The following is a 115343-nucleotide window of genomic DNA, read 5'->3' on the forward strand; positions in this document are numbered from 1 at the left end:
AAAATATTTTTGAGCACACCTGGCTCAGCGGCTAAATTGGCGTTTGAGTAAGTTCCAGCCATTACAGCCAGATTTGCCCGGATGTTGCCGCTATCATAAGCTGCTTTAATAAAGCCTAAATTTAAATTTACTTCATTTGTCCGATTATGGGAGTAAATATAACCTGGCCTGTTATGGTCGACTGGTTTGTTAAAATCGTAACCATAGTAAGTTTCCAGGTAACCGGAGAGTTTTACTTTTGGTTCTTCTTGAGCGAAAGCAGTTATAGATGCTGTTATTGTTGTGATAAGGGTGATTAATTTTTTCATTTTGATGATGTGATTACACGGGTTTCCTTTGGCTTGATTACACCGATTTATGGATTACGCAGATTTTTCCTTTGTGTTGATTATGGGGGCTTATGGATTACACTGATTTTTATGCGTTCGTCATTTCGACCGTAGTGGAGAAATCCTTGGTAGATATTTTTAAAAGGTCAAAGATTTCTCCGTTTCGCTGTGCTCCAGTCGAAAAGACGACATTTAAATTACAAGTTATCCAAAGCCAGATTCAATTTTAAAACATTTACTGATGATGGACCGAATAATCCAAATAAAGGTTTTAAAGTATTCATAGCCACTAGTTCTTTCACTTTTTGTTGACTGATATTTCTTGCTTTGGCTATTCTTGCAATCTGAATTTCTGCACCTTGCTCGGAGATATTTGGGTCTAAACCACTGCCGGATGCCGTAACCATATCAGCAGGGATATTTGATTTTTGTAAACCAGGATTATATTTCAAAAGGGTATCAATTCTCGATTGAACTTCTTTTAAATAATCGGGATTAGATGGTCCTTTGTTTGAGCCGGCCGAGCCTGCAGCATTGTAACCAACAGCCGATGGTCTGCCCCAGAAATATTCTGGTTTGCTAAACGATTGACCTAACAATTCATAGCCAATGGTTTTACCATTTTTAGTGATTTTTTCACCCCCACCATTACTTTTAGCAAGTTTTCCGGCTAAAGCAATGCTGATTGGGTAGATGATGCATAACAATACGATTAAAACTAAGGTTAAGCGTATCGATTGTATGATGTATTTTTTCATTTTATTTAAATTTTAAGGGAAATAAGTAATTGTTGATATTGGGAAATGGGTAATAGTGAATAGATTTTATTTTTTAGTGAAATGGATTTTTGGAAATAGGAAATAGGTATTAGTAAATGGGCTAATTGCCATTATTTCTTGAGTCTATTCTCTATTTCCAATTCTCTATTCCCTATTTTTAAACAAATAATCCAACTAGTAAATCAATTATTTTAATGCCTATAAATGGTGCTACTACACCTCCGATTCCATAGATAAATAAGTTTCTGCGAAGCAATGCCGTTGCGCCAATTGGCTTATATGCTACTCCTTTAAGTGCCAATGGAATTAAAATCGGAATAATAATCGCGTTAAAAATCACTGCAGACATAATTGCACTTTCCGGAGAATGTAAACCCATAATGTTCAAGCTTTGCAAGGCAGGAATTGAAGCAATAAACAAAGCAGGAACAATGGCAAAGTATTTAGCGACATCATTCGCAATGGAGAAAGTGGTCAATGTTCCCCGGGTGATTAACAGTTGTTTCCCGATTTCTACAATCTCAATTAATTTGGTTGGATCGTTATCTAAATCAACCATGTTGCCTGCTTCTTTTGCCGCTTGTGTTCCGCTGTTCATGGCAACACCAACATCTGCCTGGGCAAGGGCAGGCGCATCATTTGTTCCATCACCCATCATTGCAACCAGTTTGCCCAATGCCTGCTCATCTTTTATGTAGTTCATTTTATCCTCAGGTTTTGCTTCAGCAATAAAGTCATCTACACCTGCTTTTTCGGCGATGTATTTGGCTGTTAAAGGGTTATCGCCTGTTACCATTACGGTTTTTACACCCATTTTGCGCAAGCGTTCGAAACGTTCGCTAATCCCAGGTTTAATAATATCCTGTAATTCGATTACCCCTAAAGCTTTTTCATTTTCTGAAACTACTAAAGGCGTTCCACCGTTTGTTGCGATGGCTTTAACATGATCTTCAATATCCGATGGAAAAATATTTCCTGCTTTTTCTACAATATTTCTAATGGAATCGAAAGCTCCTTTTCTAATGCGTCTTCCATCCGGAGTATCTAATCCGCTGGAGCGGGTTTCGGCTGTGAACTTAATAAATGTTGCCCCACCCAAACCCGATCCGGAAGGGAGGGCTTTATAATTCGCAATAAAACTTTCTCTCTCTCTCTTGGCTCCCTCTCCTCCGGAGAGAGCCGGGGTGAGGCTTAGTTCAATAATCGATTTTCCTTCCGGGGTTTCATCAGCCAAAGAACCTAGTACACAGGCATCGGTAAAATCTTTAATCACTACGCCGGCAGTAGGGTAGAAGTTGGTTGCTTTGCGATTTCCGATGGTGATTGTTCCGGTTTTATCCAACAGTAAAACATCAATATCGCCAGCCGTTTCAACCGCTTTACCGGATTTGGTAATCACGTTTGCTCTTAAAGCTCTGTCCATTCCGGCAATGCCGATGGCTGATAACAAACCGCCAATGGTAGTCGGGATTAAGCAAACGAAAAGCGAAATTAAAGCTGCAATGGTAATTGGTGTATTGGCGTAATCGGCGAAAGGTTTTAAAGTAACGCAAACGATAATGAACACTAAAGTAAAACTTGCTAATAGAATAGTTAATGCGATTTCGTTTGGTGTTTTCTGACGTGATGCACCTTCAACTAGAGCAATCATTTTATCTAAAAAACTTTCGCCTGGAGCTGTACTCACCTGAACTTTGATCTCATCTGATAATACTTTTGTACCACCAGTAACGGATGATTTATCGCCACCAGATTCGCGAATGACCGGGGCGGATTCTCCGGTAATGGCCGATTCGTCGATCGTTGCAATGCCTTCGATAATTTCGCCATCTGTAGGAATGGTATCGCCGGTTTCACAAACAAACACGTCACCTTTTTTTAATTGATTCGATGAACGAATTTCAATCGTTCCGTTAGCCAAAAGCACTTTTGCTGGCGTTTCTTCGCGTGTTTTACGTAAGCTATCGGCTTGTGCTTTTCCTCTTGCCTCGGCAATGGCCTCCGCAAAATTGGCGAACAGAACGGTAAGCAAAAGCACGAGGAAGATGAAAAAGTTATACAAAGGAGCGCCTTGTCTACTGTTGCTGAAAGAGTAAATCGTAACGTAAGCCATTACCAGTGTGCCCACTTCAACGGTAAACATGACCGGGTTACGAACCATTACCCTGGGGTCGAGTTTGATAAAGGATTGTTTGAATGCAGTTTGCACTATAGCGGGTTCGAATAATTTATTATTGGGTTTCATTTTGATTTATTGATTAATTTAAAAATTGGTAATGGGGAATTGGAAACTGATTGGGAATCTTAAAATCATAGTTTGAAAATAAGTTTAACTTAAACTTGATAGTTGTATATTCAAATAATTTAACGACCTCACTCATGAAACCACACCAAAACCTGGAAGCATGGAAACAAAGTTTCGATTTGGTTAAAACACTATACTCGGTTACTTCGAAATTTTCAATGGATGAAAGATTTGGATTGACTTCGCAAATACGAAGGGCTTGTACTTCTATACCTGTAAATATTGCAGAAGGCTCAGCTAGAAGGTCGGATAAAGAACTACAACAGTTTTTATACATTGCGCTCGGCTCTGCAAGCGAACTAGATACTTTGCTACTCTTATCCAAAGAACTACAATTTATTACACCTGATGATTTTGATAAAGTTTCCATCCAATTGGATTTGATTTTTAAATGATTGCTAGGTTTTATTAACATGGTTAAGAGAAGGATGGGATAATTTTGGGATGGCCAATAGGGAATTATAAGTAGATAATAGGGAATGGATAATAAGGAATAGGAATTGATTGGATGCATGATATATACAGTATGTCTATTTCCATTCTCATATTTCCTATTCTTCCCCTTTTCATTTTTCCTTTTTGCCTATTCACCATTTCCCTTATTCCCTATTTCCCAACCATTGAAAAATATTCTGCCAGAGGACCTAAAGCCAACGCAGGGAAATAGGAAAGTGCGTTCAGTACAAGAATCACAGCAAAGGTCATCAATGCGAATGTTTTGGTATCTGTTTTAAGTGTTCCAGCAGATTCTGGAATAAATTTTTTAGCACCTAATAAACCGGCAATAGCCACCGGACCAATTATCGGTAAGAAACGACCAAGGAAAATGATGACCCCGGTGAGTACGTTCCAGAATACATTGTTATCTCCTAAGCCTTCAAAGCCCGAACCGTTGTTGGCATTCGAAGAAGTAACCTCGTAAAGCATTTCAGAGAAGCCATGGAAACCAGGGTTATTTAACCATGCTTTTGGTTGTACTGCCCAGGCTGCATCGCCATGATTGGTAAAAACATAACTGGCAATAGCTGTTCCCGCTAAAATCAAAAACGGACTCAGTAACGTAATAATCGCAGCGATTTTAATTTCCCGGGCTTCAACTTTATGACCTAAAAATTCCGGTGTTCTGCCTACCATCAAACCTGAAATAAAAACAGCGATAATCAGGTAAATGAAATAGTTTAGTATCCCAACGCCACAGCCGCCGTAAAATCCGTTTATCATCATAGCTAATAATTGCCATAAGCCGGTAAGTGGCATGGTGCTGTCGTGCATTCCGTTTACCGAACCTGTAGAAATTACGGTCGTTAATGTACTCCAATAAGCAGTTGCTGCGGGTCCGAAACGAACTTCTTTACCTTCCATAGCACCCGTAGCCTGCGAAATTCCCATTTTAGCAATTGCGGGATTTCCACCCAGTTCAGAACTTAGTGTTGGAATCATTAGCATAAATAAACCGATGGTCATTACTCCAAAAATGGTACAGCCTAATTTTTTTCGGCGAATGAAATAGCCGAATGCAATAACCATGGCTATTGGAACAATTACCTGGGCAATCATTTCAACTATGTTGGTTAAGTAATTTGGGTTTTCGAATGGGTGAGCAGAATTTGCACCAAAATACCCACCTCCATTCGTTCCAAGGTGTTTTATGGCAATCATTTGTGCTGCAGGTCCGCGGGAAACATTTACCGTATCTCCTTGGACTGAAATGAATTGGTCTTTCGCATCGTAGCTGGCAGGCGTGCCGTTAAATGTTAAAATTAAAGCGATAACGATCGATAAAGGCAACAATAACCTGGTAATCGATTTTACAAAAAACTCCCAGAAGTTACCGAGTTGTGTTGTGGTTTTATCTCTGAAAGCTTTAAATAGCACAACAGCAGCGGCGATACCAGTAGCTGCACTTACAAACTGGAGAAACATCAGTACAAATTGCTGTGTGAGGTAACTTACACCGCTTTCCCCTGAGTAATGTTGCAGGTTGCAATTGGCTACAAAGCTGATGATGGTGTTAAAGGCCAGGTCTGCTGTCATTCCTGGATTCCCATCTGGATTTAGCGGAAGTTTATTCTGGAATATTAGGACGAAAAAGCCATAAACCAACCATAAAATATTAATGGTTAGCAAAGCTTTTAATTGCTGTTTCCAGTTCATTTGCTCTTTAATATTGATGCCCGATAGTTTGTAAATTCCACTTTCGAGTGGCTTTAAAAAGTCTGTCCAAACTTTTTCTCCTGCAAATACCTTAGCCAGATACTTACCCAGAGGGATGGCTATGATTAAGGTTAAGAGGAAGGTGGCAATGATGCCAATTAATTCTGTGTTCATTTTTTCTTTTTGTAAGAATGGGTAATAGGGAGTAGGAAATAGAGATTGGGTATAAAGCAAAGTGTAAAACCATTTCCCATTATCTATTTCCAATTCTCTTTTTAGAATTTTTCCGGTTTAATCAACACGTAAATCATATAGATAAATACGGCGATTGCGATGATGAATAGTGCTAACATGTCTTTAGATTTTTTCGAACCAGTCGATTGATTTGTAAGTTGCCCAGCTGAGCAAATGGATAATTAGAAATAGGATAACTGTCATAACTTATTGATTTATGAAATGCCTGTTGCCAATTCTTGTGCCGATGAAGATGAAGTCGGAATAACTATTTGGTTTTCAATGTTTTAATAGCTTTTTGCAGATTTTAAGCAAATAAAAACCCTTCCGTTTTGGAAGGGTTTTTATCGTTATAGGGTAGAAGCTTAGCAACGAAGTGGTAAGATTTATGATTGGGTTAACCATCATTCGGCTCAACGCGATTTAAAATACGGCTAAAATAAATATTAAAATGAGCCGTATTTTTTATAAATATGAGCTAATTGCTTTTTTTATTTAATTTATGGTATAAAAAAACGCCTAGCCAAAAGCTAAGCGTTTTATATCATAAAACTAGGAATGGGTTTATCTAAAACTTACCTTGTTGATTTAATAAAGCAAAATATTTATCCAGATTTACGCCTAACGATTTCTCCATTGAGGTTTTGAAATCTGCAGGTGTCGGGTGTTTATTTTTCCACTCGCTGAAGTAAGCCTGAAATGCCTTATCGAACTTTTCCTGGCCAACCTCGGATTGTAAAAGGTATAACCATAAGGCCGTTTTAGCGTAAGAAATCAAGCCATATTCCTCGGAAGTTTTAAAATCTGCAGCGGGTGTTTCAATGGCCGACTGCATTGGAACATTGGACAACGCACCATAAATACTCGCTAAAAATTTATCTGTCGGTAATTCTTTAAGTTTTGCCGGAATGGCATCCCCAAAAATCGAATTCGACTTGTATTTTTCTGCTTCATATCGAAATTGGTAATAAGTATTAAAACCCTCATCCTGCCAGGTATGCATCCGCTCGTTACTACCGAGCATACTCATAAACCAGTTGTGGCCAACTTCGTGGGTAATTACGCCATCCAAAGTTTCTTTCTTCGCATCAGGACTTGTGATAAGCGTAATGGTTGGGTATTCCATTCCGCCGCTGGCATTATTCTTCGGACCCTCTATCGCTTGAACAACAGGATATTCATATTCGCCAATCCATTTGCTATAATGCTTCGTTGCATCTTTTATATAATCGATGCTGTTTGTCCAAAGCGTATTTTTCTTATTATGGTAATAACTAAAGGCGTCAACTACTTTGCCTGAAGCTAGTTTTACAGTATCATATTGAATCACCAGATCCTTATCGGCAAACCAGGCAAAATCAGGAACATTTTTAATTGAGTACGTTAAAGTTTTAGTAGCTGATTTGCTAACCGGCGCATAAATAGTCGGTTTGTTTCTGTTAGCTGTGTTTTTTGCGCCAATGGTTTTATAAGCAGCAAGTTCATCAGCGTTTTGCATCACACCCGTGGCGCCAACCACGTAGCCCGACGGTAAAGTAATATTAACCTTGTAATTCGCATACTCACTGTAAAACTCGCCCATATCTAAATATGGGAATTCATGCCAGCCATCCCTATCAAATACTGCCGGTTTCGGGTACCATTGCGTAACCATAAATTCGGTGTCGGCATAACCCGAACGGGAAAAATAGCTTGGCAGTTTTACATTGAAATCAGTTGTTATCGTTATAGAATCTCCTGGTTTTAAAGCAGAAGGAAGTAAAACTTTTATGATATCGATGTATTCCGGATTTGGATGGGCTTCTGTTTTAGCCGTCTTTCCGTTAACTTTAAAGTTTAATCCGTCAATACTTCCGTAGGTTACATTTTTTAGTTTCTCCTTACGGGACGTATCGCTGTTTATTTGTTTAAAGAGTGCCGTCGTTTCATTTTTATATGCATTCGGCCAGATATGAAACCAGATGAAATCCAGGTTAGAGGGTGAATTATTTTTGTAAACTATCGTCTCAAACCCTTTTAAAGACTTGTCTTTATCGTTTAAGGTTACGTCAATATTGTAATCTAAATCTTGTTGAAAATAGGCTTGTTGAGCAAATATTGAAAATGAAAAGAGGGATAATAAAATGGTTAGAAAGGTTTTTTGCATGTTAAATTTTTTTCGAAAGATAATAAATAAACCCATTCAGAATCATGAAATTTATCTATCCTGGTTAATATTTTGATTACGGCTTTGATGCAATATGGCAATAATAACCACTTGCTTAAGTTTATCATCAATAAAAAAATGAATTGCGTACGGAAACACTTCGGTAAAGACAGAACGAATATTTTTATACCTTATTTCGTAACTCTTTGGGTGATTTTGAAGTTTTAATATTGATTTTTTAATTTCTTGCGCGAAACGTTTTTCTAAGCCTGGTTTTTGAGTTTTATACAAGTCTTTGGCTTCCCGAATATCTGATTTTACCTCATCAAGAAAATATAAACCATAGTCCATATTCTATTTTTCGAGTTCGGTCATTAATTCTGATAATGGTTTTATCCTACCTGGCTCATCTGTTAACACCTGCATTCTTTTATCCAAAATCTCTTTTTGCCATTCTGGTAAGGAGAAATCAAGGGCGCCAATGTTAGGGTAAATTTTTTTTAATTTCTCCCACTCCTCTATTGGAAATTGCACTGCAGTTACCTGGCCACTTTCATTTGATAGATATTGAATGCTCATGTAACAAATTTAATTAAAAATTTTTCAAAAAAGGAACCTTAAGCAGTCGATTTTACAAATCACCTATCCCATATTCTTCTATTTTCCTGTAAAGCGTAGTCAGGCCGATGCCCAATAACCTGGAAGTTTCTGTCTTATTTCCTTTAGTATGGATTAAAACTTTTTGGATGTGTTGTTTTTCTATGTCCTGCAAATTATAACTGTTTTCTACTGGTGAGGATTCAAAAAATTCAACAGGTAATGCGCTGGTATTTAAGGTATCACCATCAGACAAAATTACAAGCCTCTCGATAACATTCTTAAGTTCACGGATATTTCCTTTCCAGTTATGTTTCTCAAAAAGCTGTAAAATTTTATCATCCAGTCTTAGCGCAGGGTGGTTAACTTTAAGCGAAAATTCGTTTAAATAATAGCTGGCCAAGGCTGGAATATCGCCTTTTCTTTCCCGTAACGGTGGTAGTATTATCGTAAATACCGATAGGCGATAATATAAATCGGAACGGAATTTTCCTGTCGCGGCATCATTTTTCAAATCTTTATTGGTTGCTGCTAAAATGCGGACATTCACTTGATTCGTGCGTGTGTCGCCGACTTTAATGAAGCTCTGGTTTTCTAAAACACGCAAAAGTTTGGCCTGTAAATCCAGGTTCATTTCACCGATTTCATCTAAAAACAAGGTGCCGCCGTTAGCCTCTTCAAGTAAGCCCTTTTTGTCTTTATTTGCGCCTGTAAATGCGCCGGCTTTGTAACCGAATAATTCACTTTCTAATAAATCCGGACTAAAACCACTGCAATTTAAGGCAACAAAAGGCTTCATCGCCCTGGGGCTTTCGTAGTGAATGGATTGTGCAAAAACTTCCTTTCCTGTTCCGGTTTCGCCTAAAAGCAGCACGGTTGTATCGGTTTTACTCACTCTTTTCGCTAAATCTATGGCTTCTTTTAAAGCCTTTGATTTTCCGATAATGGAACTAAAGCTGTGTTTGGACGAAACCTTATTTTCCAGTTCAAAAACCCGCTGCTGAAGATTTGCTTGATCCATCGCCTTGTAAAGCAAAGGAATAATTTTATCGTTATCATCACCTTTAACCAGGTAATCAAAAGCACCGTTTTTTATGGCCAATACACCATCTGAAATGGTTCCATAAGCAGTTAGGTTTATAACTTCAACAAATGGTTTTAGCGCTTTGATGTCCTTAACCAAGGCAACACCATTAACATCGGGCAATTTTACATCACTGATTACAAGGCTTACCTCATTCGTTTTGAGTAATTTGATGCCCTCTTTTCCAGTATTTGCCTGCAAGGTTTTAAAGCCCTCCAGTTCAATAATTCTGGAAAGTAAACTACAGATTTTCTTTTCATCATCAATGATGAGGACAATGCCATTCATAGGTTGAGTTTATGATGCAATATTAAAGATAAAACAGTAATTTGAGCGGATAATAATTCGTACCTTTTTCGTTTCCTGCGCTTCAAAACAAAAGCATTTTAGCATCTTTGGAGGAACACAAAGCAAATTCTATGTTTAAACGACTAACCATAATATTTTTTTTAGGGTTTTATGCAATTTTATGTTCGGCACAACAGGTTCGTCCGTCAAAATCGGCTGAAATATACCGCGAACTTAAAACCCTTAAACACTTACCAAAAGTTTTATACCTCGCTGCACATCCTGACGACGAAAATACGGGTTTGTTATCCTGGTTAATAAATGAACAGAATGTAGAAACGGCTTACCTTTCTTTAACAAGAGGCGATGGTGGTCAAAACTTAATTGGTACCGAGCAAGGTGCTGCGCTTGGCCTGATTAGAACACATGAACTCCTGGAAGCAAGAAAGCTGGATGGTGCACAGCAATTTTTTACCCGTGCCATCGATTTTGGTTTTTCTAAAAATACCAATGATACCTTTAAACAATGGGATGCCGATAGCATCACAGCTGATGTTGTTTGGGCCATACGTAAATTTCGACCCGACGTTATTATTTGTCGCTTTCCACCAACTGCTGCTGCAGGCCATGGACAACATGCGGCTTCGGCTGTGGTTGCCGAAAAAGCTTTTAAGCTGGCTGGTGATAAAACTGCCTTTCCAAATCAACTGAATTATGTTGATGTGTGGCAGCCTAAACGACTATTGTGGAATACCTTCCGGTTTGGGTCAGTTAATACAACAGCTGAAAACCAATTCAAGGTTACCGTTGGTCAATATGATGCACAATTGGGAATGGGCTATGGTGAACTCGCAGGGTTAAGTAGAAGTTTGCACAAAAGCCAGGGTGCAGGTACACAATCTGTAGCCGGGATCAGAACGGAATATTTTACGCATGTATTTGGCGAACAAGCGAAAACCGGACTTTTTGATGGATTATTTAAAACCTGGACGGCAAAAGGTAATGGCAATATCGATAGTTCCCTGGATAAAATTATTTCCGCTTTCAACTTTAATAATCCCGAAACGAGTTTGCCTGCATTGCTTGTTCTGCGAAAAGAGTTTATGGCACTAAAAAACGCAAACCTGAAAAAAGATAAAATTGCTGCGCTGGATAAAATCATTTTAAGTTGTGCTGGTTTCATGGGCGAGGTGGTTACCAATCAGGCTGAAGCTGTTGCAGGAGATAATTACAATTTCAGATTGAATCTGATTTCAAGAGCTACGAATCCCGTTGTTTTGGAGAAGGTAAAGTGGCTAGATCAGTCAGAGAATTTAAACAGAAAACTTTCGGGCGATTCTCTGATTACCATAGAACATAAAATTCAGATTCCGGATGATGCCGCACTCACAGAACCTTACTGGCTGGCAAAACCTGCAAAAAATGCAGCGACTTTTTCTGTTGCAAATGATACTTTAATTGGTTTGCCAGAGGCAGAATCGTTACTGAATGTTTTGCTGACTTTAAAAATCGGTGCGGAAATGTTTCAGGTTAAGCTGCCTTTATCTTTTAAGAAATTAGATCCGGTACGTGGCGATGTGGTTGAGGCCCTGCGCATTGTTCCGGCGCTGGAACTGAAATTTACGCAGCCACTTTACCTGGTTAAGGAGAACGAAGATTTACGGCTTAGCTTAAATTTGAAAGTCAATTCAAACAAGCAATATAATAATGGTCAGTTAAACCTGCTGTATAACGGACAACGCCTGGGTGGTGCAGATCGGGTTTCCGTAACGGCTAAAGATGTTACCATCGACTACATTATTCCGAAAGCTAAATTGTCCGAAATAAATTCTAATCGCTTGCAACTGGATGCTGATTATGTGGTTGATGGCAAAACCTACAATAAAAAACAGGTATTGATTCAGTACCCACATTTACCTTCCCTACAATATTTTGCACCTGCAACAGCGATTTTAATGAAAGGCGAAATTCTGGCAAAGGTCAAAAAAGTTGGTTACATTGAGGGTGCCGGCGATTTCATACCCGACTTTTTGCGTATTGCCGGCATTCAGGTCGATGTTTTAAAGGACGAGGATTTTTACGGGCATGCGGATGAGTCAGGCGCAAACGGCGGTGGGAATAAGTTATCACAATATGATGCAATCGTACTGGGTGTTCGTGCAAACAATACAGAAAAGAAACTCGGCCGCTGGATGCCATTTTTATGGACCTATGTTAAGGCAGGAGGTAATTTAGTTATGCAATACAATACCAATCAGGATGCTACGGTTAATAAATTGGGCATGTATGATTTTAGCATTGCGAATAAACGTGTTACCGAAGAAAATGCAGAATTAAAATTCTTGAAACCAGGGCATAAATTGTTAAACTTTCCGAATAAAATTACGGCCGAAGATTTTAAAGGCTGGGTACAGGAACGTGGTGCTTATTTTCCAGATAAATGGGATTCAGCATACGAAGCACTATTTGAAATGCACGATACCGATGAAGAACCTTTGCAAGGCTCAACATTATATGCCAAATATGGTAAAGGCAATTTCATTTACACACCATTAGCATTTTTCAGGCAGTTGCCTGCCGGAAATGTTGGTGCAGCACGTTTGTTTTTGAACTTTTTATCAGCACAGCAAAATTGATTTAATTGAAACTTATGATGAAATGGATAAATTGTTTTCTTTTCCTTAAATTTGATATATGGATACTATGCGAATTGATATACTAAACCCAAAAGCCGCCAGGCTTTTAAGAGAATTGGCAGCCTTAAATCTTATTGCAATTCAAGATACCTCTAAAAATGGATTTGTCAATGTACTGAAAAGACTAAGGTCTAAATCAACACCTTCATTTGAGGAAATTACGAAAGAGGTGGAGTTGGTGAGATCTAAACGATATGCGAAATCAGCGAAGTAGAATAATTCTCGATACAAATCTTTGGATTAGCTTTTTAATTACTAATGATTTCTCTAAACTCGATGAAATTATATTCTCTAAAAAAAGTATTTTAGTGTTTAGCCAGGAATTATTAGAAGAGTTTTTAGAGGTTGCTAAAAGACCAAAACTCAGGCGGTATTTTAATCAGGTAGATTTAGAAGACTTACTTGTAACTATTGATGAATATGGAGAATTTATCAAGGTAAAAACAATACTTAATATTTGTCGTGACGAGAAAGATAACTTTCTGCTTTCTCTTTGTGTTGATGGAAATGCAGATTTTCTTATTACAGGTGATAAAGACTTGCTTATTCTCAATGAGATCAACCAAACAAAAATCACCACCATATCGGCGTTTTTGAACGATAATTTTGAAGATATTTTAGATCATTAGCGTAGCGAGTCATATCTTAAATTTATTTTAACGCCGACATAATGAACAAACAACTTAAAAACTGGAATACCTGGTACATATTACTCGCACTGGCCCTGGTATTTCAGATCATATTCTATTATTTGTTTACTAAATTCTGGGCATGAGTAATATCGACTGGATAGTACTTATTTTTACCCTGTTCGCTGTTGTTGTTTATGGTATATTCATCGGCCGTGGACAAAAAAGTAACGAATCTTACTTAAAGGCTGATAACAAAATGCCCTGGTACATTGTGCTTTTGGGCATTATGGCCACACAGGCAAGCGCCATCACCTTTCTTTCGGCACCGGGCCAGGCATACACCGATGGCATGCGTTTCGTTCAGTATTATTTTGGCTTGCCACTGGCGATGATTGTTATCTGCATTACTTTTATCCCTATTTTTCAGCGCCTGAATGTTTACACTGCTTATGAGTATTTGGAAAACCGTTTTGACAAAAAAACAAGGGTTCTTACTTCTCTGCTTTTTCTTTTTTCCAGAGGGCTTTCAACTGGGATTAGCATATATGCGCCAAGTATAATCTTATCAAGCGTTTTAAACTGGAACATCTATTTAACCAATGTTCTTACAGGCGGTATTCTTTTAATTTATACTTATGTAGGCGGTGCAAAGGCTATTGCGCATACCCAGAAATTACAGTTTCTGATTATTCTTGGAACCATGGCTTTCGCAGGTTATCTGCTGGTTCAGAACATGCCAGATGGCATTGGTTTTAAAGATGCGCTTTACCTCGCCGGAAAGTCTGGAAAGTTAAATGTAATTACAACAGAATTCGATTGGAAAGATAAATACAACATCTGGAGTGGATTAATCGGCGGTTTTTTCCTTGCGCTTTCTTATTTCGGCACCGATCAAAGCCAGGTAGGACGGTACATCACTGCAAAAGACAATACCAATGCGAAAATGGGTTTGCTGCTAAACGGATTGGTTAAAATTCCAATGCAGTTTGCCATTCTGTTAATCGGAGCATTGCTTTTTGCATTCTTCTCTTTAAAACCAGCACCGATTTATTTTAATGAACGCTCTTACCAATACCTGAAGGAGACCAGTCCGGACAAAGCAGCGGTTTTTGAGCAGGAACACAATGCTTTGCAAAAGCAGTTTAGTGCTGAATCAAAAGAAATTCTGGCTCAAAAGGATAGTAAATCTCCCAGACTTGACCAGACAGTCGAAGCTTTCAAAAAAACGCAAGTTCAGGTGAAAGATTTGCACGGCAGGGTAGAAGAGGCCATCAATAATTCAAATTATAACGCCGAGAAGACAGATACCAATTACATCTTCCTTTATTTTGTAAAGAACACGCTTCCAATGGGCATGGTTGGTTTGCTATTTGCTGTAATTTTTTTGGCAAGCTGGGGATCGATATCCGCTGCACTAAATTCTCTGGCCGCTTGTTCATTAAAAGATATCCATTTGATATTTGCAAAGGATAAACCAGACGAAGAAACGGAATTGAAATACAGCCGGCTGCATACACTTGCCTGGGGTATTTTCTCGATAGCGGTCGCTATGTTTGCCACCCAGATGGGCTCATTAATTGAAGCCGTTAATGTTTTAGGTTCCCTATTCTACGGGCCAATATTAGGCATTTTCCTGGTTGCATTTTACTATAAGAAAATTGATGGGCCAAATGTTTTTATTTCTGCCATCTTATCAGAAATTGCGGTTATTGCCGTTTATAAGCTCGATATCGTTTCTTTCCTGTGGCTCAATGTTATCGGGGCAGCGGCGGTGATTCTATTTTCGGCACTCGGTTTATTGTTTTATAAGCCGAAAGCATTAAATTCGTAACGAAAACAACAACAAATAAAATAATACTATGAAAACGATGATTAAATCTATTACCCTGCTATTCGCAGCAATAACCATTTCTGTAAGCGCGATTGCTCAGGATGCAAAAAAACCTGCCAGCCCGGCGGCTACGGCAACTGGTAAAGTTAAAGGTGCAACAATTACAATTGCTTACAGCAGTCCGTCAGTAAAAGGGCGCAAAATCTGGGGCGGTTTGGAAGCCTACGACAAAGTTTGGCGTGCAGGTGCAAATGAAGCTACTACATTCGAAACAGATAAAGACATTATGGTTCAGGGTAAAGCACTGGCAGCAGGCAAATACAGCTTTTTCTTAATCCCGAAGGAAAGCGGAACCTGGACAGCAATTTTTAACAAAGAACCTAAACAATGGGGTGCCTATAAATATGAGGAATCTAAAGACGCTTTACGCGTTGATGTAAAAGTTGTTCCATTAAAGGCCACACAGGAAACCCTGGTTTATAAAATTACAAAAAGCGGTTTCACGATGAACTGGGATAAAATATCTGTACCGGTTGCAATAAAATAATTGTTGGGCCACCCGATAAGAAGCCACGATGACAATCGTGGTTTTTTTTATTTAATTTAAAATACACTTTACAAATGAAAGGTAACGCCGTAACTTTAAATAAAAATTAAAATTATGGAAAATATAAGTTTACAAGCCGAATACGATAAGTATTATGAACTAGCCAAAAAATGGCGTCAATTAGAGTCAGAACATAATAAAATAACTGTTCCTGACCATTCTGCCTCTCAATATATTGTAACCAGCTCCGCTGATGTTGTAATAAATGCAGAATTGCTCAAGACAGATCTAGCGAATAAAGTAGAAGCGATAAAAACACAGGTTGACAGTCAGTCTGCATTATTAAATACATACTTGCAGATAGTAGGTACAAAGGTTGTAGCTTATAATGAGGAAACCCAGCGTGACGTGATGCTTTGGAGTGAAAATGATAAGTTTAATTTCGAATTTAAGTAGTTTTATAAAGCCCCAGACGGGGCTTTATTTGTCTTGGCTTTTTGTTTGTTAAGAGCATGAAACATAACCTTAATTTAATCTTGAATTATATAATTTAGCTGCTTCTTCTTATCAAACCATAAATTTATCCGTTGAAAAAAATATTTATTTTCTGCTTATTACTTTCTTGCTTAAACGTTTTATCGCAAAACAAAGCAACTATTTTTTCTGTCAGGAATACAAAGCCTGTCGATTTGGTTAATGTGTTTTTGGGTTCGTCGGCCGATCACGGACAAATGTCGCCGGCTGCATCCTATCCTTTCAGTATGTTGAGTATTGGTCCGCAAACTTATCCCAAAACGCATACAGGTTACGAGTACTTAGCCAAAAAGTTTTTAGGATTTACACATAATCGTTTCGAAGGTGTGGGCTGCCAGGGCTCGGGCGGAAACATTTTAATCAAGCCTTTTTTAGGTAGCGACCCTTCCAAATCTGAATTGCTGAAAGTGTCGGAAAAAGCAAATCCCGGGTTTTATGAAGTTGGTTTTGAGAATAAGATTAAAGCGAAGTTAGCCGTGTTAGGCAATGCAGGAAAACACAACTATCAATTTCCTAAAGGAGAAAAGGGTTTTTACCTGGATTTAAGTTATGCTTTTAACGGTGCTTTTGTAGCAGAAGAGCATGAGGTTAATGGCAAAGCCGTTAGCGGATGGATTATCTCAAAAACAACTTGTGGTGTAGGTAAGTACAAGATATTTTATTACCTGGAAGCGGGTAATTCTAACTGGAAAGACGAAGGAAATCATAAGCTGATTGCAAAAAATGGCCATGCTACAACACAAGAGGAGATAAATATTGCTTTTTCTTCGGTAAGTGTTCATGCCGCTAAAGCCAACATTATTAAATCTTCATTCGAACAGATAAAAAATCAAAGCAGTACCGATTGGAACAATCATTTAAGTAAAATTGCCGTAGAAGGCGATATGGAAAGTGCGAAGTTATTTTATTCGCTGTTATACCGTACCATGCAGTCGCCCTATGTCATTTCAGAAAAAGACGGACAGTACAGGAATACTAAAGGTGATGTTCAAAGTGACAAAGAAGTCAGGTATAATGGTTGGGCCATTTGGGATAATTACCGCACACAACTACCACTCTTATCATTAATTACACCTGAACGTTTTCAGGGCATGACCAATTCCATTGCTGATTTATACATTTCAGGTAAGAAGGATTATGCTACTCAAACCGAGCCTTCGAATACCGTCAGAACAGAACATGCAATTGTCGTTTTATTAGACGCTTATCGCAAGGGTTATAAGGTTGATTTCAATAAAATTATAGATTCCTTAACGAAGGAGGTAAACGGTCTGGATTATAAATCGCCCGACAAAGCCCTGGAATCAAGTTACGACAACTGGGCATTATCCGAAATTTACAAAATTCTTAAAAACAAGGAAAAATCAGATTTCTATTTAAATAAAGCCCTGGAATATAAAGTCTATTGGAATAAAGACTTTAAGGATATGACAAGGCCGGATGTAGACCGGATGCAGGCCCGGGGTTTATATCAGGGTACAATATGGCAATACAGGTGGTTTGTTCCATATGACGTCAAGGGTTTAATTGCATTAGACGGCGGAGAAGAAGCTTACCTTGCAAAACTGGATGAGTTCTTTGATAAAGATCTATACAATCACGCCAATGAACCGGATTTGCAAGTTCCGTTGATGTATAATGTAACCAGGCAAGGTTATAAATCGCAATATTGGATGCATCAATTGGCTGCCGATACGGTAATCCAGAATTATTTTAATGACAACAGTCGGGGAATAGGCAGTTACATAGGCAAAATTTATCGGAATCAGCCCCACGCTTATTTGCGTACTATGGATGATGATGCGGGCGCAATGAGTGCTTGGTATATTTTCGCAGCAACTGGTTTTTCTCCCGCTTGTGTAGGCTGGCCGGTTTATTATTTAAACGTCCCGTTGTTTGCTTCCGTTACTTATAGTTTGCCAAAAGGTAAATCCTTTGTAATTAAAACTGAAAATTTCAGTCTGAAAAATAAGTATATCAAGTCCGTCACATTAAATGGAAAGGCCTTTAAAAAAAATTACATCACTCAGGATGATATTCTGGCTGGTGGTGTATTAAAGATTGAAGCTTCAGCTACACCGGTAAAACTTTCTGACACAGAGAACTGGATTTCCGCATTAGAACCCTGATTGTTAAATTTAGGTCAAATACAATTTTCTTTTCAGTAGCAAAAAACTTTTTTTATCGGCCAGTGTTGTTTGCTATATAAAAAGATATAACAATGGCACCTTTAAAAACAGACGAAATCCAGAATGACACGCTAACAAGAACCTCAGAAGAAAAAGAAAATAACCAATTTTTGGAAATGCATCCCGAAGCTTATAAAGTAACAGGACCATCACCTGATAAAATGCAATCTGTTTCTTCTTCTTTACGCAAATACGCTCACGGACTATATGGCTTATTATAGTTCTTGCAACAATACATTTACCGAGAAATACAGGAAAGCAAAAATTTATTTTTGCTTTTTTTGTTTGATTTTTTTTTAAAAAATTAGATATCCCAATTCTATTACTACATCTTCCGATAATTATTAACCTTGATTACTATTTTTTATCTGACTTAAAAAAACAGTTTGACCATTTTGTAATTATATTCGTATTCTTACAATGCCATGGCCTCTGTTTCGCATTTATCGGATGATGAACTTCTCCTCCTGCTTAAAAAGGATGATAAGCCTGCGTTTTCAGAAATCTACAACCGCTACTGGGAAAAAATGGTATCTTATTCAATCAGGTTAACCAGATCGGAAGATGAATCTGCAGATATTGTTCAGGAAATTTTTATTTCGCTTTGGAACAGAAGGCTTAATTTATCCGTTAAGGGCAGTTTGGCGGCTTATCTTATTAAAAGTACCCGGAACCTCAGCCTTCGATATATTGAAAGACACGTACACTCCATAGATTTTTTTGAAAAACTGACCGAATTCATCGTCGATAGGAGCCAGAATATTGAAGAAAACATTTCGCTTAAAGAGTTACAGGACAAAATTGAAGTGGCCATCACAAAACTCCCAAAAAAAATGCAACAGGTTTATCTTTTAAGCAGAGATGAGCAGTTATCTCATCGCGAAATATCAGAAAAACTATTTATAGCCGAAGGAACGGTAAAAAAACAAATCAATAATGCCCTTAAAATTATTTCTGAATCATTAAATGGCCGGATTCCCGCTGCAATGACTGCTATATTGATGCATCTTTTAAAATAAATCATTTTTTCTAAAAATAAATCTACCACCAAAGCCATTTTTTTGGAATACCTATTTATATCAAGCCATCTAAACGTTCTATGCGACCATGAATGCCGAGCAAACCAAAATATTATTAAAAAAATACCTTGATGAAATGGCAAGTCCAAAGGAACGACATTTAGTAGACTCCTATATTGAGGAGCAGCTGCTGTCAAATAATTGGAATGCAAGTGAAGCTGAAAAAGAAATGCTGGGCTCGAGAATAAAAAATGGCATTGACACAGCGTTATTTGGTGGTAGTAAAGTTGATAAAACAAAAACCAGGTTGATAAAACTGCTGCGAATTCCTGCGGCGGCGGCTATTGTCGTTATTTTTTTAATAGGAGGTTTATATTTTTTCAGGAAAATGAACCAAACGCCTGAAGCAAGATTTGCCAATGATATTAAGCCAGGTGGGAATCATGCAATGTTAACTTTGAGCAACGGACAAAAAATTGACCTTTCAAGCAGTAAAACGGGCGAATTGATAAATTTAAATGGAATAAGCATCAAAAAATCTGCAAATGGATTGTTAATATTTTCAGCGGTAAACGGTCTGGATAATATTAATCCTGATATGCTGAATGTCATTGAGACACCACAAGGAGGCCAGTATGAGGTGAATTTGTCTGATGGAACGAAAATATGGTTAAATGCAGCAACAAAACTGAAATTTCCTACGAAGTTCCAGGGAGAAAACAGATCGGTTGAATTGAATGGTGAGGCTTATTTTGAAGTGGCAAAAGATAAAAAGCACCCCTTTATGGTAAAAAGTGACTTGCAAACCGTAGAGGTTTTGGGTACTCATTTTAACATCAATAATTACAATAGCGAACCGGCTGTGAAAACGACGCTTCTGGAAGGCGCCATAAAAGTCAGCAATTCAGAGGCAGAAAAATTTATTACACCGGGCGAACAAGCTATTCTGAACGGTAAACACTTTGACATTGTTAAAGTAGATCCTACTACAGCAATAGATTGGAAAAACGGGGAATTCCGCTTTAAAAATGAAAATCTGGAACACATTCTGCGTAAACTATCCAGATGGTATAAAGTTAGGTTTGTTGTAGAAGACAGCCTGGAACATCTGCCAGCATTCTCCGGTTCGGTATCGAGATTTGATCAGATCTCTGTGGTACTTAAAATGCTCGAAGAAACTGGAAATGTAAAATTTTATATAGAGGGTAATGTCATTACCGTAAAATAAAAAACCTTCAGGGCTAACCATCCTGGACAAATTAAATATCAACCATAAAACCAAACAAAAATGAAGAAAAGACTACTCCGGCCGCGTTAAGGAAATGGTTTAAAAGCAAAAAACCACGAATGTGTTACCAGCACATTCATGGAAAAATCGCTGAGTTAACCCTAAAAACGAATCCGAACACCCATTTACGCATTAACCCAAACAAACGAAAATATGAATTTAATTCCTTTTTATCAAGGAAGGCATTTGACCTGCCTGTCCAAAAAAATCCTGTTAACTATGAAGCTCACCATCATCATCATGACTACGTTAATCATGCATGCTAGTGCCGGCAGTTTCGCTCAAAAATTAACTTTTTCAGGAAAAAACGTTACCATAGACAATTTATTCAAAGAAGTTGAAAAGCAAACCGGATACAGAATTTTGTATGCTACAAATATGCTTAATGATGAGACTAAAGTAAGCGTTAATTTTAGAAACGTACCTTTGGAAAAAGTGTTAAGTCATATTCTGAAAGATAAGGCGCTAACTTATAAAATAGAGCAAAATACCATTCTCATTAAAAAAGAAAAACCTTCTTTTCTAGATAAAATCAGCGCGATCTTTACATCATCCAGATTTAACGGGCGAATTGTTGACGAGAATAAAAACCCGCTTGTTGGTGCAACAGTTACAGTAAAAGGAACGAAAAAATATGCAATAACCGGATCTACAGGCGCTTTCGTTCTCGATCTGGAAGAAAATGATGTTTTAGTGATTTCTTACATTGGCTATGAAACTAAAGAACTGAAAATTAGTCAGGGTTTATTACAAAGTGGTGTTGCAAGTTTACTTGATATCAGCCTTACTATTTCTGCTTCTTCATTGGATCAGGTACAGGTAATTGGCTATGGAAGTACAACAAAGCGGAACAATACCGGTTCGGTAAGTTCCATCACGGCTGATGAAATCGGAAAACAAACCATTGAAAATCCGCTATTAGCATTACAAGGCAGAATTGCCGGGGTACAAATTACGCAAGATAATGGTTTGCCTGGTGCAGGCGTAAGGATGAATATCCGGGGTGCATTCACCGGGCTTTCAGGTGCCGGATTTATTCCTTTATATGTAATTGATGGTGTTCCTTTCACACTTTTTAATGGAGCGCAACCTGCCACTGATAATCTAAATGCCTTTGGTGCGAGTGCTGCTAATGGCGCTGTAAGCCCATTTAGTATGATTGCACCGGAAGACATCGAACGTATTGATATTTTAAAAGATGCAGATGCTACCGCCATTTATGGCTCACGTGGCTCTAACGGTGTTGTTTTAATCACCACAAAGAAAGGCAGTAAGGGAAATACGACTTATAATTTTAATCTGAACAGTGGCGTTGCTAATGTAGCGAATTACATTCCAATGATGAACACACAGGAGTACCTGGCGATGCGGAGGGCTGCTTTTGCCCGTTCCGGCGTTACGCCAACGGCTGCAAATGCGTTAGATTTAACCACTTGGGACCAGAATGCTTATACCAACTGGCAGGATTATTTTATTGGACATACCGCACATACAACTAATTTAACTGGATCAGTTTCCGGGGGCAATGCGCAGAACTCTTTCCTTTTTTCTTCAACATATCGTAAGCAAAGTACGGTTTACGGAAGTGATTATGGGGCAACAACATTTTCCGGCAGAATGAACGCAGGGCATAAAAGCATAGATGGAAAATTCAGTATAGATGGTTCCGTAAACTATGCCTACATGAAAAATCTACTGCCAAATACAGATCTGGCTGGTATATATGCGCTTGCACCCAACTATCCTTTATACAATGCAAACGGATCGGTAAACTGGACCTCTACAAGTCCGCTTTCTTATGATCTGAAAAGAACAGAAGCGCAAACCACTAACTTGTTTACCAATTTAAATCTTTCTTATAAAATTTTGCAGAATTTACTTGTCAGAGCAAATTTAGGTTATACTACAACAAGGCTCAAGCAACAGCAAATTAATCCGGCAAGTTCACAAAATCCTGCAAACTCCCGGGTAAGTACCTTAACGTATACGGATAATAATAACGACAATTACATCATCGAACCCCAGATTGTATATACAAATAAGATTGGCGCAGGGAATCTGGAAGCTTTAATTGGTACAAGCTTTCAGAAAACCAATGCGACAAGTATTTATTTAACTGGTACCGGATACAGCAATGAAAGTTTACTTTATTCTCTTGCAGGTGCATCAACAGTCAGCACTTCAGCAAACGCAGGTAGTGTATATAAATACAATGCTTTTTTTGGACGTTTGAATTACAACTGGAAAGGAAAATACATTGTTGACGGAACTTTCAGAAGAGATGGTTCATCGCGTTTCGGTGATAATAATAAGTTTGGAAATTTTGGTGCAGTGGGTGCATCATGGATATTTACAGAAGAGGATTTCATTAAAGATTTAACTTTGTTGAGCTTTGGTAAATTAAGGGCGAGTTATGGTGTTACGGGTAATGATCAGATTCCAAACTATCAATACCTAAGCCTTTATTCTACTTCAGGAACCAATTCGAACTACGATGGTGCTACAACCATAATTCCAACCAACATTCAAAATCCGGATTTAAAATGGGAAACCAATAAGAAGCTCGACATCGCTTTAGAACTAGGCTTTGTTAAGGACAGGATTTTATTAAAAGCAGATTATTTCCGTAACCGTGCTTCTGATTTGCTCAACTTCATCACCATACCGTCGCAAACTGGTAGTACAGGTTATACAGCCAATTTAGATGCTACTGTTCAGACTAAAGGTTTTGAATTTGAATTAACTACCATTAATGTGGCTTCAGGAAACTTCAGGTGGACAACAAACCTCAATTTAAGTATTATCAGAAATAAGTTGATGAAGTTTGATAATCTTGCAAATACATTTTATGCCAGTACTTATGTTGTCGGGCAACCAACGGATATCAGACGCTTCTACAAATATACCGGTGTGAATCCTGCAACAGGATTACCCACTTACCAGGATTTAAACGGCGACGGCCTTATCAGCTTTGCAGGCGACCGGTATATCGGCGACTATGGGCACCCATATTTCGGGGGAATGAATAACAGCGTGAGCTATAAAAATTTCTCACTCGATTTCATGTTCCAGTATAACCATCGTTATGGAATATTAAATTCAACTTTAAGTTCTAATCCGGCGGGCATAAATTACAGTAACGTGAGCACTGCGTTGTTAAATCGCTGGGCTGCAGTAGGCGATATAGCACTTTTCCCGGCGGCATCTACAGTGAACGATCCTTCCTATGGAAACCTTTCTTCTTCTGATGTAAATTGGGGCGATGCGTCCTATCTCAAACTAAAAACAGTCAGCTTAAATTACAGCTTCCCAAAACAACTGACCAAGAAACTAAAATTGGCTAATCTTAGTATTTACGTTCAGGGGCAAAATTTGTATACCTGGGCAAAACAGAAATATACTTATGATCCCGAAACAACCGTTCCCGGAACAGGTTCAGCGCTTGGAACAGGTCAGTATATCGCTACTCCTCAATTACGTACAATTGTTTTTGGTTTAAACTGCTCATTTTAATTTAGATAATATGAAAATTACATATATATGTATCAAAAGGTTTATGGTTTTTGTGCTGTTTACAATCGCCTTAACTTCCTGTAAAAAATTCGTTGAAGCCGATATCGCCACAAACCTGATATCGAAAGATAATGCTTTTGCCAGCGATGCTTCGGCGACAAGTGCAACCTTAGCTTTATATTCTTACTATCCCACTGTTAATTCATTACAATATGTAACCTGGCTCGGCGGTCTTTCGGCCGACGAATTACAGAATACAACATCCTCAGCCGATTTAATCCAGTTTTCCCAGAATGTAATTCCATCAAATAACGTTACATCACAAACTTATCTTTGGGATTACCCTTATCAGGTTATTCGTGAATGCAACCTGATTATTGACGGTGTAAATAAGTCGGCTGGCATTTCTGCTGCTGTAAAAAGTCAATTAACGGGCGAAGCAAAATTTTTCAGGGCCATGATGTATTTTAACATGGTTAACTTCTTTGGTGGCGTGCCTATTAGTTCAGACCCGGTTGAGTTGAATAATGCAAATAAACCACGGACTAGTGCTGCGGAAACGTATGCACAAATTCTGGCAGATTTAAAAGATGCTCAAAATCTTCTGCCCGCTAACTATGTCGGGACAGCTGCTTTAAAGGTTAGGGCTAACAAATGGGCCGCAACATTTTTATTGGCAAAGGTTTACTTATACAACAAAGATTATGTAAATGCAGAAGCAGAAGCAACGAAGGTAATCGGTTCCGGAACTTATAGCATGGCAATAGTAAGCAATGCCTTTAGTAACAGCAGCCCGGAAACCATTTTGCAGTTATCAACCCTTTTTGGCGCTTCAGCATTCTCTGGTTATCGTACAACAAGTTCTGCAAATAATGTTGCACCGCCGAATTACGTACTCTACAATAACTTTACAAAAGATTTCGAGTTAAACGACAGTCGCAAAATTGCATGGGTTGATTCTACAACTTTTAATGCAATTAAATATTATAGACTTAACAAGTATAAAGTGCAAACAGCTACTGCGGCTACGGTCGGCAACGAATATACCGTGCTGTTCAGGCTCGCAGAGCTCTACCTGATTCGTGCGGAGGCCAGGGCACAACAAACCAATGTTAGCGGCGCGCAAGGCGATTTGAACATAATCCGGACCAGGGCAGGTTTGGCCAACACAACAGCTTCAACACAGGCAACACTTTTGGCTGCAATTGCAAAAGAAAGAAAATTAGAATTTTTCGGCGAATTTGCCAACAGGTGGTTTGACTTAAAAAGAACAGGTACAACTGACGCTGTTTTAGGGGCATTAAAAACAACTTATAAAACAACGGCTCAATTGTTTCCTATTCCATTAGGCCAAATCAATTTAAACAATAATTTAACGCAAAACCCTGGGTATAACTAGCGGTTTAGCTTTGAATTTTTATATAAATAAACTTACTATTTGAGTTCGTCGTCCACGGCCCTTCGAAATATTCCAAAAGAATTTTTAATTCCTTTGAAGGGCTTAAGGTGATAATTTATAATAAAATACCTGGGTTAAACTTTTGATAAATACAAAAAACGATATGAAATTTTTAAAAACGATTTGCGCAATGCTTTTACTGGTCAATACCTTAAATATTGCAGTTGCACAGAAAAAAACGACAGTAGACACGACAATGAAATACCTTAACCGCTTAATCTCTTCCAAAGATTCAGCGGATAAGCAGTTGTTGAAGGCAAAACTCTCGGTAATGGCAAGAGAAAATAGAGAGAAGTCGGTTATAACTGCCGCAAACTATTATTATCAATTGGGTGACCTTAAGCAATCGGAAAAGCTTTATGCAGATCTATTGGTGCGGTTTCCTCTGGGAACGCGTGCAAGGAATGAGGCATCAAGAGGGATTTATGAATTAAAAACCGCAGCTGAAGCTGAAGCCGCTTACAAAGCATGGATTAAAAAATTTCCACCGGAGCAATACGAAAATAACAATGTAGCCGATCGTTTAGATTATGATTATATCAGATCAGTAGTTGCCAATAAGTTTGCCGCCGAAAAAAATGTTGCGAAAGCAAATGCTTACGCCAGAATGCTGGAAGAAGATTTCTGGAAAGGGAATGGATATTCTGGTCTTACAACAGCCTTTTATAAAAATGGTGATTTGGCCAATGCAGAAATTTATGCTAAAATGGCCATGGATAATGCATTCTCTTATATCGACGGAAAAAAAGGCAATGAAAACTGGGCTAAATTTGCAGCATCAGGTTACTCGGGTTTAACCAGCACCTATGCCAACATCCTTTTCGATCTGAAAAAATATGGTGAGGCGTTAAAGTATTCGGAAATAGCTTATAAAAAAGCAACAAATCTGGATCCGAAACTGAATTATCGCTATGCACAAATCTTGATTGGTTTAAAAAGAGATCAGGAAGCTTATGACAAATTGGAGGAAGTTGTTAAGGCCGGTAAAGCTGACCCATTAATGGCAGCCGATTTTAAGAAACTGTATGTTAAACTGAAAGGTAGTGAAGCCGGTTATGAAGCCTATGCCTCCTCAATACGAAAAAGTTACCTGGAAGCGCTAAGCAAAAAGCTGACAAAGGAAATGGTAAATGAACCTGCAGCGAATTTTACGTTAACAGATTTGGATGGTAAAAGTGTCTCTTTAACCGATTATAAGGGCAAAATTGTTATTCTCGATTTCTGGGCAACCTGGTGTGGTCCCTGCAAAGCATCTTTCCCGGCAATGCAAATGGCAGTAAACAAATACAAAGAGGATTCAAACATTAAGTTTTTATTTATCCACACCTGGGAAAGAGAAGCCAATCCAACAGATGATGCCAGGAAATTTATCAATGATATGAATTACAGTTTTGAGGTTCTGATGGATATGAAAGATGCGAAAACAAAAAAGAATAACGTTGTCAGCAGTTATAATGTGTTGGGTATTCCAGCAAAATTTGTAATTGACGGTGCAGGAAATATAAGATTTAAACTGACCGGTTTTGATGGTAGTAACGAAGCCGCAGTTGATGAACTGACCATGATGATTGATATGGCTAAAGCTAAATCGTAAAAAACAATCTCCATTAACAAGATGAGCCTTACTAGAACAAATTGTTTTGGTAAGGCTTTTTTTTTCACTTAGCGCATAACTAAAACTCTTAAGGTCTTTTTTTGTTAGGTTTTAAACTCGTTCGGTGTTATGAATAAAACGCTTACTTTACCAAAATGGACCATGCTTCTTCCAGTTTTGGGTATACTTACCTATTTATTCACTGGTTTTGATTTGGGTGTTTACCTCAAAATTGTCCTTGCATTTGTGCTCATTGGAAATGTAATCGCTTCAGTGCATCATGCAGAAGTTATTGCCCACAAAGTAGGTGAGCCATTTGGAACGATTATTTTGGCTATAGCCATCACTACAATTGAAGTTGCACTTATTGTTTCTTTAATGTTAAGCGGTGGTGAAGGTGTAAATGAACTGGCCAGGGACACTGTCTTTGCAGCTGTTATGATAATAATGACAGCAATTGTCGGCATTTGCATCCTGAAGGGCGGTATTAAGTTCAATGAGCAGTTTTATAAACTTAGCGGCATAAATACTGCTTTAATAACCTTGCTGGCTATTATTATACTCACTTTAATTTTACCAAATTTTACAATCAGCGGACCTGCCGGAGTATATAGTACAAGTCAGCTTATCTTTGTGTCGATTATTTCTTTGATACTTTATGGTGGTTTTATTTTTGTGCAAACGCTGAGGCACCGAGATTATTTTCTGCCCAAAGATTCGACATCTGAAGATGAACATGCACCGCCACCTAACAACAAAACGGCGATAGTAAGTTTGGTTTTCTTACTCATAAGTCTGGTTCTTGTCGTTTTGCTTGCAAAATATTTGTCTTACGACCTGGAAAATATCGTGATTAATCTTGGTGCACCAAAATCACTGGTTGGAGTTATCATTGCAGCCATAGTTCTGCTGCCTGAAGGACTCGCGGCTTATAAAGCTGCTAGAGCGAACCGCTTACAAACCAGTCTTAACTTAGCACTGGGTTCTGCTTTGGCTAGTATTGGCTTAACAATTCCTGCAGTTGCGATTGTTTCGATTTACATAGGAATGCCACTCGTACTTGGGATAGATGCGAGGTCGACAGTATTACTTTTGCTATCTACCTTAACGCTGATTTTTACGCTCACTACAGGTAAAACCAATGTACAACAAGGCATTGTCTTACTAGTCATATTTGCCTCTTACCTCTTTTATACCGTAATACCATAACGTAATGAAGTTGAGTGCAGGACTATTACTATTCAGGAGAACAAATACTTACCCAGAATTTCTTTTAGTACACCCGGGAGGGCCATTTTTTGCAAAGAAGGATGCGGGATGGTGGACCATTCCCAAAGGTGAGATTTTAGAAAATGAGCAACCTCTGGATGCTGCAATAAGGGAGTTTGAAGAAGAGACCGGATTTACACCTTCCGGCGATTATGTAGAGCTAAATCCCATCACGCAAAAAGCAGGTAAAAAAGTGTTTTGCTGGGCTGTAGAATTCGATGTGGATGTGTCTGATTTTATTAGTAATACTTTCGAAATCGAATGGCCTCCAAGGTCGGGTAATAAAAAAAGCTTTCCTGAAGTTGATAAGGCCGGCTGGTTTGAATACAATACGGCTGCCAGGCTGATTAATGAAATGCAGATTTCATTTCTTAAACAAGTTCTTGATAAGCTTTCGGTTTAAGCTATCTTGGCAATTATAAAATAATATTATCTGATATTAGTAAATGGAAAAAACGAAAATAGGCTGGATTGGCCTCGGTAACATGGGCATTCCAATGGTGTCGCAGCTCATAAAAGCAGCACATTACGTTACGGTTTATAACAGGAGTAAGGATAAAGCAGATTTTGTAAAAAATGCAGGCGCTTTCACGGCACCAACACCGAAAGAATTGTTAAATAATTCTGATATTATTTTTGTGATGGTCTCGGATGACGAAGCCATTAACCAAATTTTCAAAGGCGAAGAAGGTCTGTTTGCTGGTGACATAGCAGGAAAAATCATTGTTAACATGAGTACTGTTTCACCAGGCATTAGCAAGGATGTAGCTGCGGCGTGCAAAAAAAATGAAGCCTTTTATTTGGATGCACCTGTATCCGGAAGTGTAAAGCAGGCTGAAACCGGCACACTTGTAATCATGGTTGGCGGAGATGAGATTGTTTTTGAAAAGATAAAACCTGTTTTAGAAAAGCTGGGAAAGCTAGTCATGCTGATTGGCGGTAATGGAGCAGGAAATTATGCAAAACTAGCCATTAATGCTTTACTTGCACTATATGCTCAGGGACTCGCCGAAACAATCGTATTTGCAAATCAAAATGGTGTTGAAACCGAAGGGCTGCTTGAACTGATAAATAATGCTGCAATAGGGAATCTGTTTACCACAATCAAAGGTGATGCAATTTTGCAGAATAATTTCAAACCTGCCTTTGCGCTGAAACACATTGTTAAAGATTTAGGCTTGGCAAAAGCAGAAGGACTGTCTTCTCCATTGGCTAACGCCGCATTCGGAAGCTTTCAAAATGCCGAAGCTGAACTCGGAGAAGAAGACATCATTGCAATTATTAAGACGCTAAAGTAAACAGGTTTAAACATTATATCGATTAACTTGTTATCATTCAATTAATCAATATAATATGAACATTACATTAGAGCAAGCAGAATCAGTTATCGCTGCCGCTAAAAAGCAGGCTACAGAACTGAAAACTAAAATGAATATCGCTGTGGTAGATTCCGGAAGCAATCTGATTGCTTTTGTGCATATGGATGGCGGCTGGATCGGTTCAGTTGATATATCAGTCAAGAAAGCCAAAACAGCGGCATGGTTTCAAATGGATACCAAGGCACTTACACCGCTGGTTCAGCCTGGTCAGCCATTGTTCAATATTGAACATTCCAACGGAGGATTAATTACTTTTCCTGGAGGCGTAATTCTGAAAAATAGTTCAGGAGAAATCATTGGTGCCGTAGGGGTTTCGGGAAGTACAGTTGAGGATGATCATACCGTTGCAGAAGCAGGTGCGGGTGCAGTAAAATAAAATGAGGCTGTCTCATAATGTGGTGATATCTTAAGGGATAAAAATTCTATAAAAATCAATACAGCAACGGGAGAATTTAAGAGAACTAAATTTCCTGCTGCTGTCGTCATAGTGAGTAGGCTTTTTCAGCCCAACGAAGCAATCTTTGTTGTATGGAACATACATAAAAGATTGCTTTGTCATTCCTCCTCGCATCCGATAACTATCGGATGACGACTTTTCTATTTGACGCTGTCAGTGGCAACTTGCCGAAGAAATTGGAAAATGAACGTTAGGTTTCGGCAAATAACCCGAATCTTCTGGAAACTCAACGCGACAAATTCAAAGATAACTGATTTCCAGATAGCCGCCTCCTCAAAAATTTACCGGGGCATTTTCATTAATGCCGGATAAATCCTGAAGAATACCTGCGCACCAATAGGGTTTTTGCCATACAGGTTGTTTAACGCAGTACTGGTATGGTAAAATGAAACCTGACCGCCTATTGCACCTCTGAACTTTTTCAGATTAACAACATCATAATTTACACCGAGGCTTAAAGCATTCACCCCAAATAGGTTTGCTACGTACAAGGTTTCGCCGAGATTTAATTCCTCAGCCGACTTTTGAACCCACTCATATCTTCCATAGCTTGAAAATTTCCTTATCCGGTAAGCTGCCTCCAGTAGAACTGCGTTTTCTCCCTCGTGGTTTTTCACTTTATTCAATCCCCAGAGTACTGTCGCGTTCAGATTTCGCTCATCGCCTAGCGGCAAAGCGTAAATAGCTGAAGCAATAGTTCTGTTAACATTCTCATTTGCATGCAAACTTTCGGGACTCTTTATCCAGCCATGCGACACCTGTAAAGCCCAGTTTTTATTCGGATTGAAAGATAATCTGCCACTGTAGGAATCAAAACGCGGTTTGTCAAAATCGAAACGGTTTTCATCAGGTTCTCTTCCGGTAAAAGATGAAGCTTCGATTTTAAATTTGGCGTATCGGTAACCGAGGGTTGCAACACCAAAGGTGATGTGCGTGCCGTCATTCCAATGATGTGAAATTGGCGCATCCGGATTTGATAAAGCAGAAGGGCGGTGCATAAATGCAACAGAGCCCAGTGCTGGCTCGCCAGGGTAACCAAGGTAAAAAGTTAGATCTGATCTTTTTGAAAAAGCATAAGTATAGGCAACTGATAATTCTGAAAATAAATCGTGCGGGTGCTGCCTATCGACTAAAGGATTACCTTTCCAGCTTTCTCCGGTTTGAAAAAGCAAAGGGTAACCATTTCCGCCTTCCGTCAGTCTATCAGCCGACAACATAACGCCAAAATGAAACAGTCCATTTTCGCCGACTTTGCGCTGTCCCATTCCCATAAACCAGTTTGGTGCATCGAATTTTTTATCGCCCCTGTCGCCTTTATTGCCGATATCCTGATTGGTATAGCGTAATGCAATATTTCCATGAAGCATGTACATCCATTTTTTAGAATGAATCATTAATCCATACATTGGTGAAGCATCAGGTAACCAGGATGTTCCTGAACCATTTCTGCTCATGGGTAGATTTAATGAATAGGAATGACTCATTGGCATTTGCATAGGATGCATACTGTGATCCATTCCGGCCATCGCGGTATCTGCTTTTTTTACAACAAAATCTTTATTGGCAGGCATATGCATTTCGTGCTGTGCGCTTGATATGAGCGGAATCCAAAATGTAATAAAGCTAAGTAGTAGTAATTTCACTTTCATGTTTCGGGATGATTAAATAATTAACAAAATTAATCCAATGCCCCCGGGAGGGTTTATATGATTTCAGAAATATCTTACATAATTAGTTTATAACACTACAGACATATACACCAGAAGAAATTTTAAAAAAAAAATCATAATACTTGCTTCGTACGAAAAATATCGTACCTTTGAATTATGAAAGCTAACAGTTCTGAAAACAATCTGCCTGAACCAACCAAAGCGGAGTTGGAAATCCTTCAGGTTTTATGGGAATTCGGGCCATCGACCGTTCGTTTTGTGAATGATAAACTCAATGAACAAAGAGAGGTGAACTATACTTCCACTTTAAAACAAATGCAGATTCTGACAGACAAGGGTATTTTGAAGCGCGACGAAAGTCAGATGAAGCACATTTACATCCCGGTAGAAGCGGAGTCCAAAACCAAAAATCAGTTATTAGACAAGTTTGTAAATACACTTTACAAAGGTTCGGCCTCTTCGTTGGTTATGCAGTTATTAGGCAACGAAAATACTTCGAAAGAAGACATCGATAAAATTAAAAAGCTATTAGATAGCTATGAAAAATAATTATTAATTCTTAAGAACCACAATTATGGAATTTAATTTAACAAAGTTTTTACCGTCAAACTGGCTTCATGCGGTAGGTGCCACTCTTTTTCACTCACTCTGGCTGGGTGTAATCCTGTCGTTTATTGTTGCGATAATCTTATTTTCAACCAGGAAAACTTCTGCAGCTCTACGATACAATTTATTAACCGCCAGCCTTTCCTTGTTCGTTTTAACGATTTCTATATTATTTTACAACGCTTTAGGAGCTCTGGACTCATTAAGCTCAGAAACTCAGGTTATTTCTGCAGAGATAAAAAATGGGGTTCAGGCCAACCGATCTGAAATGATTAGCAGCCCTGATTTTGTGACCGGATTCAATCAGATTATGGTCATATGGAATGCTTATGCAGCTCAAATTGTCGTTGTATGGTTTTTTATCATTTGTATTAAAAGTGCGCAACTGCTTGTTGGGTTAAACGGCATCAGTCACCTTAAACATAATAAGGTTTATGCAGCCGGCCGTAAATGGGATGAGAAAATAAGCCAGCTTTCTGATAGGCTAGGCATCAGTCAGAAAGTGAATATTCTGCAATCCGGAATGGCGCAGGTTCCAATGGTTGTTGGCCATTTTAAACCTTTGGTTCTGATCCCGCTTGGCTTGCTAAATGGACTTTCGGATAGTGAGGTTGAAGCCATTCTTTGTCATGAACTTGCACATATAAAACGAAGGGATTACCTGGTAAACCTGATGCAAAGCTTCATAGAAATTGTGTTTTTCTTCAACCCTGCGGTGTTATGGATTTCGAAATTAATCAGGGAAGAGCGTGAAAACTGTTGCGATGATTTGGCGGTTTCGCAAATGGCAGATAAGCGAAGTTATGTGAAGGCACTAATCACTTGTCAGGAATTTCAACTGAATGCGCCATCATTGGCTATGGCGGTTACGGGCAAAAAAAACCATCTTTTTAACCGCATTAGCCGAATGCTGTTCGATACTAAAACCACTTTAAATAAAATGGAAAAAACGATATTAACCGTTACTTTAGTTTCGGTTGTTATTTGCTCAGCCGCATTTAAAAATGTTGCAGAATCCGGTAAATCCATGGGAAATAATTCACGTTCTCACAGTGAAGTATTTCAGGATACAACAAAAAAGAAAATACAAGTTGAAATTGCAAGGAAACAAGCCAATTCAGACAGGCAACAGGCAATAAATGATGCAAAGCAAGCCCAGGTTGATTCCAAACAGGCTGTTATTGATTCTAAACAATTTGTTGAAGATGCTAAGCAAGCAGCCGACGATGCTAAAATTGCTGCTGAAGATGCTAAGGTAGCAAAACAAGATGCACTTCAAGCCCAGATAGATGCTAAAATTGCATATGAGGAAGCCAAAATGCATAGCAATGGCAAGAACCTTGAAGCCGCTAAAATTGCACAAGAACGGGCAAATCAGGTTCAAATAAACACTAAAATTGCAATAAAGCAGGCACATCAGGCCCAGATTGATGCCAAAATAGCAATAAAAAATGCGGAGCTGTACAAAAATAACAACCAAGATTTTAATGTTCCTCCAACACCATCCAGTCCGGCAGCACCGGCAGCACCACCAGTACCCCCACTACATGGAAATCAGGAAGGACAAGAGCGTGGATCAAAAACAAAAACTAAAACAGGTACACAAAGAACAGTCCAATCCATAACGAGCACGGATTCTGACGTGCACGATTATAAATCCATTATAAAGGATATGATTAAAGATGGCATCATCAAGAATCAAAACAAACTTTCTTACAAACTGGATAAAAATGCCCTGATTGTTAACGGTGTCAAGCAGACGGAAGATTACCATAAAAAGTACAAAAGCAAATTCCTGCAACGGAATAATGCAGCCCTGCTTTATCAATATGAAACGAATTCATCAACGGTAACCACGCCTTAAATATAAACTGACCCCAGGATTTTATGAAGAATAAGTTAATGGCTTTTTTAGCCCTATGGATAACTATTGCCTTTACTTCCGTACAAGCTCAGGTACCAGAATTGAAAATTCACGGCGTCGTAGTGGATGAAGGTGCAAAAGCTATAGAAGCTGCAACCGTAGCTTTATACAATGCCAAAGATTCTGTCCTGCTTAAAACAATCCTTACCGAAGCCAATGGCAATTTTACTTTTAAAGGCATTGCGCCCGGTAAATACCAATTGCGGATTTCAGTTATGGGATATAATGTCTATAAAACGGAGCTAAAAGATTTAGGCCCGTCAAATCCTGAAATTAATCTGAATCAAATTAAACTGGTGCCAACGTCAAATCAACTCGGTACCGTAAATATTAGCGGCAAGAAGGCTTTCGTTGAGCAAAAGATAGATAGGATGGTGGTTAACGTAGATGCCTTGATTTCAAATGCAGGAACGACAGCACTGGATGTGCTTTCAAAATCGCCGGGGGTAAATGTGGATCAAAATGGATTGATTAGCTTAAAAGGAAAAAACGGCGTAAACATTTTTATAGACGATAAACCAACTTATCTTTCCGGGGCAGATTTGGAAAGTTACCTGCGTTCCCTTCCTTCGTCGTCGCTGGAACAGATAGAACTCATGACCAATCCACCAGCTAAATATGACGCTGCCGGCAATGCAGGGGTTATTAATATAAAAACAAAAAAGAATAAGGTTTCAGGATTTAACGGAGGTGTGAATCTGAGTATAAATCAAGGTGAATTAACCCGGTCAAACAACAGCGTCAACCTGAATTACCGAAAAAACAAAATAAATATATTTGGCAATTTTAGCCATAATCTGAACAACAGCTTTACCGATTTGGATTTAAACCGGATTTACAAAAATCCTGATAATTCACCTAAATATTTTTTCAACCAGAATTCTTACTTTAAAAGACATGGAAACACTTTCAGTGCCAAGGCCGGGTTGGATTTTTATCAGACTGAAAAAACGACATGGGGTTTTGTATTTACTGGTATGAGCAGAAAATCCTCACAGGTTAATAACAATACGAGTAATTTACTGAATTCAATAAAGCAACCCGATTCGATAATAAAGGCAGAAAATATCGATGATATAAATTATAAAAATGCGGCCTTTAACCTGAATTACAGGCATAAATTTGATAAGGAAAATGGTGATATAACCTTCGATTTAGATTACCTGAACTATAGAAATCAAACGAATCAAAATTATTATAATTACAGTTATTTTCCTGATATGCGGCTAAAATCACAGGATTTGTTAACCGGTGATTTGCCGTCTGATATCGATATTTATACCGCAAAAACCGATTATACTAAACCAATTAACGAATTGTGGAAGTTAGAAGCGGGCTTGAAAACCAGTTATACCAAAACCAATAATGCTGCGAATTATCTGAACACTGCAAATGGGAATACATCCATTGACTATGAAAAAACCAATCAATTCATTTACAAGGAAAACATTAATGCCGCCTATGTAAATATGACTATGGAAGGTAAACGTTTATCATTGCAGGCTGGTTTAAGGTTTGAAACGACAGTATCCGACGGGCACCAATTAGGCAATCTGGTTAAAGCAGATTCGTCTTTTAAAAGAACTTATAAAAGTTTATTCCCGACAGCGTATTTATCTTACAAACTTGATACAGCAGGCAATAATCAAATTGGCCTAAACTACGGGCGAAGAATAGACAGACCATATTACCAGGATTTAAATCCCTTTTATTCGCCACTGGATAAGTTCACATATTATGTAGGAAACCCTTTTCTAAAACCTGCATTCACCCAGAGTCTGGAACTTAGCCACACTTTTATGAACAAAATTACGACCACGGTGGGTTATAGCTGGATTAAAGATGAGGTTAGTGAAACCATTGAAATTGTAAACGGAACTTATTATAGCAGACCAGCAAATATTGGTACAGGAATAGTAAAAAATATCTCTTTAAAAACGGATTTAGATATTACGAAGTGGTTGAGCACACATATTTATATGGAACTCGCTAATGTAATTTCTAAAACTAATTTTTATACAGGCTACCTCGTTACTAACGGAACTTATTTTAGTACAAATCCTAACCTTCAGTTTAAAATAAGTCCGAGTTTGAGTGCAGAAGCAAATTTCAGGTACCAGAGCAAGTTTTCAAACGTCCAGTTCTTAATCGGAGAAGTTCATGAATTTGGTGCTGCTGTTCAGAAAAAACTATCGGCTAAAAGTACCTTAAGATTATCTGCGTCCGATATTTTCAGAAACAGGGTTATCGTAGGGGTAATTAATAACCTGGCCGCAACTGATGCAAACTGGACAAACCGGTCTGATAGCCGGACTGTCGTTTTAAGCTATAGTTATCGTTTCGGAAAGGCATTTTCATCACCTGCAAAGCATGAAGCATCTGGCGCTGATGATGAAAAGAACAGAGTTAAGAATTAGCATTATATCTTCAAAAAATTCCCAAAGCATTTTTTGAAGATATATTGAAACCTCTTTCAAACCGGTTTAATATAAATTCTTAAATTAGCTGGAATGGCAGAACTAATTAAAATAATAAACAGCCACATTCTGATTGAATTTGATAGGGGGCGCTTCGATGATTGGTGTGTTTACCTGACTAAAAAAGGAAGCCGGCGTTATCCGCCTTCAGATGCCGAATATTTTAGCCGGCTTCAGGAATTGGGAAAAGTATATTCCTGCCAAAGAATCTACAACGATTTTATAAAATTCTACAACCCAACCGATAAAGCCATCAGCCTGGACATTTTAAAAATGATAGATATTCTTGCGGAAAGTTATGCCGGAGACGAAGAAGAAATGAATACCTGGTTTACGGTCATTTACGCAGGTATAGTAGCCGAAGAAAATAAAGAACATGCTGTTTTAAAGAAGCGAATTAAAAGGCTAGGCATGCATCAGGCATTAACTGAAAATCTGACACCGGAGTACGCAGCAAACTTCTCAAAAGGTAAAACAGTGAAGGAATTGGATTTGATTATGAAGGCTTTAGAGATATAGCTATTTTCTTATTCCTCAATCTAATTGATAACCCAATTTATCCAGCGTGTTGCCATTATACATCTTCATGGTACCCATTGTTCTGAGTAGCGGAATTCTGGCTTGACCATTCAATTGTAAACAAATAATAGGAACACTCTTCTATTGTAAACGTATTCCAGTAATAGGATATGTTATGTTCCATTCAGGAGGATGCCAAGTAATTCCGGGACTGATGTAAAGCTATATCAGGACTATACAAAACAAGATACAGTAACAACAAATTCTACTGTAAACAAATAGCAGTAACATTGTTTTATAGTGTAAATTTAATCTAGACATCCCAAAGATTTCTCCACTGCGGTCGAAAGGACGATTTGACGAAATGGAACACATAACTGTTATGTCGGACTTTCGCCGGACTAATGTCGGGGTTTCGTCGGGCTTATGACAATTGTGTCCGACCGTACCCCGTTGTAATTGTGGTTAAAAGCAGGCACAACTTAGTCCAAATCCTAAAGCTTGAGTTAGATTGATTTAACGGTGTCAGGTTTTAAAACAAAAAGAGGTTGTCTCAAAAAGATTTACGCTGACTCAAAGCAGATTATATTTCGATACGTCGTCGTTCCCAATTTAATTGCGAATACTAATGCTATTGCTGAGATTAGCTTCGCTGAGCAATCGTGGTTCCCGCCTGCGCGAGAATGACGGAGGAAAGGAATAAGATTACGACCTTAAAGGTAGATTTTAATTTGATACAGCCTCTTTTATGAAATAAAACAGATAACGGTTTTTTTCCCAACAGTATGTTTGTTCCTCGCTAGCGCGGGGAGTGCAACGTCATTAGCTTGAGCAAAAACACAAAAAAAATTGTCAAGCTGAGCTTGTCGAAGCCATATATTTTGTGTTTTTCAGTAAACGGTCTTCGACAAGCTCAGACTGACAAAATAAAGCTTAACCAAGCCATCTCTATTGAAAAAATTTCCGAAGCCATGTTATTCTTTGAATTACTCATAATTCCGCACTAAAACCTCGTCTATTTCTCCACGTTTTTCACCATCAGAATTAATAGACCGGTTTGCTTTAATTAGGTTTACCTGATAGTCTTTATACTGATCTCTAATAAAATCAGTTGCTGAATTGGATAATAAGAATTTTACGCCCCTGGCGTTTAATTCGTCACATGCTTCCCGTAGCCTGATTTGGTCTTTATCTCCCCAGCCACCTTGTATATATCCGGTGAAGTTTGAGCTTTCAGAAACCGGATGATAGGGAGGATCAAGATAAACAAATGAATTTTCAGTGGCTTTTTTTAAAACCAAACTATAGTCTCCATTCATGAGCTGAATATTATTTGAGTTCAGGTAGTCACTAACGGCCTTTAAAGTCGGTTCATTTATGATGTTCGGATTTTTATACCTTCCAAAAGGCGAGTTGAATTCTCCTGAACTATTCACCCTGTATAATCCGTTAAAACAGGTTTTGTTCAAATAAATTATCCTTGATGCTTTTTGAACAGCTGTTAAGGAGTTGTAATCAGGATTTCTGTCCAGGGCTCTGATTTCATAAAAATACTCACTTTCATTTTTATGTTTTTTCAGATCTTCCAGTAATTCGGCTAAGTGGTTCTTTATGGTTGAGTAAACATTTATAAGCTCACTGTTGAAATCATTAATAATTGCATTTTTTGGCTGGAGGTGAAATAAGGTAGCGCCTCCACCTATAAATGGTTCAATATAATCAGCATATTTTTTGGGTATTAAAGCCTCAATAGATGGCATAATTTGTCTTTTCCCGCCAACCCATTTTAAAAAAGGTGCTATTAATTTATTTTTTGCCACGCTAATTTTTACTAAAAATATTAGCGGGCAAGATAATGATTTTGTTAAGTATCCTCCAAAATTTAATTATGATTTAAAACCGAGCTCCCATTTATTTTGAGTAAATTTGTAGAAATCAGGAAGGTCGCATTCTCCGACCGAAAAATTAAATCTGCTAAAGCGATAAACCATCTCTTTTCAATACAAGATTTTCTTTAAATACCAGGATTGAGCAAATAAGATGGCTTTGGATAAGAAGCTTGTCGGTTAAATTATAAATATGAAAGATCAGGAAATAGAATTTCAGGCAAAAATGTATGCTTACGCAATAAATAGCGCAACTAAAGAGCACGGTTTCAAAAAAGATGAGGGCTGGAAAGTTACCCTGGCTAATGAACAGGAAAAAGCAGAAATTGAACAGAAATACTATCCAACGGTATCAACCCAGATAACTGCAGGTTCACTGCTTAAATTATCGGAGTTTGTGAAAGACATATTGAACCTTACACCAGTATTTGCGAATGACCCGATTAATGCATTTGGTGCACAGCATTCAGATTCTGAATACATTATTGCCTATAATCCAATCAGGGTACACCGTTAAAATTAGCTTAATCGTTTCGTAAAATCTGCAGCGGTGGTTTATTTAATATGCTTCTGCTGCTTAACACACCCGTAATTACAACCAGTAAAACGACGCTGCCAAAAAGTAAAAGTGTTGGGAACAAGGGTGGTGAAAACGAAGCATCGAAACTAAATTTTGCAAGGGCCCAACTTCCGCTTAATGCAAGAATTAAACCTGCAGCGGCCGCGAATAAACCTAAAAAGAAATATTCTATTGCGTTAATCGCAAGAATCTGGTTCCTGCTCGCGCCAATCGTTCTCAGTAAAATACTTTCTTTTATCCGCTGATTTTTACTGGTCAACACGGCAGATATTAAAACTATCCATCCGGTTACCATACTAAAACCAGCCATAAATTGAATTACAAAGCTGATTTTTCCGAGTAATTCATCCAAAAGTTTTAAAACCAATCCTAAATCGATAACCGATATGTTCGGGAACTTACGCACCACGGCACCCTGAAAACTGGCAGATGCCTCACTATTTGGAACCCTGGTCATCAGCACATGGAATTGAGGTGCCTGTTCTAATACACCCGACGGAAAAACTACGCGAAAATTGGTTTGCATCCTGCTCCAGTTTACTTCCCTTAAACTACCCACCACTGTCGGTAATAACATCCCCTGAACATTAAAAACAATTTTATCGTTTAGTTTAACTTTAATGCTCCGTGCAAAATTCTGATCCAATGAAATGTAAACGACATCTTCAGGGCCATTTACTTTTCCAACCCACTTTCCGTCTACAATTTTTTCTGCTGCGGTTAAAGTATCCTGATAAGTCGCGCGGATTTCGTTTCTAAAAGCCCTTTTATTTGTGCTGTCTGCACCGGCTTTTTTTCCATTAATCTCTTCAATACGCATCGTAATCACCGGAACCTGGTTCATTAAAGGCAATTTATAAGATTTCGTCAGATTGGATACTGCTGATTTTTGTGTGCTTTGAATATCGAACAAGACCATGTTTGGTTGTGTAGCGCCCGAAGAAAGCGTAACCCGGTTTATCAAAATTCCCTGAACAAAATAAAGCGTGCAGATAAAAGCTGTTGATAAGCCAATGGATACGGTGAGCATTAAAGTCTGGTTGTTAGGACGGTACAGGTTGGCAAAGCCTTGCCTCCATAAATAACTTAATGATGCTGGCATTAGCTTTCGAACTAAAAACATCAGCACAGCTGAAAATAACAACAGTAAGAGAAAGGCAATTAATAGCCCGGAAGTGAAGGCCATGGTTTGAACCCAGCTTTTCGTCTGTAAGTACGTAAAACCAATTACAAAGGCTACCATCAGTAAATACACCAAGCCTTTTAAGTAGTCCCGTTTTTTTGCTGCCGTTCCTTCGAAATTTGCCCTGATGGCATTTAATGGTGAAATATTCCTTACCGATAGTAATGATGGCAATGCAAATAAAACGGAAATAACCAATCCGAGTAATAAGCCTTGTCCGATAGCAGGCCAGGAAATCTGCATGGTGATTTCAACAGGCAGAAAATCCTTCAGAACAATTGGTAGGAGAAATTGTATCAGTGTGCCCAAAACTGAACCCATTATGGCAGCCAAAAGGCCGATAAAGGCCACCTGGATTAGGTAAATCAGAAAGGCATCCCAAGCCTTTAAACCCAGGCAACGCAATATTGCAATAGCGGATAACTTTTCCTGTATGTACACATGGATTGCGCTACCTACACCAACGCATCCGAGTAGCAGGGCGATAAACCCTGTTAAAGCTAAAAATCGGTTTAAATCCCTGAAGGAGCGGCCAGTTTGTTCTTTTCGTTCCGCGACTGTGTCTAAATCCAGACCTTCTTTTTCCAGTTTTGGTTGCAGGGTTTTAATTACGGCATCGAGTTCATTTGCGCGGTTGAATTTATAATAATATTTGTAGTTAATGCGGCTGCCGGTTTTCACCAGGCCTGTTTTGTCTAAATATTTGAGTGGAATGTAAACGATCGGTGCAATGCTTGATGAAATGCCCGTTTGCCCGGGTGCTTTGTCCAGGGCACCTGCAATTTTAAAAGTCAAGTCGCCAACAGTTATTGAATCGCCTGTTTTCGCCCCAAACTGAAGCATCAGAGTATTATCAACCAGAGCAGTCCTGCCATTTAAAAAATCTTTAGCTGCTGTAACTGGGGTCGTTTCAATTGAACCATAAAAAGGATAATTGCCCTCCAGCGCCTTCATTTGTACCAACCTGCTTCCTCCATCTTTAACAAAATAGACCATCGACGCAAAGGTGCTTTCCGATGCGCGATCATCGCCCATTGTTTGGAGCAATTTCAGCGTTTGTTTACTTACCGTTTTACGACTTTCAACAATTAAATCGGCGCCTGTTAATTCTTTTGCCTGTCGGTCGATGTCGTTCTGCAGGTTATCTTTAAAGGAATATACCGCAACCAGGGCTGCGATGCCTAAAATAATTGAAGAGAGGAATAAGAATAGTCTCGAACGGTTTTTACGGCTGTCCCTCCAAGCCATTTTGAATAACCACGCCATCGAAGAACGTTGTTTTGGAAGCATACTCTTAAGCATAACTCGGGTTTTCATCTGTTAGGATTAATCCGCCCTTCATTTTGATCACCCGGTTTGTTTTGGCAGCCAAATCAGGGTCGTGGGTCACAATAACCAATGTTGTTCCTGCATCTTTATTCAAATCAAACAAAAGCTTAATGATCCGGTCGCTGGTTTCCGCATCCAGGTTTCCCGTCGGTTCGTCGGCAAATAATAGCGCCGGACTGTTTGAAAATGCCCTTGCCAGTGAAACCCTTTGCTGCTCCCCGCCCGATAGTTGTATGGGGTAATGGTGACCCCGGTCTGCCAGACCAACCTTGTCTAACAATTCAAGTGCATGAGCTTTAATATTCTTTGCGCCTCTTAATTCTAATGGAACCATTACATTTTCCAATGCGGTAAGGGTGGGTAAGAGCTGGAAATTCTGAAAAATAAAGCCAACATACTGGTTGCGAACTGCTGCCCTTTTATCTTCCGATAGTTTATCCAGAACAATGCCGTTGAGTTCAACACTGCCTGTGCTGGCCTGATCTAAGCCTGCACATAGGCCAAGTAGTGTCGTTTTTCCACTTCCGGAGGGACCGATAATTGATACGGTAGAGCCCGCTTTAACTGAGAAATTAACGTTATTTAAAACGGTAAGTTCACGGCCTGCACTTTGATAAATTTTACTTACATTTCGGATGTTCAGTATGGTTTCCAATGGCTGAAGATTTTAATTTTTGATTTAAAGCTGACCAAACATATGGCTGCCTTTTCCGTTAAATATAATGGCTTTTAGATTTTAAGAGATAGAATAAATAGATATGTTACGAAAACGCTTAATGACTTTAATTGTTTTGACAGGAATATTACAAGCCTGTTCAGGTTCGGGCGATAAAGGTAAACCCAATGCGACAGAGACGGAGAAGAGTAGTGCAAATCCTACCGTAATAACTACTAAAAATATCCTCTTTTTTGGTACCAGCCTAACCGCTGGTTATGGGCTCGATCCTACAGAGGCTTATCCTGCACTAATCCAAAATAGAATTGACTCTTTAAACCTGCCTTATAAAGTGATTAACGGTGGGCTGAGCGGTGAAACTTCGGCAGGCGGGAAGGGCAGGATAGATTGGCTTTTGAAACAGAAGGTTGATATTTTTGTACTTGAATTAGGGTCGAATGATGGCCTTCGTGGTGTACCAGTTGCTGTAACCACTAAAAATTTGCAAGACATAATTGACCGGGTAAAGGCAAAATATCCCGAAGCAAAGCTGGTGATGGCTGGGATGCAAATGCCTCCAAGTATGGGTAAGAAGTATGCTGCTGATTTCAAAAACATGTTTCCTGAACTCGCAAAAAAAAATAATATGAGTTTGATTCCTTTCCTGCTCGAAAAGGTTGGTGGTGTTCCTAAACTCAATCAGGCCGATGGCATTCATCCGACGGCAGAGGGCGATAAAATACTGGCAGAAAACGTTTGGAAAGTTTTGAAGCCACTGCTTTAGATCATCTTCCATGACGAAAACAGACCGACTTATCCGATGGGTTGCAGAACAGCATGAAGGGCAGATCATTAAGAAAACCAACCTGCCATACGTCACTCACCTGTTAACCGTAGCCTCAATTAGCAAGCCTTTCATTAAATTTGGTTTCGAAATTGGTCTTTGTCATGATTTACTGGAAGATACCGATACTTCAATCGAATTGCTTTTCAATATGCTCCAGAATTTTGGCTATTCCTTTGACGATGCTAATGAAATCACCATGTGCGTAAAGGAGTTGACGGACGTTTACACTAAAAACGATTTTCCTTTTTTGAGTAAGAAAGCGCGAAAAAAAAGGGAAGATAAGCGTCTCATTTTAATCAGTCCAACCGCGCAAACCGTAAAGTATGCCGACCTGAATGACAATGTAAATTGGGTATTGAAATACGATAAAAAGAATGCAAGAGAATACCTTAAGAAAAAGCGTAAACTTTTGGTAAATCTTGATAAAGGAAATATCGAATTAAGAAAAGAGTTGTTGGGACTTATTGATATAAGCCTCGCTGATTTTAAAGGTTGATGGGTTGTTTTGCGTGTTGAAAAACTTAATTTCTTAGGAAATTAAATTAATAATATAGTATGGAACGATAATTTGTTCATATGCGCCTGAACTATGGTTATAACAACAACATCATCTTTTGTCGACTAACTAACGTCTCTTGCGATTTAATATTTGCGCAGATAATCAGCATGTACACAATATTTCCCTAATTTTAACTCCTTAAAGTTGTATGATAAATTAGGTGATTTGAAAAAATTATTGGTTTTTTGCCGCATCAAAAAATAGGCGATGTCGATTTTTTATTAGCTGCGTAATTTGCAACATCAATTAAACCGAATGCTTTGTGATACATCTTTTGGGCTATGATTTGTATGGAGGACATCAGATAATGTACACTTTGTTGAATTTTTAGTCTTTTTTTTATCGGATTAAATATTATAAATTGCATGGCGCTCTTTTTCATGATTATATGGCTGTAGCACCCGAACAAACACGTCCGATACCTTTAAACGAAGCGGAACGAATAAAAACCCTAGCAGAATTCGATTTTGATTTCACTGATATTCAAACCAATTTCGATAACATAACGGCTCTTGCGGCAAAAATTTCCGGAACGAACATATCATTGGTCAATCTGATAGATTCATTTACACAATGGTCCGTTTCCAATTATGGGTTGGAAATTGATCAAATGCCACGCGATGAGTCGATTTGTCAATATACAATTGCCCAGGACGGTCACTTTGAAATCAGCGACTTGTCTTCCGATGAACGGTCTAAAGATTTCTTTTATGTGCGTGGACCACTGAATTTGCGTTACTATTTCGGTATACCGTTAAGAACGCCCGAAGGTTATAACATTGGCGCATTATGTGTGTTGGATCAGGATGTCAAAAAGCTGAGTCCTGAAAAGATTGAATTATTAAAGTTGCTTGCCATAGAAGTGGTCGACAAATTCGTTAACCTGAAGGTACTGCACAACACCAGGTTGAGTTTGGATGATTTGAGCATTAAGCAACGTAAACTTGCACATGATATTCGTGGCCCGCTTTCGGGAATTAAGGGCCTTATTGAAATCATCAGGACGAGGGGTTACAAAAATAAAATGTTCGATGTGATGGATTATCTTTTCATGATCGATAAAAGTAACAATGAAGTGCTCGACCTGACGGAAGAAATTCTTATTGAGGAGAAAAAGATTATTAAAGATGATTTTAATCTGAATATCTTTAAAGATAAGCTGGAAAAGCTTTATGCCCCTCAGGCAAAAGCTAAAAATATTTTTTTTAAGGTATCTGTTATTTCAGCACATAATGAAGTTAATTTTTCAAAAAGTAAATTACTTCATATTTCAGGTAATCTAATTTCGAACGCGATAAAATTTAGTTCAGACTATGGGGCCGTTACGGTTAAACTAGGCTTAGATATTAAGGAACAGGAAAAAAACCTAAGGATAAGTGTATCCGACAATGGAAACGGCTTATCACAGGCTAAAATTGATCAGGTTATGAACGGTGATTTAGAATCATCAGATGGCACCCAGGGCGAGCGTGGTTATGGATTTGGTTTACCCATGGTTTTACGTGATATAAAAAGTTTGAACGGAAGCATGGAGATTATCTCAGAGGAGGGCTGGGGGACAAATTTTGAAGTTAAAATACCTTTTTAATAACAGACGGAAAACATTCAGTTAATATTGACTTTTTGCATATAAAAAAAGACAAATATCACAAAAATAGTACAGGCAGATTTGTGTTTAATGATTATATTTGGATATGCAGCACGCGGTTCAAAATATAGTTAGCCAACCCACAAAGTCTAAAAAAGCATCGGAGGAAATTAATAAATTCGATAAAACTTTGGCAGACAATTTCAAGGCTGCGCTACTGTTTAGTCAATGGCAGCGCCAGAAGTAATTCAGGAAAATACCATTTATTCTCATTTATATATTTAAAAAAGAATTGATTAGTAATACGCCCAAAAGGCCGGTTACAGATACAATGCTTTCCATTATAGTCCAGGTTTTAAAAGTTTGTTCTAAACTAAGGTTAAAATATTCTTTAAACATCCAGAAGCCCGTGTCATTGACATGAGAAAACATTAAACTACCTGCTCCAACTGAAAGAACCATTAACTCCGGTGAAGCATCCGCGCCGACAAGCGGTAAAACAATACCCGATGCTGTCAAAGCAGCAACGGTCGCAGATCCAAGGGCGATTCTAAGCAATGCCGTAATCATCCAGGCTAAAAACAGGGGAGATAAATTTAAATCTGCAGTAAGTATTTTAACGGTTTCGCCAACGCCACTATCAACTAATATTTGTTTAAAAGCACCGCCGGCTGCGATGATTAGGATAATCATTGCGATGCTCTTTACACCCTCAACACATGATTCCATTGTTTTTGCGATACCGGCTTCCTGAACTAAAACCGTAATAACAACCGCGGCCAAAAGTGCGGCGGTTGGATCCGACAGGAAAACAAATATTGGTTTTAATACATAGGGAGTAGTTATTGTTGTGGCAATTGTACCTGCAACGATTAGTAATACAGGCAACATGGCAACTGAGAAGCTTTTTAAGCCTGAAGGCAAATTTCTGTCTTCTGTCAAAATGAAATCTTTTTGAAGGCTTAATGTGTTCTTACTTATCATTAAACGGGGAAAATACACGCCGGCAAGTATGGCTATGGGCACACTCAATCCTAAACCATAAATAAGTGTTTTGCCAATATCGGCATGAAAAATTGCAGCCAGCGCAACAGGCCCCGGATGTGGTGGTAAGAAGCCGTGAGTAACAGAAAGTGCTGCCGCCATGGGTATGCCGATATACAGCTTAGGCAAGCCGGTAGCCGATGCAATGGCAAAAACCAGGGGAATCAGCACCACAAAGCCGGCATTATAAAACAGCGGTATGCCAACAAGCAATCCCGTTAATAATACAGCCCATTGAATGTTTTTCTTTCCAAAAAATTTGATGAGGATAAAAACAATTTTTGTTGCTGCACCGCTATCCTCAATAAGTTTGCCCATCATGGCACCCAGAGCAAGCACCATAACCATACTTCCAAGCGTACTACCAATACCATTGCCCACCGAAACCATTACTTTTGATGGCGGCATGCCTAAAAATAATCCGGTGGTGATTGCGGTAAGGAGTAAGGCAATCATCGGATTAAACTTTTTGATAATCAAAAACAAGAGCAATAAAATGCCGGCAAGTACAATTAATAAAGACATGTTTTAACCATTTAAATGATAAAGCTGGTGCATCGTGATACTTAAATTTGCGTACAGTTGTTTAAATAACATAAAATTCTTTTGATGGAAACTGTATTTTTTAAGATCAGGTTCAATTGTTTCTTGCTTTTTGTTTGCAGAAACCGGATATGTTTTTGTTAAACCCATTGCCTTTGCAGCAAGATATGCTGCACCAACAGCTGAGGCATCTTCCTCTAAAACTAAAGCCAGTTTTTTACCTGTAACATCGGCAAGAATCTGCATCCATATTTTCGAGTGGGTAAAACCGCCGCTCACATGTATTTGGCGAATAGTTTCCGATTGGCCTTCCACGGCCTCCAATACATCTTTGAGCGCATAGCATATACCTTCCACAACAGCTCTTGCAAGGTGTTTTTGTTCATGTTTGAGGTTTAATCCAAAAAATGTTCCACAGGCTTCACTATCCCAGATGGGTGCCCTTTCGCCTGCTAGGTAAGGTAAAAAAATTAATCCATTACTGCCGGAAGCCGTATTTTCCACTTGTTCGAACAAATTCTGGTAATCTTCCGCGTGTAATTTTTCTTTTTTAAAGATGTTCTTTAAAAGCCATTGCAAGGTGCGGCCTCCGTTATTTATCGGACCACCACATATGTAAGTTTTATCGTCCAGGATATAACTAAATGTCATTGCTGAAGGATTGAATATGGGTTTTGGACTGGCCAATCTTAAGGCGCCACTTGTACCAATTGTAACGGATGCCAGACCATCTGCAGTAGCCTCGCTACCAAGATTTGCCAAACAGCCATCGCTTGCTCCAATTACAAAACTAGTGCTTAATTCCTCAAATATTGTTGGAAGCGGATTTGAATTATAATAATCTGTTGAAACAGGCGTGGAGAGTTGACTGTCAGTAATACCTGCTAATTCCAGGGCTTGCTTGTCCCAGGTTTTTGTATGAATATTAAATAAACCACTACAGGATGCTATGGAATAATCTATGCGGTATTCACCAAATAATTTAAACCAGATGTATTCTTTGATGGAAATAAATTTTTTGGTTTTAGCAATCAATTCAGGATCATTTTTCTGAAGCCAAATCAGCTTGCATAGCGGCGACATAGAATGAATGGGCGTACCGCTTGCTTTATAGACATTCAGTCCTGCTTCCGATTCTTTTAACTGTTTAGCCTCTTCAGAACTTCTGTTATCTGCCCAGGTCATCATTGGTGAGAGCACACGATGTGTTTCATCAACTAATATTAAACTATGCATCGCCGAACTCAATCCGATGCATATCGGATTTGCCTGCAACTTATTTATTAATTCCTTTATACAGGATACAAAAGCTTCCCAGATTAATCCAGGATCCTGTTCGCTATAGCCGGGCTTTAAAGATTCGGTAGGATAAAAAAACTGGCTGCTTGTTATTGGTTCGTATTGCAGATTCAAAGCCACGGCTTTGGTACTGCCGGTGCCAATATCAAGCCCGATTAGATAGTTCATGCAAGAAAATTAAATTGCAATTTAAGTTTTGTTTTTTATTTAAATTAATTTGATTTAATAAAATGAACATTGCAATCTTACAATAGACAAAGCCTGGTTAAGTGCTTAAAATTTTAAGATTATCTACCGATAGGATGCAATAACGTGTGTTGTTTTAATAATTAAATATCAGCCTGTTATTTGAGGTCTGAATGCGGTTGTAGCTGGACTAAACGATGTAGCTATGCGTGCTGATGGGGATTAGTTGTTACCATTACTGCGTGCGCTTCTTCTCCTCCTCACTTGCCGAAGTTCTTTTTCTCGCTGCTGCCGGATTGCCACCAATTCGGTACGAGAAGCTTAAAGTAGCGCTACGGGTATCATTTTGCTCGTAAAAGCCATTGAGTTGATTTTCATAATCAACATCAATGCGGTAGGCATTTCCATAAAATATATCACTCACGGCCAGTCTTAAAGTTCCTTTACCTTTAAACAAGCCCTTGCTCATGCCAGCACTCACGTCATAAAGCCGTGCAAGCTTATAAATGCCCTGTATGGTAGGAGAAGAGTACCATGCACTGATTTCTGCTTTTAGACCCTGAGTTTTATTTAACGTAAAAGCATGGCTAGAACTTAGATAGATGCCCCAAACATGATAATCATAACTGGTCTGTAAATACCAGGACTTTTCCTGACGGTAGGTGCCTTGTGCATAATTATTGATTTCCCACCAGCTAGCTGGTTTAATTGGAAAGGATGCCGAAAAGCCCATCTCCTGGCTTAAATCGAGGTTCCTCTGGGTATCATAAAAGAGTTTTGTAGTGTTATCCTGTACGGTAATATTACTAAAATAATCAACCATACGCCGTAGGTAAAATGAAATGTTGTATTGCTGTTTATAAGTATAGCCGACTTCACCATTGTAAATAAATGCAGGTTGCAATGCAGGGTTTCCTTCGAGGTAGGTATAGGGACTGGTGTAGGATTTAAAAGGGTTTAGCCTCCAATATTCAGGCCGGCTGATCCTCGAATTATAGGTGAAGTTTAATTCGTTGTCTTTATTCATTTTATAAACCAGAAAAAGCGTGGGGAAAAGCTTAAAATAGTGGTTCTGGTTGTTGGTGTTTAATACCATCGATTTGCCGATTATTCGGGTATATTCACCACGTAGACCGCCCTTAATACTCCATTTACCGGCATCTCCACTAATACTGGCATAAATAGCCGATATGTTTTCGGCATATTCAAAACGATCGCTGCGGCTGCTTACCAATTCGGGACCTGTGGCTGGATTATTATAAAAATCAAAGCTGTTCCGCGTGCGGATACTGCTATATTTTAGGCCAGATTCAAATGTCCAGTTCTTCCAGAACTTATCCGTATAATCTATTTTTCCGGAATAGATATTAATATGCTGATCTGAAGGTGTAAAGATATGGTACTGATCAGGAAGCGGACTGCCATTACCATTTATGCCGTAAGTATCTACCTGCTGGCTGTTTTTATTCTGATAAGGTACATAATCCATATCTACATTAATATTCCGGCCGTTGGTATCTAATTTAATCTTATAGTTGATATTAAAACTATATTGACGGGCTTTTCCATTAGAAACGTTCTGGGTATGGAGAATAGAATCTGGTACTGGGGAGTGGTTGTTAACAATAGTTGTTAATGTATTATTCGGTCTGCTGTTCACGCTATTATAGCCGTTTACCAAAATACCGATTACCTGTTTGCTGTTGAAGTTGTAATCGGCACCAATTTTATAACTATTCGAATGCCCCTTTCGTATTCCCAATTTATCATTCCGCCAATCCGAATAATTTTCAGGCGAGTCGAAAATAACATATTCCCTTTCTGTATGGTCCTTTTTACGTCTGCTATAGCCGTAACTGCCATATACATTCAGTTTGTCTTTCCGGTAATTGAATACCATGCTTGGATTATAGCTGCTATAGTTTGATTGGGTGTAACCGCCAGAAAGTACCAGGTTAAAACCATCACCTTTTGGTTTTTTAGAAATGATATTGATTACGGCACCTCCCTGGGCATCGTATCTGGCGGTTGGATTGGCCATAATTTCTATTTTAGCAATATTATCCGAGGGTAAACTCCTAAGGTATGCTGCGAGATCTTCGCCCGATAACCTGATGGGCTTATCGTCCATATAAATTACTACACCTTTATTGTTTGCCGTTATTCCGCCATCAAAGCGTGTCTGTACGCCTGGTGCTTTACCCAATGCATCCCAAACTGTTGTACCGCTAGCCACTATGCTGTTTTCTACATTAAATATTACCCTGTCGATTTTTCTGATAATAACTGTTTTTGAAGCAGATACCGTAACCTGATCCAGGGTTTTATCATCATTGTTCATCACTAGGTTTATGGAATCCATTGGAAGATTTAGTGCTTTGCTCATATCCTGATATCCAACGGCTTTCAAAATTAAAACATAACTGCCTTTTAAAGGCTGCTGAAAACTGAACAAGCCGTTTTTTGCAATCCGGGTGGCTAGGGTCGAATCCGCCTGATGAAGAATAATGGTTACCCGATCTATCGGTTCTCCATTTTTATCTTTTACCAAACCTTTACGCAATTGTGCTGAAGCAAGTAATGGAAAGCAGAAGAACAGGAGTATGGTTAACTTTTTCATGTTTCAAAACTAATTGCTAACCATGTAAAGGAAAGTTAATCTCGGTTAAATAAGGTTAAATCTTCTGCCCATACTTCCATTGATAAAATGATTTGTTCAATTTAGTGGGATGAAATGGCTTAGCTCCACATATGTTTTTCCATTGGCGGTGATTACACTAATCATTAGCTTGTGCCTTCAATGTGCGTGGATACGGCAATTGTATCTGGCACAAAAACAGGATGTTAGAAACAAACTGGAATCCATTGTAAGCAACGCTTCCAAACAGACTGTTTACCGAAGCGTGGCCAGGGGGCGCGAAAGGAGCAGTCGTTTTAAACAGTTTTTTCTTTCCTCAGAATGGTTTTCATTGAGGCAGGCCTTTGATGACCTGAAATTGGATAACCTGCATAGCCAGTTTCATTATGGGATCGACAATGATAGCACTGTGGTTGAAATGAGGATGTCTTTTCTCAATGATCCGAAAAAACACTTTAATATGTCTTCATCATCAAAAACGGATAACATGTCTCCACGTCAGGTTTCATCAGATGATCAAAGAGATTTGAAAAGTCTGGATAGCCTGGTGAACCATCAACTCCAACAGTTTGGCCTCAGGATCCGTAAGAATTATGCCTTATACGATTATTCAAGCGGGAAATTGATCAAAACAGTTCCTTTTGCCAAAAGCAGTATTTCTTTTACCAGCGAGCGTTATACCTATAACTTAAAATTCTTGCATAGATACCAGCTGGTGGTGGGCAACATTTTTTGGATTGTTGTTTTTCAAATGCGTTATTACCTGATCTCCTCCCTTATGATGCTGGTTCTTACCGCTGCGGCTTTTTACCTGCTTATCAGGTTGATGAAAAACCAGCAGCTTTATGCGAAGGCGAGAATGAGTTTTACCAGCAATATGACGCATGAACTTCAAACCCCGATCTCTACGATTGCTGTTGCACTCGAATCGATCAGTAAATATCATTTGATTGATGAGCCCGAAAAGTTGCAGAATTACATTAATATAAGCCGTCACGAATTACAGCGCTTACAGGCAATGATCGAAAAGGTGCTTAAGCAGGAACAAATGGACATTGGGAAAATAAAATTGCAATTTACCCTCGTCGATATTCAATCCGTGATTAAACAGGTGATGCTTTCGATGGATATTCAGGTAAGAGAGAAAGATATGCAGCTCATACTGGTGCCTGCTGGAGAACCCTATTTTATCAAAGGGGATGCGATGCATATCGCCAATGTATGTTATAACCTAATCGATAATGCATTAAAATATTCTCCGGCGCAATCCAGGATTGAGGTATCGTGCAGCGTTGCTAATCATGAATTAACGATCAACTTTAAAGATAATGGTCAGGGGATTAAAGAAATTTATCAAGAACAGGTTTTCGAACGCTTTTTCAGGGTTTTTAGCCAGGATAACATCCACAATGTGAAAGGATCCGGCTTGGGGCTTCATTATGTAAAACAGGTGGTAGACCTCCACGGCGGGCGTGTTGCGCTGCAAAGCAAAATAGGGAAAGGAAGTAATTTTATGATCATTTTGCCATTGTATGAAGAAAACTAAAGTTTTATATGCAGAAGATGAGCCTTTTTTGGCGCGCATTGTTCTCGATGGCTTAACCAGTAGTGGTTACGAGGTTAACCTGGCTTTAGATGGTGTGCTTGCCTGGAAGCAATTTGAGCAGGAAAAGCCTGATATCTGTGTACTCGACATCATGATGCCTCAAAAGGACGGTTATACACTGGCGGCGGAAATCAGAAAGTCGGATCCCAATGTTCCCATTATCTTTTTGAGTGCAAAAGCCCTTACCGAAGATGTAGTGATGGGATTTAAGAACGGAGGTAATGATTACCTTAAAAAACCCTTTAGTATTGATGAACTGCTGGTGCGGATGGAATCACTTTTAAACAGGTTTGGCCCAGCGAATAAAGATGAAAATGAGGTGAACAAAATATACCAGTTCAGAAACTGTGAACTTGATCCTCTTGGTCAAAAATTAAAAACTTCTGTAGGCATATATTCACTTTCTTATAAAGAAACTATTCTACTCGAATTACTATTAAAGAACCGCAACAACATTCTGGAGCGTGAGGATGCGCTAATCAAGATATGGGGGGAAGACAGTTTTTACAATGGCCGTAGTATGGATGTTTTTATGGCACATCTGCGAAAGCTCTTGAAAAGTGAGCCTGATATACAGATTATTAGTTTGCGTGGAGTAGGCTATAAGCTCATCTGTTGATTATGTTCAATTTATTGGAATATATCAGGTTTCCTAAGCGCCATAAATCAATTGAGAACGACTAAAGGCTAATTATCAGGCAATGAAAATTTTGCGCTCTTCGTGGAGATCTTGTCAGGAGTGATTATGTCATTCCGGACTTCAGAATCGGTATGTTTCAATCAAAATTGCCCGCCTTAACAAATTGAAAGCTAAGATGCTCAAGCTGCGCTGTGGATTTTTATAAGCTGTTTGATCTAATAAATGCAACATTGCAATTTTAAAGGCCGAAAGCCCGGTTAAGCACTTAAACTTTTAGGGTTATCTACCGATAGGATACCATTGCCCTCAATGATAAAAATAGCCAGGCCAATGAGCACAGAAACCGATAGCCACAATTCCGAATAAGGTCTGAGAATTAATGGCGATAAATTGATGAAGAAAACGGCACCGATAAGAATTGGCAAATTAATCAAGCAGAAAGTCCTGGTATAAGTACCTAAAGCGATAGCAATTCCACCCAGTACGTGAACCAAAATGATAAAATGTGCAATCATGCTGATGCCCACGGCAGTGCCAAGATGTGCATTATGCATTAAGGTATTGAAAGCACCGATGTTCATGTAAAAGGCAACGCCTTTCCATATTAAAACAAGGCCTAAAAGTATTCTAAAAAAATCCAGCCAGACAGGATGATTACGATCACCCCAATTCTGCATTCTTTTCAGTGTGCTCATATCTTTATAATTGGTTAAAAGCAATATACGAAATAATTAACCAACTTTAAGTCTAATTTGCTGCATTTGGGAATATTAATGAATGCTATTGCTAAGCGCTTTAAGGTTCCTGCCTGCGCAGGAATGAGGGGGAAACGAATATAAACTGACCTTCAAGCTAATTTTGCTTTGACATCGCCTTATAAGTTCTAGTATTGCTGATTTCTAAACAGCAGTTAGACGTGTATTTACTTTTAATGCCGGATTTCCCTGATAAATCGAATATGCTTCCAGGTTTTTGGTTGCGACGCTTCCCAGGCTCAGAACACTATGGGAATACAGTATTACGCCGGGTCCAACTGTTGCGCAAGCGCCGACCCATACACCATCTTCCAGTATTATCGGCTTTGTCAACAAATCAAATGAGACTTTTTTGTAGTTATGATTGCCGGTCATCAGCATAGCCTTTTGCGAAATACAACAATTCCTGCCTATCGTAATCCAATCCAGATTTTCAATATAACAATCGGCGAGCCAGCTGTGATCGCCTATTTCAAGTTTCCATGGATATTTAATATGAATGCCAGGCTTAATTCTGACGTCTTTTCCAATCTTGGAACCAAATAAACGTAATAAAAAAACAAGTATCGAGCTAAAAGGCATTAAACCACTTTTAAATAATATCACCGAGGTAAAATACCATAAAACCAGTTTAAAGCTGGAAACACCAATTTTAAAATCACCCTTATTGAACTTCTTATGAAGCTGTATTTTAGCTAAATTATTCAATTTTGCGCTTTGTAAACTTAGAATTTGAAAATGATCCAGCATTTTTATTAGCCCAGCCATACAGCATAACAAAAACGACGCTGTAAACGAATAAATTAAATATTTCGTGGTGGTATTCAAAGTAGTTCCGCTGACTATGGAAATAACCAAATAGTAAACCTAAACCAGCTATTCTAATGACGTTAAGCAAATAAATGCTGAAAATCCCGATGATCAGCATTTTAATTCGCTCTTCCCATCTTGCGGGAAATGAAAAGACAAACGCAGCAAGGAAACTCATAACGCCTAAGCCTAAACAGGAATAATTGATTCGCAGAAGTGGACCATTAACGACCATTAAATCAGTTTCGTTATGAATGGCATAAAAACCAAATGCCTTGATTATCCATATTGATGGTTTGATGAGTATGTTTCTCAAACCTTGAATGTAATTCAAATGTTCAGCAAGGTATTTATGGTAATGCGCTCCTCCGGTGCTCATGACGCTGTTCATAAAGAGATTTCCCTGACTAAAAATAACGTATAGTAAGAACAGTGTAACGATAAATTTAATGGCTTTTCTATTTCCTTTTTCAATGTGTTGTTCCTTGATGATTTTATTCATATCTGTTATTTACTTATTCGAATAAAAGACTATATGTATTTGTATATTCGTTTAACGCACTTAGTTAATTAGGCTGATTCTTCAGGTTTTTCAATGCTCTAATTTTTTTGTCAACTAATTTTCTGAACCAAAAGCCCTGCAGATAATGGAAATACCTCGCTTTTTTATTATCCACAATACCCATTTGGAAAAGCATGCGGAAGCCATAGTAAAAATAGGGTCTTATGCCAAGAGGCATTTTCCACCACACACGTTTTAGCCACGCTTTCTTTTCATCCGGGTTACCTTTCAGGTTCGGTTTTATAGTTTGTTGCCGGCGGTGTTGCGCTCTCTCAATTTCTTCATGAGCAATCAAATCGCTATAAAATTCGTGTTTGCTGTACCAGAATTTAATGTCATTTTCTTTGAGGTTTTCCTCCAGGATGTGTCCGTTTTTCCAAATGACAGTTTTGCCTGGAACGATAAAGCGGTGATCCATATTTTCATTTAAATCGGAATAGCCTACACCTGTGCGAAACATTTTCAAAAGATAAAATGGGTAGTAGCCTCCATATCGAATCCATTGTTCCTGAAAGAAATATTTTCGGTTGAAATATATCCCATTAATGCCTTCGTATGCATCACTCTCAAAGCTATTCAGCATCTGGTAGAGCTCTGGTGTAATTTTTTGGTCTGCATCCAGACCGATAGTCCATGGTGTTCTAATATTGAAGTTTTTTAGGGCATAATCCCATTGAATTGGATGGTTTTTAAAAGGATTAACTTTAACTTGTGCACCATAGCTTTCTGCTATATTGATGGTCTTATCATTACTTCCACTATCAAGAACATATAGGTATGCATTTAAACCCGCTACAGATTTTAATAATCCCGGCAAATTAATTTCTTCATTATAAGTAAGTACAATAAAACTGAAATGTTTATTCATTACGCTTGTGCTCATTTGTGCTTTTTATGATAACATTTCGATATAAGTCTATGTATTTCGAAACCAAATTTTGATCATCGAAATCTTGTCTGATAACTTGTGGCGCATTTGCACGAATCCAACTAAGTTTCTTTTTATCTCCTGAAATTGCGATCAGTTGTTGGCTTATTTCCTTAACATTTAGTTTAGTTAACCAACCAAACCCGCTGTTTCGGACATACTGCGAAAGACCAACTTTATCTGATACGAGAACGGCAGTTCCTGTACTTAAACTTTCAATTACAACATTGGCAAAGTTTTCATTGTATGAGGTTAACACACATAAATCATGGTTCGCCATCAGCTCAAATTTATCTTCATCTGTTACCAGGCCCAGCCACTTTATTCGTTCATTGATTTTTAGGGCTTTTGCTTTTTTCCCTAAGCTTTCCACATAATTTTTATCACCCGTTCCGGCAAGTGTTAACGACCAGGAAATGTTGACCAGTGCCAGGGCATCAAAAAGTAAATCCAGGCCTTTTTTTTCCTCAATCCTCGATAAAAAAATTAATCTTAAATTTTCATGCGGTTCCTGGAACTTAGTATGTATTTCCCGGTATTTATTTCCCGGCACCGTGTGTTTCATATTAAGCAGATTTGGAATAACGGTTATACTTTTTGGCTGTACGATTTTCAAAATCTCTTTCTGTTCCTGTTCACTGGTTGCATGGATATGGCAATATTGTAAAAGTCGTTTGCCGACCAGCTTGTGTATAGCGGTTTTAGCAATTGAATGGCGATTGTTTTGACTGTATACACTGAGCATACCCCTTGGGGACAATACGACCGGAATTTGATGCCATTTAGCAATCCAACAACTTAATACGGAAACCAGATTCCACCAGGCATGAATGTGTATCACTAATTTTTCGCCTTTAAGACGTTGAAGCATTATTGTGTTCAGGCGATTTAACAGTAAGGGCGAAAAATGACTGTGGTCTTTAGTCCATCTTCTAAAATAGTAGACAGATACACCATTAACAAACTGCCGCTTTCCTGATGCCACATGGAGCTCGCCTGTTCCATTGGCGGTTGTGGTGAGCACCTCGATTTGTTGTTTTTTTGCAGCGTCGCGAAATGTAATGGTCGAAAGGACTTCGCATAATTTGCCAACCGATTGTATCGGTCCACCATACAGATAAGCTGGTATATAAGAAGCAGTAATGTGTATGATTTTCAATTTGTTAACTAATTTTATAAAGAATTCCTCTCGCTTTAAAAACCATCTGGAAAATAAATAGGGTAACCAGGCTCCAGAAAACAGCACTCATTAAAAATTCGAAACTATTACCTCTCCATAAAATCTGGAATAAACCGGCAAACATTACTGCCGATCCCATGAAATAGCCACCAAATAACCTTTCTGCCAATAAAGAAATTTTCTGAGCGAGGTAACCATACAAGAATAAGCCAATCCAGATTCCTGCAACCCCGTACGAAAGATAACAGTCTACAATAAAAGCCGGCTTTGCAGAAACGACCGACTGCGGGTTGACAACGCCCGCGGAATAAGCCCTGGTCATGACCAATTGCTCTACATTGGGTTTCCCAGGCCAGAAAAAACGAGGTACAATCGTCTTTAGCCCGTCGGCAGAGATTTTGCTTTTATAGAAGGGAACAAAGTCGGGGGTCGATCTTGTGTACTGTATAAACATATCAATTTCTGATAATCGTATGGTCAAAAAAGCCCAGTTGTCTTCCTCCAACTCACTAACCAGGTTATCGGCATTGATGATGTTGGTCAGGCTTTCATTCCTCGCCGTCGCTGCATCGGCACCTTCCTGCACCATTTTTCTGAAATTTCCGATAAATGTGGGCAGAATGAAAAAGAGCATCAGCAAAATAGACAACAAGAGCGGCAAAATCTTTTTCCCATACACTGGCAGCATGAAAATGCCCAAAAGTAAAACGCAGATAATTATCGGTTCTTTGAAGCCTGAATTTAAAGCGGATATCATATTTAAAGTGAATAAACCACATGCCGCTAATAAGTTTGGCCTTTTCTTCTCCCTTATTGCAAAAGCAAGGGCTATGGCGCCTGACACAAAACTTAATCCGCTTAATTGCACACTAAACTGGTTCAAGGCCCCGATTTTTGAAAACAGGTAGCCAAGTGGCAAACAAATTAACGAAATGCCCAATAACAGATTACTCATAGATGGTGCATATATTCTGTACCTCTTTTTCTGCGAATAGTCCATGCCGGCGAGTAAGCCATGAGCGAGCGCAGCATGACCTAAAACGTAATAACGTTGACACCTCGCTATGGATTTATAAACGTCTTCAGAAAAAAAATAGCGATTTCCTATGTAGCTGAAATATTCAAAGCCAAGTGCATTAAGATAATAAAAAATGGAAGTGCAAGCCATGTATCCTGCAAATACCACGTGAAGAAAAAAAATCGGTCTTAATAATTGTTCAATCACTGGCATGTCGTCAGGAAGTTTCCTGATGAAACCCTTATAACAGATAAAGAAAATAAAAAATGAACCCATCCAGGCCAGGAGATAAGAGCCATGGGGTAGGGACTGGACCAACCAGGCAACCAAAAACGGTAAATACAGCAGCAGGTAATGGGTGTAATTAGTTCGCTTCATTGAGTAGCCTTAAGATCTGCCTGGACTGTGCCTCGAATGACCAGTCCTGAATAATTTTTTTACTTGCTCTTCCCATACCGATAAGCCTGATCTTATCTTTTGTGAGGTTCTGTAATTTATTTGTTAAATCAGCGCAGTTACCGGATTCGAATATTTCTCCGTTGATGCCTTTTTTAACCAGATCAGATGCACAACCTACTTTGTCAGATACAAGAATTGCTTTTCCGCAGGCCATGGCTTCATTTACTGCCAGGCCCCAGGTATCACTTTGTGAGGGTAGGCAGAATAAGTCGCAGGCCTGGTATACAACTGGCATCTGTGTTTGATTCTGGAAAGCCATGAAATGAATTTTGGATGAAAGGGTATTCTGAAAGTTTGTACGCTGATGGTCTAGCTTTAGCCTTTCCTCCATTGGACCATTTCCGACGAGCAACAGGTGTACGTGATTTATATTTAGTTCGTTAAACGCCTTTATTAATAATGAAGGGTTTTTATTTTGTTCAAACTTACCGGCAAAAAGTATTAATAAATCGGTTTCAGAAATATTTAAGCTGTGTCTTAAACTTAAAGCCTCGGCCGATCTTGGTGTTGAAAATCTTTCGTTATCTACGGCGTGGGGTAAAAAGCACAATTGTTTCCTTTTTAAACCGAATTTTTTAAAATAGGTTTTATTAGCGCTTCCTGCATAAAATGCCTTGTCTACATGACTATAAACCCATTTCAAAAACAAACTTCTCACTATCTCTTTTAATCCCTGGCTTTCATTAAGCAAAGTAGAATCGCCACGAAACCATAGCGGGATTTTACCCTTAAAATACCTTAATGCGCATAAATGGCTTTTGTAAGCCCATCCATATATAAAAATTGCGTCTGGTGAGAAAGACTCCACCCGCGCGTTTAGATCAGGATTTATAATACCATTGTAGTGATTTGAGCCGGGCGCTTTAGCTGTATTAATCAAGAATTCGTAATCATATCCATCCAGAAGAGGAATATCCCAGGAAATGATTTGCCTGAAGTCAGGATCGTATTTTGCATTCGCACCAAGCTTGCCCCAGGTGTAAAAAACTTTAAGGCGACATTGTTTCGCCAGAAGACTGAATACCGGAGTGTAATATTGAATAGGATGGGTAATGATTATGGCTAGTTTTTTCAAAATTCCTTTAAGAATGCGCTAGAACTTTACTAAAAAGATTGCATTGCTCCCGTGTTAACGTTTTGGCAGAATTAGAATATTTTTTTGTTGACAATGGTGAACCACTTTGCTTGCTCAGGTAGTTTAAAAATTCCACCAGTTCTTCTTCTTCACCATTTACTGAATATTTAAATACTTTCCCTGAACCAAGTTGCCCGATCTTAGCAACAGCAGCACCACCAGAGTTAAAAATGCCAATTATTGGCTTTCCAGCCAAAGCGTAAACATCTATTTTTGATGGGTTGTAGGCTTCGTCGTCAGAGCCCAGAATTAATAACGAATCGGCAGTATGTAATAAATTTAATGAATCGTAATAGCCAATTCTTGTAGTTATTTCCGTAATAACTTCGTCAACTGCATACTGCTCTGCTATCGGTGCAACAGTGTGTACTGCCCTTTCAGCACCCGCATAACTTGTACCAACGAAATATAAATGTATTTTACTGTAAGCATCTGGATAACTTAATTTTAAACCTGCTAATGCCATACAAAGAAAGTTGATACTCTTCCTCATTATATGTCCGACAGCCCCGGTGTACACAATATTCAATTTCTTTTCATCAAATTCTATGGCATATGTACTCTTAGATTTAGCCAGTTCATAGTCTTGAGGATCTGCTCCAAAAGGAATTACCGCTGCGGGTATGTTTTTAAGCCATGGATAGCCAATTACTAAATCGTCAATATAGGTTTTAGAAACTGCTATCAAACCACCTACCTTTTTCATTGCAATTGGCTCCAGATATTTGTTCAACCGATAGGAAAACCAGTATTTTGGCGGACGCTCTTTTTTTGGCTTGCGCTGATAGTAATCCGTATGCCAGGGATCTTGCATATCGATAACATAAGGCACATCAAATTTTCGTTTCCAATATGATCCCAGAATTAATAGCGGAAATTGGGTAGTTGAAAAATAAATTAAGTCATAATTATTCCTTTTCAGTAATCTATCTACTTTACTTTTATATTGCCAAAATGAGCGCAACGCGACACTTCCTAAGCCAAATTTCTGTGTGATTTTTTTCGGTAATGCGGATAGCGTATGTATAATGATGTCATCAGGTACAGATAAAGACAAGATGGGATCTTTAATCATATCTATATATAGGGCATCAACGACCACCACTTCCACATCCCAGCCGAAATCCTTATAGTAGGGTAGGCTTGTCCTTACGCGGTGCATATCTGCCGCATTAACCGGAGGGAAAAGCGGGGAAATTATAAGCACTTTTTTCAATTCGCAGGTGTTTTATTAATTATCGATAATGCTGTATTTAATTCTGAACTTAACTTCTCTGCATCCGGACTGTTGTCACGAATTAACTTAATTTGCTCGAAATAGGTGCTATAGCTATGCAATTCACCGTTAGCAAGTTTTATTTTTTCGATAAAATCCACAACATTATCTTCAGATTGAAGGGTGTAATTATCATTCCAATAATAACCTCTTCTGCCAGCCATAGTGGTAATGACTGGTATTTCCCATTCAATCGCTTTAGCGAGTTTCATTGAAGCGCCCCTGGAGTAATTGAAAATCGGATTGATGAAGAAAGACCATGTTTGGATTTCTTTTTGTAGTTCATCATCCGATAATGGACCAAGGTAGCTTACAAAAGGGTAATTCGATGCGAGCATCTTTCCAACTTCAGCAGGCTGCCCTGCAATTCTTATTTCGATATTCAATTGCGCTTTAATCAATGCTGAGAAAAGCATATTTAGTGCTGTACTATTGGGTACATGATCTAATGTGCCGACGTAACCATATATGCCCACTGTTGGGTTTCTATCAATCCTCACATTTCGATCGATCATTTGTGGAATGAAAAACGGTTTATTCATTCCCAACCACCGCTCGATGGCACTTTCTTCCAAGGACATTGTACAAACCAGATCGACATACCTTTTCCTGAAATGAGATTCTAAATACAGCACGATGCCTAATTTGAAGATGCCTGCATATTTTAAAATCCCTTTAGATGCATTGGTAAGGTCACCTAAAAGATCACCAGATTCGTTGCCGTGAGACATTATAATTACTTTAGGCTTATTAGGAAGATTTGATTCCTTAATCAAGCGGGAAAATCTGATTAGCTCAGCTTTGTTGATAAAAACATGCGTAATGTTCTTCTCAATTAAAACAGAAACTAATTTTTCACGATATCTTTTAACCGCATAAGCCTGGTAAAGATCGAAATTTATCTTATGTAAGAATCTAAATAGTAACGATTTGCTGTAATTAACCCCGAAATAATAGAGTTCATCGCTACTTAATTTGATTATTTTGAGAAATTTTCTTGAACATATTTGGACCCCTCCGGGAATTGCTGCATCTAAATCTAATGGATTGTATAAGAATAAGGCTTTCATTTTGTATGCCAGTAGAGTTTTGAATAAATGTCATAATAATTTTTCGCGGCAAGCTCCAGGCTTAGATTTTCAGTAATGTAACTACGAGGGGAAAACTCATCATTTTTTAATTTCCTATGGAAGACTTCGAGTTTATTTTCAAAATCATCAAGGCTATTAAAGCGTAAACCGCATCTATCATCCCAATAGGGTACAGAGCTCACCGGTCCAAATTTGACCTTATGTGGGTAGAACTCCGGATCCAGCCAAAATTCCTCTTGGTCATATGCAAATATTGGTGTTCCCGTTGCTAAAATTTGCTGATAAGCCAAGCCCTGGGTTTCATGTTCACATAAGAAAATGGCCGCTTTTGAACTACTGAGCTTATTCATCAGAAGGTTGTGACTGTAGTGTCCGTAGCGGATGATTTCATATGTATAGCCCTGTGCCTGGAGTCTGTGCAGAATTGGTATAATTAGTCCATCTTCGGCAGCACCACGATTCCATCTTATTTTATCATAAATTAGATAGTCGACAGGCAAACTATTTTTTTTTATTTCGCCTGACCATTTTTCCGTATCAATTCCCACCGGCCAACTTAAAACCTTTCCCAGGAAATAAGGTTCAAACATTTTTTTCATCCAATTGCCTGGCACCAGGATTTGTTTAATGTTTTTATGGTCTTCGAGTAAATTTGGGTATTCGATCGGATGGGAAAATATACTTGCCCCTAATACTATTGGATTTTTAAACTTTTGCTCATAAAGTAAATGAGTTTTGCCGAGAACGCCAATCAATTCACCCGGATTGTTCCTGGCATAGCTATAATCATTATAGCGATACGGAATTTTTAGCAAATCAAGGCCTTTCATCAATCCTAAAGCGACCATTGCCTGGCCACCGGGTTGAGACTTTCCTCTAAATAGTCTCCTAATCAGACGCCTAGGGAATCGATCAAATCTAACCCATCGATCCGGATCAGGCTCATCGTAAAACAGATTAATCGTCAAAAGCTACGTGTTCTAAAATTGTGTTGTTTTCGAAAACATCCTGTTCTACAATTCTGCTAAAATCAGATAGTTGTATGTTTTCATTTTTATACTTTATAAATCTTAATGGGACTTTACCAATATAAGAGGACCACATCGAAAAAGTGCTTGGAGGACCAATGATGAAGTCGCAGCAGCTCAATGCATATACATCTTCAATCGCAGACGGCTGTTCCAATTGAAAGATGTCTAATTCAGAAAAAAATTCTAAGTTCAATTCCTCATTTGATGAGAGCAAAAAACCAGGATTCTGACCAAGATTTACAAATTGTTCCTTTAAAGACTTTAAATAATTCAGATAAATTTTGTCGTTAAAATAATATACTCCACCCAGAAATGCTTTGTAATCACCTCTTCTGATATGAACGCCGATGATAACATCATGGTGTTCCCGCTTTGTATTGAACAATTCTGTTATACTGGAAGTAAAATATTTTTTTGGCTGGAAAATGTTTTTTATCTCGGCATGATATTGCTCTAAAAAGATACGGCTGTTCCTACGAAATCCACCTCCCATAATAAAAATCCCCTGTTTGGTATGTAGTGCAGAGTCTTCCCAGGGTTCCTTTTTCCAGTTTATTTTGTCTGCATAAATTCGTAACGTCTTTAGCAACCAGCCTGGTGCAGTTCTGGCCAGTTTTAGTAGGATTTTTCTGAGATATACATCCAGAAAAGGACTTTTAAAATAGTTGAATCTAATATTCCTGTAGCAATTGAGGTTTTCAAAGTAGTTTCTGTTCTCATTGAAGTACAGGTTTAGATATTTCCTATTGTATTTCAAAGCACGTGCAATCAAGGGGGCATTCGCCCAAAGCTGATTGCAAAGTTGTCCGGGTTTATCATTAACCACAATCATTTATTCGGATATGAAGTCTAGTTTGTCTGAGCCAGCTACAAAGCCCTCTATATTCATGGATTCTGCAAGTTGATAGTTCTTTTTGAACTTAAGTATGCGACCAAAAGATTGTTCTAAAGACAAGGTAAATGGTGTACCGACAACAATATTTTTATAAAAAATTGATTTCATCAAGCTGACTAAATTTCTGATGCTGTTACAGGATCTTCCATAGCCGATCATTTCTTCTACAGCCAATTTTAATATGCTCTCTAATGCTTTTTTATTCTTTACGAGGTAAGAACGTGTGCTAAAGAACGGGAAATCGGCGTCCATATTGATACAATAGCCCAGTATTTCCTTATCTGTAATTTTCTCTATCATTTCAGAAATATTAAATGCTTCGTTGGGATAGTATCGTCCACTTATTTTAAATACATATTCATCTTCAGGAATTCTATGAAGGTTATTAAGAATTAACAAGGCTTCATTTAAACCTTTATTTTCAAAGCCGTATTGCCGGGCGTAAAATATATTTATATCCTGTTTTGTCCGCGATTGTATCCAGTCCATATTTATTTCATTTACCGAATTATCAAACAGAAAAATTTGCTTAAAACCTTTCTCGCTTAACTTATTTATAGTGTGTATGGTTTGTTCGAGTCGCTCCTGATTGGTAAAATAGGAAGGGGCATAAGGAATAAGTGTTGATGAAATTATGGCTATCATTATTCAGCTTTTCACGTTAATTTGACCAATATGAAAATGCGCATGAGGGTTTGGGATGATTACTGGATTTTCATTAAGATACCGGTGCATAACATCATTCACATGCATATCGGTAATATGGTCATTGTATATGATTTCGAGAAACCGCTGGTCGCTACCATACCGGTTTTTCTTTGTGAATTTGTGCATTTTTTTTAGAATTCCGTACGGTTTTTTATTTATACATATTCCCCACATACCGCCCATTATTTTTGAGTTATGAAGAAAATGGTCCCTTATAATGTGTAGTTTTTTATTGGAATACAGCCATTCGTCAACCATTTTCCGCTCCCTTTCCGATGCGATGGAATCAATATCCCTGATTAACACCACATCCGTATCGATGTCGTCTAAGGGTAGAAATCTCCAGTACATGTATCTGAAATCCTTACCTTCTTGTTTCATAACTATGATTTCGCAGCCTAGCTCTTTAATGCGGTTAAAAATTTTATTGGTTATGTCCCGACTCATGTATATCCTGATTTGCCAACCAGGAAAAAAGGCTTTATAACTGCTAATGCAAGATTCAATGTTATTTATATACCGGTCTTCGTCGCCATACAGGCTAAAAGCGATTATTTTTTTATTTTTTCTGTCGGATAAGTAATTGCTTTCAACAGCAAATATTTTATGTTTAACAACAACGTCAGCTAAAAAGAAAAATACGGCTTTAAAAGGGTTGAAAAAGCGATATTGATAATATTTTCTAAACATCATTTTAAATGCCTAAGTATTTTTTAATGTATTGAAGGTATCTTGCCAGCCGCCAATTCAGATATTTGGCAACAGCGTTTATAACACCTCCACCAAGCTTAATTTCGCTCGCTTCATATATGCCTGAAAATTTTGAAATCTGAAGACGTTTGTATCTACAGTAAGTAGAAAGTTCTTTGTGTGCAGGAAAAGACATTAGTTCGACCTCCCGGTATGACCTATGGAAGCAATAAAAATACTCTTTTGGACTGAGGTAGTTTTTTAAGGTATCGCTCATGATATTCAATGCCTTTACAGATGATAACAGCGACTTATAACCGGAAAGTGTTGATAAAGTATTCTTATCATCCTTCCGGTATAATGCAACTGCATCAGGCAGATAAATTATACTTTTAGCATGTAATATTACCCTTAAAAAGAATTCCCCGTCGTCGTTGTACGATAATTCTTCATTCCATAGACCTGCTTTTTTTATAATATTTGTTGGTGCTAACCAGGCATGGGTTTCAATCATGCTTCCTGGTATATTTTTATCACAACCGTATATTTTTTTTATGAGTTCGATGGGTTGCTCAAGCTCAGAAATAAAAGAATGGAGGCTCCGGTTACTTAGATGCAAATTAGCTTTGGTGTTGAAACGGGTACACGATCCGAAGGCAATTGAATCCGGATTTTCCAGTAATTTGCGTATTTGTAATTCAATTTTATTGTTTTCTAAAAGGTCATCAGCATCTAAAAATTGCACAAAATCACCTGTTGCAATGGATAAGCCAAGATTTCTTGCAGAAGAGGCACCGTTATTTGCTTGCGTTAAAATTTTTATATCCTGATTTTCGTACGACATTAAAATAGATAAGGTATGATCTGTTGATCCGTCATCTATAACAATAATCTCTTTATTCATCCATGTTTGACGTAATGCGTTCTGAATAGTAGCCCCGATGTATTTTTCGGAATTATAAGCCGGGATAATTATAGAAACTAAAGGACTATTCACTTTTGTGTTTATTGAAAATCTCTATCCACCTATTTACAGATGATGAATATTGAGGAATAATATTATCATTAAACCATGGTTGTTTCAAATATTCGATATATAGATCTTGATTTCTATCTATCTCTATAATTTTCTCGATAAATGGAGCGCTGTTCAGGTTGTTAAATAGTAACTTCATTTTCAGCTTTCTGCCTCTGGACTTTAAATTTCTTTTTATTCTGTCACGTAAACGGTTATAATATGCAGGTCGATAATCTGTAAAGTCTTGCTGGGCTATTTTTTCTAATGATTTTATGAAAAAACCAGCGTTTGGTTTAACATATTCCGGCACATTTATAAAACTCCTTGTGTTAAATACATCAGAGATGTTCGGGTCACCACAGTAAATCGGTAAGCTGTCACACTTCATTGCATCATAAAGTTTTTCAGTTTGATAACCGGGGTACACGTCGTTTTCAAAAGCAATTGTAAATTTATAGGGTAATAAAAAATGACGTTTTGCCTCCCAGATGCTATCTTTTGTACTATCGATATGGTGCATATTATTCATCGACAAACCCGGAGCGTCTATTTTTTTATATTTAGAAAGTTGTTTGAAAAATTCCTCTCTATAATGTATGGGATTTGAATATAGGAAATTGCAAAACCTGGTTTTCGTGTTAAGAATTTGATCAATTTCGTTGTCGCTATAATTTTTAACGAGAACTTCAGGGTTAAAGCCGTGCCACTGTATTCTTTTGTATCTGCTATTTTTTATTTCTGATTCTAACGGTATTCCAAATGCATAGTCACAAATGGATAAATCAGGTAAAATGTTCTCACAGAAATAACCTACGATGGTATAGTTTCCTTTTGGAGGTATATCATCGCCGTATGGACCGAAAATTACAACGTCTGGCTTTTCTGATTGTTCAAAAAAGTATTTTTCTGTCAGGCCAAATGGTTCAAAAACATCTTTTTGAAAGTCTTCGAAGGAAAGCCCGTTCCTGAATTGAATGTTAATTTTTTGTTTCAATTCCGATGTTTGTTATTAACTAATGTAGACCTTCAACTTATATTTTAACATTTCGATATAATATTTCAAGGGATTGTGATGCTGCCATTTAAACTTATAATAAGCAAGACTGCTGTACTGAAGGCGTTTTTGCTTCTTTTTATCCGCTTTGTTTAGTGTTTCACTTCTTAAATGGGTTACTTTTGATTTGATAACCAGTGCATTTGCCAGGTTTTTTTTCTTTAGAGTCAGACGGAAATCGTCATCGCTAAACCAAAATTCGAATTTTTCATCAAAGAAACCAGTAATGTCAAAGATGGATCGCTTAACCAAAAAACACCAACCTGTAAAAAAAAGCCCATTCTCATAACCGTAGTTTATGTTGCCATTGTAATAATGTGCCTTATCCTGATGGAAGTTATCGCAAAATGTATTGCAACATTGCAAGCCGGGATTCTGCTTCATTGCATTTAAAATTTCAGTGGCCCAATGCTTATGAAAAATCAAGTCATTATTGCAAAAACAGATGTAATCATGAGCTGTATTTCTGATGCCAATATTAAGGTATCGATGAAAGCCGAATTTAGCAGTCGGATAAATAGTTGTTGAATGTTCAAATTGAAAAGGTTCGAGTTCCCGGTAGGATTCGATGACTACAATATTAAATGAAATTTCCCCAGGGTTTTCCGAGTTTACGCAGGAGGCTATAGTTTGCTCCGTAAGCTTTTTAAGCGCACTATTCTTTGCATAACTGAGAATAATTACATCAATGTTGGTTGGCACTGCTTAAATTTTTGTGGCAACAACTGCAAACTGCGGATATCTCATGTCTTCCAGATTGTTAAATGACAATAAGTTTGCTATTTCCAGGTATTTGTACGTGTGCTTATTTATGCCCTCAATGGTTTCGACTTTAAAATTGCAATCTTCAAAAAGCCTGATTATGCTTTTTTTTGTGAAAAAGCGAAGGTGCGTTTTATCCATTACTCCGGCATCCGAATATTTGAAATCCTTGTATCTTAAAAGAGATAAAATAACGGGATAATACCTGATGTTAGGAATAGAAGCGACTATACACCCATTAGTTTCCAGGTAGTTAGATGCAAGTTTTAGGGCTTCCTCCGGATGTGGTAAGTGTTCCAAAACGTCATTGAAGAATATACAATCAAATTTATTTACAGAATGTATTTTAATGTCAGGGCCAAAAAAGGAATTTATCACATGGTCTATTTTAGTTCCGGCAATCCCCGCAGATAATGTATCAGGTTCTACACCCCAAACTTCACAATCATAAAACTCTTTCAGCATCTTTCCAAAATTTCCTGAAGCACATCCAACATCCAACACTTTTTTAATTTTTTCAGGAACGTATTTTAGAAGCTCTTTTCTGCTGTGATCAAAGTAAGATTTATCCTTGTCTTTATATAAGCTATTTCCAAACATGAAGTGTTTTTAGTAATATTCAAATTTATAGTCAAGTTCAATATTTCCTCTAATGTGTACTGGATACGGTGTTATGTCATCAGCCATCGCTTTCTGATGAACCACAAATTGTATCAGATCAAAAAAATCTTTATACAGTAGAGCGGAATTGACATGAATACCGAGATTATATCTGCCGGGTAATAAAGGCAGGTTCAGAATGGTACCACTCACCGAAATTTTGAAGGTTGAGTTATAAATTTTTAGTAATTTCTCGTTCCTTAAATCTATAAATGCGACTTTTTGTCCCAATTCATCATAGAGTAAAATTGCTATTGTATGGTATATGTTTTTTAAAGCACTGCTGATTGTCAGGTCGAATCTGAGGTCAGAAAAACTGATAAAACCGGAGCCGGATAAACTGAAGTTATCAATTTCAACTAAGTCATTTAATTTATAATTGCTGATTTGAGTGCGCTCAATTTGATTTTTTGCCTTCGTGTATTGTTCTATTGTTTTAATAACGTCTCCAGAATAGGCGAGTGTTCCATTTACTAAAAGATGCGCCTTTGAGCAAAAGTTTGAAATGGCATTCATGTTATGGCTTACAAACAATATCGTTCGACCATCTCGTTTGCTCACTTCGCCCATTTTACCCAGGCATTTCTTCTGAAATTCAGCGTCACCAACGGCCAGGACCTCATCAACAATTAAAATCTCCGATTCCAGGTGAGCGGCTACCGCAAAAGCAAGCCTTACATACATACCCGAAGAATACCTTTTTACTGGCGTATCCAGGTAACGTTCGATTCCGGCGAAATCTACAATTTCTTCCAGTTTGCGCTGAATTTCTTTTTTACGCATGCCCAGTATCGCACCATTTAAAAAGATATTTTCACGGCCACTGAGTTCAGGATGGAAGCCTGTGCCCACCTCAAGTAAGCTTGCTATCCGGCCATTGCCGAAGATTTTGCCCGTGGTAGGCGCTGTAACTTTGCTTAGTATTTTCAATAAAGTGCTTTTTCCGGCACCATTCCTGCCAATAATACCAACTGCATCGCCTTGTTCAATTTCAAAATTGATCTCTCTTAAACTCCAGACCACATCGCTTTCGCTTTTGATATTTTGAATATTACTTTCCCCAATTTTCAGAAAAGGGTCTTCCTTACCACGGATTTTTGCATACCAGCGCGATAGGTCTCGGCTAATCGTTCCAGTGCCAAGTTGCCCAAGCTGATAGGCCTTAGACAGATTTTCTACTTTGATGGCAGAATTCATTGTTAATTTTGTTTTTCATCAACGCTTTCGTTTACAGGTTTTTGTCGATCGTTTTCTGTCAATCGTTTTCGTTTTTAGTTAATTTAGAAACATAAGTAATTAGAGGGTAGCCATTAGAAAATGTTAAGGCAATGACTATCTACTCAAAGCACTAATTAATTTAGCCAGCATCATCTTTATGCTGATAATCTGAGTGTTAATTATATCGTAATTTTGGTCATTCATATAATTTAAATTCTTGGCCAAGAATAAATGATATTGTGTTTCTGCTAGAGACCCCTTTGCGATAAACAAAAATTGTTTAAACTCTTTTACATATTGACGGGCTTGTCCTTCGATTATGTTTGTTGGGATACTTGCTGCGCTTCTCCTGATTTGCGACGTCAAACCAAATAATTCTTCTTTTGGGAATTGCTTAGTTACCGAGTAAATTGATAGGATTAAATCGTGTGATTTTTTCCAGACTTCTAATTTGTTTTTCATCCTATACATTTTTATATCTAAATATTTAAAGGATGATTATTAAAGATATTTAATTTATTGAATTGTAGTCGATGCGAGAAACGGCCAACGAAAAACGATTTCCATCACACCGTATCCATAAAATCCCGTTCAACTTTATTAAAAACAGCAAGTCCGGAAGTTAATAAAACCAAGGTTATGGTCGCTGCATAACCCAATCCATCCCAGCTAAAACGACCTTCGCCTAAAAATCCATAACGAAAAGTTTCAATAATCGGAGTCATAGGGTTGTATTCAATTACCCATGCATATCTTGGATATTTCTCCAATGCAACAGAAAGGGGGTAGATAACCGTTGTAGTGTACATGAGCAATTGTACCCCAAATGATACTAAGAAAGTTAAATCCCTGTATTTAGTTGTCATCGCAGAAATAATCATTCCTGAACCCAGCCCTAGCATTGCCATGAGCATGATAAGAAAAGGAAAAAATAGAACAGCGGAGGTTACATCTAAACGGTGTCCATTCAGGTAATAATAGCCTATCATTATTATAAAAAGAATGAACTGGACTGCAAAGCGTATTAAATTGCCCGCTACTATGCTAAGCGGCATAATCACCCTGGGGAAGTAAACTTTACCAAAAATTCCGGCATTATCCCTTAAAACAGTTGAGGTTTTATTAAGGCAGTCTGCAAAGTAATTCCAGGCGGTTATTCCGGCCATATAGAAGAGGGGCTTTGGCAAACCATCAGTAGAAATGCCTGCAAGATTTCCAAATATGAAAGTAAATATTACGGTTGTAAATAGGGGCTGTATAAAAAACCACAGCGGGCCGAGAATCGTCTGTTTATAAAAGGAAACCAGGTCGCGGTGAATCAGCAGTACTAATAGATCCCTGTATAACCAGGTTTCCTGTAGTTTAAAATTAAATAATGGTGCTTTTGCCTCAATTATCCAGTCGTATTTATTTTTATGCATCATTATAAAGTTTCTTTCAAAATAAAGGCTGTCTGTTTAACAATCTATCCACTTTTACCAAGTAACTTTCGAAGCCAAAATGTGCTTTAACCAATTCTAATCTTGCCAATTTCGATTCAATGCTTAATGGACTTTCCAATAAATGTATAAGTCCGGTATAAACGGCTTCAGGATCATCCGGATTAATTATTAAAGCAAGATTTCCATCTAATACGGCGTCTGTACTGCCATCAGCATTGCCTGCCAGAATCTGGCAGCCGTGTGCGGCGGCTTCGATGAATACCAGGCCAAAGCCTTCACCATGACTGGGCATAACAAAGATTTCTGCCGATTGGTATAAAAGCTCAAGTTCGCTATCGGGAACAAACCCGGTTAAAATTACATTTTCCTGAAGGTTACCATCAGCAATCAATGCTTCCACTCTTTGTTGTTCAATCGCATCAGCCTGGCCAACTAATAAATAACTGATCTGAGGATGGATTTTTATCAGGTGTTTTAAGGCCTGTAAAACAATATCATAGCCTTTGTATTTTTCAGAGGAAGATAATCTGCATACGGTAAGTAATACCCGGTTGACCGTTGGCACACCGTATTTTTCTAAGGGTTTTAACTGATGTGTCGGTTTGAGTCTAAAATTAAATGATCTTGGAAGTGCGTTATTTAATATGTGGATGTTTTTCTCTGATATTCCCTGAGATGATTTTAAAACCGATGCTGTATAACGGCTCACCGCCCATAGCTCTATTTTATTAAGTAATTTTCGCCTCCAGGATGATAATGGCCTCCATACTTCTATGCCATGTGCAAATAGGATGATCCTTTTCCTGGGATAAATAATACGTATCAGCTTCGCGAAGGGTAACAGGTTGATGTGACTTAGAATGACCACTTCAGCTTGGATGGCATTTTTTACTACCGATAAGGAAAATAGTGGTTTATTACCACCAAATCCGATGTAATTTTCAGTGGAGGACGAATTATCATAAAGAGACAGCGCTTTAAAGTCATTGATCTTGTTTTGACTTCCAAGGTCTTCAAGCGCATGAATGAAAACCCGGCAAACATTTTCAATACCTCCGGTTAGCCCAAATGTATATAAGCTTAAAAATAAAATTTCCTTATTTTTCAACTTTGACTATTTGCTATGGCTATCTGGTATAAAGCAAATGCCTTAGACCAATGTAATTTTCCCGATTTAAATTTCCTGATTTGCTTAACAGCGCACTCATTTCCTGCGAAAATTTTCTCATCTGTTATTTGTCCGCCTTTTAAAAACCAGTCATCTAAGGGGAAACTAAATCCCATTTTTGGCCTTTTCCAGATGCTTTCTGGTAAAATATCTTTAAAAGCGTCTACGAGTATGCCTTTCGGCTCCTTTTTAAAGCGTTGTTCGGTAGAAAGGCTGCTGACATAATTTGCCAGGCCTTTATCCAGAAAAGGTACCCTCACTTCAATGCCATGAATCATGCTCATAAAGTCAGTGTCTTTTAATAACTGGTTTTGCATGAATATATTCGTCTCAAACCAGGCTACACGTTCTTTTCCACTCAATTTGTTTAAGCTTTCATCAACGGAAAAATTTTCAAATAAACTGTCTATTTCGTTTCTATTTATTTTTAGAATACCGGCGATTGTTTCCGGAATGAAAAAGCCTCTTAGGAAAAGATATTCACCTATCGGATTTTGGTAGCTCAAGTAATAAATTCTCTTAAATTTTTCTGAAGGCAGTTTAGCCATCAATTTTAACAGATAGCGGGGCAGTTTTTTCAGGTATTTAATGGTATTCATCCTGTTAAAAGATGGATAGCCACCAAAATATTCATCGGCACCTATACCAGATAAAACTGCTTTTAAACCATTAATCCGGGCAAATTTATTTACGAACCAGCTGTTAATTCCATCGCTGGTTGGCTGATCCATAGCAGATAGAATATCCTTAAAATATTTATTGAAATCTGCTTCTCCGACGTTGTGGCTATGGTGTGTTCCATTTATGTGCTCGGCAATCAACCGTTGAAACTTTTCTTCTGAATAAGCTGGTTCAGCAAAGTTTATCGATACCATAGGTAAGTTTTTCGTGCTAAACCGATTTGCAATCAGCGTTATAATGCTGGAATCTAAACCACCGCTCAAAAATACCCCAATCGGAGCATCAGCAATCATATGTTGTTTTACAGAACGATTTAACTTATCCGCCAGTACCTTACTAACCATTGCTTTTTTCGCGGGGTGATGTATGAGATTTTCATGTTCAAAACTTAAAGTGCGGGAAGCGAGTTGTACATGGCTCCATTCCAGAAAATAACCTGGTTTCAATGAAAAAACATTTTTCAGCGTGGTGTAGGGTGCCGGAATATGTCCGAACGCAAGAAAATAAGTTTTCCAGTCTTCATTTTCTGTATACACATAAGATGTTTTAGAGAATGCTTTAACTTCAGATGAAAATACGAGTCTCTGTTGTTCCGTTGAATAATACAAAGGTTTTATGGCATTCTGATCCCTTACCAAATAACTTAACTTTTTTTCTTTATCCAGTAATGCGAATGCAAACATGCCTTCAATTTTGCTGAAACTCTTGATTCCCCAGTTTTGATAAGCTGCTAAAATGACTTCGGTGTCGGTTTGTGTCCTAAATTGATAACCCAATGCGGACAATTGTTTTTTTAAATCCGGATAATTGTAAATCTCCCCGTTAAAAGTAATAAGCAGATTGTTACCATAGCGCATGGGTTGCTGACCGGAAGAAGACAGATCCAATAATGCTAAACGCCTATGACCGAAACACAACGCTAAGGATGATTCATTTACAAGCCCCGATCCATCCGGACCGCCGTGTTGCATTGAAGCGCACATCGCCTCTACATCTTGTTCAATTTGTTTAGGATCTGCGCTTTTATCAATAATTCCAGCTATACGGCACATTTAATAACCTTTAATATGGAAATAATAAATAATAGATTGAATAAAGATGGGTGCGGATTTAATCATCTGCTGATTTCATATGAAAGTATCGTCTTTACACAGCTTCGCCCTTTCAGTCACATTTTCTTTTAAAACGAACTGATAAAACGTATGAAGTTGCATTACCATTAGATATGCTCTTCAAAAAACCGGTATGCAGTATGCCACAACTTGAGCATTATAATAATGCCCGCTTGCAGCAAAAAATCACTTAATAGGCTCAATAAAAGCCATAGAAGTGTTTATTTTAATTGAAAAACCTAAGTTCTCCAAACGAAGAATAAGGCGTTGCTTGTTATGCAGAGACACGAGCTCTGCAATCATATCTTTAAAGGGGCCAGCTTTTATGCGTACTTTTTCACCCACGTTAACTTCATAATTAAAAACTTCCAGATCATCATCTGTAGCCAATAAAAGCTTTAAGTTTTCAATTTGCTTTGCATGCATAGACGCTATCTGACCTGAAAAGTAAAGAAACCTCGCAATCCCGTTTGTCATCAATACTTCTGCATGTTCTTTGGCGGAGATAAATACAAACAGGTAGGATTTTATCAAAGGTTCAGTAACAATTTTTTTTCTATCGCTCCACTGTTTTAATTCTTTTTTCAATGGAAGGTAAGCCGTAATGTTTTTCCGGATTAGCTCCTGATATGCCTTTTTTTCAGCCCTTGAACGCGTGTAAACCGGATACCATTTGTAACTATTATCTATCATTTATTTTAGCCTTATTTGTAAGTTGTAACAAAATTCCTCTAGGGTGCTTTTCCTTAATTAATTGAGCTTTTATTGTTGACTATTTTCGCCTCCAAAATTTCCACCATTTTTTGTCTTCATCATCATAGTAACCGGAGCCGGAGTAACCAGAGTAATCTGAATAATAATAAGTGCTGTTGCCACCTCCTCGTGAATAATCTGTAGTATAATAGTTTGAATAAAGTGCATCATCTCCAAAAGCATTCAGAATAATGGCAAGATTGTTTAAGCCATATTCTCTGGATAAACGTTCCGGTATATTGGCCGCCCTTTGCTGGGAGACACCAGAACGGATAACAAACAAATTGACATCCGAAGAGCGGATAAGTGGAATGGAATCAGATACCAGGCCTACCGGAGCAGTATCGAGCAATACATAGTCATAATCATTTTCCAGGGTTTTGATAAGGTCTTTCATCGCTGCGGAATGCAATAACTCTGAGGGATTTGGCGGAACAGGTCCGGATGGTATAAAATCAATATGATGCACCGAATCATGCACCAATACATCGGCTAAATTTGTTTGTCCTGATAATAATGAACTCAACCCTTTAGTATTATTGGTTCCAAAAACCTTATGTAATTTGGATTTCCTTAAATCAGCTGCAATCAGGATAACTTTTTTTTCAATCAGGGCCAGTGTGCTGGCCAGGTTAAGCGTTACAAATGATTTTCCCTCACCGGAAATTTCTGAGGTAATACAGATCACTTTACTTGCTTTATGACTTGCTAAAAAGCTGAGATTTGTACGTACAGAACGGACTGATTCGGCAAACACTGATTTTGGTTTGGACAATGACAATGCCTGCTTGCTATCTTTGTCTATGAAATCGGGAAATTTTCTAATTACTCCGATAATCGGTGTATGTGTTAATGCTTCAACCGTTTCTTTATCATAAATATATGGGTTTAAAAAACGAACCAATAAAATCAAACCGAATCCTGCCGCAAGGCCAAGGAATATTGCGGTACTATAGGTTGTATCTGCATTTGGCGAAATTGCCGCATAGGATGGGTAAGCAGGATTTACTATTGAAGCACCGGGAACAATAGCCGCAGCATTCATTTCTGCTTCCAATTTTTTTTCCGACAGATAGGAGCGTACCTTATTATTTACTTCAAAGTTGGTCTGCAACTTAACGAAATTCTGTTCTTTAACAGGCATGTTACTAACGCGTTGGTTAATACCTTCAATTTGTGCTTCAATAAAGCGGATGTTTTGCAAATTTTGTTTTTGCATACCGTCAACGATATTTCTGATGCTGGATTTCACGTTGGCAATTTGTTGTTCAAGCTGTTTTACAGGTGGTGAACTGCGGTTAAACTGACTAAGCTTGGTCTCCCGGCTGGCCAAGAGAAGATTGAGTTGGCTTATAAAATTTCCAAGTCCGTTTGCATTGCCGTCGCCCAGATCCAGGCTAGCTCCAATTCTGGATTTATTTGCATTTACCTGTTCCTGTAGTTGTTTAATGCCAATTTGCTTTAAGGTCAGTTCTGTTTTTTGTTTTTCAAAATCTGAAAGTTTAGCCGTTGTTGCAGCCGTGGATGAGCCAATGTCGATCAGTTTATTTTGTTTTTTGAAATCAGCAAGTGTACGGCCAGATTTTCCGGTTTGAGCATCGATAAATTCCAATTGATTGTCAATAAAATCGACGGTTTGTTTCGCAGAACGTCTTCTTTGAATCACATCGGTTCGTACATATTCTTTCATGATGGCATTCAGAATGTCGGCAGCAAAAACAGGATTTCCATCCTTCTGGCTTAAACTCATTACGTTTGTAAACCGGGCGGCTTCTGCAATAGATAAGCCGTTCATAGCGCGTCCAACAAAATCTTCTTTTCCATTAAACTTAAACTGATAAGTGCCTTTGTCCAGTATTTTATATTTGATGCGGAAAACCATATTTCCAATCGTTATCTGTTCGTTATAACGGTAGGTTTTTTTTTGCGCTTCATTATTTACCGGATAAAAGGTAAAATGCTGGTCATCGGCAGAAGTAACTTCATATAGCGACCTGTCAAAATTAATGCTGTCTTGTTTAATGATTTCAATTGCAAATGGTACATGAGGATAGAGTTCTGTAGTGCGTATCCGGCCTTTTAAAAAATAGCTTATTCGATAGTTAAGCGTTCTTACTGCATTTAAGATAACCTCATTGCTGCGTAGGGTGAAGCCCTCTGCCTGAATTTTGTCGGTATAATTATAGTTTTGACTAGGTATTTGCACCCCGGTTGTAATTGCCGGATTACTTTCTCCGAGTTTAAGAGATGCACTTGTTTGATAAACCGGAGGTGTATACCAAAGGTATAACCAAGCCAGGCATAATGATGTAATTACCGTTCCGGCTACCCAATACCAGCGGCTCAAGAAAACCCGGAAGATTTTATAAAAATCTATACTCTGGCTAACACCTTTTTGCTCTTGAATCGGTTCAATCAATGTTCTGTCTTTATTTATTATCTTCTCCACTATTATCGAATAAGCCTGACAAATTTCGAAACTGGCTGCTGGGCCAGGTTTACCTGGTTATTGTAAAAACCAAAACCGCCAGGTTCACCACCACGATTAGTGGTTGTACGATGTTGTTAAAACTTAGTAGTTTTTCACTTGCTGCGGCGCGCTTGGTTTGTTGCAAAATGATAATGTCATTATTTTGCAAAATCAGTTTTTTACTTGCCAGGCTGTTTATGTCATTTAGATTTACATAGATTAATTCGGGGTGACTTTTATCTCCTCTTATAATTTTCAGAGTTTTGGGATCCGCGGTTTTGGTGATGCCGCCGGCTTCACCGATTACATCTATTAGTGTTGTGTTTTCTTTCTCAATGTAAAAGTTTCCCTGTTTGCTGAATTCGCCTAACAGTGTAACTTTCAGGTTCACAATGGATAATTCTATTATCGGGTCTTTGAGTAGATTTTTTTTGTATAAATCCTGGATCTTTTCTGTCGCTGCTCTTCTGCTTAAACCCACAACCTGAACTTTTCCGATAGCAGGTAAATTTACAGTGCCATCCAACTCCACCGGGTAAGATAAAACGTTGCTGTTGGCGCCAGATTGCGCTTGCTGGATACGGGTAGTTGAGGGTGAATTAACCTGGCTACCATTCGCTCCGAATTCAGGATTTTGTACATTTTTTATCGCCAGCTGATCATCAACTTTTATTTTATAGTAATCATCGCTGATGCCCTGATCATTCACTACATATACATGCCGGATGGTGTCGGTCATCAAATCACTTGCCGCATTAAAAAGACTGTTCTCCCTGCGTGCGGCACAAGAGTTCAGCAAAAATGAACAGATAAGTACGACACTTAGATTAGCGCAAAGCCGGAATAGATTAACTGTCATAGAGTATAACATTAGAGGAAAATGAATAATCACGATAAATATAAAACTCTTTTGTATGCATAACAGCGGTGTCGTTTGGCGTGTTGTTCCTGAAATATGGTCTTCTAGTGTTCCACAATCGAAAAACCTTGTTAATTATATATTCAGAGCAATAAATCGACCAGCCAATCGCTCAAAATGAATGAAAAAAGAACAAGATCTACTTGCTGAATGAATAAAAAGAATGATCAGTTAAGCAACAGGTCGGGGTAACTTCGTGTGAGGATTTAAAGGATGATTAAGGATGAAGAGATTATCAGGTCTTTTATTAATTTTATTTATGCTGCTTAATTTGTGCTCATCTGCACAGTCTGGTTGTCTGGTTGCAGCTAATAACGATACAGTATATACGGAGCGGGAAAATTCGGGTTTAGTTAATGCTGTATTGAGTATAGTTTTTGGCGGAAATCCAGTTTATAAACCAAATCCTAGTGAGCCAAGTACTTCAGCTTGCATATCTTTTTCACAAACCAAATGGCTAGCTACAACACAGAACTGTACGGTATGCCCGGCCGGATATAGTTATAACTTTTTAGGTGCTGTAAATGGTTGTCAAACCACAACTTATGTCGGCAAAGTTGCAAATAAAACCATTGTCCAGTGCGATCTTGATGATTATTCATGGCTGTTTGCCACAGCTACGGGCGCTTTCGGTTTTTTATTTATCAGAAGGCAAATCATATAAAAAGGATTAGCTATTAAGATTTTTTTAGAAGATTAGGATTTAATAAGGCTTTTGCCAACCAATTAAGCATATGTATTTTAAGAAAAGTACTTCTGAGCCGGTTAAAATATCCATAATAACAGTTTTGTTAAATGGAGAAGCTTTCTTAAAGGAGTGTATAGAATCAGTTATCAATCAGAATTACAAGTATATAGAATACATCGTAATTGATGGAGGGTCCATTGATCGCAGTTTATCCATTATAGAAAAATATAGAGCCCACATCGATTATTTCATTTCAGAAAAAGATGAAGGCCTTTACGATGCTATTAATAAGGGTATACAGGTTTCAAACGGAGATATTGTAGGCATATTAAATGCAGACGATGTTTTAGTGAACAGCAATGTTATAGAAAAAATCGCAACTGCGTTTCAGCAAAACGCGGATATAGAAGCCGTTTACGGTGATTTGAACTATGTGCATCCTGTTAAGCTCGAGGTAATACGTAAATGGAAATCCATGCAGGCAAGTTATGAAAATGTTAAATCAGGGTGGATGCCTGCTCACCCCACCTTATACCTGAAAAAAAATCTTTTCGAGACGTACGGTAACTACGCTTTAGATATGGGTACATCTGCTGACTATGATTTAGTTTTACGATTTTTTCATAAGTATCGAATAAAAGCCAGGTATTTGCCTTTTCTGATGGTGAACATGCGGATAGGAGGTATAAGTAATCAATCCATTAAAAGCATTTTTTTAGCTTTTATAAATGATTACAAAGCGCTTAAAAGAAACCGGATTTCATTTGGCCTGTTCGTGTTGTTTAATAAAAAGATTTCAAAGTTTACCCAATTTAGAAGTTCCAATATCCTGGGCATATTGAAATCAGGATTTGTAAAAATGCAATTTTTCAGGCAGTCAATACAAAGAGGGAATTATCAGACCAGCAAGGGTCTTCGATATATTTCTAATGATAACCCGAAATTTGTCAATTAACTTTAAAGTTTTGCTGCCATATTTAGTAGATACATACACTTTATTATTTTATCTGGCCATTGCATTTATTGCTTGTGCGATTGTTATTTTAAGTATTCCGACCGTTATTCATACTTCAGTTAAATATGATTTATTTGATAAAAACGATTTGCACCGGAAAATCCATAACCGAAACATTTCCCGTTTAGCAGGAATAGCCATTGTAACCAGTTTTACGATTACTACACTACTCTTTACAGCTTTAATAAAATTTGAAGAGGTCGGCTTTTTAATCGCCTCCTGCATTATATTGGCCGGTTTAGGCCTGAAAGACGACATTTATGGAACCAGTACGGGCACAAAATTTTTTATACAATTGCTAGCGGCTTGTATTTTGGTTTTTCTCGGCGGATTCAGGTTAACCAGCTTATATGGCGTATTTGGTATCGGGGATATGCCAGCATTTTGGGCTGGGCTATTCTCAGTTGTTTTAATCATTTTTCTGAACAATGCTTTTAATTTAATCGACGGGATTGATGGTTTGGCCGGTACCACTGGTATCATTGCAAACTTAATTTTTGGTGTCTTTTTTGCCATGATGCATCAGACCGCCTACGCTTTTATTGCTTTTTCCTTAACCGGTGCGATAGCCGGTTTCCTGAGATACAACTGGTATCCAGCCAGAATATTCATGGGTGATACCGGTGCATTAATTACAGGCTTGGTCACGGCATCGTTGGCTATTAAATTTATTGAGTTAAATAAATTTTCCGGCGGAGCGATTCCATTTGTTTATTCCGCGCCTGCGATAGCGGTCTCAATTTTAATTATTCCGGTATTCGACTCCCTCCGTATATTTACTGTAAGGGTACTTAAAGGAAATTCCCCTTTTAAAGGCGATAGAAATCACGTTCACCATCGCATGGAGCGATTGGGTTTAAAACCACCGGCAATTATTTTGATAACCACTGGTTTAAACATCTGTTTACTTGCTCTGTCCATACTTATGCAAAACGTCGGAAATTTTTTTCTTATTTTTTTTCTAATCGGCATTTGCATGGTCTTCGATTTTGTCCTTTTCTTTAAACTCCGCAAAAAAGATAATCTGGCAAAACAAGCAGCAGGTTTAGGTTAACTATTGCTTCCGTTGGCGGACAATTTCCGCAAAATACATCTCTTCTTTTTATCCGCCTCAATCTCAAAATAAACGTTAATTTTGCGCATTAATTTAAACAAATGAGAATCGCAATAAATGGTTTTGGTAGGATAGGAAGAACCTTTTTACGTTTGGCTTTAGCTGAAGGTTTAGAGGTTGTTGCTATAAACGACTTATCAGAACCAAAAACAATGGCTCACCTTTTTAAATACGATACAGTCCATGGGGTGTTCAAAGGCAATGTCGCCGCGGAACCCGATACCCTAATTATCGACGGGCAATCAATTCCCACGTTCTCAATTAAACATCCAATTCAGTTGCCATGGTCAGCCTTGAAAGTGGATGTAGTGGTCGAATGTACCGGCAAAAATCTGAGTCGTGAAGACGCTGAAGGGCACCTGATATCTGGTGCGAAGCAGGTAATTATTTCCGCCCCGGCCGCTGACGATATTCCGATGGTTATTTTAGGCGTTAATGAAGATCAGCTTGATTTACAAAGTAAGATACTTTCTAATGCAAGTTGTACTACCAATAATATTGCTCCAATGATTAAAATTCTAAATGATAAATGGGGCGTAGTAGAGGGATACATTACCACAATTCATTCTATGACCGGGGATCAGAATCTTCATGATAGCAACCATAAAGATTTGCGCCGGGCAAGGGCAGCTTCAGCGTCAATAATTCCAACGACCACAGGCGCAGCTAAAGCCATAACCCATATTTTTCCCGAGCTTGATGGTAAGCTCGGCGGAGCTGGCATACGTGTACCCGTTTTAAACGGTTCTTTAACGGATTTTACCTGCATTTTAAAAGAAAAAACAACCATAGCGGATATTAATGCGGCTTTTAAAACGGCATCAGAAGGAAAATTTTACGGCGTTTTAGAATATACCGAAGATCCCATAGTATCTGTCGACATTATAGACAACCCGCATTCGTGTATTTTCGATGCCCAGCTTACCTCAATTGTAGGTGATTTAGTAAAAGTTGTAGGATGGTATGATAATGAATTCGGCTACAGTAGCAGACTTGTGGATTTAATAAAGAAAATACAGGCGGCTAAATTGGTTGCCAATAATTAAAATTGACTTTTTATAAACGGTAACAATTTAAACAAATAAGTAAATCAGAATAATTTACGGGAACGATTGCATAACTTTGAAATTGTCATTTGAGCAAATTTATATGATAAAATTCATCTCTGCAAAAGAAGTACTGCCATTAAGAAGCCTTGTGCTGAGAAATGGAAAATCCTTTGAGCATTGCATTTTTCAGGGAGACGAAGCCTATGATACTTTTCATCTCGGGCTTGAATTAGATGGAGAGTTAAAATCTGTTGCGACTTTTATGCGTAACGATTTTTTTGAGGGCGAAGGTGAAGGTTATCAATTAAGAGGAATGGCCACTCATCCGGACTATAGCGGAAGAGGATTTGGAAAATCGCTTATAGAATTTGCAACCGACTATTTAAGAGCATATAAAACAGCTTATTTATGGTGTAATGCCCGTTCCACAGCAGCAGGTTTTTATAAAAAAATAGGCTTTAAAACGGAATCACCTGAGTTTGACATACCAGGAATTGGTTTCCATTACGAAATGAAATTAAATTTAAATCAAAATAATTAAACATGAAAACAGTAGACCAGTTTAACTTTAAAGATAAAAAAGCGCTAATCAGAGTCGATTTTAACGTTCCTTTAGATGACAATTTCAAAATCACAGATGATAAAAGGATGCGTGCAGCGCTTCCAACTATCAAAAAGATTTTAAAAGATGGTGGTTCTGTGATTTTAATGTCGCATTTAGGTCGCCCGAAAGATGGACCCACTGATAAATATTCTTTAAAACATATCCTCGGCGATTTGTCATCTATGCTCGGTATCGAAGCAAAATTTGCTGAAGATTGCATCGGTGAATCTGCGGTAAATGCAGCTAAAGATTTAAATCCAGGGGAAGTTTTGTTGCTGGAAAACCTCCGCTTTTATAAAGAAGAAGAAAAAGGCGATGTTGCTTTTGCTGAGAAATTAGCAGCCCTTGGCGATGTGTACGTGAACGATGCTTTCGGAACCGCTCACCGTGCTCACGCATCTACAGCTGTGATCGCACAGTTTTTTCCTGATGCCAAATACTTCGGTTATTTAATGGCTTCGGAATTAGAAAATGCTGAAAAAGTATTAAATCATCCGGAAAGACCATTTACAGCAATTATGGGAGGTGCAAAAGTTTCCGATAAAATATTATTAATCGAAAAGTTATTAGACAAGGTTGACAACCTGATTATAGGCGGTGGTATGGCTTATACTTTTGCCAAAGCTCAGGGTGGAGAAATAGGTACTTCCCTTTTAGAAGCCGATAAACAGGAACTTTCTTTAGAATTAATTGAAAAAGCAAAGGCGAAAGGGGTTAATCTTATTTTGCCTGTCGATACTGTTATCGCCGATAAATTTGCAAACGACGCAGATAAAAAAGACGTAACTTCTGGCCAGATCCCAGCAGACTGGATGGGTCTGGATATCGGTCCAAAATCTGTAGCCTTGTTTCAGGATGTTATTAAAAACTCAAAAACTTTATTGTGGAACGGCCCTATGGGCGTTTTCGAAATGGAAAATTTTGAAGTGGGTACTAAAGCAGTCGCTGAAGCGGTTGTTGCTGCAACCAAAGATAATGGCGCATTCTCTTTAATTGGTGGGGGAGACTCTGCTGCGGCTATCGCGAAATTCGGACTGGAAGATGAGGTGAGCTACGTTTCAACAGGCGGTGGCGCTTTACTCGAATATATGGAAGGTAAGGAATTACCTGGTGTTAAGGCTATCAATGAATAGGCTTAATCATTAAATTGACTGGTCTCTATAAGAATTGGTATAGAAAAGGCTCGGAATTGTTCCGAGCCTTTTTTGCACTTACGAAGTTTCTTAATTTGAGCGGTTAACAGAAAGTATTAAGACGCGTTTTCAAATTCCTCTAATATGGCTTCCAGTGAAGTTTTATCCTGAAATATTGCACCACTGGAAATTTTATTGGCGGGAGCGAAGATGGTCAACGATTGCTTATCACAGTCTACATAGGTGCTTAATTCTAAAAACTTTTTAGGAGAAATGTTAAAAACCATTAAGGATTTTTTCTTCAGATTTGGCATAGCAATTTATCAGTTTGGTTTCTTATCCACTAATAAACTTTCAGGCGTTTTAGTGGTTTGTCAAAAGTCCCGTTTAATATTTAAAAATTTTTAAATCTGCCTTTCTTATATGTAATGAAATTCAAAATCATTACAAAATTACTTGTTTTTAATGTCTGCTAAATAGGCAGAGGGGCTTTTATCCATGATTTTCTTAAAAGCTACAAAAAATGTATTCCTGGAAGAAAATCCGGCCTCTAATGCTATCGCCTCTAAAGTATATTGCTTCCAATCGCCCGAATCCAGTCGTTTTTTTACATAGTCAATCCGCAAATTGTTGATGTGTGTATTAAAGTTAGACTGATAGTGCTTGTTAAATAAATCTGATAACTTATGATTGGGTATATCTAACTGCGCAGCAAGTTCGCTCATGGTTAAACCGACCTGCTTAAAGATTTCTTTCTCCATGATTTGCTGTTCAACCTGTTCAATTAATTTCTCATCAACTGGTCTGATTTTACGTTTTTCAGAATTCGTGATGTCTTCCGAATCCGAACCAGTATTGTTTAAAATATCTGATTGGTTTAATTTATCGGATAAACCAAAAATAGTCTGGGGATTTAAGAAAAAGGATAAACTCAATAGTAGAAAGATGAAAGCCAGGGATAAAATCAACGGACTTCTATGCAATATGAAATAGGCATCGTTCGAATTTCTGAGTATGACCACGTTTAATACCAGCATTCCTGAGAATATTAAAGTAAGCATACCAGAAAAAAAGTAAGCCCATCTGACGGTTTTGATGTTCTTTTTTTGCCTGGCGAAAATATATGTCAGCCTCATCTGAAGAATGGAATAAGTGAGTGCTGATAACGGAAGAGTAAACCAATGCCAGGGTTCAACAATATATTTTTCTGTTGAAAAAGCATATTGAAAATCCCTTGCCACGCGATTAACAATAAGTTGTTGTTGTTCCGTATCTAACAGGTTGTATGGCATTACCGAGAACAGTGCTGGTATAATCAGGATAAAATGTAAAAGGTGTTTCTTTTTGAATTTCGAAAGTTCCGGATTTAATTCGCCTTTCAGGTAGAGATAAAAGCAAGGTCCGATTGTATAGTATAATGGTAAACCTTTATTAAAAAGTAACGGGTAATATTTAATGTAACCAGTATTGGTCAGTAAAAATATCATAGCGTACCAGACTACGCCGCAAATAGCAGTAGCTAATAAAGCATTCAAATACTTCTTGTTTCGTCCATATACCCATAAAAGGATAACGACAAGGGATAAAATAAAAATTGCACCGATTACGGTTAAAAAAAAGGGATGCAAGAGATTAATTTTTAAAATAATCCAAAAATACGAATCTAAAGTTTACGAACACATAACATTCCTGTTAGCTCTAAATTTAGTATGCGACGCGGTCTGTTACTACCTTGAAAATAAGTGCTGCTTAGAGAGTACGGAGGTGTTTTTGATTGGTGTTAAGATTTATGAAAATTACAGGGTTGAACACATATTTAATAGCGCTAATTAGATAATACTACTGATAACCCTTCGCCTGTAAATTAAATAACTCGGCATACCTTCCCTTTTTTTTAAGTAATTCTGCATGTGTTCCCGATTCCAATATGGTTCCTTGTTCCAATACTAAGATTCTGTCAGCAAGCCTTGCGGTAGAAAAACGGTGGGAAATTAGTATTGCTGATTTTCCAATCGTAAGCTGTGCAAAACGTTGGAAAACCTCATATTCCGCCCTGGCATCAAGCGCAGATGTCGGCTCGTCTAGAATCAGGACCTGAGCATTTTTCATATAAGCTCTTGCCAGCGCTACTTTTTGCCATTCACCACCCGACAATTCTACACCATCATTGAATTTTCTGCCCAAAGCCTGTTCATAACCGAGTGGAAATTTAGCAACAAGTAAATCAGCGAGACTTTGTTTAGCTGCTATTGTAATCAGATCCATATTTTCTAGTTCAGCAATATTACCTATTGCAATATTTTGAGAGAAAGTCATCTGATAACGAATATAATCCTGAAAAATAATACCCATATTATGCCTTAAATCTTTCAGGTCGTAATTTCTTAAGTCCTGTCCATCCAATAATATTTGACCCTCCGTAGGATCGTAAAGCCTGGAGAGTAACTTTACAAGGGTGGTTTTGCCTGCGCCATTTTCTCCAACAAGTGCAAGCTTTTCGCCTGGTTGGAGACTAAAACATAAATTTCTGCATGCATATTTTGGTGCACCACGATACTTAAAACCTACATTTTCAAAAATAAAACCAGTTTTAATGGGATTTGGAAAAGGTAGGGGCTTAAGTGGTTGGGTAATCCTAGGTTTAATTTCAAAAAACTCAATGAAATCATTCAGGTAGATCGCGCCTTGCGAAACCATTGTAAAGCGTGAAAGCAATGTTTCCATGAGAGAACTTAATTGCCTGAAAGAACCGGCTAAAAAGGTTAAGCTCCCGATTGTTGCCTTACCGTTAATGGTTTGATAAATGATAAATGCATAGGCGCCATAATAACCAATTGTACCCATTATGGATAAAAGCGTGCCCCAGCCCGACCTGCTTATAGCAAGCCTACTGTTGTCGGCATAAAATTTTTCAGAAAGTTTTTTAAAGCGGTTTATGATAAATTCTGATAACCCGAAAATTTTCACTTCCTTAGCCGTTTCATCGCTTGCACCGAGGTAGCGTACATAATCCAGTTCCCTTCTTTCTGGCGTCTGACTTCTGGAAAGTGCGTAATTTTTGCTGTTAAAATAAGATTCACCTAAAAATGATGGAATGATTGCCAGAAGTAACATTAAAATTAACCAGGGGTTAAAAGCAATCAGGCCCGTAAGCAAAAATGCCATTGATATAAAATCCTGTATCTGGCTCATCACCTGAGAAAGCAAGACCGTTCTGCCCACAGTCTGCTGTCTGGCTCTTTCAAGTTTATCGTAAAATACAGAATCTTCGAACTGATCCAAATCCAGTTCGGTTGCGTGCCGCATAATGCGCATGGACGTATAGTTGGAAAATAAGTCCCCGAGCAGACTATCCGTGAGGTTAATCATTCTGTTAAGTCCGTCGGTTAAGATAGCCAGCACAAACTCAAGCCCAACAAGTTCCCAAAGTCTTGAACTGTCTCCATGGGCAGTACCGGAATTCAATGCAACAACCTGATCAATAATAAGCTTACCAGTATAGAGCAAGGCTGCGGGCATAGCCGAACGAAATAGGCGTAGAACAAGGCTAATTAGCGCCTTTTGAGGGCTGCTTCGCCAAACCATTTTGAAAAACACAGGTAGATTTTTGAAAGATAGCAGACGCTGTTTAAAGGTGATTTCTTCCATTTTTATCGTGTTCCTGCTTTTGGCCATAATTTCTAATGTGTTTGCTCAAATATAGATGATTGCTGCACAAGGCAAACTGATACATCAAATCTTGACTTCCAGATGCTTTGCTGTAAAAAAAACAGGTTATTCGTTGATTATCCGACATTATTCGTGCTTTTCAATGCCCAGTAAATAAGTACAGGCTGAAAAAACAATCTGCCAAATCTTTTCGCATCTGTATTGAGACCAAATGCATTTCTTCGATTTTTATATTGCGAAATATTGCCGGGAAATACTGCAGTGAATAAGCCGGAAGCAATTTTTCCTACCGTCTGCTCATACTTTTTTGGTGTTAGAATTAATGCCGTACCTAAAGCGATTTCTACTAATCCGGATTGTACAACAGTGGCATCCTTTTTTATGGGCACCCAGTTAGGTACCTGGGCCTGAAATTCCTTTCTTGCAAATGTAAGGTGGCCAATACCTGCAAATACTAATCCCGCGCCTAGCAAGATTTTGGCTACCTTTTTTATGTTTTCGTCTGTCATGTTCTGTCAATTTAATAATGAACAACCCTATTTACTTAAAGTTGGACGTTATTATCAAATTTGAAATTATAATTATAAAATGCAGGCATATTGCTATCCACCATTGAATTATTTCGAATAATACGCTATGCCAGCGGCTTTTCTCCTTGTATAAATTTGGATACAAACGCTGACCTGTGAGGTACTTAAATCGAATTTTGAAGAATGGTTTTGTCAATAAATTGTGAGCCAATAAGCAAAAAATGTCCTTAAATTTGGGCTTTTAATTTCTAAACGCAAAAAATATTTACAAGGCAATTAATGTTTTTTAAATGCTAATTTTTGTAGTTAACTTGCTTTTTACCAGTGATTAAGCGCTTTTTGTAATTTTTTTGATGGTTTCTTTTTTAGTCATTGAGGGGGCAAAGTGGGAGAAATTAGTTGTGGAAAACTTTTTTGTGGTAAAAAGTGGTAAAAAGTGGTAGAACTATTTACTTTTACACTACATAAAAAGTGTAGATACCACTATGACCCATCTTTTAGGAGAATTTGATTGTAAACTTGACGCAAAAGGCCGACTAATGGTTCCTGCTGCGCTTAAGAAACAATTGCCTGATGTTGAGCGGGAGGGATTGGTCATCAACCGTGGCTTCGAAAAAAATCTTGTTATTTATCCTAAAAATGTCTGGGACAAAATCGTTGCTAAACTTAGTGAGCTGAACGTTTACGATGAAGAAAACAGGAAATTCATAAGAGCTTTTACGCGAGGTGCTACAGAGCTAACTCTTGATGCCGCCGGTCGTGTGTTGCTTCCAAAATCCCTTACGGAGTATGCTGGTATCGGTTCGGATATTATGCTGGCTTGTCAATTAGATAGAATAGAGGTTTGGGATAAATCAGCTTACGAAGACACATTGGACGGTACGCCGGCAAACTTTGCTGCGCTTGCTCAAAAGGTAATGGTTGATAAGAAAGGAGGGGTGGATGGAATTTAAATACCATGTTCCTGTGATGCTTCAGCCTTGCATTGATGGTTTAAACATCAAACCCGACGGTGTTTATGTGGATGTAACTTTTGGAGGCGGTGGTCATTCAAAAGAAATTTTAAAGCACCTTGGCCCTGAAGGCAGGTTAATTGCTTTCGATCAGGATCCGGATGCACAGGTGAATATTCCTGCAGATGACCGTTTCATCTTTATCGACCAGAATTTCGGTTTCCTTAAAAATAACCTTCGCCTTAAAGGTTTTAAAGCAGTTGACGGTATTCTGGCTGATTTAGGGGTCTCCTCCCATCAGTTTGATGTGCCTGAACGTGGTTTTTCTATTCGCTTCAATGCGAATTTAGATATGCGCATGGACCCTAATGGAACTTTAACTGCTGCAGATGTGCTGAATACTTATTCAGAAGAAAAGCTTCACAAGATATTTGGAATTTACGGAGAGGTGAAGAATGCAAAATCGCTGGCCCGCGCCATCGTTACAGCCCGTTTGGATCATCCTTTTACTGATATCGATGGTTTCAAAACCGCAGTTTCTGAATACATTCCCAAGGGAAAGGAAAATAAATATTTAGCGCAGGTTTTTCAAGCCCTGCGTATAGAGGTGAATGCTGAAATATCCGTATTGGAAAACTTTTTACAGCAAGCCGCCGAAGTTTTAAAACCCGGAGGACATCTGGTTGTGATGTCTTATCATTCTTTGGAGGACAGACCGGTCAAAAATTTTATGGCTAAGGGTAAGTTTTATGGTGAGGTTGAAAAGGATTTTTTTGGTAATCAGCAAAAACCATTTAATGTAATTACACGCAAAGCGATAATGGCTTCAGATGAAGAAATCGCCCGCAACAACAGGGCGCGCAGTGCAAAATTAAGGATAGCGGAAAAAATATGAACAAGTTCAGAGAAGAAGAAGAAATCGGACCTGAACCTGAGCTTAAGGTGAAGACGGAAAAAGTAAAGTCTGACGATGATAAGAAGTTCAGCGAAACTTTTATCGGAAAGTTTTTTACGGAAGGTGTAATATCAAAGGAGGCCGCTACAGATGCATTGCCTTTTTTGTGCTTTCTGGCATTATTGGGCATGGTTTACATTGCCAATAGCCATTTTGCGGTAAACAATGTGCGCCGGATTGACAAGCTGAATAAAGAGGTTAAAGAGTTACGCTGGGAGTATAAGTCCTTAAAAGCTGACCTCATGTTTAAAAGTAAACTAACGGAAGTTGCCAAGAAGGTTGATACCCTTGGAATAAAAGAATTAATTGAACCACCAAAAAAAATAATTGTTAAAAGCGATGAATATTAGAGCAAACATCTTGCTTCGCGTATATCTGGCATTTGGCTTAATTGTGCTCTTTGCTTTGGCGGTATTTTTACGTCTCAGCCAGGTGCAGTTTGTGCAGGGACATAAATGGAAAGCGATGGCGGACAGCCTTTCTACGCGTTACATGCCCGTTGAGGCAACACGTGGCAATATTTATTCAAATGATGGTAGTTTACTGGCAACTTCTGTTCCTGAATATGAGTTGCATATGGATATGTTTGCCGGTGGTATCGCGGAGGATAAAATTTTCAATGAAAAGGTTGATTCTTTAGGGATGAAACTTGCCGGTATTTTTCAGGATAAATCAGCTAAAGAGTATTCACGTATGCTCCGCAAAGGGCGTCAGGATAGTGCGCGTTATTTATTAATTCACCGTAAAGTCGGTTATGCTGATTTGAAAACAATCAGGACATTCCCCTTATACAATATTGGTAAATTCAGCGGAGGCTTAATTGCCGTCCAACAGAATAAGCGTATCCTACCTTTCCAGACCTTGGCGGCACGTACCATTGGTTATAAAAATGCCAATGTGAAAAATGGTGTTGGTTTGGAAGGAGCTTACACAGATTACATTAATGGTGAAACAGGTAAAAGGTTGATGCAGCGCATCGCTGGCGGTGTTTATGTGCCGGTAAATGATGAAGAAGAAGTGGCGCCCAAAGACGGAGCAGACATCATTTCAACCATCGACATCAATATGCAGGATTTGGCTCAAAGTGCATTGGAAAAGCAACTGATAAAGTATAAAGCCGACCATGGTACGGTGATTGTAATGGAGGTTGCCACTGGCGAAGTCAGGGCGGTTGCAAACTTCTCTAAGGTTGAGGAAGGTGTTTATAAAGAGAAATTTAATTATGCCATTGCAGGTAATCAGGATCCGGGGTCGACTTTCAAGCTGGCTTCTTATATGGCACTGCTTGAAGATAAACTGGTTGATACCAATACGATGGTTGGTACTGGTACTTACAAAATCCCAGGTCACACCATCAAAGATTCCCATGGGAGTATTGGTGTAGTAACAGTGAAAAGAGCATTTGAAGAATCGTCAAATGCAGCAATTGCCTATTTGATTAATAGTAAGTATGGTGCCAACCCCATTGAATTTACAGATCATCTATATGATTGGCATCTAAACAAGAAAATGGAGTTACAGATACCTGGAGAGGCAACGCCGGCAGTAAAAAACCCTAAAACCAACAAAAGCTGGAATAAGAATATGACATTGCCGCAAATGGCTTACGGTTATGAAATGCAGCTTACTCCGCTAAAAATGTTGTCTTTTTACAACGCTGTAGCGAATAATGGTAAATACATTGCGCCGATTTTTGTAAAAGAAATAAGAAGACTGGGTAACCCGATTGAGCAGTTTAAAGCAAGAGTGATTAATGAGCAGATTTGCTCGGACGTGACCCTTAGTAAAATTAAAAAAATGCTTGAAGGTGTAGTTACCGCCGGAAGCGGTAAAACTTATGTTTACAACCCACTTTATAAAATTGCCGGTAAAACTGGAACGGCCCAGGTGGCTGATGCAAATAAAGGCTATAAAGCTAAAAAACAATACCAGGCATCTTTCGTGGGTTATTTCCCCGCTGATAAGCCAAAATACTCCATGATTGTGGTTATCAACGATCCTAAAGGTGGTTATTATGCATCAATGGTATCTGGTCCTGTATTCAGGGAAATTGCCGACAGAATTTACGCCAGCGATATGCAGATGTACAATGATGTGCCAACAACTTTAGTTGGTAACACAGGTAATCCGCCAACAAAGGCAGGCCAAAGCAAAGCAACACAAAAAGTATATAAGGCTTTTGGATTTAAACCACTTTTTGCGTCTAAATCAGAATATTATAATACCATAGATACCAGTGCAGGAACCATTTTTCAGGAGAATAGCGAGAAAAAAGGTGTCATGCCAAACGTTGCAGGAATGGGTTTAAAAGATGCGCTTTACCTGCTTGGAAATGCGGGTTTAAAAACACGGGTTACAGGTTCGGGTAAAGTGATTAGACAATCCGTTCAGGCAGGAACAAAAGTGGGTAAGGGTTTACAGGTTGATATACAATTGGATTAAGAAAATGAATGAATAATAGAATTATTGAATTAGAGAATGTTGACCTGCGATTTGCTTAACATTCACTCATTCTAAATTCACTCATTCAATATTAGATAATGATTAAATGAGAGATTGATTGAATTTGAGAATGATTGACCGGCGACTTGCTTAACATTCATCCATCAAAATTCACTCATTCAAAATTAAATAAAATGCAGTTACAGGAATTACTTTATGGCGTAACAATTAAGGAACTGGTTGGAAGAACAGACAGGGAAGTTAATGTCCTGACTTTTGATTCCCGTAAAGTTACCATTGATGCTGCATTCTTTGCTATTATAGGTACTGCGGCAGATGGTCACCTTTTTATAAACCAAACGGTTGAGCAGGGTGCTAAAGTTATTATATGTGAAAACCTTCCCGAAATCGATAATTTTGATGTTACTTATGTAAAGGTTGATAACTCTTCAGTAGCCCTGGGTATCATGGCGGGTAATTTTTATGGTAATCCTTCCAGAGAGCTTAAATTAGTTGGCATTACCGGAACTAATGGAAAAACGACAATTGCAACCATCTTATTTAAGCTTTTTAAAGATTTAGGTTATAAGGCTGGTCTGCTGTCAACTGTTGAGAATTATATCAACGATGTTGTTGTTGCTGCAACCCATACCACACCGAATCCTATTGCTTTAAACGGATTGCTTCGCGAGATGGTCAATACCGGCTGCGATTACTGCTTCATGGAAGTGAGTTCTCATGCGGTTTCGCAACATAGAATAGAAGGGCTGACTTTTTCTGGTGCTGTATTTTCGAACCTGACACACGACCACCTTGATTTTCATAAAACCTTCGATAGCTATTTGAAAGCGAAGAAGGCTTTTTTCGATGGCCTGCCGAAATCGGCATTTGCACTAACCAATATTGATGATAAAAACGGCATGGTAATGCTGCAGAATACAAAGGCACACAAGAAAACGTATGCTTTAAAACAGCTTGCCGATTTCAAGGCGAAGATCGTAGAAAATCAGTTCAGTGGTCTGCATTTGGATATCGATAATGAAGATGTTTTTTTCAAGCTGGTTGGTTCTTTCAATGCTTACAATTTGCTTGCCGTATATGGTACTGCCATTCTGCTTGAGCAGGATAAGTTAAAGGTTTTAACACTTTTAAGTCGTTTAACTGGCGCAGAAGGGCGCTTCGATTACATAACCTCGCCCGATAAAATCATCGGTATAGTAGATTATGCACATACGCCTGATGCAGTGCAGAATGTATTAAGTACCATTGCAAACATCCGGAAAGGAACGGAGCAGGTTATTACGGTAATTGGTTGTGGTGGCGACAGGGATAAAACCAAACGTCCGGTTATGGCTCAGGTAGCTTGCGATTGGAGCGATAAAGTAATACTGACATCTGATAACCCACGTACTGAGGACCCCCAGACCATTATCAATGAGATGGAAGCGGGTGTTTCGCCCACTAATAAACGTAAAACCTTATCCATTTTAGATAGAAAAGAAGCTATAAAAACGGCTTGCCACTTAGCAAAGAGCGGGGATATTATTCTCGTAGCAGGAAAGGGTCATGAGAAATACCAGGAAATAAACGGGGTGCGTAATCACTTTGATGATAAAGAAATCTTACTTGAACAATTAAACCCTCGCAGCTAATGTTATATTTATTATTCGAATACCTGCATAAGCATTACGACATACCTGGATTAAGGTTGTTCCAGTACATCACTTTCCGGGCTTCCGTTTCAATAATTTTATCACTGATTATCACGACGGTATATGGTCGCCGTCTGATAGATTACCTGCATAAAAAACAGGTTGGGGAAACAGTAAGAAATTTGGGTCTTGAAGGTCAGATGCAAAAACAAGGTACGCCAACAATGGGTGGAATCATTATTTTGCTGGGTATTTTAATCCCGACACTTCTTTTTGCAAACATTACAAATGTTTATGTAATCCTGATGATTGTGACCACGATCTGGATGGGCGCTATCGGTTTTCTTGACGATTATATTAAAGTCTTTAAAAAGAACAAGGAAGGTTTGGCCGGCCGCTTTAAAATTGTTGGTCAGGTAGGCCTTGGATTGATTGTTGGCTGGACAATGTATTATAACCCAAATATCGTGGTCCGCCAAACCGTTCCGGATGATGTAAAAAATACATCATCGGTGCCTATGGTGCTGCGGCAGAAAGGTGAAACATTCTATTATACACAGGATGTAAAATCCACAAAAACCAATATACCGTTTTACAAAAATAACGAATTTGACTACGCTAAAGTGCTTAAGTTTTTAGGAACCGGTTATGAGAAGTATGCATTTCTAGTGTTTCTTGCCTTTACTGTATTCATTATTACTGCCGTTTCAAATGGTGCAAACATTACAGATGGAATCGATGGCTTGGCTACGGGAACGTCTGCAGTTATTGGAACAACGCTTGGAATTTTAGCTTACGTATCCGGTAACGTTGGTTTTGCAGATTACCTGAACATCATGTACATCCCGAATTCCGGCGAGCTGATGATTTTTGCAGGGGCATTCGTCGGCGCCTGTGTCGGTTTTTTGTGGTACAACTCTTATCCCGCTCAGGTTTTTATGGGCGACACGGGCAGTTTAGCCATCGGTGGAATCATTGCGTCATTCGCAATTATGATTCGAAAAGAATTATTGATTCCGATTCTATGTGGTATTTTCTTAATCGAACTGGTTTCGGTGATTATGCAGGTATCGTACTTTAAATACAGCAAAAAACGATTTGGAGAAGGCAGAAGAATTTTACTCATGGCGCCCTTACATCACCATTACCAGAAGAAGGGCTACCATGAAGCAAAAATTGTAACCCGTTTCTGGATTATAGGAATCATGCTGGCCATTATGACCATTGTAACATTGAAATTAAGGTAGTTGAGAACAAAGAGTAAGGATTGAAGAACAAAGACTACAGCTTAAGTTAGAAAGACTAAGGTGCCTTAGATGGTAAAAAGATAAATAATGAATACAAATCAAAATACAACAAGCAATACGCAGTCAGCAATGGCCGTGCGAAGCCGTGTTGTAATTTTGGGTGCCGGTGAAAGTGGTGTTGGTGCTGCAAAACTTGCTAAACAGAAAGGTTTCGATGTTTTCGTTTCTGATTTCGGTACGATAACGGATAAGTATAAAAAGGCTCTTGAGGAGCTGGCTATTCCCTTTGAGTCAGGTCTACATACTGAAGAATTAATTCTAAATGCTTCAGAGGTAATAAAAAGCCCGGGAATCCCGCCCTATGCGCCAATAATTACAAAGTTGCGATCAAAAGGCATTTCTGTAGTCTCGGAGATAGAGTTTGCCAAAAGGTACACCACTGCGAAAACCATTTGCATAACGGGTTCAAATGGTAAATCAACAACCAGCTTGCTTACTTACCACATTTTAAAAAATGCGGGTTTAAACGTCGGGCTTGCCGGTAATATTGGAAAAAGTTTCGCTGCACAGGTTGCTGGGGAAACTTTCGATTGGTATGTACTTGAAATCTCAAGTTTTATGCTGGATGATATGTTTGATTTCAAGGCAGATATCTCGGTATTACTGAATATTACACCTGATCATTTGGACAGGTACGATTATAAACTTGAAAATTATGCTGCATCTAAAATGCGCATCATTCGAAATCAGACAGCAGAAGATGTATTTATCTACTCTGCTGATGATGAAGAAACTTTAAAAGCAATGGAGCATATAAAGCTTCAGGCAAAAACATATCCTTTTTCAATCCTTAAGAAAGTTGAAACAGGTGCTTATTTAGAAAATAATACAATACACATCCTTACTGATCCAAATAAAGAACTAACCATGTCTATTTCAGAATTAGCCTTACAGGGCAAGCACAACATTTACAACTCTATGGCTTCAGGTATCGTCGCGAAGGTTCTGGAGTTAAGAAATGAGACCATTCGTGAAAGTATGGGCAATTTCAAAAATATTGAGCACAGGCTGGAGCATGTGGCAAAAATTTCTGGGATAGATTTTATAAACGACAGCAAAGCGACCAACGTTAATTCAACCTGGTACGCATTGGAAAGCATGACGACCGATGTTGTTCTGATTATGGGTGGAGTAGATAAAGGTAACGACTACAATATGCTTAAGGATTTGGTTAAGAGTAAAGTTAAAGCAATTGTTTGTTTGGGAAAGGATAACAAGCGTATTCATGATGCGTTCGAGGATGATGTTGAAGTAATTGTAAATACATTCTCGGCAGAGGAGGCAACACAAATTGCTTTTCATCTGGCTAAACGAGGGGATGCTGTTTTACTTTCCCCGGCCTGCGCAAGTTTCGATTTGTTTAAAAATTATGAAGACCGCGGCAATCAGTTTAAAGCGGCAGTAAAAGAATTATAGAAGGAGGTTAAGCAATGTTTCAAGCTCTACTTAATAAAACAAAAGGCGATAGGTGGATATGGTTAATCATTATCATGTTGTCCCTGATTTCAATTTTGGCCGTTTATAGCGCAACTGGTGCTTACGCTTACAGAAAGAATCAGTCTGTGGAAAAAGTTTTATTATATAAGCACCTGATATTTGTCTTATTGGGTATTGGTATGATTTATATATCCCACCTGCTCGATTACCGGTATTACGCTGGAATCTCGAAAATTCTAATGATAGTGACGATTCCATTATTGCTTTATACCTTGGTTTTTGGTGCAAATGTAAATGATGCGTCCCGCTGGGTAAAAATTCCCGTTATCGGCTTAACGTTTCAGACATCGGATTTAGCAAAACTTGCGTTGATCACCTTTTTAGCTAGAATGTTGACTAAAAAGCAGGAAAATATTAAGGATGTAAAAGAGTCTTTTATTCCGATAATGGGTTCTGTTTGTGTGGTATTTGTATTGATAGCACTGGCAAACTTATCAACTGCGTTAATGCTTTTCGGAGTTAGCATCTTACTTTTAATTATAGGTCGTATCAGCATTAAGCAAATTTCACTGGTTTGTGTTGGTGGGGCAATATTATTAATGTTTGTTGTTTTCTTAGGTCCTAGGAGAGCAACTTATGCATCCAGGATTAAGTCTTTTCTTCATCCGGAGATGCAACATTCAGACAAGACTTTCCAGGCAGACCAGGCAAAAATCGCTTTGGCTACTGGTGGTGTTTTCGGTAAAGGACCAGGTAATAGTACACAACGCAATTTCCTTCCGCATCCTTATTCGGATTTTATTTTCGCCATTATTATTGAAGAATGGGGAACGTTAGGGGGAATGGTGATTATGATGCTTTACCTGGTGCTTTTATACCGATGCATAAAAATTGTGACCAAAGCACCTAAGGCATTTGGTGCTTTACTGGCTGCCGGCTTAAGTTTCAGTTTAACCATACAGGCTTTTGCGAACATGGCCGTGGCCGTAGGATTAGGTCCGGTAACCGGCGTACCGCTTCCATTGGTAAGTATGGGTGGAACGTCAATGATTTTTACAAGTGTGGCTTTTGGTATTATTTTAAGTGTGAGCCGTGATGTGGAAGAAAACGTAGCTGGTAAAACAGCTGCAGATAAAACAAAGGCGAATAATAAAGTTATTGTAGGTGAGCTTCCTGCGTTTGGATAGTGAAAAGATTTAACCACAGAGTACACAGAGAGAAGGCACAAAGGAACACAGAGCTGTAAATTAGGTGTAGGAATATGTAATAAAACCTCGATTTGCTCTGTGAAAACTCGGTGGTAAAAAGTAAAATGCATAGCGTGCTTTGAAATAAGCTAAGCGCTCTTTGCGGTAAAATAAAAAACTTTGTGTGCTCTGTGAAAGCTCGGTGCGCTTTGTGGTAGAAAATAGAACAATAGATTAGCGTGCTTTGCGATAAACTTAGCGCCCTTTGCGGTTAAAATAATAATTAATTAAAATGAATAATTCCCCAAAAATTATCATATCAGGAGGTGGCACAGGCGGGCACATATTTCCCGCCGTTGCCATTGCCAATGCATTAAAACGCATGGTGCCAGCCTGTGAAATATTATTTGTGGGCGCTACTGGCCGTATGGAAATGGAAAAAGTTCCTGCTGCCGGATATAGAATAGTTGGTTTAAACATTAGTGGGATTCAGCGGGGCTCTATTATGAAAAATCTTGCCTTGCCATTTAAGGTTTTAGGAAGTGTTCGGACCGCACTGCAGTTAATCAAGGATTTTAAGCCAGATGCCGTTGTCGGTGTTGGTGGTTATGCATCAGGTCCGCTGTTATACGCGGCATCATTAAAGGGAATTCCGTACCTGATTCAGGAACAGAATTCTTACGCGGGTGTAACGAATAAATGGCTTGGAAAGAAGGCTTCGAAAATTTGTGTAGCCTTTGATGACATGGATCAATTTTTTCCACCTGAAAAGATTCTTAAAACAGGCAATCCTGTGCGCCAGGATGTGGTTGATATTAAAGGCAAACATTATTCAGGAGCAGAGCTTTTAAAGCTCGATCCGCTGAAGAAAACAATATTAGTTACCGGTGGTAGTTTAGGTGCCGGAACATTGAATAAAAGCATTGAAAAGCATTTGCCTGAAATTTTGGAACAGGATGTTCAGGTCATCTGGCAAACAGGAAAATTTTATTTTAAAGGTATTATCGAAAGGTTAGGGCTTGATTACCATCCGAATGTTCGCATCCTGGAATTTTTAAACAGGATGGATTTGGCTTATGCCGCTGCTGATGTAATTATTAGCAGGGCAGGTGCGGGAACTATTGCAGAACTTTGTTTGATTAAAAAGCCGGTTATACTGGTGCCTTCGCCAAATGTAGCGGAAGATCATCAGACCAAAAATGCACTGGCACTTGTAAAAAATAATGCAGCAGTATTAATAAATGACAGGTCTGCGGAAGATACTTTGGTAAATGAAGCATTGAGCCTTTTAAATGATAAAGTTCGTAGTGCAGCGCTTTCCGAAAATATCGAAAAGATGGCCTTGCCTAAGGCAGATGAAATTATTGCAAATGAAGTGTTAAAACTAGTAAGGCTGAAAGATTAAAGCAGAAAGACCGAAGCAAAATCAACGCCACGTCGTTGCGAGGTCAGGTGCAATCTTAAAGCGATAGAAATAAAATTAATTGAACGATTGAAAGGAGGCCTTGAGCTTTCGACTTAAACCGGTGGATAGGAAAAGCTTTAAGCTTTATCCTCTCTCCCTTAAGCTTAAAAAAATGGAATTAAGTAAAATAAACAGGGTGTATTTTGTTGGTATCGGTGGTATCGGTATGAGCGCTATTGCCCGTTATTTTGCTAAACGAGGTCAGGTGGTATGTGGTTACGATAAAACGAAAACCATATTGACTGAAGCTTTGGAGCGGGAAGGTATTTTAATTTCTTATCTGGATGAAACGTCAGCCTTACCTGGTACTTTCTTGGATAATGATGAAGATACCCTGGTTGTTTACACCCCGGCCATTCCGAAGGATTCAAAAATCCTGAATCATTTCAAAGATAAAGGCTTCAGTTTAAAGAAACGTTCTGAGGTTTTAGGGATTATCAGCAAAGGTATGTTTTGCATTGCCGTTGCCGGAACCCACGGCAAAACGACAACATCCTCTATCGTCGCGCACATTTTAAAAGATACAGGTTACGATTGCACAGCCTTTTTAGGAGGCATCACCAGCAACTACAATAGCAATGTTTTATTTGGTGAAAATAATGTCGTGGTTGTCGAGGCCGATGAGTACGACAGGTCATTCCTGACTTTGCATCCTGATGTAGCAGTGATCACCTCGATGGATGCAGACCACCTGGATATCTATGGAGATAAAAGCCAGCTTGAAGAATCATTTCAGCTTTTTGCAGGTCAGCTAAAATCCGGAGGCCAGATGTATGTTCACGAAGGGTTGCCAATAGCAGACAGTAGCAGCTATGCGGCAAGTGCAACGGCCGATGCCAGGGCAGAGAACTTGAAAGTAGAAGGTTCAAAATTTGTTTTTGATTACCTGGACAGCAAAATCAGCATCAAAAATTTAAGCCTGATGTTGCCAGGCAGGCATAATGTGGAAAATACAACGGTTGCCATTGCTATTGCGTTACAATTGGGTATTGAGCCTGAAAAGATTAAACAGGCGGTGGCCAGTTTCAAAGGTGTAAAGCGTCGTTTTGAATACATCGTAAATAACGACAGCCAGATTTATATTGACGATTACGCGCACCATCCGGAGGAATTGAAAGCCTGTTTTGATGCAGTAAGACAATTGTATCCGGATAAGAAATTAACGGTGGTTTTTCAGCCGCATTTATTCAGTCGGACCAGGGATTTTGCAGATGATTTTGCGAAAGTGTTAAGTACAGCTGATGAATTGTTGTTGCTGGACATTTACCCTGCGAGAGAATTGCCTATTGAAGGTATAAATTCGCAGTATTTGCTCGAAAAAATAAAATTGGCCGATAAGCAAATATGTAGTAAAGATTTTGTAATTCAGTACGTGAAGCAAACCACACCTGAGCTACTGTTAACAGTTGGCGCAGGTGATATCGATACTTTAATTGAACCATTAAAAAATACATTAAACAATGCTTAAGAAGGTAAACTGGAGCGCGATTTTCACCGGTTTTGCTTGGCTAATCAGTCTTGCAGGCGTTGTGGTGCTCCTAAGTTTCATTAATGCAAAAAAGCAGGGCGTTAAATGTACAGAAGTAAAAATTCTAATTCCCGGAGCCGACAATTTCATAGAAAGAGAAGAGGTTGATGAGATTTTACGTGAGGATCAGGGTGTGCTGGTTGGAAGATACCTGGAACAAATCAACATCCATCAAATTGAACAAAAGTTACGGTCGAATCCTTATATCGGCTTTGCGAAAGTTTATGCTGATATGGATGGCGTACTCCGGATTGAAATAGAACAGCGTCAACCCATCCTGAGAGTTTTGAATACTATCGGACAGGATTTCTACATAGATAATAATGGATTGAAAATGCCGATTTCTCCAAACTTTACCGCAAATGTTCTTGTTGCTACAGGAAATATTCATGAAGTTTTTGGAATACGCATCGATACCTTGCGAACACAACTGGCTCGCGACCTCTATAAAACGGCACAATATATTAAAAGAGATACGCTGTGGGATAATCAAATTGAACAGATAGTTGTTGGTGGCAATAACGATATTGAATTGATCCCCAGGGTAGGCAACCAAAGAATCATCCTTGGGAGTGCCGATTCACTGGACAAGAAAATGAAAAACCTACTGGTGTTTTATAAGAAAGCTATGCCGCAAGTAGGATGGGATACTTATAGAACAATTAACATAAAATACACGAATCAGATTGTTTGCGAAAAACGCGATTCATCATTAATCGCTGCAAATCGTAAAGTACTTTCAAGTGCAGATAGCATTAACATTACCAGAAAAGTTTCTGATTCACTCATCCGGAATTCTATTGAAGATGCAATACAAAGTGATGGAATAACCGATGATAAAGAACCTGATAAGAAAGAAGAGAAGCCTATCGCAGTCGTAAAACCGAAGCCTGTAACCGCGCCAAGAGTTAATCCAAAAGCAGTAGCGCCAAAAGCTGAAGTGAAAAAAGAAAAACCTAAAACCGAAAGCTCAAAGCCGGCCGTAAAGAAGGAAGAACTGAAAGCGGCGGCGAAAAAGCCTGAACTTAAAAAGGAAAAAGCCAAAATTGCAGAGCAAAAACCGGAAGTCAAGAAATCTCTGTCTTTTGCTGAGAAAATGGCAAAACAAAAAGCGGAGGCTAAGCAAAAAACAGCAGCAACAGAAAAGAAGAATAAATAAGTCCTAGAAAAACAAAATATATAACTCAACAAAATTAACGAATATGGACAAGGCAAAATTTACTAGTCAGTCTCCAATTGTAGTTGGCCTGGATATCGGTACTACAAAAATCTGTGTTATCGTAGGCCGCAGAACACAGCATGGTAAAATAGAGGTGTTAGGAATCGGCAAAGCCGAATCTGCGGGTGTTACCAGAGGTGTGGTTTCTAATATTCAAAAAACGGTGCAGGGAATAGCACAGGCCGTTGAAATTGCCAGTGGTCAATCCAATGTAGAAATACAGGTGGTTAATGTAGGTATTGCAGGTCAGCACATTAAAAGCTTACAACACCGTGGCATTTTAACCCGTAGGGAATTAAACAATGAAATCGGGAAAAAAGACATCGATAAGTTGATAGACGATATGTTTAAGCTTGTGATGCCTCCGGGTGAAGAAATTATTCATGTTTTGCCACAGGAATTTACCATTGATAACGAACCGGGTATTAAAGATCCGATTGGTATGGCAGGTGTTCGCCTGGAAGCAAATTTCCACATTATTTCCGGTCAGGTAACAGCGGTAAAAAATATAATTAAATGCGTAAATAATGCGGGCCTTCAAACGCAGGATCTAATACTTGAACCTTTGGCTTCTTCTGAATCGGTGTTGAGCGATGAGGAAAAAGAAGCAGGCATTGCTTTAGTAGATATTGGTGGCGGTACAACCGATATTGCTATTTTTCACGAAGGAATTATTCGTCATACTGCTGTTATTCCTTTCGGTGGTAATAGTGTTACTGAAGACATCAGAGAAGGTTGTTCAGTAATGCGTAACCAGGCGGAATTATTAAAAACGCGTTTTGGATCTGCTTTGGCGGAAGAGAACAAAGAAAATGAGATCATCTGTGTGCCGGGCTTACGTGGCAGGGAGCCAAAAGAGATTTCAGTGAAAAACCTTGCTTATGTAATTCAGGCCCGTATGGAAGAAATCATAGAGCATGTATATTACGAAATTAAAGCTTCAGGTTATGAAAAGAAATTAATTGGTGGCATTGTAATTACCGGGGGTGGCGCTCTATTAAAGCACTTGAGCCAGGCAGTTGAATACGTTACGGGTTTAGATTGCCGCATCGGATACCCGAACGAGCATTTATCTAAATATGAAGATATGCCGAAAACAATTTACGATGATTTGAAAAGTCCGATGTATGCAACAAGTGTTGGCTTATTAATTAAAGGAATCCAAAAAGCCGAAGAACTTATTGAGGAAATGAAACAGCCCGGCGTTTATGTTGAAAAACCCAAAGCAGCAAAAGATAAAGAGAAAAGAGGCCCGGGATTATTTGATAAACTCCTTGCAAAAACAAGAACTTTCATTCAGGATGATATGGATGTGAGCGACGAAGATTACCTAAAAGGATAAATTTTTCAACAAAACAGGAGTTTTCCACATTATGAACAGTTGTGGAAAACGTGTGTGGAAAAAGTGTTAATATTACATTTGGTAATGAACAGAATTTAAGAATTTTTAAACAACTGATTCATAAGATTATGCAGTTCGAAATGTTAAAAGATAAGTCGTCAATTATCAAGGTGATTGGTGTTGGTGGCGGTGGCGGCAACGCAGTAAACCATATGTACCTTTCAGGTATAACTGGTGTAGATTTTATTATTTGTAATACAGATGCCCAGGCTTTGGAATCCAGCCCTATACCAAACAAGGTACAATTAGGCGCTAGTTTGACCGAAGGTATGGGTGCAGGGTCTATTCCTGAAGTTGGAAAAAACTCGGCTATAGAAAACATAGATGATATTAAATCCATGCTTGGCAGTACAACCAAGATGTTGTTTATTACAGCTGGAATGGGTGGTGGAACTGGTACCGGTGCTAGTCCGATTATTGCAAAAGCAGCTAAAGAACTCGATATTTTAACTGTGGCCATTATAACTACGCCATTCTCTTTTGAAGGCAAACGACGTAGGTTGCAGGCTGATGAGGGTATGGAGGAGCTTAAAAAATATGTGGATTCATACCTGGTTATTTCCAACGACCGCTTGCGCGAAATCTTCGGAAATTTAACTTTGGGTTCTGCATTTGGCCAGGCTGACGATATTTTAACTACTGCTGCAAAAGGAATCGCTGAAATTATTACCGTTCCCGGTTATATAAACGTAGATTTTAAGGATGTACGAACGGTAATGAAAGATAGTGGCGTGGCCATAATGGGTAGCTTTGCTGCCGATGGCGAAGAACGTGCTTTAACAGCTGTTGAAGGTGCTTTAGCATCGCCGCTTTTAAAAGATAATGAAATTGAAGGCGCGCGTTACATCTTATTAAACATTAGTTCGGGTTTACGTGAAGTAACGATGGATGAAGTTTCTGTTATTACAGATTACATTCAGGAAAAAGCCGGTTTATCTGCTGATTTAATCTGGGGTAATTGTACAGATGAGTCTTTGGAAGATAAATTATCGGTAACCATTATTGCGACCGGTTTCCAGACTTCAGAAGAGCGTGTTCACGAAGAAAAAAACAAAAAGAAAATATCTTTATTAACGCCTGAAGAGGCTCCTTTGGTTCGTCCTATAGAGCCTGTAAATTCTTTTATTCAACCTAAAGCAGCTCCATCTTACGAGCCGGTTTTAAAAGCAAAAGAAGAAGCGCCGCAGGCAGATTTGTTTGGCGGAATGTTTAGCAAAGCTGAAACACCTAAATACCAGGAGCCCGAGAATGATGTTATTCGCCATACTTTAATAGAGGAAGAACCTCAGGTAGAATCACCTGCAGACACAGGTTTTGAATTCGAGGTTAAACTCGCTGAAACGGAATATGTTTTTGAAACGCCGGTTGCTGAAATATCATCGGCTCCTGAACCTCAAATGCCTGTTGATTTAGATGATAATCAAAATGACGAATCTGTTGAGGAACAGTTAAAAAAATCCAGAGAGCGTATTATGCGACTAAAAGATTTAAGCATGAAGCTCCGCACAACAAATGGATTACAGGAATTGGAAAATGAGCCAGCTTATAAACGCAAGCAAATGCAGTTGCAGCAGGTACAGCATTCTTCTGAATCGCAGGTTAGTCGCTTTACATTGAGTAACGACCAAGACGGAGGTACGGAAATCAGACCGAACAATTCTTTTCTCCACGATAATGTTGACTAGTATAAACCAAATATAATTAGAAAGCCCTCGATACATCGAGGGCTTTTTTGGCATAAAATTAGATTGTAAAATCGAGTAATTGACGAGCGAGGATTAACCCTGTTGATTTTAAGCCTAATAAACCGTAAATTCGCAACAATTTCAGTACAATAAAATACATTACATTGGATATATTTGATAAAATAGCAAAGCACATGGGCCCTCTTGGTCAACACCAGAAATGGTCTCATGGGTATTTCTCGTTCCCAAAATTAGAAGGAGAAATTGCACCACACATGCAATTTAAAGGAAAAGAGCATTTAGTTTGGAGTTTAAATAACTATTTAGGCTTAGCTAATCATCCAGAGGTTAGAAAAGCCGATGCGGATGCAGCTGCAGAATTTGGTATGGCTTACCCAATGGGCGCCAGGATGATGAGTGGTAACTCAAAATACCATGAACAGCTGGAGCAGGAATTAGCCGAATTTGTCGGCAAGCCAGATGCTTTCTTGTTAAACTATGGTTATCAAGGGATGGTTTCCATTATTGATACACTGGTTGATAGAAATGATGTTATTGTTTACGATGCAGAATCTCATGCTTGCATTATTGATGGCCTGCGTTTACACATGGGTAAAAGATTCGTTTATCAGCACAATGATATCGGTAGCGCCAGAAAACAGTTAGAGCGTGCAACCAAACTTACAAATGAATCTGGCGGAGGCATTCTTTTAATTACCGAAGGCGTTTTTGGTATGAGCGGAGCGCAAGGTAAATTGAAAGAAATCGTCGATTTGAAGAAAGATTTCAACTTCCGTATTCTTGTTGATGATGCACATGGTTTTGGTACAATGGGCAAAACCGGCGCAGGAACACATGAAGCTCAGGATTGTATTGAAGGAATTGATGTGTACTTTGGTACATTTGCCAAATCAATGGCCGGAATTGGTGCTTTCGTCGCATCAACAGAAGAAATTACCAACTTTTTGCGGTATAATATGCGCTCCCAAACATTCGCGAAGGCTTTACCTATGCCGATGGTTAAGGGGTTATTGAAAAGACTGGAATTATTAAAAAGTCAGCCGGAATTGAAAGATAGACTTTGGGAAATTGCGACAACCTTGCAAAAAGGTTTACGTGAGCGTGGTTTCGACCTTGGTGTAACCAATTCAGTTGTGACCCCAGTTTTCTTAAAAGGTGAATTAACCGACGCAACTGCAATTACATTCGACTTGAGAGAGAACTATAGTATTTTCTGTTCCATTGTAGTATACCCGGTAATTCCAAAAGGAATGATTGAATTGCGTTTAATTCCTACTGCAGTTCATACATTGGAAGATGTACAACGCACTTTAGATGCTTTTAGTGAAGTTTCTGAAAAACTGGAAAACGGTTACTATAAAGAAAATCAATTTGCTACAGTATAAGCAAAAAATAACGTTTGAAAGCCCTTTAACGTTGTTTTAAAGGGCTTTTTAATTTTTGTTATTTTTTTATTCTATTGATTTATAGTGGTTTAGCGATATTTCTTGTATGGTAAATGTTTATAAACTCTTAATATGTGGAAAAAAAGCATTTTAAGCGCTGTTTTTTATACCCTTAAAAGTTTTTTTTATTGTTTAAACGCATTAAATTAGATTTACATTAAAAAACTAAAAACCTAAAATTTACAGGAGCAATTAAAAATGAAAAAATTCGAAGAAGTTAAGAGTTTGGTAGCAGCTTTGGAAGCTGACGCAGACAAGTTTTATAACAAAGGAAACAGTGCAGCAGGCACTCGCGTACGTAAAGGCATGCAGGATTTAAAAAATTTAGCGCAAGCAATTCGTTTAGAAGTACAAGACACGAAAAATAAAGCTTAAGCGATAAAAATATGATAAAAAAAATGCCTTCATTTAATGAAGGCTTTTTTTTTTATCATATAAATTTATAGTCATCTCCTCGTTCTGATTTGATGAATTTCATAAGCTTTCCCTGATAAAAGTAGAAAAATGAGTAGGGCTCAGGGCGCGGTATCCAGGTGTTCGTAATGGTTCTGTAAATCTTAGTCCCATCCCCGTTGGAAGATACCAACTCCGCCTTTTTGTTGGATTCTTTGAAACTTTTTTCCGTCATTCCAATTTCAAACTTTGGCTCGTAATAGGAAATGGGCTTGCAGCCCACGGCCGCAATCGCCAGCAGGCAGATAACTACCAGTTTTTTCATATATGTGTTTAATTTGTGTGTATTGAGAATACTCAATAATAATGCCTACATTATCACTGTTAGGTTATGAAAACAAAAATTGATGTGGCGATGTAAGCCAATGAAAAGGGAATTAGTTAATTGAATTTATGCCGATGCTTTAAAATAAATATCCCGATAAAAAGAAAGGGCTTCCGATTTGAATCTGAAAGCCCTTTTTATCTAAATAATACCTTTACTAAGCCAATATGTTTAATTTATCTATTTCTTTAATAATTGCATTTTCCAATGCTGATGATGCTTTAATTAAAGGCAATCTCACTGTGTCGCCGCAAATATTTAAATACTTTAAAGCAGCTTTGATTCCAGCAGGGTTACCTTCAGCAAAAGCTAATCTGGTGAATTCCACTAAGCTTAGGTGTGCTGGTATAGCCGCTTTAAAAGCGCCTGTAGAGCAAAGCTTTACCATATCAGAGAACTGTTTCGGCAGGGCGTTTGCAACAACAGAAATGATGCCCGCAGCGCCTAGTGCCATCATTGGTAAAGTAATCGGGTCGTCCCCGGAAATTAACAGGAAATCTTCAGGTTTGTCACGCATGATCTGATTAAACTGATCAAAACTTCCCGATGCTTCTTTTGTTGCAATGATGTTTTTAAAATCATGTGCAAGTCTACAGGTCGTTTCAGGAGTCATATTACTCATTGTACGTCCCGGAACATTGTATAAAATCAAATCCAAAGGAGAAACTTCAGCCAAATGTTTATAGTGCTGGTAAATGCCTTCTTGGGTAGGCTTGTTGTAATAAGGACTTACGGATAAAATTGCGCTGTAACCAGTTGGATCGAAAGATTTGATGTCGTCCGCGACACCAAGTGTATTGTTGCCGCCAATTCCGGCCACTAATGGTAATCTATTATCATTAATTTCAGCAGTGTAGGCCCACACCTTCTTCTTCTCATCCTTGGTCATTGTGGCTGTTTCACCGGTTGTACCTAATGAAACGAGATAATCTATCCCTCCATCTACCAGATGATTAATCAAGTTTTTTAAACCATTATAATCAACTGATCCATCTGTGTTAAAAGGTGTAACTAAAGCCACACCAGTACCCTGAAATTTGTTCATTATGTTAATTATTGTTTTTTTTAACCACGAAGGCACAAAGACACTAAAGCGATTTATTTAAAATTAAAAATATCCATTTATTACTCTTTTTATTCCGTCTTTTATTTTTGCAACGTTAAAGTTTATTAGTAATCCAAGTCTGCAATTGGATAATTTTAAATATGTAATTGTTTGTGCTAAATGCACGTCGTTAAACATATTAACAGACTTAATTTCTACAATAACTTTCTGTTCTACTAAAAGATCTATTCTATATCCACAAGCTAGTTTAATGCCCCTATAAACTACTGGTAGCTTACCTGGGCATCAACCTGTAGCCCTGCATTTTTCAGTTCGTATACTAAACAGGCTTCATATGTTGATTCTAACAGTCCTGGGCCCAATTCAATGTGAACCTGATAAGCAGCATGTAAAATTAATTTTGCAATTTCATTCATCCCTTAAAATTTAAATAGTTTAATTTTTTTAAATCAATAGGGATGCTACAGTCTTTGTGTTATTAGTTCCTTTGTGGTTATTTATCTATTTTATCGTTATTTTTTTAAATCAATAGGGATGTTGTAATCTTTGTGTTCTTAGTGCCTTTGTGGTTATTTATTTTATCATCTCCAACAATTCAGCATCGCTGATGATCGGGATGCTTAACTTATTCGCCTTTTCAAGTTTCGACGGGCCCATATTATCTCCAGCAACCAGGTAGTTTAATTTTCCTGAAATACCGCTTAAAATTTTCCCTCCGTGCGCTTCAATCAAGTCTTTCAGTTCATCTCGGCTGTAGCTGTCAAAAACGCCCGAAATTACGAATGTTTTTCCAATAAGTGAATCGCCATCAAGCGTTATTACCTTTTCTTCAATTTCAAAGCGCAAACCTGCGGATTTTAATAAATTTATCTGCTCTAAATGAATTGGATTTTCGAAATATTCAACAATACTCTCTGCTATCCGCTGACCGATTTCATCAATTGCTATTAATTCTTCTACAGAGGCCTTTGCCAGATTGTCTATATTTTTAACACCTGCTGCTAATTTTTTGGCAACAGTTTCACCAACATAGCGAATGCCCAAACCAAATAATACTTTTTCAAAAGGCATTTCCTTCGATTTCTCGATGCCGCTTAACATATTTTCGATAGAGCGTTCGCCAAAGCGGTCGATGGCTTTCAGCTGATCTGACTTTTGATACAACGTATACAAGTCGCTGATGTGATTGATTAAACCTCTTTTGAAAAAAGTTTCGATGGTTTCATCGCCCAGTCCATCAATATTCATTGCCTTTCGGCTGATAAAGTGTTGAATTTTACCCACTATTTGTGGTGGACAACCTTCGTCATTTGAACAGTAATGAACAGCTTCGCCTTCTTTTCTGATTAATTCTGTTCCGCATTCAGGGCAGTTGTGCGGGTAATGAACTTTTTCTGAACCGGGTTGCCGTTTATCTAGATTTACCTTGATAATTTTGGGTATAATTTCACCGCCCTTTTCTACGAATACGGTATCGCTTTCATGTAAATCCAATCGTTCTATTTCATTTGCATTGTGAAGCGTTGCTCTCTTAACTGTGGTTCCCGCAAGTAAGACCGGTTTTAAGTTGGCTACCGGGGTGACTGCACCTGTACGACCGACCTGATAGGTCACTTTTTCAAGTATCGTCTCTACTTCCGCAGCTTTATACTTGTAGGAAATGGCCCAGCGGGGTGATTTTGCTGTGAATCCAAGTTCCTGCTGCTGCGCATAGCTGTTTACTTTAATTACGATACCGTCAATGTCATAACTTAATTTAAAACGCTCATTTTCCCAGTGATGGATGAAGGTCAAAACGTCATCAATTTTGTTAAGAAGCCTATTGTGTTCACAAACATGAAAGCCCCATTCTTTAACCGCATTTAAACTTTCCCAATGCGTTTTAAACTGATTCTTGTCTGTATATAAAAAATATATAAAACCATCCAGCGGACGTTTAGCAACTTCTCCGCTGTCCTGCATTTTTATGGTACCCGATGCGAAATTTCTCGGATTTGCATAAGGGATTTCGCCAAGTTCTTCCCGGGCAGCATTGAGTCGTAAAAACGCAGCCTTATGCATAAATATTTCACCACGAATTTCAAAATTTGCCGGAGCTTCATCTGTTTTTATCTGGTGAGGAATGGTATGTATGGTTTTAACGTTATTGGTTACATCATCACCTTTAGTTCCGTCACCACGGGTAACAGCCCTTAAAAGTTTTCCGTTTTCATAAGTCAGACTGATGGAAAGACCGTCAAATTTCAACTCGCAAACGTATTCAAAGTTATCGCCAATAGCCTTTCTGATCCGTTCATCAAAATCCCGTAAATCCTGCTCGTTGTAGGTATTTCCCAGCGAAAGCATTGGGTACTTGTGCTGAACAGTAACAAAATTTTTAGTGATGTCGCCGCCAACCCGTTGCGTTGGTGAGTTCGGGTCTGCAAAATGAGGGTTGGCCTGCTCTAAATCGGCTAAGCGCTTCAGTTTTTTGTCAAATTCAAAATCGCCAATGGTCGGCATTGCCAGTACATAATAATTGTAGTTATGTTGGTTTAATTCCGCCACCAGGGCATCCATTTCTTCTTTTGCTGCGATTTGAGACATAAAGCAAACTTAGAGAAAATAGTTCTTTTTTGCCACAAATAAATCAGGTCCACATCTTTTTCTAAAGAGAATTGGTGCGACGAGGTTCAGTTTTACCAATTTAAAAATACGTAAAACCTTATCTGTTTTTATGGTGTTGAAAATATAAAGGAACGTGATATGGAAAATACAACTACCAGAAAAAATATTAAAAATGAATTGTTAATTGAAGGTTTAAAAGCGGCTGGTTCCGCAATTGGCATCCATTCGGGAAGAGGTGCGATTAAGAAAACCGTTTCCAAAAACTTCAGCATAATTAATAGTTTAATGGATGCAGCCTTTACCCGGCAGGGGCATTCCAATCATAATTTGAAAAAAACAATTGAACTTGGCAGTCTGGGTATTATCGCACTGTATAATATTTTGAAAGGTGTAAAGCGGAAGCGTAGAACCTTATTAGCCGAGGGCATATTTTTATCGGTGGCATTAGGTGCAGTGCTTATCGGATCAAATGTTAAAACCAAAACAAAACGAACACGGTTTTTACCACAAGCTAAGCCAAATTAATTTGGCCTAGCTTGTCGTCAATGTCTTTGAAAATGGTAATAAAATCTTTTTCTAATACCTCTTTGAAAAGCGTAAGCTGGTAAGTGAGCTGGTTAATTTGTCCTTCATTTAATGTCTCAGGCCATAGGCGCATGCAAATCCGGTTTAGCGCATAGCTGATGTTTTCGAGTTTCTGGTAACTGAGTAAATATTTGCTGCTGATGAATTGATCGAGAAATTTAAAGAAAACTTCAGGGTTTTTAAGTTTGCAATGCTCCAGAAAATCACCTAACGACTCTTTTTTTACAGATGTTAAGTTATCATAAAACTGGTGAACCTGAATTAAGTTATGTTCGATAAGTAAATGATCTAACAATAATTCAAGGCCGATGTGTGCTAAAAATGACGGCCTTACGGGCGTGTGTTCCACAACCGGAATAATTAAGTGTTTGAGTTCTGTTGTCTTTTCTAAAAAGAATTCGGAAGAATGGAAAAATAAATCGACTGCCAAATGTCTTTTCCAACCTTCGAGCAACGCTTCTTCATCAGGATTTCCTAAAAAAAGAAACTCGTTTTTTTGCGGATACAGGTTGGATTCTTTCGAGGCATTTTTTACTAAATCAGGTAATACAACGCCCATTACAACATTTGCATTGGTATTTAACCTGTCGAAATAAAAATGAGAAAGGAAGTTCATGCCGTAAATATAGTTTTTAAAAGGTAGTGATTCCGCTTGTCTGATTATCTTAACCACAAGATAACAATTCGTACGTTAAACTGATTTTTTGCTTGCTGCAATTCGTTTTCAGCTTTAGACTCAAAAAACTATCTTTGCGCAATTAATTTTATACCATGACAAATTTTGTTGAAGAGTTGCGTTGGCGGGGCATGTTGCACGATATTATGCCGAATACTGAAGATAAGTTAAACGAGGGTATGACCTCAGGTTATATCGGTTTTGACCCAACTGCAGATTCGTTACATGTTGGCCATTTAACTCAAATTATGACTTTGATTCATTTCCAGAATGCTGGTCATAAACCATTTGCTTTGGTTGGCGGTGCAACGGGCATGGTTGGCGATCCTTCAGGTAAATCAGATGAACGTAACCTCCAGACACCGGAAATGGTTGAACATAACCTGGCAGGAATGAAACGCCAGCTTGCGAAATTTTTAAAGTTTGAAGATGAAGGCAATGGAGCGGTTATGGTTAACAACGCAGATTGGTTTAAAAACATGAACTTTTTAGACTTTATCCGCGATGTAGGTAAACACATCACCGTTAATTATATGATGGCCAAAGACAGCGTTAAAAAACGTTTGGAAGGCGATACAGGCATGTCTTTTACAGAATTCTGTTACCAGTTGGTTCAAGGCTACGATTTCTACTACTTATGGAAAAATAAAAACTGCCTGGTTCAGATGGGCGGTTCAGATCAATGGGGTAATATTGTAACGGGAACAGAATTAATAAGAAGAAAGGATAGTGGAACGGCATATGCAATTACCACTCAATTAATAAAAAAAGCAGATGGAACTAAGTTTGGTAAAACGGAAAGCGGTGCCATTTGGTTAGATCCTCTAAAAACTTCCCCATACAAATTTTACCAGTTCTGGTTAAACGCATCAGATGACGATGTGAAAAAATGGATTCGTATTTTTACATTGAAAACCCAATCGGATATCGAAGCTTTAGAAGCAGAACATGATGCTGCGCCACATTTGAGGATTTTACAAAAAGCGCTGGCTGAAGATATCACCGTTAAAACGCATTCTGCTGAAGCACTCGAAACAGCAATTAAAACTTCTGAATTTTTGTTTGGCAATGGATCTCTTGAATTTTTAAAAAGCCTTTCTGATAATCAGGTTTTGGAAATGTTTGAAGGTATTCCACAATTTAGAATTTTGAAATCAGAACTTGCTAGTGGAATTGATGCTGCAACCTTATTGGCTGAAAAAACTGCTGTGTTCCCTTCGAAAGGTGAAACTAA

General features: G+C 38.4%; 99 protein-coding genes and 1 pseudogene (2 of these 100 cut by a window edge). 50 read left to right on the forward strand and 50 right to left on the reverse strand.

Features of this window, described 5'->3' with window-relative positions; translation table 11 throughout:
* The 3 genes from ASF92_RS05020 to kdpB all read right to left on the reverse strand — a co-directional run.
* On the reverse strand, positions 1–308 hold the beginning of the coding sequence (locus ASF92_RS05020; protein WP_056088667.1) for a porin. The gene continues 763 nt to the left of window position 1, outside the view; only the first 308 of its 1071 coding nucleotides appear in the window; its start codon is at positions 306–308; the stop codon falls past the left edge of the window.
* Positions 309–526: 218 nt separating this feature from the next.
* On the reverse strand, positions 527–1087 hold the full coding sequence (locus ASF92_RS05025) for a K(+)-transporting ATPase subunit C (RefSeq protein WP_056088669.1): 561 nt from the start codon (positions 1085–1087) through the stop codon (positions 527–529).
* 178 nt (positions 1088–1265) lie between these two features.
* Positions 1266–3353: a potassium-transporting ATPase subunit KdpB gene (kdpB, locus tag ASF92_RS05030; RefSeq protein WP_056088673.1), complete on the reverse strand. Its 2088-nt coding sequence runs from the start codon at positions 3351–3353 to the stop codon at positions 1266–1268.
* Between the two features lie 134 nt (positions 3354–3487).
* Between kdpB and ASF92_RS05035 the strand changes: the two genes are divergently transcribed.
* The gene (locus ASF92_RS05035; RefSeq protein WP_056088676.1) at positions 3488–3808 is read left to right on the forward strand and encodes a four helix bundle protein; all 321 of its coding nucleotides are present in this window, start codon (positions 3488–3490) and stop codon (positions 3806–3808) included.
* A gap of 211 nt (positions 3809–4019) precedes the next feature.
* Here the strand turns inward: ASF92_RS05035 and kdpA are convergent, their stop codons facing one another.
* The 6 genes from kdpA to ASF92_RS05060 all read right to left on the reverse strand — a co-directional run bounded on the left by kdpA (position 4020) and on the right by ASF92_RS05060 (position 9916).
* Positions 4020–5741, reverse strand: coding sequence for a potassium-transporting ATPase subunit KdpA (kdpA, locus tag ASF92_RS05040; protein ID WP_056089198.1), 1722 nt, complete (start codon positions 5739–5741; stop codon positions 4020–4022).
* A gap of 101 nt (positions 5742–5842) precedes the next feature.
* Entirely contained in the window at positions 5843–5920 is a 78-nt protein-coding gene (locus ASF92_RS21565) for a potassium-transporting ATPase subunit F (RefSeq protein WP_082468366.1), read from the reverse strand.
* A 449-nt stretch (positions 5921–6369) separates the two neighbouring features.
* Positions 6370–7947, reverse strand: a complete 1578-nt coding sequence (locus ASF92_RS05045; RefSeq protein ID WP_056089201.1) for a M1 family metallopeptidase — start codon at positions 7945–7947, stop codon at positions 6370–6372.
* A 51-nt stretch (positions 7948–7998) separates the two neighbouring features.
* Complete coding sequence (locus ASF92_RS05050) at positions 7999–8298, reverse strand: type II toxin-antitoxin system RelE/ParE family toxin (RefSeq protein ID WP_056088679.1); 300 nt, start codon at positions 8296–8298, stop codon at positions 7999–8001.
* Positions 8299–8301: 3 nt separating this feature from the next.
* Complete coding sequence (locus ASF92_RS05055) at positions 8302–8526, reverse strand: hypothetical protein (RefSeq protein WP_056088681.1); 225 nt, start codon at positions 8524–8526, stop codon at positions 8302–8304.
* 52 nt (positions 8527–8578) lie between these two features.
* Positions 8579–9916 carry a sigma-54 dependent transcriptional regulator gene (locus ASF92_RS05060; protein ID WP_056088684.1) on the reverse strand — a complete coding sequence of 446 codons (1338 nt, stop codon included), beginning with the start codon at positions 9914–9916 and terminating at the stop codon, positions 8579–8581.
* Positions 9917–10047: 131 nt separating this feature from the next.
* Between ASF92_RS05060 and ASF92_RS05065 the strand changes: the two genes are divergently transcribed.
* The 16 genes from ASF92_RS05065 (at position 10048) to ASF92_RS05145 (ending at position 30242) form a co-directional block, all read left to right on the forward strand.
* Positions 10048–12552: a PIG-L family deacetylase gene (locus ASF92_RS05065; protein WP_056088686.1), complete on the forward strand. Its 2505-nt coding sequence runs from the start codon at positions 10048–10050 to the stop codon at positions 12550–12552.
* Positions 12553–12806: 254 nt separating this feature from the next.
* Complete coding sequence (locus ASF92_RS05075) at positions 12807–13241, forward strand: putative toxin-antitoxin system toxin component, PIN family (RefSeq protein ID WP_056088691.1); 435 nt, start codon at positions 12807–12809, stop codon at positions 13239–13241.
* 142 nt (positions 13242–13383) lie between these two features.
* Positions 13384–15075, forward strand: coding sequence for a sodium:solute symporter (locus ASF92_RS05080; protein WP_056088694.1), 1692 nt, complete (start codon positions 13384–13386; stop codon positions 15073–15075).
* A gap of 28 nt (positions 15076–15103) precedes the next feature.
* On the forward strand, positions 15104–15622 hold the full coding sequence (locus tag ASF92_RS05085) for a DUF2911 domain-containing protein (RefSeq protein ID WP_056088697.1): 519 nt from the start codon (positions 15104–15106) through the stop codon (positions 15620–15622).
* Between the two features lie 114 nt (positions 15623–15736).
* A complete protein-coding gene (locus ASF92_RS05090) occupies positions 15737–16078 on the forward strand; it encodes a hypothetical protein (protein ID WP_056088700.1) in 342 nt (113 codons plus the stop codon).
* A gap of 131 nt (positions 16079–16209) precedes the next feature.
* A complete protein-coding gene (locus ASF92_RS05095) occupies positions 16210–18285 on the forward strand; it encodes a glycoside hydrolase domain-containing protein (protein WP_056088703.1) in 2076 nt (691 codons plus the stop codon).
* A 92-nt stretch (positions 18286–18377) separates the two neighbouring features.
* Positions 18378–18566 (forward strand): hypothetical protein, encoded by a 189-nt coding sequence (locus ASF92_RS05100; RefSeq protein ID WP_056088706.1) that lies wholly within the window; start codon positions 18378–18380, stop codon positions 18564–18566.
* 204 nt (positions 18567–18770) lie between these two features.
* Positions 18771–19364 carry an RNA polymerase sigma-70 factor gene (locus ASF92_RS05105; RefSeq protein ID WP_056088709.1) on the forward strand — a complete coding sequence of 198 codons (594 nt, stop codon included), beginning with the start codon at positions 18771–18773 and terminating at the stop codon, positions 19362–19364.
* Positions 19365–19452: 88 nt separating this feature from the next.
* The gene (locus tag ASF92_RS05110) at positions 19453–20592 is read left to right on the forward strand and encodes a FecR family protein (RefSeq protein WP_056088712.1); all 1140 of its coding nucleotides are present in this window, start codon (positions 19453–19455) and stop codon (positions 20590–20592) included.
* Positions 20593–20871: 279 nt separating this feature from the next.
* Positions 20872–24165, forward strand: a complete 3294-nt coding sequence (locus ASF92_RS05115; protein WP_197413229.1) for a SusC/RagA family TonB-linked outer membrane protein — start codon at positions 20872–20874, stop codon at positions 24163–24165.
* A gap of 10 nt (positions 24166–24175) precedes the next feature.
* Positions 24176–25564: a RagB/SusD family nutrient uptake outer membrane protein gene (locus ASF92_RS05120; protein ID WP_056088717.1), complete on the forward strand. Its 1389-nt coding sequence runs from the start codon at positions 24176–24178 to the stop codon at positions 25562–25564.
* Positions 25565–25727: 163 nt separating this feature from the next.
* Positions 25728–27218: a redoxin domain-containing protein gene (locus tag ASF92_RS05125; RefSeq protein ID WP_056088720.1), complete on the forward strand. Its 1491-nt coding sequence runs from the start codon at positions 25728–25730 to the stop codon at positions 27216–27218.
* A 129-nt stretch (positions 27219–27347) separates the two neighbouring features.
* Positions 27348–28427 carry a calcium:proton antiporter gene (locus tag ASF92_RS05130; protein ID WP_056088723.1) on the forward strand — a complete coding sequence of 360 codons (1080 nt, stop codon included), beginning with the start codon at positions 27348–27350 and terminating at the stop codon, positions 28425–28427.
* 4 nt (positions 28428–28431) lie between these two features.
* On the forward strand, positions 28432–28890 hold the full coding sequence (locus tag ASF92_RS05135) for an NUDIX domain-containing protein (RefSeq protein WP_056088728.1): 459 nt from the start codon (positions 28432–28434) through the stop codon (positions 28888–28890).
* A 43-nt stretch (positions 28891–28933) separates the two neighbouring features.
* Positions 28934–29785, forward strand: coding sequence for an NAD(P)-dependent oxidoreductase (locus tag ASF92_RS05140; protein ID WP_056088731.1), 852 nt, complete (start codon positions 28934–28936; stop codon positions 29783–29785).
* Between the two features lie 55 nt (positions 29786–29840).
* Positions 29841–30242, forward strand: coding sequence for a heme-binding protein (locus ASF92_RS05145; RefSeq protein WP_056088733.1), 402 nt, complete (start codon positions 29841–29843; stop codon positions 30240–30242).
* Positions 30243–30604: 362 nt separating this feature from the next.
* Here ASF92_RS05145 and ASF92_RS05150 read toward each other — a convergent pair whose 3' ends face one another.
* Positions 30605–31972, reverse strand: a complete 1368-nt coding sequence (locus tag ASF92_RS05150) for a hypothetical protein (RefSeq protein WP_056088736.1) — start codon at positions 31970–31972, stop codon at positions 30605–30607.
* 177 nt (positions 31973–32149) lie between these two features.
* Here ASF92_RS05150 and ASF92_RS05155 point away from each other — a divergent pair, with 177 nt between their 5' ends.
* From ASF92_RS05155 to ASF92_RS05170, 4 genes are all read left to right on the forward strand, one after another.
* Complete coding sequence (locus ASF92_RS05155; RefSeq protein ID WP_056088739.1) at positions 32150–32542, forward strand: BlaI/MecI/CopY family transcriptional regulator; 393 nt, start codon at positions 32150–32152, stop codon at positions 32540–32542.
* Between the two features lie 25 nt (positions 32543–32567).
* Positions 32568–34463 carry a M56 family metallopeptidase gene (locus ASF92_RS05160; RefSeq protein ID WP_056088742.1) on the forward strand — a complete coding sequence of 632 codons (1896 nt, stop codon included), beginning with the start codon at positions 32568–32570 and terminating at the stop codon, positions 34461–34463.
* 23 nt (positions 34464–34486) lie between these two features.
* A complete protein-coding gene (locus ASF92_RS05165) occupies positions 34487–36940 on the forward strand; it encodes a TonB-dependent receptor (protein ID WP_082489447.1) in 2454 nt (817 codons plus the stop codon).
* A gap of 93 nt (positions 36941–37033) precedes the next feature.
* Complete coding sequence (locus ASF92_RS05170) at positions 37034–37519, forward strand: hypothetical protein (RefSeq protein WP_056088747.1); 486 nt, start codon at positions 37034–37036, stop codon at positions 37517–37519.
* Between the two features lie 986 nt (positions 37520–38505).
* Here the strand turns inward: ASF92_RS05170 and ASF92_RS05175 are convergent.
* Complete coding sequence (locus ASF92_RS05175; RefSeq protein ID WP_056088749.1) at positions 38506–39339, reverse strand: DNA adenine methylase; 834 nt, start codon at positions 39337–39339, stop codon at positions 38506–38508.
* Between the two features lie 259 nt (positions 39340–39598).
* Between ASF92_RS05175 and ASF92_RS05180 the strand changes: the two genes are divergently transcribed.
* Positions 39599–39922 carry a hypothetical protein gene (locus ASF92_RS05180; RefSeq protein ID WP_056088752.1) on the forward strand — a complete coding sequence of 108 codons (324 nt, stop codon included), beginning with the start codon at positions 39599–39601 and terminating at the stop codon, positions 39920–39922.
* 7 nt (positions 39923–39929) lie between these two features.
* Here ASF92_RS05180 and ASF92_RS05185 read toward each other — a convergent pair whose 3' ends face one another.
* Positions 39930–42485, reverse strand: a complete 2556-nt coding sequence (locus ASF92_RS05185; protein WP_231729743.1) for an ABC transporter permease — start codon at positions 42483–42485, stop codon at positions 39930–39932.
* Positions 42463–43152: an ABC transporter ATP-binding protein gene (locus ASF92_RS05190; protein ID WP_056088758.1), complete on the reverse strand. Its 690-nt coding sequence runs from the start codon at positions 43150–43152 to the stop codon at positions 42463–42465. The genes ASF92_RS05185 and ASF92_RS05190 overlap by 23 nt, the downstream gene beginning before the upstream one ends.
* Positions 43153–43255: 103 nt before the next feature.
* Here ASF92_RS05190 and ASF92_RS05195 point away from each other — a divergent pair, with 103 nt between their 5' ends.
* The 3 genes from ASF92_RS05195 (at position 43256) to ASF92_RS05210 (ending at position 46146) form a co-directional block, all read left to right on the forward strand.
* Positions 43256–43936, forward strand: a complete 681-nt coding sequence (locus tag ASF92_RS05195) for an arylesterase (protein WP_056088761.1) — start codon at positions 43256–43258, stop codon at positions 43934–43936.
* Between the two features lie 10 nt (positions 43937–43946).
* Positions 43947–44495 (forward strand): hypothetical protein, encoded by a 549-nt coding sequence (locus ASF92_RS05200; protein ID WP_056088763.1) that lies wholly within the window; start codon positions 43947–43949, stop codon positions 44493–44495.
* A 451-nt stretch (positions 44496–44946) separates the two neighbouring features.
* Positions 44947–46146 carry a GAF domain-containing sensor histidine kinase gene (locus ASF92_RS05210; RefSeq protein ID WP_056088768.1) on the forward strand — a complete coding sequence of 400 codons (1200 nt, stop codon included), beginning with the start codon at positions 44947–44949 and terminating at the stop codon, positions 46144–46146.
* A 273-nt stretch (positions 46147–46419) separates the two neighbouring features.
* On the opposite strand, the gene ASF92_RS05215 is transcribed toward ASF92_RS05210, so the two are convergent.
* From ASF92_RS05215 to ASF92_RS05225, 3 genes are all read right to left on the reverse strand, one after another.
* Complete coding sequence (locus tag ASF92_RS05215; RefSeq protein ID WP_056088771.1) at positions 46420–47715, reverse strand: gluconate:H+ symporter; 1296 nt, start codon at positions 47713–47715, stop codon at positions 46420–46422.
* Positions 47716–47718: 3 nt separating this feature from the next.
* Positions 47719–49200, reverse strand: coding sequence for a gluconokinase (locus ASF92_RS05220; RefSeq protein WP_056088774.1), 1482 nt, complete (start codon positions 49198–49200; stop codon positions 47719–47721).
* A 253-nt stretch (positions 49201–49453) separates the two neighbouring features.
* Positions 49454–51838, reverse strand: coding sequence for an outer membrane beta-barrel protein (locus ASF92_RS05225; RefSeq protein ID WP_056088779.1), 2385 nt, complete (start codon positions 51836–51838; stop codon positions 49454–49456).
* Positions 51839–51947: 109 nt separating this feature from the next.
* Here ASF92_RS05225 and ASF92_RS05230 point away from each other — a divergent pair, with 109 nt between their 5' ends.
* Both ASF92_RS05230 and ASF92_RS05235 read left to right on the forward strand, forming a co-directional pair.
* The gene (locus ASF92_RS05230; protein ID WP_082489448.1) at positions 51948–53402 is read left to right on the forward strand and encodes a sensor histidine kinase KdpD; all 1455 of its coding nucleotides are present in this window, start codon (positions 51948–51950) and stop codon (positions 53400–53402) included.
* Positions 53389–54081 carry a response regulator transcription factor gene (locus tag ASF92_RS05235; protein WP_056088785.1) on the forward strand — a complete coding sequence of 231 codons (693 nt, stop codon included), beginning with the start codon at positions 53389–53391 and terminating at the stop codon, positions 54079–54081. Before ASF92_RS05230 ends, ASF92_RS05235 begins: the two co-directional genes overlap by 14 nt.
* A gap of 278 nt (positions 54082–54359) precedes the next feature.
* On the opposite strand, the gene ASF92_RS05240 is transcribed toward ASF92_RS05235, so the two are convergent.
* The 25 genes from ASF92_RS05240 to ASF92_RS05360 form a co-directional block, all read right to left on the reverse strand.
* The gene (locus tag ASF92_RS05240; protein WP_056088787.1) at positions 54360–54797 is read right to left on the reverse strand and encodes a DoxX family protein; all 438 of its coding nucleotides are present in this window, start codon (positions 54795–54797) and stop codon (positions 54360–54362) included.
* Between the two features lie 204 nt (positions 54798–55001).
* Positions 55002–55565 carry a WcaF family extracellular polysaccharide biosynthesis acetyltransferase gene (locus tag ASF92_RS05245; RefSeq protein WP_231729744.1) on the reverse strand — a complete coding sequence of 188 codons (564 nt, stop codon included), beginning with the start codon at positions 55563–55565 and terminating at the stop codon, positions 55002–55004.
* Positions 55558–56169, reverse strand: a complete 612-nt coding sequence (gene xrtY / locus ASF92_RS05250) for an exosortase Y (RefSeq protein WP_056088789.1) — start codon at positions 56167–56169, stop codon at positions 55558–55560. Before xrtY ends, ASF92_RS05245 begins: the two co-directional genes overlap by 8 nt.
* A 64-nt stretch (positions 56170–56233) precedes the next feature.
* Complete coding sequence (locus ASF92_RS05255) at positions 56234–57112, reverse strand: glycosyltransferase family 2 protein (RefSeq protein WP_197413230.1); 879 nt, start codon at positions 57110–57112, stop codon at positions 56234–56236.
* On the reverse strand, positions 57090–58316 hold the full coding sequence (locus ASF92_RS05260; protein ID WP_056088796.1) for an XrtY-associated glycosyltransferase XYAG1: 1227 nt from the start codon (positions 58314–58316) through the stop codon (positions 57090–57092). The genes ASF92_RS05255 and ASF92_RS05260 overlap by 23 nt, the downstream gene beginning before the upstream one ends.
* Positions 58317–58320: 4 nt before the next feature.
* The gene (locus ASF92_RS05265) at positions 58321–59733 is read right to left on the reverse strand and encodes an exosortase Y-associated Wzy-like protein (RefSeq protein ID WP_056088799.1); all 1413 of its coding nucleotides are present in this window, start codon (positions 59731–59733) and stop codon (positions 58321–58323) included.
* Entirely contained in the window at positions 59720–60889 is a 1170-nt protein-coding gene (locus ASF92_RS05270; protein ID WP_056088802.1) for a glycosyltransferase family 4 protein, read from the reverse strand. The genes ASF92_RS05265 and ASF92_RS05270 overlap by 14 nt, the downstream gene beginning before the upstream one ends.
* Positions 60890–60896: 7 nt before the next feature.
* On the reverse strand, positions 60897–62156 hold the full coding sequence (locus ASF92_RS05275) for a glycosyltransferase (protein WP_231729746.1): 1260 nt from the start codon (positions 62154–62156) through the stop codon (positions 60897–60899).
* 5 nt (positions 62157–62161) lie between these two features.
* A complete protein-coding gene (locus tag ASF92_RS05280; protein WP_056088808.1) occupies positions 62162–63295 on the reverse strand; it encodes a glycosyltransferase in 1134 nt (377 codons plus the stop codon).
* Complete coding sequence (locus ASF92_RS05285; protein ID WP_157263714.1) at positions 63292–64284, reverse strand: glycosyltransferase family 1 protein; 993 nt, start codon at positions 64282–64284, stop codon at positions 63292–63294. The genes ASF92_RS05280 and ASF92_RS05285 overlap by 4 nt, the downstream gene beginning before the upstream one ends.
* Positions 64274–65179: an alpha-1,2-fucosyltransferase gene (locus ASF92_RS05290; protein WP_056088814.1), complete on the reverse strand. Its 906-nt coding sequence runs from the start codon at positions 65177–65179 to the stop codon at positions 64274–64276. The genes ASF92_RS05285 and ASF92_RS05290 overlap by 11 nt, the downstream gene beginning before the upstream one ends.
* On the reverse strand, positions 65180–65887 hold the full coding sequence (locus ASF92_RS05295; RefSeq protein ID WP_056088815.1) for a hypothetical protein: 708 nt from the start codon (positions 65885–65887) through the stop codon (positions 65180–65182).
* 3 nt (positions 65888–65890) lie between these two features.
* Positions 65891–66643 (reverse strand): hypothetical protein, encoded by a 753-nt coding sequence (locus tag ASF92_RS05300; RefSeq protein WP_056088818.1) that lies wholly within the window; start codon positions 66641–66643, stop codon positions 65891–65893.
* 1 nt (position 66644) lies between these two features.
* Positions 66645–67637: a glycosyltransferase family 2 protein gene (locus ASF92_RS05305; RefSeq protein WP_056088823.1), complete on the reverse strand. Its 993-nt coding sequence runs from the start codon at positions 67635–67637 to the stop codon at positions 66645–66647.
* A complete protein-coding gene (locus ASF92_RS05310) occupies positions 67630–68652 on the reverse strand; it encodes a glycosyltransferase family 10 domain-containing protein (RefSeq protein WP_056088827.1) in 1023 nt (340 codons plus the stop codon). Before ASF92_RS05310 ends, ASF92_RS05305 begins: the two co-directional genes overlap by 8 nt.
* 15 nt (positions 68653–68667) lie before the next feature.
* On the reverse strand, positions 68668–69414 hold the full coding sequence (locus tag ASF92_RS05315) for a glycosyltransferase family 2 protein (protein WP_056088829.1): 747 nt from the start codon (positions 69412–69414) through the stop codon (positions 68668–68670).
* Between the two features lie 3 nt (positions 69415–69417).
* The gene (locus ASF92_RS05320) at positions 69418–70074 is read right to left on the reverse strand and encodes a bifunctional 2-polyprenyl-6-hydroxyphenol methylase/3-demethylubiquinol 3-O-methyltransferase UbiG (RefSeq protein ID WP_056088832.1); all 657 of its coding nucleotides are present in this window, start codon (positions 70072–70074) and stop codon (positions 69418–69420) included.
* 9 nt (positions 70075–70083) lie between these two features.
* The gene (locus ASF92_RS21340; RefSeq protein WP_056088836.1) at positions 70084–71331 is read right to left on the reverse strand and encodes an ABC transporter ATP-binding protein; all 1248 of its coding nucleotides are present in this window, start codon (positions 71329–71331) and stop codon (positions 70084–70086) included.
* A 135-nt stretch (positions 71332–71466) separates the two neighbouring features.
* Positions 71467–71814: a four helix bundle protein gene (locus tag ASF92_RS05330; protein WP_056089206.1), complete on the reverse strand. Its 348-nt coding sequence runs from the start codon at positions 71812–71814 to the stop codon at positions 71467–71469.
* Positions 71815–71918: 104 nt separating this feature from the next.
* A complete protein-coding gene (locus ASF92_RS05335) occupies positions 71919–72776 on the reverse strand; it encodes an ABC transporter permease (protein WP_056088839.1) in 858 nt (285 codons plus the stop codon).
* Between the two features lie 13 nt (positions 72777–72789).
* Positions 72790–73902: a glycosyltransferase family 4 protein gene (locus tag ASF92_RS05340; RefSeq protein ID WP_056088842.1), complete on the reverse strand. Its 1113-nt coding sequence runs from the start codon at positions 73900–73902 to the stop codon at positions 72790–72792.
* On the reverse strand, positions 73899–75695 hold the full coding sequence (gene asnB, locus ASF92_RS05345) for an asparagine synthase (glutamine-hydrolyzing) (RefSeq protein ID WP_056088844.1): 1797 nt from the start codon (positions 75693–75695) through the stop codon (positions 73899–73901). Before asnB ends, ASF92_RS05340 begins: the two co-directional genes overlap by 4 nt.
* 246 nt (positions 75696–75941) lie before the next feature.
* Positions 75942–76448, reverse strand: coding sequence for a UpxY family transcription antiterminator (locus ASF92_RS05350; protein WP_056088847.1), 507 nt, complete (start codon positions 76446–76448; stop codon positions 75942–75944).
* A gap of 79 nt (positions 76449–76527) precedes the next feature.
* Positions 76528–78957 carry a GumC family protein gene (locus ASF92_RS05355; protein WP_056088850.1) on the reverse strand — a complete coding sequence of 810 codons (2430 nt, stop codon included), beginning with the start codon at positions 78955–78957 and terminating at the stop codon, positions 76528–76530.
* Between the two features lie 49 nt (positions 78958–79006).
* Positions 79007–79837 carry a polysaccharide biosynthesis/export family protein gene (locus ASF92_RS05360; RefSeq protein ID WP_197413231.1) on the reverse strand — a complete coding sequence of 277 codons (831 nt, stop codon included), beginning with the start codon at positions 79835–79837 and terminating at the stop codon, positions 79007–79009.
* 283 nt (positions 79838–80120) lie between these two features.
* Between ASF92_RS05360 and ASF92_RS05365 the strand changes: the two genes are divergently transcribed.
* The 6 genes from ASF92_RS05365 to pgk all read left to right on the forward strand — a co-directional run bounded on the left by ASF92_RS05365 (position 80121) and on the right by pgk (position 85500).
* On the forward strand, positions 80121–80561 hold the full coding sequence (locus ASF92_RS05365) for a hypothetical protein (RefSeq protein WP_056088856.1): 441 nt from the start codon (positions 80121–80123) through the stop codon (positions 80559–80561).
* A 70-nt stretch (positions 80562–80631) separates the two neighbouring features.
* Complete coding sequence (locus ASF92_RS05370) at positions 80632–81540, forward strand: glycosyltransferase family 2 protein (RefSeq protein WP_056088857.1); 909 nt, start codon at positions 80632–80634, stop codon at positions 81538–81540.
* 10 nt (positions 81541–81550) lie between these two features.
* Positions 81551–82654: an MraY family glycosyltransferase gene (locus ASF92_RS05375; RefSeq protein ID WP_197413232.1), complete on the forward strand. Its 1104-nt coding sequence runs from the start codon at positions 81551–81553 to the stop codon at positions 82652–82654.
* A 101-nt stretch (positions 82655–82755) separates the two neighbouring features.
* Positions 82756–83760, forward strand: a complete 1005-nt coding sequence (gap, locus tag ASF92_RS05380) for a type I glyceraldehyde-3-phosphate dehydrogenase (protein ID WP_056088860.1) — start codon at positions 82756–82758, stop codon at positions 83758–83760.
* A gap of 103 nt (positions 83761–83863) precedes the next feature.
* The gene (locus ASF92_RS05385) at positions 83864–84304 is read left to right on the forward strand and encodes a GNAT family N-acetyltransferase (RefSeq protein WP_056088863.1); all 441 of its coding nucleotides are present in this window, start codon (positions 83864–83866) and stop codon (positions 84302–84304) included.
* 2 nt (positions 84305–84306) lie between these two features.
* Positions 84307–85500 carry a phosphoglycerate kinase gene (gene pgk / locus ASF92_RS05390; protein WP_056088867.1) on the forward strand — a complete coding sequence of 398 codons (1194 nt, stop codon included), beginning with the start codon at positions 84307–84309 and terminating at the stop codon, positions 85498–85500.
* A gap of 116 nt (positions 85501–85616) precedes the next feature.
* On the opposite strand, the gene ASF92_RS05395 is transcribed toward pgk, so the two are convergent.
* The 4 genes from ASF92_RS05395 to ASF92_RS05415 form a co-directional block, all read right to left on the reverse strand.
* Positions 85617–85814 (reverse strand): hypothetical protein, encoded by a 198-nt coding sequence (locus ASF92_RS05395; protein WP_056088869.1) that lies wholly within the window; start codon positions 85812–85814, stop codon positions 85617–85619.
* Between the two features lie 138 nt (positions 85815–85952).
* The gene (locus tag ASF92_RS05400) at positions 85953–87128 is read right to left on the reverse strand and encodes a helix-turn-helix domain-containing protein (protein WP_157263716.1); all 1176 of its coding nucleotides are present in this window, start codon (positions 87126–87128) and stop codon (positions 85953–85955) included.
* 211 nt (positions 87129–87339) lie between these two features.
* Positions 87340–89175 (reverse strand): ABC transporter ATP-binding protein, encoded by a 1836-nt coding sequence (locus ASF92_RS05410; protein WP_056088878.1) that lies wholly within the window; start codon positions 89173–89175, stop codon positions 87340–87342.
* 110 nt (positions 89176–89285) lie between these two features.
* On the reverse strand, positions 89286–89678 hold the full coding sequence (locus ASF92_RS05415) for a hypothetical protein (RefSeq protein ID WP_056088881.1): 393 nt from the start codon (positions 89676–89678) through the stop codon (positions 89286–89288).
* A 506-nt stretch (positions 89679–90184) separates the two neighbouring features.
* Here ASF92_RS05415 and mraZ point away from each other — a divergent pair.
* The 15 genes from mraZ (at position 90185) to ASF92_RS05490 (ending at position 108772) form a co-directional block, all read left to right on the forward strand.
* On the forward strand, positions 90185–90652 hold the full coding sequence (mraZ, locus tag ASF92_RS05420; RefSeq protein WP_056088884.1) for a division/cell wall cluster transcriptional repressor MraZ: 468 nt from the start codon (positions 90185–90187) through the stop codon (positions 90650–90652).
* Entirely contained in the window at positions 90642–91547 is a 906-nt protein-coding gene (gene rsmH, locus ASF92_RS05425; protein ID WP_056088887.1) for a 16S rRNA (cytosine(1402)-N(4))-methyltransferase RsmH, read from the forward strand. The genes mraZ and rsmH overlap by 11 nt, the downstream gene beginning before the upstream one ends.
* The gene (locus tag ASF92_RS05430; protein WP_056088889.1) at positions 91544–91957 is read left to right on the forward strand and encodes an FtsL-like putative cell division protein; all 414 of its coding nucleotides are present in this window, start codon (positions 91544–91546) and stop codon (positions 91955–91957) included. Before rsmH ends, ASF92_RS05430 begins: the two co-directional genes overlap by 4 nt.
* Complete coding sequence (locus ASF92_RS05435; RefSeq protein WP_056088892.1) at positions 91947–94049, forward strand: penicillin-binding protein; 2103 nt, start codon at positions 91947–91949, stop codon at positions 94047–94049. The genes ASF92_RS05430 and ASF92_RS05435 overlap by 11 nt, the downstream gene beginning before the upstream one ends.
* Before the next feature lie 194 nt (positions 94050–94243).
* On the forward strand, positions 94244–95701 hold the full coding sequence (locus ASF92_RS05440) for a UDP-N-acetylmuramoyl-L-alanyl-D-glutamate--2,6-diaminopimelate ligase (protein ID WP_056089212.1): 1458 nt from the start codon (positions 94244–94246) through the stop codon (positions 95699–95701).
* Positions 95701–96948: a phospho-N-acetylmuramoyl-pentapeptide-transferase gene (gene mraY / locus ASF92_RS05445; RefSeq protein WP_056088895.1), complete on the forward strand. Its 1248-nt coding sequence runs from the start codon at positions 95701–95703 to the stop codon at positions 96946–96948. Before ASF92_RS05440 ends, mraY begins: the two co-directional genes overlap by 1 nt.
* A gap of 87 nt (positions 96949–97035) precedes the next feature.
* Complete coding sequence (murD, locus tag ASF92_RS05450; protein ID WP_082489454.1) at positions 97036–98424, forward strand: UDP-N-acetylmuramoyl-L-alanine--D-glutamate ligase; 1389 nt, start codon at positions 97036–97038, stop codon at positions 98422–98424.
* A gap of 14 nt (positions 98425–98438) precedes the next feature.
* Complete coding sequence (locus tag ASF92_RS05455; protein WP_056088897.1) at positions 98439–99632, forward strand: FtsW/RodA/SpoVE family cell cycle protein; 1194 nt, start codon at positions 98439–98441, stop codon at positions 99630–99632.
* 292 nt (positions 99633–99924) lie between these two features.
* A complete protein-coding gene (gene murG, locus ASF92_RS05460) occupies positions 99925–101037 on the forward strand; it encodes an undecaprenyldiphospho-muramoylpentapeptide beta-N-acetylglucosaminyltransferase (protein WP_056088900.1) in 1113 nt (370 codons plus the stop codon).
* Positions 101038–101209: 172 nt separating this feature from the next.
* A complete protein-coding gene (murC, locus tag ASF92_RS05465) occupies positions 101210–102565 on the forward strand; it encodes a UDP-N-acetylmuramate--L-alanine ligase (protein ID WP_056088902.1) in 1356 nt (451 codons plus the stop codon).
* Positions 102558–103784, forward strand: a complete 1227-nt coding sequence (locus tag ASF92_RS05470; RefSeq protein ID WP_056088905.1) for a cell division protein FtsQ/DivIB — start codon at positions 102558–102560, stop codon at positions 103782–103784. Before murC ends, ASF92_RS05470 begins: the two co-directional genes overlap by 8 nt.
* A gap of 43 nt (positions 103785–103827) precedes the next feature.
* A complete protein-coding gene (gene ftsA / locus ASF92_RS05475; protein ID WP_056088907.1) occupies positions 103828–105186 on the forward strand; it encodes a cell division protein FtsA in 1359 nt (452 codons plus the stop codon).
* A gap of 128 nt (positions 105187–105314) precedes the next feature.
* A complete protein-coding gene (gene ftsZ, locus ASF92_RS05480) occupies positions 105315–106931 on the forward strand; it encodes a cell division protein FtsZ (protein WP_056089218.1) in 1617 nt (538 codons plus the stop codon).
* 164 nt (positions 106932–107095) lie between these two features.
* Entirely contained in the window at positions 107096–108337 is a 1242-nt protein-coding gene (locus ASF92_RS05485) for an aminotransferase class I/II-fold pyridoxal phosphate-dependent enzyme (RefSeq protein WP_056088910.1), read from the forward strand.
* A 258-nt stretch (positions 108338–108595) separates the two neighbouring features.
* Positions 108596–108772: a hypothetical protein gene (locus tag ASF92_RS05490; RefSeq protein ID WP_010602932.1), complete on the forward strand. Its 177-nt coding sequence runs from the start codon at positions 108596–108598 to the stop codon at positions 108770–108772.
* Positions 108773–108827: 55 nt separating this feature from the next.
* Here ASF92_RS05490 and ASF92_RS05495 read toward each other — a convergent pair whose 3' ends face one another.
* The 4 genes and pseudogenes from ASF92_RS05495 to ligA all read right to left on the reverse strand — a co-directional run bounded on the left by ASF92_RS05495 (position 108828) and on the right by ligA (position 112827).
* A complete protein-coding gene (locus ASF92_RS05495; protein ID WP_056088915.1) occupies positions 108828–109115 on the reverse strand; it encodes a hypothetical protein in 288 nt (95 codons plus the stop codon).
* Positions 109116–109332: 217 nt separating this feature from the next.
* Positions 109333–110220, reverse strand: a complete 888-nt coding sequence (gene dapA / locus ASF92_RS05500; RefSeq protein WP_056088918.1) for a 4-hydroxy-tetrahydrodipicolinate synthase — start codon at positions 110218–110220, stop codon at positions 109333–109335.
* A 63-nt stretch (positions 110221–110283) separates the two neighbouring features.
* Positions 110284–110657 (reverse strand): annotated as a pseudogene (locus ASF92_RS21570) (GxxExxY protein).
* 157 nt (positions 110658–110814) lie between these two features.
* Entirely contained in the window at positions 110815–112827 is a 2013-nt protein-coding gene (ligA, locus tag ASF92_RS05510; protein ID WP_056088922.1) for an NAD-dependent DNA ligase LigA, read from the reverse strand.
* Between the two features lie 159 nt (positions 112828–112986).
* Here ligA and ASF92_RS05515 point away from each other — a divergent pair, with 159 nt between their 5' ends.
* Positions 112987–113373, forward strand: coding sequence for a hypothetical protein (locus ASF92_RS05515; RefSeq protein ID WP_056088925.1), 387 nt, complete (start codon positions 112987–112989; stop codon positions 113371–113373).
* On the opposite strand, the gene ASF92_RS05520 is transcribed toward ASF92_RS05515, so the two are convergent.
* Positions 113360–114049, reverse strand: a complete 690-nt coding sequence (locus ASF92_RS05520) for an ACP phosphodiesterase (RefSeq protein WP_056088926.1) — start codon at positions 114047–114049, stop codon at positions 113360–113362. The two genes, ASF92_RS05515 and ASF92_RS05520, sit on opposite strands and share 14 nt — an antisense overlap.
* A 155-nt stretch (positions 114050–114204) precedes the next feature.
* On the opposite strand from ASF92_RS05520, the gene tyrS reads away from it, so the two are divergent.
* Positions 114205–115343: the 5' portion of a tyrosine--tRNA ligase gene (tyrS, locus tag ASF92_RS05525; RefSeq protein WP_056088929.1), read on the forward strand. Its footprint extends 148 nt past the window's final position; only the first 1139 of its 1287 coding nucleotides appear in the window; its start codon is at positions 114205–114207; its stop codon lies beyond the right edge, outside the window.

The sequence above is a fragment of the Pedobacter sp. Leaf176 genome, from assembly GCF_001424305.1.
Lineage (GTDB): Bacteria > Bacteroidota > Bacteroidia > Sphingobacteriales > Sphingobacteriaceae > Pedobacter.

Bases quoted from the DNA above. Each gene is read 5' to 3' on its own strand.
- murG (WP_056088900.1), top strand. From the start codon at position 99,925: ATGAATAATTCCCCAAAAATTATCATATCAGGAGGTGGCACAGGCGGG.
- ASF92_RS05470 (WP_056088905.1), top strand. From the start codon at position 102,558: ATGCTTAAGAAGGTAAACTGGAGCGCGATTTTCACCGGTTTTGCTTGG.
- ASF92_RS05435 (WP_056088892.1), top strand. From the start codon at position 91,947: ATGAATATTAGAGCAAACATCTTGCTTCGCGTATATCTGGCATTTGGC.
- ASF92_RS05515 (WP_056088925.1), top strand. From the start codon at position 112,987: ATGGAAAATACAACTACCAGAAAAAATATTAAAAATGAATTGTTAATT.
- ASF92_RS05455 (WP_056088897.1), top strand. From the start codon at position 98,439: ATGTTTCAAGCTCTACTTAATAAAACAAAAGGCGATAGGTGGATATGG.
- ASF92_RS05495 (WP_056088915.1), bottom strand. From the start codon at position 109,115: ATGAAAAAACTGGTAGTTATCTGCCTGCTGGCGATTGCGGCCGTGGGC.
- ASF92_RS05075 (WP_056088691.1), top strand. From the start codon at position 12,807: ATGCGAAATCAGCGAAGTAGAATAATTCTCGATACAAATCTTTGGATT.
- rsmH (WP_056088887.1), top strand. From the start codon at position 90,642: ATGGAATTTAAATACCATGTTCCTGTGATGCTTCAGCCTTGCATTGAT.
- ASF92_RS05065 (WP_056088686.1), top strand. From the start codon at position 10,048: ATGTTTAAACGACTAACCATAATATTTTTTTTAGGGTTTTATGCAATT.
- ASF92_RS05210 (WP_056088768.1), top strand. From the start codon at position 44,947: ATGGCTGTAGCACCCGAACAAACACGTCCGATACCTTTAAACGAAGCG.
- ASF92_RS05150 (WP_056088736.1), bottom strand. From the start codon at position 31,972: ATGAAAGTGAAATTACTACTACTTAGCTTTATTACATTTTGGATTCCG.
- ASF92_RS05370 (WP_056088857.1), top strand. From the start codon at position 80,632: ATGTATTTTAAGAAAAGTACTTCTGAGCCGGTTAAAATATCCATAATA.
- ASF92_RS05235 (WP_056088785.1), top strand. From the start codon at position 53,389: ATGAAGAAAACTAAAGTTTTATATGCAGAAGATGAGCCTTTTTTGGCG.
- ASF92_RS05295 (WP_056088815.1), bottom strand. From the start codon at position 65,887: ATGATAGCCATAATTTCATCAACACTTATTCCTTATGCCCCTTCCTAT.
- ligA (WP_056088922.1), bottom strand. From the start codon at position 112,827: ATGTCTCAAATCGCAGCAAAAGAAGAAATGGATGCCCTGGTGGCGGAA.
- mraY (WP_056088895.1), top strand. From the start codon at position 95,701: ATGTTATATTTATTATTCGAATACCTGCATAAGCATTACGACATACCT.
- ftsA (WP_056088907.1), top strand. From the start codon at position 103,828: ATGGACAAGGCAAAATTTACTAGTCAGTCTCCAATTGTAGTTGGCCTG.
- murC (WP_056088902.1), top strand. From the start codon at position 101,210: ATGGAATTAAGTAAAATAAACAGGGTGTATTTTGTTGGTATCGGTGGT.
- ASF92_RS05410 (WP_056088878.1), bottom strand. From the start codon at position 89,175: ATGGCCAAAAGCAGGAACACGATAAAAATGGAAGAAATCACCTTTAAA.
- ASF92_RS05135 (WP_056088728.1), top strand. From the start codon at position 28,432: ATGAAGTTGAGTGCAGGACTATTACTATTCAGGAGAACAAATACTTAC.
- ASF92_RS05415 (WP_056088881.1), bottom strand. From the start codon at position 89,678: ATGACAGACGAAAACATAAAAAAGGTAGCCAAAATCTTGCTAGGCGCG.
- asnB (WP_056088844.1), bottom strand. From the start codon at position 75,695: ATGTGCCGTATAGCTGGAATTATTGATAAAAGCGCAGATCCTAAACAA.
- ASF92_RS05035 (WP_056088676.1), top strand. From the start codon at position 3,488: ATGAAACCACACCAAAACCTGGAAGCATGGAAACAAAGTTTCGATTTG.
- ASF92_RS05350 (WP_056088847.1), bottom strand. From the start codon at position 76,448: ATGATAGATAATAGTTACAAATGGTATCCGGTTTACACGCGTTCAAGG.
- ASF92_RS05330 (WP_056089206.1), bottom strand. From the start codon at position 71,814: ATGAAAAACAAATTAGAAGTCTGGAAAAAATCACACGATTTAATCCTA.
- ASF92_RS05045 (WP_056089201.1), bottom strand. From the start codon at position 7,947: ATGCAAAAAACCTTTCTAACCATTTTATTATCCCTCTTTTCATTTTCA.
- kdpA (WP_056089198.1), bottom strand. From the start codon at position 5,741: ATGAACACAGAATTAATTGGCATCATTGCCACCTTCCTCTTAACCTTA.
- dapA (WP_056088918.1), bottom strand. From the start codon at position 110,220: ATGAACAAATTTCAGGGTACTGGTGTGGCTTTAGTTACACCTTTTAAC.
- ftsZ (WP_056089218.1), top strand. From the start codon at position 105,315: ATGCAGTTCGAAATGTTAAAAGATAAGTCGTCAATTATCAAGGTGATT.
- ASF92_RS05140 (WP_056088731.1), top strand. From the start codon at position 28,934: ATGGAAAAAACGAAAATAGGCTGGATTGGCCTCGGTAACATGGGCATT.
- ASF92_RS05300 (WP_056088818.1), bottom strand. From the start codon at position 66,643: ATGATGTTTAGAAAATATTATCAATATCGCTTTTTCAACCCTTTTAAA.
- xrtY (WP_056088789.1), bottom strand. From the start codon at position 56,169: ATGAATAAAATCATCAAGGAACAACACATTGAAAAAGGAAATAGAAAA.
- ASF92_RS05215 (WP_056088771.1), bottom strand. From the start codon at position 47,715: ATGTCTTTATTAATTGTACTTGCCGGCATTTTATTGCTCTTGTTTTTG.
- ASF92_RS05145 (WP_056088733.1), top strand. From the start codon at position 29,841: ATGAACATTACATTAGAGCAAGCAGAATCAGTTATCGCTGCCGCTAAA.
- ASF92_RS05115 (WP_197413229.1), top strand. From the start codon at position 20,872: ATGAAGCTCACCATCATCATCATGACTACGTTAATCATGCATGCTAGT.
- ASF92_RS05105 (WP_056088709.1), top strand. From the start codon at position 18,771: ATGGCCTCTGTTTCGCATTTATCGGATGATGAACTTCTCCTCCTGCTT.
- pgk (WP_056088867.1), top strand. From the start codon at position 84,307: ATGAAAACAGTAGACCAGTTTAACTTTAAAGATAAAAAAGCGCTAATC.
- kdpB (WP_056088673.1), bottom strand. From the start codon at position 3,353: ATGAAACCCAATAATAAATTATTCGAACCCGCTATAGTGCAAACTGCA.
- ASF92_RS05060 (WP_056088684.1), bottom strand. From the start codon at position 9,916: ATGAATGGCATTGTCCTCATCATTGATGATGAAAAGAAAATCTGTAGT.
- murD (WP_082489454.1), top strand. From the start codon at position 97,036: ATGAATACAAATCAAAATACAACAAGCAATACGCAGTCAGCAATGGCC.
- ASF92_RS05125 (WP_056088720.1), top strand. From the start codon at position 25,728: ATGAAATTTTTAAAAACGATTTGCGCAATGCTTTTACTGGTCAATACC.
- ASF92_RS05100 (WP_056088706.1), top strand. From the start codon at position 18,378: ATGGCACCTTTAAAAACAGACGAAATCCAGAATGACACGCTAACAAGA.
- ASF92_RS05395 (WP_056088869.1), bottom strand. From the start codon at position 85,814: ATGCCAAATCTGAAGAAAAAATCCTTAATGGTTTTTAACATTTCTCCT.
- ASF92_RS05055 (WP_056088681.1), bottom strand. From the start codon at position 8,526: ATGAGCATTCAATATCTATCAAATGAAAGTGGCCAGGTAACTGCAGTG.
- ASF92_RS05200 (WP_056088763.1), top strand. From the start codon at position 43,947: ATGACGAAAACAGACCGACTTATCCGATGGGTTGCAGAACAGCATGAA.
- ASF92_RS05360 (WP_197413231.1), bottom strand. From the start codon at position 79,837: ATGACAGTTAATCTATTCCGGCTTTGCGCTAATCTAAGTGTCGTACTT.
- ASF92_RS05440 (WP_056089212.1), top strand. From the start codon at position 94,244: ATGCAGTTACAGGAATTACTTTATGGCGTAACAATTAAGGAACTGGTT.
- ASF92_RS05280 (WP_056088808.1), bottom strand. From the start codon at position 63,295: ATGAAAGCCTTATTCTTATACAATCCATTAGATTTAGATGCAGCAATT.
- ASF92_RS05160 (WP_056088742.1), top strand. From the start codon at position 32,568: ATGGAATTTAATTTAACAAAGTTTTTACCGTCAAACTGGCTTCATGCG.
- ASF92_RS05230 (WP_082489448.1), top strand. From the start codon at position 51,948: ATGAAATGGCTTAGCTCCACATATGTTTTTCCATTGGCGGTGATTACA.
- ASF92_RS05025 (WP_056088669.1), bottom strand. From the start codon at position 1,087: ATGAAAAAATACATCATACAATCGATACGCTTAACCTTAGTTTTAATC.
- ASF92_RS05080 (WP_056088694.1), top strand. From the start codon at position 13,384: ATGAGTAATATCGACTGGATAGTACTTATTTTTACCCTGTTCGCTGTT.
- ASF92_RS05365 (WP_056088856.1), top strand. From the start codon at position 80,121: ATGAAGAGATTATCAGGTCTTTTATTAATTTTATTTATGCTGCTTAAT.
- ASF92_RS05130 (WP_056088723.1), top strand. From the start codon at position 27,348: ATGAATAAAACGCTTACTTTACCAAAATGGACCATGCTTCTTCCAGTT.
- ASF92_RS05120 (WP_056088717.1), top strand. From the start codon at position 24,176: ATGAAAATTACATATATATGTATCAAAAGGTTTATGGTTTTTGTGCTG.
- ASF92_RS21340 (WP_056088836.1), bottom strand. From the start codon at position 71,331: ATGAATTCTGCCATCAAAGTAGAAAATCTGTCTAAGGCCTATCAGCTT.
- ASF92_RS05335 (WP_056088839.1), bottom strand. From the start codon at position 72,776: ATGATGCATAAAAATAAATACGACTGGATAATTGAGGCAAAAGCACCA.
- ASF92_RS05085 (WP_056088697.1), top strand. From the start codon at position 15,104: ATGAAAACGATGATTAAATCTATTACCCTGCTATTCGCAGCAATAACC.
- ASF92_RS05430 (WP_056088889.1), top strand. From the start codon at position 91,544: ATGAACAAGTTCAGAGAAGAAGAAGAAATCGGACCTGAACCTGAGCTT.
- ASF92_RS05385 (WP_056088863.1), top strand. From the start codon at position 83,864: ATGATAAAATTCATCTCTGCAAAAGAAGTACTGCCATTAAGAAGCCTT.
- ASF92_RS05490 (WP_010602932.1), top strand. From the start codon at position 108,596: ATGAAAAAATTCGAAGAAGTTAAGAGTTTGGTAGCAGCTTTGGAAGCT.
- mraZ (WP_056088884.1), top strand. From the start codon at position 90,185: ATGACCCATCTTTTAGGAGAATTTGATTGTAAACTTGACGCAAAAGGC.
- ASF92_RS05185 (WP_231729743.1), bottom strand. From the start codon at position 42,485: ATGAAAACCCGAGTTATGCTTAAGAGTATGCTTCCAAAACAACGTTCT.
- ASF92_RS05170 (WP_056088747.1), top strand. From the start codon at position 37,034: ATGGCAGAACTAATTAAAATAATAAACAGCCACATTCTGATTGAATTT.
- ASF92_RS05240 (WP_056088787.1), bottom strand. From the start codon at position 54,797: ATGAGCACACTGAAAAGAATGCAGAATTGGGGTGATCGTAATCATCCT.
- ASF92_RS05110 (WP_056088712.1), top strand. From the start codon at position 19,453: ATGAATGCCGAGCAAACCAAAATATTATTAAAAAAATACCTTGATGAA.
- ASF92_RS05255 (WP_197413230.1), bottom strand. From the start codon at position 57,112: ATGAGCACAAGCGTAATGAATAAACATTTCAGTTTTATTGTACTTACT.
- ASF92_RS05090 (WP_056088700.1), top strand. From the start codon at position 15,737: ATGGAAAATATAAGTTTACAAGCCGAATACGATAAGTATTATGAACTA.
- ASF92_RS05050 (WP_056088679.1), bottom strand. From the start codon at position 8,298: ATGGACTATGGTTTATATTTTCTTGATGAGGTAAAATCAGATATTCGG.
- ASF92_RS05165 (WP_082489447.1), top strand. From the start codon at position 34,487: ATGAAGAATAAGTTAATGGCTTTTTTAGCCCTATGGATAACTATTGCC.
- ASF92_RS05265 (WP_056088799.1), bottom strand. From the start codon at position 59,733: ATGAAGCGAACTAATTACACCCATTACCTGCTGCTGTATTTACCGTTT.
- ASF92_RS05155 (WP_056088739.1), top strand. From the start codon at position 32,150: ATGAAAGCTAACAGTTCTGAAAACAATCTGCCTGAACCAACCAAAGCG.
- ASF92_RS05220 (WP_056088774.1), bottom strand. From the start codon at position 49,200: ATGAACTATCTAATCGGGCTTGATATTGGCACCGGCAGTACCAAAGCC.
- ASF92_RS05195 (WP_056088761.1), top strand. From the start codon at position 43,256: ATGTTACGAAAACGCTTAATGACTTTAATTGTTTTGACAGGAATATTA.
- ASF92_RS05320 (WP_056088832.1), bottom strand. From the start codon at position 70,074: ATGTTTGGAAATAGCTTATATAAAGACAAGGATAAATCTTACTTTGAT.
- ASF92_RS05520 (WP_056088926.1), bottom strand. From the start codon at position 114,049: ATGAACTTCCTTTCTCATTTTTATTTCGACAGGTTAAATACCAATGCA.
- ASF92_RS21565 (WP_082468366.1), bottom strand. From the start codon at position 5,920: ATGTTAGCACTATTCATCATCGCAATCGCCGTATTTATCTATATGATT.
- ASF92_RS05290 (WP_056088814.1), bottom strand. From the start codon at position 65,179: ATGATTGTGGTTAATGATAAACCCGGACAACTTTGCAATCAGCTTTGG.
- ASF92_RS05225 (WP_056088779.1), bottom strand. From the start codon at position 51,838: ATGAAAAAGTTAACCATACTCCTGTTCTTCTGCTTTCCATTACTTGCT.
- ASF92_RS05180 (WP_056088752.1), top strand. From the start codon at position 39,599: ATGAAAGATCAGGAAATAGAATTTCAGGCAAAAATGTATGCTTACGCA.
- gap (WP_056088860.1), top strand. From the start codon at position 82,756: ATGAGAATCGCAATAAATGGTTTTGGTAGGATAGGAAGAACCTTTTTA.